106 protein-coding genes, 1 rRNA gene and 2 riboswitches (1 of these 109 running past the window's edge) are annotated in these 115,343 nt (G+C 38.7%); of the genes, 70 read left to right on the top strand and 37 right to left on the bottom strand.

Annotated elements, in window-relative coordinates:
* The 3 genes from RCJ93_RS12230 to kynB all read left to right on the top strand — a co-directional run.
* On the top strand, nucleotides 1-426 hold the end of the coding sequence (locus RCJ93_RS12230) for an amino acid permease (RefSeq protein ID WP_446739129.1). It extends 936 nt beyond the left edge of the window; the window shows 426 of its 1,362 coding nt (coding positions 937-1,362); its start codon lies beyond the left edge, outside the window; the stop codon is at nucleotides 424-426.
* Nucleotides 411-1,250: a tryptophan 2,3-dioxygenase gene (kynA, locus tag RCJ93_RS12225; RefSeq protein WP_446739128.1), complete on the top strand. Its 840-nt coding sequence runs from the start codon at nucleotides 411-413 to the stop codon at nucleotides 1,248-1,250. The genes RCJ93_RS12230 and kynA overlap by 16 nt, the downstream gene beginning before the upstream one ends.
* 62 nt (nucleotides 1,251-1,312) lie before the next feature.
* Complete coding sequence (gene kynB, locus RCJ93_RS12220; protein ID WP_150285202.1) at nucleotides 1,313-1,936, top strand: arylformamidase; 624 nt, start codon at nucleotides 1,313-1,315, stop codon at nucleotides 1,934-1,936.
* Nucleotides 1,937-2,086: 150 nt separating this feature from the next.
* Here the strand turns inward: kynB and rsgA are convergent, their stop codons facing one another.
* Nucleotides 2,087-3,124, bottom strand: a complete 1,038-nt coding sequence (gene rsgA, locus RCJ93_RS12215) for a ribosome small subunit-dependent GTPase A (RefSeq protein WP_446739127.1) — start codon at nucleotides 3,122-3,124, stop codon at nucleotides 2,087-2,089.
* A 264-nt stretch (nucleotides 3,125-3,388) separates the two neighbouring features.
* Entirely contained in the window at nucleotides 3,389-3,553 is a 165-nt protein-coding gene (locus RCJ93_RS12210; RefSeq protein ID WP_446739126.1) for a hypothetical protein, read from the bottom strand.
* A gap of 366 nt (nucleotides 3,554-3,919) precedes the next feature.
* Between RCJ93_RS12210 and RCJ93_RS12205 the strand changes: the two genes are divergently transcribed.
* From RCJ93_RS12205 to RCJ93_RS12190, 4 genes are all read left to right on the top strand, one after another.
* Nucleotides 3,920-5,317, top strand: a complete 1,398-nt coding sequence (locus RCJ93_RS12205) for an amino acid permease (RefSeq protein WP_150285287.1) — start codon at nucleotides 3,920-3,922, stop codon at nucleotides 5,315-5,317.
* A 297-nt stretch (nucleotides 5,318-5,614) separates the two neighbouring features.
* On the top strand, nucleotides 5,615-7,063 hold the full coding sequence (locus RCJ93_RS12200; protein ID WP_446739125.1) for an MFS transporter: 1,449 nt from the start codon (nucleotides 5,615-5,617) through the stop codon (nucleotides 7,061-7,063).
* Between the two features lie 166 nt (nucleotides 7,064-7,229).
* Nucleotides 7,230-8,189, top strand: a complete 960-nt coding sequence (locus RCJ93_RS12195) for an EamA family transporter (RefSeq protein WP_446739124.1) — start codon at nucleotides 7,230-7,232, stop codon at nucleotides 8,187-8,189.
* Nucleotides 8,189-8,623, top strand: coding sequence for a GNAT family N-acetyltransferase (locus RCJ93_RS12190; RefSeq protein ID WP_446739123.1), 435 nt, complete (start codon nucleotides 8,189-8,191; stop codon nucleotides 8,621-8,623). Before RCJ93_RS12195 ends, RCJ93_RS12190 begins: the two co-directional genes overlap by 1 nt.
* A 70-nt stretch (nucleotides 8,624-8,693) precedes the next feature.
* On the opposite strand, the gene RCJ93_RS12185 is transcribed toward RCJ93_RS12190, so the two are convergent.
* Nucleotides 8,694-9,953, bottom strand: coding sequence for a diguanylate cyclase domain-containing protein (locus tag RCJ93_RS12185; protein ID WP_446739122.1), 1,260 nt, complete (start codon nucleotides 9,951-9,953; stop codon nucleotides 8,694-8,696).
* Nucleotides 9,954-10,266: 313 nt separating this feature from the next.
* Between RCJ93_RS12185 and RCJ93_RS12180 the strand changes: the two genes are divergently transcribed.
* The 4 genes from RCJ93_RS12180 (at nucleotide 10,267) to bioB (ending at nucleotide 13,709) form a co-directional block, all read left to right on the top strand.
* Nucleotides 10,267-11,046 (top strand): transporter substrate-binding domain-containing protein, encoded by a 780-nt coding sequence (locus tag RCJ93_RS12180; protein ID WP_251647819.1) that lies wholly within the window; start codon nucleotides 10,267-10,269, stop codon nucleotides 11,044-11,046.
* Nucleotides 11,047-11,080: 34 nt separating this feature from the next.
* Complete coding sequence (locus RCJ93_RS12175) at nucleotides 11,081-11,746, top strand: amino acid ABC transporter permease (RefSeq protein WP_147197297.1); 666 nt, start codon at nucleotides 11,081-11,083, stop codon at nucleotides 11,744-11,746.
* A 12-nt stretch (nucleotides 11,747-11,758) separates the two neighbouring features.
* A complete protein-coding gene (locus tag RCJ93_RS12170) occupies nucleotides 11,759-12,502 on the top strand; it encodes an amino acid ABC transporter ATP-binding protein (protein WP_066789876.1) in 744 nt (247 codons plus the stop codon).
* A gap of 217 nt (nucleotides 12,503-12,719) precedes the next feature.
* The gene (gene bioB / locus RCJ93_RS12165) at nucleotides 12,720-13,709 is read left to right on the top strand and encodes a biotin synthase BioB (RefSeq protein WP_446739121.1); all 990 of its coding nucleotides are present in this window, start codon (nucleotides 12,720-12,722) and stop codon (nucleotides 13,707-13,709) included.
* Between the two features lie 225 nt (nucleotides 13,710-13,934).
* On the opposite strand, the gene RCJ93_RS12160 is transcribed toward bioB, so the two are convergent.
* Together RCJ93_RS12160 and RCJ93_RS12155 are read right to left on the bottom strand one after the other, a co-directional pair.
* A complete protein-coding gene (locus tag RCJ93_RS12160; protein ID WP_446739120.1) occupies nucleotides 13,935-15,026 on the bottom strand; it encodes a DUF1648 domain-containing protein in 1,092 nt (363 codons plus the stop codon).
* Nucleotides 15,026-15,418 carry a GntR family transcriptional regulator gene (locus RCJ93_RS12155; protein ID WP_446739119.1) on the bottom strand — a complete coding sequence of 131 codons (393 nt, stop codon included), beginning with the start codon at nucleotides 15,416-15,418 and terminating at the stop codon, nucleotides 15,026-15,028. Before RCJ93_RS12155 ends, RCJ93_RS12160 begins: the two co-directional genes overlap by 1 nt.
* Before the next feature lie 345 nt (nucleotides 15,419-15,763).
* On the opposite strand from RCJ93_RS12155, the gene RCJ93_RS12150 reads away from it, so the two are divergent.
* On the top strand, nucleotides 15,764-16,039 hold the full coding sequence (locus RCJ93_RS12150; RefSeq protein ID WP_066789863.1) for a hypothetical protein: 276 nt from the start codon (nucleotides 15,764-15,766) through the stop codon (nucleotides 16,037-16,039).
* A gap of 61 nt (nucleotides 16,040-16,100) precedes the next feature.
* Here the strand turns inward: RCJ93_RS12150 and RCJ93_RS12145 are convergent, their stop codons facing one another.
* Nucleotides 16,101-16,682 carry a uracil-DNA glycosylase gene (locus RCJ93_RS12145; protein ID WP_446739118.1) on the bottom strand — a complete coding sequence of 194 codons (582 nt, stop codon included), beginning with the start codon at nucleotides 16,680-16,682 and terminating at the stop codon, nucleotides 16,101-16,103.
* 150 nt (nucleotides 16,683-16,832) lie between these two features.
* Between RCJ93_RS12145 and RCJ93_RS12140 the strand changes: the two genes are divergently transcribed.
* The 5 genes from RCJ93_RS12140 to RCJ93_RS12120 all read left to right on the top strand — a co-directional run bounded on the left by RCJ93_RS12140 (nucleotide 16,833) and on the right by RCJ93_RS12120 (nucleotide 24,503).
* Entirely contained in the window at nucleotides 16,833-17,594 is a 762-nt protein-coding gene (locus tag RCJ93_RS12140; RefSeq protein WP_446739117.1) for a MerR family transcriptional regulator, read from the top strand.
* A gap of 259 nt (nucleotides 17,595-17,853) precedes the next feature.
* Entirely contained in the window at nucleotides 17,854-19,275 is a 1,422-nt protein-coding gene (locus RCJ93_RS12135; protein ID WP_392996841.1) for an alanine/glycine:cation symporter family protein, read from the top strand.
* Between the two features lie 297 nt (nucleotides 19,276-19,572).
* Nucleotides 19,573-20,541, top strand: coding sequence for a sensor domain-containing diguanylate cyclase (locus RCJ93_RS12130; RefSeq protein WP_446739116.1), 969 nt, complete (start codon nucleotides 19,573-19,575; stop codon nucleotides 20,539-20,541).
* 315 nt (nucleotides 20,542-20,856) lie between these two features.
* Entirely contained in the window at nucleotides 20,857-22,347 is a 1,491-nt protein-coding gene (locus RCJ93_RS12125) for a malate:quinone oxidoreductase (RefSeq protein WP_066789854.1), read from the top strand.
* 461 nt (nucleotides 22,348-22,808) lie between these two features.
* The gene (locus tag RCJ93_RS12120; RefSeq protein ID WP_446739115.1) at nucleotides 22,809-24,503 is read left to right on the top strand and encodes a methyl-accepting chemotaxis protein; all 1,695 of its coding nucleotides are present in this window, start codon (nucleotides 22,809-22,811) and stop codon (nucleotides 24,501-24,503) included.
* Nucleotides 24,504-24,576: 73 nt separating this feature from the next.
* Here RCJ93_RS12120 and RCJ93_RS12115 read toward each other — a convergent pair whose 3' ends face one another.
* Nucleotides 24,577-24,993, bottom strand: a complete 417-nt coding sequence (locus RCJ93_RS12115; RefSeq protein WP_446739114.1) for a DUF1284 domain-containing protein — start codon at nucleotides 24,991-24,993, stop codon at nucleotides 24,577-24,579.
* Between the two features lie 52 nt (nucleotides 24,994-25,045).
* Nucleotides 25,046-26,185 carry an FAD-dependent monooxygenase gene (locus RCJ93_RS12110; RefSeq protein ID WP_446739113.1) on the bottom strand — a complete coding sequence of 380 codons (1,140 nt, stop codon included), beginning with the start codon at nucleotides 26,183-26,185 and terminating at the stop codon, nucleotides 25,046-25,048.
* 135 nt (nucleotides 26,186-26,320) lie between these two features.
* On the opposite strand from RCJ93_RS12110, the gene RCJ93_RS12105 reads away from it, so the two are divergent.
* Nucleotides 26,321-26,806, top strand: coding sequence for a DUF1456 family protein (locus RCJ93_RS12105; protein WP_392996828.1), 486 nt, complete (start codon nucleotides 26,321-26,323; stop codon nucleotides 26,804-26,806).
* A gap of 55 nt (nucleotides 26,807-26,861) precedes the next feature.
* Here RCJ93_RS12105 and RCJ93_RS12100 read toward each other — a convergent pair whose 3' ends face one another.
* Nucleotides 26,862-27,653: a TatD family hydrolase gene (locus RCJ93_RS12100; protein WP_446739112.1), complete on the bottom strand. Its 792-nt coding sequence runs from the start codon at nucleotides 27,651-27,653 to the stop codon at nucleotides 26,862-26,864.
* 286 nt (nucleotides 27,654-27,939) lie between these two features.
* On the opposite strand from RCJ93_RS12100, the gene RCJ93_RS12095 reads away from it, so the two are divergent.
* Together RCJ93_RS12095 and RCJ93_RS12090 are read left to right on the top strand one after the other, a co-directional pair.
* Complete coding sequence (locus RCJ93_RS12095) at nucleotides 27,940-28,947, top strand: hypothetical protein (RefSeq protein ID WP_446739111.1); 1,008 nt, start codon at nucleotides 27,940-27,942, stop codon at nucleotides 28,945-28,947.
* Between the two features lie 302 nt (nucleotides 28,948-29,249).
* A complete protein-coding gene (locus tag RCJ93_RS12090; protein WP_446739110.1) occupies nucleotides 29,250-31,619 on the top strand; it encodes a hypothetical protein in 2,370 nt (789 codons plus the stop codon).
* A 156-nt stretch (nucleotides 31,620-31,775) separates the two neighbouring features.
* On the opposite strand, the gene RCJ93_RS12085 is transcribed toward RCJ93_RS12090, so the two are convergent.
* The 3 genes from RCJ93_RS12085 to RCJ93_RS12075 all read right to left on the bottom strand — a co-directional run bounded on the left by RCJ93_RS12085 (nucleotide 31,776) and on the right by RCJ93_RS12075 (nucleotide 34,672).
* Complete coding sequence (locus RCJ93_RS12085; protein WP_446739109.1) at nucleotides 31,776-32,303, bottom strand: cupin domain-containing protein; 528 nt, start codon at nucleotides 32,301-32,303, stop codon at nucleotides 31,776-31,778.
* Nucleotides 32,304-32,364: 61 nt separating this feature from the next.
* Nucleotides 32,365-33,261, bottom strand: a complete 897-nt coding sequence (gene dapA, locus RCJ93_RS12080; protein WP_446739108.1) for a 4-hydroxy-tetrahydrodipicolinate synthase — start codon at nucleotides 33,259-33,261, stop codon at nucleotides 32,365-32,367.
* A gap of 114 nt (nucleotides 33,262-33,375) precedes the next feature.
* A riboswitch (Lysine riboswitch) is annotated at nucleotides 33,376-33,556 on the bottom strand.
* Between the two features lie 87 nt (nucleotides 33,557-33,643).
* A complete protein-coding gene (locus RCJ93_RS12075; RefSeq protein ID WP_190323483.1) occupies nucleotides 33,644-34,672 on the bottom strand; it encodes a YsnF/AvaK domain-containing protein in 1,029 nt (342 codons plus the stop codon).
* 168 nt (nucleotides 34,673-34,840) lie between these two features.
* On the opposite strand from RCJ93_RS12075, the gene RCJ93_RS12070 reads away from it, so the two are divergent.
* The 6 genes from RCJ93_RS12070 to RCJ93_RS12045 all read left to right on the top strand — a co-directional run bounded on the left by RCJ93_RS12070 (nucleotide 34,841) and on the right by RCJ93_RS12045 (nucleotide 41,912).
* Complete coding sequence (locus RCJ93_RS12070; protein ID WP_446739107.1) at nucleotides 34,841-35,362, top strand: D-glycero-alpha-D-manno-heptose-1,7-bisphosphate 7-phosphatase; 522 nt, start codon at nucleotides 34,841-34,843, stop codon at nucleotides 35,360-35,362.
* Nucleotides 35,363-35,500: 138 nt separating this feature from the next.
* Complete coding sequence (locus RCJ93_RS12065; RefSeq protein ID WP_446739106.1) at nucleotides 35,501-36,607, top strand: NADH-dependent flavin oxidoreductase; 1,107 nt, start codon at nucleotides 35,501-35,503, stop codon at nucleotides 36,605-36,607.
* Between the two features lie 275 nt (nucleotides 36,608-36,882).
* Nucleotides 36,883-38,394, top strand: a complete 1,512-nt coding sequence (locus RCJ93_RS12060) for an NADH dehydrogenase subunit 5 (protein ID WP_251647788.1) — start codon at nucleotides 36,883-36,885, stop codon at nucleotides 38,392-38,394.
* Nucleotides 38,391-40,991: a DUF2309 domain-containing protein gene (locus RCJ93_RS12055; protein ID WP_150285179.1), complete on the top strand. Its 2,601-nt coding sequence runs from the start codon at nucleotides 38,391-38,393 to the stop codon at nucleotides 40,989-40,991. The genes RCJ93_RS12060 and RCJ93_RS12055 overlap by 4 nt, the downstream gene beginning before the upstream one ends.
* An 85-nt stretch (nucleotides 40,992-41,076) precedes the next feature.
* Nucleotides 41,077-41,442 carry a DUF2294 domain-containing protein gene (locus tag RCJ93_RS12050; RefSeq protein ID WP_066789827.1) on the top strand — a complete coding sequence of 122 codons (366 nt, stop codon included), beginning with the start codon at nucleotides 41,077-41,079 and terminating at the stop codon, nucleotides 41,440-41,442.
* 104 nt (nucleotides 41,443-41,546) lie between these two features.
* On the top strand, nucleotides 41,547-41,912 hold the full coding sequence (locus tag RCJ93_RS12045) for a hypothetical protein (RefSeq protein WP_446739105.1): 366 nt from the start codon (nucleotides 41,547-41,549) through the stop codon (nucleotides 41,910-41,912).
* A gap of 205 nt (nucleotides 41,913-42,117) precedes the next feature.
* Here the strand turns inward: RCJ93_RS12045 and RCJ93_RS12040 are convergent, their stop codons facing one another.
* A complete protein-coding gene (locus tag RCJ93_RS12040; protein ID WP_446739104.1) occupies nucleotides 42,118-43,119 on the bottom strand; it encodes a M23 family metallopeptidase in 1,002 nt (333 codons plus the stop codon).
* Between the two features lie 162 nt (nucleotides 43,120-43,281).
* On the opposite strand from RCJ93_RS12040, the gene RCJ93_RS12035 reads away from it, so the two are divergent.
* From RCJ93_RS12035 to RCJ93_RS12020, 4 genes are all read left to right on the top strand, one after another.
* Nucleotides 43,282-45,177: a PrkA family serine protein kinase gene (locus RCJ93_RS12035; protein WP_147197358.1), complete on the top strand. Its 1,896-nt coding sequence runs from the start codon at nucleotides 43,282-43,284 to the stop codon at nucleotides 45,175-45,177.
* Nucleotides 45,178-45,337: 160 nt separating this feature from the next.
* Nucleotides 45,338-46,507, top strand: a complete 1,170-nt coding sequence (gene yhbH, locus RCJ93_RS12030; RefSeq protein ID WP_150285176.1) for a sporulation protein YhbH — start codon at nucleotides 45,338-45,340, stop codon at nucleotides 46,505-46,507.
* 58 nt (nucleotides 46,508-46,565) lie between these two features.
* Nucleotides 46,566-47,966, top strand: coding sequence for a SpoVR family protein (locus RCJ93_RS12025; RefSeq protein WP_150285175.1), 1,401 nt, complete (start codon nucleotides 46,566-46,568; stop codon nucleotides 47,964-47,966).
* Between the two features lie 242 nt (nucleotides 47,967-48,208).
* Nucleotides 48,209-50,938: a S8 family serine peptidase gene (locus RCJ93_RS12020; RefSeq protein WP_446739103.1), complete on the top strand. Its 2,730-nt coding sequence runs from the start codon at nucleotides 48,209-48,211 to the stop codon at nucleotides 50,936-50,938.
* Between the two features lie 42 nt (nucleotides 50,939-50,980).
* Here the strand turns inward: RCJ93_RS12020 and RCJ93_RS12015 are convergent, their stop codons facing one another.
* Nucleotides 50,981-52,588 (bottom strand): ribonuclease J, encoded by a 1,608-nt coding sequence (locus RCJ93_RS12015; protein WP_084247024.1) that lies wholly within the window; start codon nucleotides 52,586-52,588, stop codon nucleotides 50,981-50,983.
* A gap of 265 nt (nucleotides 52,589-52,853) precedes the next feature.
* Between RCJ93_RS12015 and RCJ93_RS12010 the strand changes: the two genes are divergently transcribed.
* On the top strand, nucleotides 52,854-53,306 hold the full coding sequence (locus RCJ93_RS12010) for a universal stress protein (protein ID WP_066789814.1): 453 nt from the start codon (nucleotides 52,854-52,856) through the stop codon (nucleotides 53,304-53,306).
* Nucleotides 53,307-53,352: 46 nt separating this feature from the next.
* On the opposite strand, the gene RCJ93_RS12005 is transcribed toward RCJ93_RS12010, so the two are convergent.
* From RCJ93_RS12005 to RCJ93_RS11995, 3 genes are all read right to left on the bottom strand, one after another.
* Complete coding sequence (locus RCJ93_RS12005; protein WP_305882084.1) at nucleotides 53,353-54,099, bottom strand: amino acid ABC transporter ATP-binding protein; 747 nt, start codon at nucleotides 54,097-54,099, stop codon at nucleotides 53,353-53,355.
* A 15-nt stretch (nucleotides 54,100-54,114) separates the two neighbouring features.
* The gene (locus tag RCJ93_RS12000) at nucleotides 54,115-54,774 is read right to left on the bottom strand and encodes an amino acid ABC transporter permease (protein WP_446739102.1); all 660 of its coding nucleotides are present in this window, start codon (nucleotides 54,772-54,774) and stop codon (nucleotides 54,115-54,117) included.
* A 131-nt stretch (nucleotides 54,775-54,905) separates the two neighbouring features.
* Complete coding sequence (locus RCJ93_RS11995; RefSeq protein ID WP_066789800.1) at nucleotides 54,906-55,679, bottom strand: amino acid ABC transporter substrate-binding protein; 774 nt, start codon at nucleotides 55,677-55,679, stop codon at nucleotides 54,906-54,908.
* 269 nt (nucleotides 55,680-55,948) lie between these two features.
* Here RCJ93_RS11995 and RCJ93_RS11990 point away from each other — a divergent pair, with 269 nt between their 5' ends.
* Entirely contained in the window at nucleotides 55,949-56,653 is a 705-nt protein-coding gene (locus RCJ93_RS11990; protein WP_446739212.1) for a DUF2935 domain-containing protein, read from the top strand.
* Between the two features lie 61 nt (nucleotides 56,654-56,714).
* Here the strand turns inward: RCJ93_RS11990 and cysK are convergent, their stop codons facing one another.
* Nucleotides 56,715-57,638, bottom strand: coding sequence for a cysteine synthase A (cysK, locus tag RCJ93_RS11985; protein WP_150285172.1), 924 nt, complete (start codon nucleotides 57,636-57,638; stop codon nucleotides 56,715-56,717).
* Between the two features lie 511 nt (nucleotides 57,639-58,149).
* Nucleotides 58,150-58,680 carry an AAA family ATPase gene (locus RCJ93_RS11980; RefSeq protein ID WP_446739101.1) on the bottom strand — a complete coding sequence of 177 codons (531 nt, stop codon included), beginning with the start codon at nucleotides 58,678-58,680 and terminating at the stop codon, nucleotides 58,150-58,152.
* A 254-nt stretch (nucleotides 58,681-58,934) separates the two neighbouring features.
* Between RCJ93_RS11980 and RCJ93_RS11975 the strand changes: the two genes are divergently transcribed.
* From RCJ93_RS11975 to RCJ93_RS11930, 10 genes are all read left to right on the top strand, one after another.
* Nucleotides 58,935-59,123, top strand: coding sequence for a hypothetical protein (locus RCJ93_RS11975; RefSeq protein ID WP_066789788.1), 189 nt, complete (start codon nucleotides 58,935-58,937; stop codon nucleotides 59,121-59,123).
* A 220-nt stretch (nucleotides 59,124-59,343) separates the two neighbouring features.
* Nucleotides 59,344-61,092: a protoglobin domain-containing protein gene (locus tag RCJ93_RS11970; protein ID WP_446739100.1), complete on the top strand. Its 1,749-nt coding sequence runs from the start codon at nucleotides 59,344-59,346 to the stop codon at nucleotides 61,090-61,092.
* A gap of 143 nt (nucleotides 61,093-61,235) precedes the next feature.
* A complete protein-coding gene (locus tag RCJ93_RS11965; protein WP_066789784.1) occupies nucleotides 61,236-61,832 on the top strand; it encodes a VanZ family protein in 597 nt (198 codons plus the stop codon).
* A 56-nt stretch (nucleotides 61,833-61,888) separates the two neighbouring features.
* Nucleotides 61,889-62,041: a Fur-regulated basic protein FbpA gene (locus RCJ93_RS11960; RefSeq protein ID WP_084246948.1), complete on the top strand. Its 153-nt coding sequence runs from the start codon at nucleotides 61,889-61,891 to the stop codon at nucleotides 62,039-62,041.
* Between the two features lie 149 nt (nucleotides 62,042-62,190).
* The gene (asnB, locus tag RCJ93_RS11955; RefSeq protein WP_446739099.1) at nucleotides 62,191-64,017 is read left to right on the top strand and encodes an asparagine synthase (glutamine-hydrolyzing); all 1,827 of its coding nucleotides are present in this window, start codon (nucleotides 62,191-62,193) and stop codon (nucleotides 64,015-64,017) included.
* A gap of 285 nt (nucleotides 64,018-64,302) precedes the next feature.
* A complete protein-coding gene (locus RCJ93_RS11950; RefSeq protein WP_446739098.1) occupies nucleotides 64,303-65,169 on the top strand; it encodes a C39 family peptidase in 867 nt (288 codons plus the stop codon).
* A 129-nt stretch (nucleotides 65,170-65,298) separates the two neighbouring features.
* On the top strand, nucleotides 65,299-66,471 hold the full coding sequence (locus tag RCJ93_RS11945) for a carboxylate--amine ligase (RefSeq protein ID WP_446739211.1): 1,173 nt from the start codon (nucleotides 65,299-65,301) through the stop codon (nucleotides 66,469-66,471).
* A 3-nt stretch (nucleotides 66,472-66,474) separates the two neighbouring features.
* Complete coding sequence (locus RCJ93_RS11940) at nucleotides 66,475-67,176, top strand: aspartate/glutamate racemase family protein (RefSeq protein WP_446739097.1); 702 nt, start codon at nucleotides 66,475-66,477, stop codon at nucleotides 67,174-67,176.
* A gap of 87 nt (nucleotides 67,177-67,263) precedes the next feature.
* Nucleotides 67,264-68,496 (top strand): DEAD/DEAH box helicase, encoded by a 1,233-nt coding sequence (locus RCJ93_RS11935; protein ID WP_446739096.1) that lies wholly within the window; start codon nucleotides 67,264-67,266, stop codon nucleotides 68,494-68,496.
* Nucleotide 68,497: 1 nt separating this feature from the next.
* On the top strand, nucleotides 68,498-69,727 hold the full coding sequence (locus RCJ93_RS11930; RefSeq protein ID WP_066789769.1) for an aminopeptidase: 1,230 nt from the start codon (nucleotides 68,498-68,500) through the stop codon (nucleotides 69,725-69,727).
* Nucleotides 69,728-69,998: 271 nt separating this feature from the next.
* Here the strand turns inward: RCJ93_RS11930 and RCJ93_RS11925 are convergent, their stop codons facing one another.
* Nucleotides 69,999-70,376: a DUF4870 domain-containing protein gene (locus RCJ93_RS11925; RefSeq protein WP_066789768.1), complete on the bottom strand. Its 378-nt coding sequence runs from the start codon at nucleotides 70,374-70,376 to the stop codon at nucleotides 69,999-70,001.
* A gap of 126 nt (nucleotides 70,377-70,502) precedes the next feature.
* A riboswitch (TPP riboswitch) is annotated at nucleotides 70,503-70,609 on the top strand.
* A gap of 124 nt (nucleotides 70,610-70,733) precedes the next feature.
* On the opposite strand from RCJ93_RS11925, the gene thiT reads away from it, so the two are divergent.
* Entirely contained in the window at nucleotides 70,734-71,297 is a 564-nt protein-coding gene (gene thiT, locus RCJ93_RS11920; RefSeq protein ID WP_150285167.1) for an energy-coupled thiamine transporter ThiT, read from the top strand.
* A 95-nt stretch (nucleotides 71,298-71,392) separates the two neighbouring features.
* Here thiT and RCJ93_RS11915 read toward each other — a convergent pair whose 3' ends face one another.
* Nucleotides 71,393-72,103, bottom strand: coding sequence for a nucleotidyltransferase domain-containing protein (locus tag RCJ93_RS11915; protein WP_150285166.1), 711 nt, complete (start codon nucleotides 72,101-72,103; stop codon nucleotides 71,393-71,395).
* A 238-nt stretch (nucleotides 72,104-72,341) separates the two neighbouring features.
* Between RCJ93_RS11915 and RCJ93_RS11910 the strand changes: the two genes are divergently transcribed.
* The gene (locus RCJ93_RS11910; RefSeq protein WP_147197348.1) at nucleotides 72,342-72,854 is read left to right on the top strand and encodes a DUF2179 domain-containing protein; all 513 of its coding nucleotides are present in this window, start codon (nucleotides 72,342-72,344) and stop codon (nucleotides 72,852-72,854) included.
* 183 nt (nucleotides 72,855-73,037) lie between these two features.
* Nucleotides 73,038-73,790: a type I methionyl aminopeptidase gene (gene map, locus RCJ93_RS11905; RefSeq protein ID WP_066789765.1), complete on the top strand. Its 753-nt coding sequence runs from the start codon at nucleotides 73,038-73,040 to the stop codon at nucleotides 73,788-73,790.
* Between the two features lie 18 nt (nucleotides 73,791-73,808).
* Here map and RCJ93_RS11900 read toward each other — a convergent pair whose 3' ends face one another.
* Nucleotides 73,809-74,528, bottom strand: a complete 720-nt coding sequence (locus tag RCJ93_RS11900) for a tryptophan-rich sensory protein (protein WP_446739095.1) — start codon at nucleotides 74,526-74,528, stop codon at nucleotides 73,809-73,811.
* Nucleotides 74,529-74,842: 314 nt separating this feature from the next.
* Here RCJ93_RS11900 and RCJ93_RS11895 point away from each other — a divergent pair, with 314 nt between their 5' ends.
* Nucleotides 74,843-75,388 (top strand): GNAT family N-acetyltransferase, encoded by a 546-nt coding sequence (locus RCJ93_RS11895; RefSeq protein ID WP_446739094.1) that lies wholly within the window; start codon nucleotides 74,843-74,845, stop codon nucleotides 75,386-75,388.
* A 158-nt stretch (nucleotides 75,389-75,546) separates the two neighbouring features.
* Here the strand turns inward: RCJ93_RS11895 and mreBH are convergent, their stop codons facing one another.
* The 3 genes from mreBH to RCJ93_RS11880 all read right to left on the bottom strand — a co-directional run bounded on the left by mreBH (nucleotide 75,547) and on the right by RCJ93_RS11880 (nucleotide 78,459).
* Nucleotides 75,547-76,545 carry a rod-share determining protein MreBH gene (gene mreBH / locus RCJ93_RS11890; protein ID WP_066789759.1) on the bottom strand — a complete coding sequence of 333 codons (999 nt, stop codon included), beginning with the start codon at nucleotides 76,543-76,545 and terminating at the stop codon, nucleotides 75,547-75,549.
* A 248-nt stretch (nucleotides 76,546-76,793) separates the two neighbouring features.
* On the bottom strand, nucleotides 76,794-76,934 hold the full coding sequence (locus RCJ93_RS11885; protein ID WP_158512599.1) for a hypothetical protein: 141 nt from the start codon (nucleotides 76,932-76,934) through the stop codon (nucleotides 76,794-76,796).
* Nucleotides 76,935-77,226: 292 nt separating this feature from the next.
* A complete protein-coding gene (locus RCJ93_RS11880) occupies nucleotides 77,227-78,459 on the bottom strand; it encodes an aminopeptidase (RefSeq protein ID WP_446739093.1) in 1,233 nt (410 codons plus the stop codon).
* Between the two features lie 300 nt (nucleotides 78,460-78,759).
* Here RCJ93_RS11880 and motA point away from each other — a divergent pair, with 300 nt between their 5' ends.
* Nucleotides 78,760-79,563 (top strand): flagellar motor stator protein MotA, encoded by an 804-nt coding sequence (gene motA, locus RCJ93_RS11875; RefSeq protein ID WP_066789754.1) that lies wholly within the window; start codon nucleotides 78,760-78,762, stop codon nucleotides 79,561-79,563.
* A complete protein-coding gene (gene motB / locus RCJ93_RS11870; RefSeq protein ID WP_066789752.1) occupies nucleotides 79,547-80,353 on the top strand; it encodes a flagellar motor protein MotB in 807 nt (268 codons plus the stop codon). The genes motA and motB overlap by 17 nt, the downstream gene beginning before the upstream one ends.
* A gap of 101 nt (nucleotides 80,354-80,454) precedes the next feature.
* On the opposite strand, the gene RCJ93_RS11865 is transcribed toward motB, so the two are convergent.
* Together RCJ93_RS11865 and RCJ93_RS11860 are read right to left on the bottom strand one after the other, a co-directional pair.
* Nucleotides 80,455-80,676: a DUF1128 domain-containing protein gene (locus RCJ93_RS11865; RefSeq protein ID WP_066789749.1), complete on the bottom strand. Its 222-nt coding sequence runs from the start codon at nucleotides 80,674-80,676 to the stop codon at nucleotides 80,455-80,457.
* Nucleotides 80,677-80,789: 113 nt separating this feature from the next.
* Nucleotides 80,790-82,187: an alanine/glycine:cation symporter family protein gene (locus tag RCJ93_RS11860; RefSeq protein WP_147197210.1), complete on the bottom strand. Its 1,398-nt coding sequence runs from the start codon at nucleotides 82,185-82,187 to the stop codon at nucleotides 80,790-80,792.
* A 172-nt stretch (nucleotides 82,188-82,359) separates the two neighbouring features.
* Here RCJ93_RS11860 and RCJ93_RS11855 point away from each other — a divergent pair, with 172 nt between their 5' ends.
* Together RCJ93_RS11855 and RCJ93_RS11850 are read left to right on the top strand one after the other, a co-directional pair.
* Nucleotides 82,360-82,740, top strand: a complete 381-nt coding sequence (locus RCJ93_RS11855; RefSeq protein ID WP_190323479.1) for a YtxH domain-containing protein — start codon at nucleotides 82,360-82,362, stop codon at nucleotides 82,738-82,740.
* 26 nt (nucleotides 82,741-82,766) lie between these two features.
* Nucleotides 82,767-83,780 carry a YihY/virulence factor BrkB family protein gene (locus RCJ93_RS11850; protein WP_150285163.1) on the top strand — a complete coding sequence of 338 codons (1,014 nt, stop codon included), beginning with the start codon at nucleotides 82,767-82,769 and terminating at the stop codon, nucleotides 83,778-83,780.
* Between the two features lie 203 nt (nucleotides 83,781-83,983).
* Here RCJ93_RS11850 and RCJ93_RS11845 read toward each other — a convergent pair whose 3' ends face one another.
* The 3 genes from RCJ93_RS11845 to RCJ93_RS11835 all read right to left on the bottom strand — a co-directional run bounded on the left by RCJ93_RS11845 (nucleotide 83,984) and on the right by RCJ93_RS11835 (nucleotide 88,289).
* Nucleotides 83,984-85,882: a heavy metal translocating P-type ATPase gene (locus RCJ93_RS11845; protein WP_446739210.1), complete on the bottom strand. Its 1,899-nt coding sequence runs from the start codon at nucleotides 85,880-85,882 to the stop codon at nucleotides 83,984-83,986.
* 561 nt (nucleotides 85,883-86,443) lie between these two features.
* A complete protein-coding gene (locus RCJ93_RS11840) occupies nucleotides 86,444-87,982 on the bottom strand; it encodes a fumarate hydratase (protein ID WP_150285161.1) in 1,539 nt (512 codons plus the stop codon).
* A 118-nt stretch (nucleotides 87,983-88,100) separates the two neighbouring features.
* Nucleotides 88,101-88,289, bottom strand: a complete 189-nt coding sequence (locus RCJ93_RS11835) for an SE1561 family protein (protein ID WP_147197203.1) — start codon at nucleotides 88,287-88,289, stop codon at nucleotides 88,101-88,103.
* 167 nt (nucleotides 88,290-88,456) lie between these two features.
* Here RCJ93_RS11835 and RCJ93_RS11830 point away from each other — a divergent pair, with 167 nt between their 5' ends.
* A complete protein-coding gene (locus RCJ93_RS11830; protein WP_446739092.1) occupies nucleotides 88,457-88,609 on the top strand; it encodes a hypothetical protein in 153 nt (50 codons plus the stop codon).
* Between the two features lie 704 nt (nucleotides 88,610-89,313).
* A complete protein-coding gene (locus RCJ93_RS11825; protein WP_147197342.1) occupies nucleotides 89,314-90,471 on the top strand; it encodes an MFS transporter in 1,158 nt (385 codons plus the stop codon).
* Nucleotides 90,472-90,726: 255 nt separating this feature from the next.
* On the opposite strand, the gene RCJ93_RS11820 is transcribed toward RCJ93_RS11825, so the two are convergent.
* Nucleotides 90,727-91,485, bottom strand: a complete 759-nt coding sequence (locus RCJ93_RS11820; protein WP_150285159.1) for an SDR family oxidoreductase — start codon at nucleotides 91,483-91,485, stop codon at nucleotides 90,727-90,729.
* A gap of 146 nt (nucleotides 91,486-91,631) precedes the next feature.
* Between RCJ93_RS11820 and RCJ93_RS11815 the strand changes: the two genes are divergently transcribed.
* Entirely contained in the window at nucleotides 91,632-92,195 is a 564-nt protein-coding gene (locus tag RCJ93_RS11815) for a TetR-like C-terminal domain-containing protein (protein WP_066789737.1), read from the top strand.
* Between the two features lie 241 nt (nucleotides 92,196-92,436).
* On the opposite strand, the gene RCJ93_RS11810 is transcribed toward RCJ93_RS11815, so the two are convergent.
* The 3 genes from RCJ93_RS11810 to RCJ93_RS11800 form a co-directional block, all read right to left on the bottom strand.
* Nucleotides 92,437-93,861 (bottom strand): MDR family MFS transporter, encoded by a 1,425-nt coding sequence (locus RCJ93_RS11810; protein ID WP_446739209.1) that lies wholly within the window; start codon nucleotides 93,859-93,861, stop codon nucleotides 92,437-92,439.
* 527 nt (nucleotides 93,862-94,388) lie between these two features.
* Nucleotides 94,389-95,744, bottom strand: coding sequence for a 23S rRNA (uracil(1939)-C(5))-methyltransferase RlmD (gene rlmD / locus RCJ93_RS11805; RefSeq protein ID WP_446739208.1), 1,356 nt, complete (start codon nucleotides 95,742-95,744; stop codon nucleotides 94,389-94,391).
* A gap of 85 nt (nucleotides 95,745-95,829) precedes the next feature.
* Nucleotides 95,830-96,648 carry a polysaccharide deacetylase family protein gene (locus tag RCJ93_RS11800; RefSeq protein ID WP_446739091.1) on the bottom strand — a complete coding sequence of 273 codons (819 nt, stop codon included), beginning with the start codon at nucleotides 96,646-96,648 and terminating at the stop codon, nucleotides 95,830-95,832.
* A gap of 116 nt (nucleotides 96,649-96,764) precedes the next feature.
* Between RCJ93_RS11800 and recX the strand changes: the two genes are divergently transcribed.
* The 3 genes from recX to RCJ93_RS11785 are packed head-to-tail and all read left to right on the top strand — an operon-like array spanning nucleotide 96,765 to nucleotide 98,148.
* The gene (gene recX / locus RCJ93_RS11795) at nucleotides 96,765-97,583 is read left to right on the top strand and encodes a recombination regulator RecX (protein ID WP_446739090.1); all 819 of its coding nucleotides are present in this window, start codon (nucleotides 96,765-96,767) and stop codon (nucleotides 97,581-97,583) included.
* On the top strand, nucleotides 97,567-97,890 hold the full coding sequence (locus RCJ93_RS11790) for a YfhH family protein (RefSeq protein ID WP_147197189.1): 324 nt from the start codon (nucleotides 97,567-97,569) through the stop codon (nucleotides 97,888-97,890). Before recX ends, RCJ93_RS11790 begins: the two co-directional genes overlap by 17 nt.
* A 3-nt stretch (nucleotides 97,891-97,893) precedes the next feature.
* A complete protein-coding gene (locus RCJ93_RS11785; RefSeq protein WP_150285155.1) occupies nucleotides 97,894-98,148 on the top strand; it encodes a YfhJ family protein in 255 nt (84 codons plus the stop codon).
* A 101-nt stretch (nucleotides 98,149-98,249) separates the two neighbouring features.
* Here RCJ93_RS11785 and RCJ93_RS11780 read toward each other — a convergent pair whose 3' ends face one another.
* Entirely contained in the window at nucleotides 98,250-99,242 is a 993-nt protein-coding gene (locus tag RCJ93_RS11780) for a metal-dependent hydrolase (RefSeq protein ID WP_150285154.1), read from the bottom strand.
* A gap of 124 nt (nucleotides 99,243-99,366) precedes the next feature.
* Between RCJ93_RS11780 and mutY the strand changes: the two genes are divergently transcribed.
* From mutY to RCJ93_RS11735, 9 genes are all read left to right on the top strand, one after another.
* A complete protein-coding gene (gene mutY, locus RCJ93_RS11775) occupies nucleotides 99,367-100,443 on the top strand; it encodes an A/G-specific adenine glycosylase (RefSeq protein WP_446739089.1) in 1,077 nt (358 codons plus the stop codon).
* A gap of 130 nt (nucleotides 100,444-100,573) precedes the next feature.
* Nucleotides 100,574-100,804 carry a gamma-type small acid-soluble spore protein gene (locus RCJ93_RS11770; RefSeq protein WP_066789721.1) on the top strand — a complete coding sequence of 77 codons (231 nt, stop codon included), beginning with the start codon at nucleotides 100,574-100,576 and terminating at the stop codon, nucleotides 100,802-100,804.
* A 124-nt stretch (nucleotides 100,805-100,928) separates the two neighbouring features.
* Nucleotides 100,929-101,474, top strand: coding sequence for a nucleoside tri-diphosphate phosphatase (gene ntdP / locus RCJ93_RS11765; RefSeq protein ID WP_066789719.1), 546 nt, complete (start codon nucleotides 100,929-100,931; stop codon nucleotides 101,472-101,474).
* A 93-nt stretch (nucleotides 101,475-101,567) separates the two neighbouring features.
* Nucleotides 101,568-103,316, top strand: a complete 1,749-nt coding sequence (locus tag RCJ93_RS11760) for an ABC transporter ATP-binding protein (protein WP_150285152.1) — start codon at nucleotides 101,568-101,570, stop codon at nucleotides 103,314-103,316.
* Nucleotides 103,317-104,343: 1,027 nt separating this feature from the next.
* Entirely contained in the window at nucleotides 104,344-105,363 is a 1,020-nt protein-coding gene (locus tag RCJ93_RS11755) for an ABC transporter ATP-binding protein (RefSeq protein WP_150285151.1), read from the top strand.
* The gene (locus RCJ93_RS11750; protein ID WP_150285150.1) at nucleotides 105,335-106,324 is read left to right on the top strand and encodes an ABC transporter ATP-binding protein; all 990 of its coding nucleotides are present in this window, start codon (nucleotides 105,335-105,337) and stop codon (nucleotides 106,322-106,324) included. The genes RCJ93_RS11755 and RCJ93_RS11750 overlap by 29 nt, the downstream gene beginning before the upstream one ends.
* A gap of 23 nt (nucleotides 106,325-106,347) precedes the next feature.
* Nucleotides 106,348-107,961, top strand: coding sequence for an ABC transporter substrate-binding protein (locus RCJ93_RS11745; protein WP_150285149.1), 1,614 nt, complete (start codon nucleotides 106,348-106,350; stop codon nucleotides 107,959-107,961).
* A gap of 101 nt (nucleotides 107,962-108,062) precedes the next feature.
* Entirely contained in the window at nucleotides 108,063-109,067 is a 1,005-nt protein-coding gene (locus RCJ93_RS11740; RefSeq protein WP_150285148.1) for an ABC transporter permease, read from the top strand.
* 16 nt (nucleotides 109,068-109,083) lie between these two features.
* Nucleotides 109,084-109,980, top strand: a complete 897-nt coding sequence (locus RCJ93_RS11735) for an ABC transporter permease (RefSeq protein ID WP_066789699.1) — start codon at nucleotides 109,084-109,086, stop codon at nucleotides 109,978-109,980.
* A 48-nt stretch (nucleotides 109,981-110,028) separates the two neighbouring features.
* On the opposite strand, the gene RCJ93_RS11730 is transcribed toward RCJ93_RS11735, so the two are convergent.
* The gene (locus RCJ93_RS11730; protein ID WP_066789697.1) at nucleotides 110,029-111,123 is read right to left on the bottom strand and encodes an FUSC family protein; all 1,095 of its coding nucleotides are present in this window, start codon (nucleotides 111,121-111,123) and stop codon (nucleotides 110,029-110,031) included.
* Nucleotides 111,124-111,430: 307 nt separating this feature from the next.
* Between RCJ93_RS11730 and bcp the strand changes: the two genes are divergently transcribed.
* From bcp to perR, 3 genes are all read left to right on the top strand, one after another.
* Nucleotides 111,431-111,904, top strand: a complete 474-nt coding sequence (bcp, locus tag RCJ93_RS11725; protein ID WP_150285147.1) for a thioredoxin-dependent thiol peroxidase — start codon at nucleotides 111,431-111,433, stop codon at nucleotides 111,902-111,904.
* Between the two features lie 3 nt (nucleotides 111,905-111,907).
* Entirely contained in the window at nucleotides 111,908-112,849 is a 942-nt protein-coding gene (locus tag RCJ93_RS11720) for a D-2-hydroxyacid dehydrogenase (protein WP_150285146.1), read from the top strand.
* Between the two features lie 133 nt (nucleotides 112,850-112,982).
* The gene (perR, locus tag RCJ93_RS11715) at nucleotides 112,983-113,426 is read left to right on the top strand and encodes a peroxide-responsive transcriptional repressor PerR (protein WP_184117575.1); all 444 of its coding nucleotides are present in this window, start codon (nucleotides 112,983-112,985) and stop codon (nucleotides 113,424-113,426) included.
* A 159-nt stretch (nucleotides 113,427-113,585) separates the two neighbouring features.
* Here perR and RCJ93_RS11710 read toward each other — a convergent pair whose 3' ends face one another.
* Complete coding sequence (locus RCJ93_RS11710; RefSeq protein WP_066789689.1) at nucleotides 113,586-113,966, bottom strand: YgzB family protein; 381 nt, start codon at nucleotides 113,964-113,966, stop codon at nucleotides 113,586-113,588.
* Nucleotides 113,967-114,093: 127 nt separating this feature from the next.
* Between RCJ93_RS11710 and RCJ93_RS11705 the strand changes: the two genes are divergently transcribed.
* Nucleotides 114,094-114,969, top strand: a complete 876-nt coding sequence (locus RCJ93_RS11705; RefSeq protein WP_066789686.1) for a nucleotidyltransferase-like protein — start codon at nucleotides 114,094-114,096, stop codon at nucleotides 114,967-114,969.
* A gap of 311 nt (nucleotides 114,970-115,280) precedes the next feature.
* Nucleotides 115,281-115,343 (top strand): 16S ribosomal RNA (locus RCJ93_RS11700); the annotation flags it as partial.

Here is a 115,343-nt window from a genome sequence, read left to right as displayed (position 1 = left end):
CCGTTATATGCTCTGGGAATCTCAGCGATGGGTATCATCATGGCGGCCGTTGTAAGTGGATTATTCCCAAGGACATCCTATGCATTCATGATGGGAATTTCCATGTTTGGCGCCATTTTCACTTGGTTCATGGTTTTCGTATCGCACTTATTCTTCCGAAAAAAATGGGAGAGAGCTGGCGGTCGTCAATTGCCCGTGAAGATGATCGGCTTTCCGTATTTGACAGCATTAGGAGCCATTCTCTTGGTCAGCTTAATGATTACTACCTGGTTTACGTCATTTAAAATACTGCTTCAATTTGGTATTCCATGGCTCGCCTTTTTAAGCGTTATCTATTTTCTTTTCCAGCGTAAAAAAGAAAATACGCCATTACAGCAAGAGAACACGAAAGACGACGAGGAGGATTTAGAATGGAAAACTCAGTGAGTAACAATTTAGAAAAGGGCATCCAATTGGATTTTGAAAAGGAGATGTCATACGGCGATTACCTACGCCTTGATCAAATTTTGACAGGTCAGCATCGGCTTTCAGACCACCATGATGAAATGTTGTTTATTATTATTCACCAAACGAGTGAACTTTGGATGAAGCTCATTCTGCATGAACTACATGCGGCGATTGAGTGTATTCAAAAGAACGAGTTAGAACCATCCTTCAAGATGCTGTCGCGTGTTTCTAGAATTCAGCAGCAGCTTATTCAATCATGGAGTGTTCTTTCCACGTTGACGCCTGCCGAATATATGGAATTCCGTGATAAGTTGGGGCATTCTTCTGGATTTCAATCCTACCAAAATCGCTTGATTGAGTTCGCGCTTGGAAATAAAAACGCCCGCACGCTTGCGGTTTATGAACATCAGCAAGAGGTTTATCCATTGCTAACGAAGTCTTTAAAGGAACCGAGCATTTATGATGCAGCCATTTCAGCGCTTGCCAAGCATGGTTTAAAAGTGGATGAAAAAGCGTTAAATCGTGATTGGACACAAAACTATGAACCGAATGAAAGTGTAGAAGAAGCGTGGCTGACAGTATACCGCAATACAGATCAGTATTGGGATTTATATGAATTGGCAGAGAAGCTGGTGGATATCGGCAATCAGCAGCAGATTTGGCGTTTCAACCATATGACAACTGTCGAACGAATCATCGGCCATAAGATGGGCACTGGCGGTTCATCCGGCGTCAATTATTTAAAAAAGGTATTGGATCACCAATTCTTCCCTGAATTGCTGAGTTTGCGTACAAAGCTGTAAGGTATTTTAAGGAGCTTTTTATGCAGAAACAGTGAACAAGAGAATGAGGAGGAGAAATACAGATGGATTCGTGGATTGATATTTCATTGCCACTAAATCAACAGACGGCAGTTTGGCCAGGTGATACGCCATTTACGTATGAGGTGAATTGGAGCAAAGAAGAAAGCGGGTCAGTCAATGTTGGCCGTATTACAATGAGCATTCATACAGGTACACATATTGATGCACCATTCCATTTTGATAATGATGGAAAGAAAGTCTCAGAGCTTGATGTGAATGTGTACATTGGGAAAGCCCGTATCATTCATTTGCCAGTACCCTCTTCTATTGGGATAGAAGCACTCGCTGGTGTAGATTTAGAGGGAGTCAGCCGTTTATTGATTCGCACGGATGTATGGCCGGATCGAAGCGTGTTTCCTACGGCAATCCCAGAGATTGAGCCGGAGCTTGCTTCTTATTTAGGGGATAAAGGAATTCGTTTGCTAGGCCTAGATTTGCCGTCCGTGGATCCGATTGATAGCAAAGAGCTGTTATCTCACCATGAATTAACAAAACATGGCATTCACATACTAGAGGGCTTGGTGTTAGATCAAATTGAACCAGGGGATTATGAGCTGTCTGCATTACCGCTTTCCCTAGCTGAAGCAGATGGGAGCCCAGTCCGCGCAGTAGTGAAGCGTCTGTAGAGAGTATTTAAAATAAGAAGGATCTTTTTGCATGTCTATAGCAAAGGGTCCTTCTTTTATATGTTAAACACAAAAAAATACAGACAGAGAAAACACAGTTAGTTTTCTCTGTCTGTATGGGTGACCTTTATTATATAGTCTGCATCGCAGTTACTTGCGAGTTTTTCTTTTGCCTTGTTGTGATTTTTGATTAGCTTTCCGCTCAAGATATGCCAATTCTTTTTGGAGTTTTAAATAGTTCGCATAACGCTGTTTCTCTAAAACACCCTCATCGAGTGCTTTTTGAATGGCACAACCTGGCTCGGAATGGTGATTGCAGTTACGGAATTGACACTGGTTTGCAAGCGACTCAATATCTTTAAAACCAGAGTCTACACTATCGTTTTCATTCCAAAGCTGAAATTCTCGCATTCCAGGCGTATCAATTAAGATACCGCCAGCTGGCATTTTAATCAATTCGCGATGTGTAGTCGTATGGCGTCCTTTCGCATCATCTTCGCGGATGTCTTGGACCGCCATCCGGGCCTCTCCGCAAAGAGCATTGATAAGCGATGATTTGCCTACGCCAGAAGATCCCAGAAGAGCGGCTGTTTTACCGTTTTGTAGCATATCAGAAAGTGTATCAATACCTTCGCCTGTCTTTGAGCTAACAGCGACGACATCCGCGCCAATAGCCACTTGTTTTGCTTGATCTATATAATCTTCAGGATAGTCACAAACATCCTTCTTAGTTAAAACGACAACCGGCAATGCGCCAGAATCGTAGGCAGCCACTAAATATCGCTCTAAACGTCGTGCATTAAAATCATCATTCATAGAAGTAACAAGAAACACGATATCTACGTTGACGGCAATAATCTGTTCGGTGATTGCCATTCCTGCAACCTTCCGAGAGAAGAGGGAAGTCCTAGGCAAAAGGGAATGGATGATGCCTTTTTCCTCGCCTGGCATCTGTTCCACAGCAACCCAGTCACCGACTGCTGGGAAATCCCGCCGTTCAGCTGCAGCATGTGTAAAGCTGCCTGAACAGGTGGATAGCCATTCTCCTTCTGCTGTGACCACTCTATACATCCGTTTATGTTCTAATGTTACACGGCCTGGAACATAATTTCGTTCCGCCGTTTCAAAATTGTTTTTCCATTCATCTTGTCGTATATTATTCCAACCGTATTCGTTTAATTGATTCAAAGCATATTCCTCCTGTTATTTGCAAAATAAAAAGCATGGTCCGAGAACGGAAACCATGCTTCACCGCGCATAACAGAATAAACATGCCTAATTTATATTGGCATGGCAGGTGAATATATGGTCCCGTTCATTTGTGCAATAGCCTTATTCATCGTTACCATATAAATCACCTTCCTTCTGTAAGTTATCTCTAAGATAACAGGAAAAACGAATAACGTCAACATAAAAAATATATTATTTAAAATGTTTAGAAAAATATTTGTATTACTTATTCATTAATTTAATAATATGTTCCTTTGGATCCCAGCAATCAAATTTATATGCTGGTTTGGTTTCATAACCAAGCCTTGAGCAATAATATTTCATTCCTTCTGCTACTCTCTCCGCTTTGAAATACTGACATGTTGCACAGCAATGGAAATCCTTCATTATAGGAACCTCCGTCTCTACTAATTTGGTATTAACTTTATCACACCGCCATTGGCCACGAAAGATATAAAAAACAAATGGTTTCTATATTCTATGTATTCATTGTTAATAGCATTAGGGTAATATTATATCCGCTTTTAAAGAAGGAAAAAGCAAGGGTAAGTGGTTTTCAAGCGTACACCGAGGGGTAATTAAAATCTGTTAGTAGTAAAGATTAATAATATTGCAAAAATATATTGCGTATGCGACATAATTCGATTATATTTTTAGTAGCCAAAATGAGTGGTTATTCATCAAGGGGAGACAGGGGGAAGAAGTTTGAATGAGTTAAAGGGGAGCAGCACAAATCAAGGATTACAAAGAACGATGAAAGCACGGCATTTGTTTATGATATCACTGGGGGGAGTTATCGGATCGGGTTTATTCTTAGGCTCCGGTTATACAATTAGCCAGGCAGGCCCGGCTGGTGCTATTCTTTCATATTTAGTTGGCGGATTTATCATGTTTTTAACGATGTTATGTTTAGGTGAGTTATCTGTCGCTATGCCGGTTTCTGGTTCGTTCCAAACATATACAACAAAATTTATTGGTCCTGGCACAGGTTTTGCACTGGGCTGGCTTTATTGGTTAGGCTGGTCTGTTACAGTTGCGCTTGAGTTGCTATCATCTGGCCAGCTGATGCAACGATGGTTTCCAGATTCGCCAGTATGGATATGGTGCGCTATATTCGCCATTGTATTATTCTCATTGAATGCGCTTTCGGCCCGAGCTTTTGCTGAAACTGAATTCTGGTTCGCGAGTATTAAGATATTTGCTATTATTGCGTTTATCGTTTTAGGAGGAGCAGCGATTTTTGGTTTAGTCCCAATGCAAGGTGGACAAGCTGCACCGTTTTTGAGTAACTTCACAGCAAACGGCTTTTTGCCGCATGGTATAGGTGCACTGCTTATTACAATGATAGCTGTTAACTTCTCATTCCAAGGAACAGAGTTAATCGGGATCGCTGCGGGTGAAAGTGAAGAGCCAGAGAAGACGATTCCAAAATCAATCAAGCAAACAGTTTGGCGTACGCTGTTTTTCTTTGTATTAGCCATCTTTGTTGTAGCAAGCTTGATTCCAATGAAGCAAGCAGGTGTGGTAGAGAGTCCGTTTGTTGTCGTATTTGATAGTATCGGTATACCATATGCTGCAGATATAATGAACTTTGTCATTCTAACAGCATTATTATCAGTTGCAAACTCAGGAATTTATGCTGCAACACGTATGTTGTATGCTATGTCTACTGAGAAAATGGCAAGCCCTGCACTGACAAAGTTAAATAAACGTGGCGTTCCAATTAATGCACTTTTATTAACAATTGGCATTGCGTTATTATCCTTACTTTCAGGATTCTTTGCAGAAGAAACGGTATTCGTTTGGCTATTGTCGGTCGCTGGATTAGGTGCTCAGGTTGGGTGGATTTCTATTTCCGCTTCACAAATTGCATTCCGCAGAAAATTTATTCGCGAGGGTGGTAAAGTGGAGGATCTTAAATTTAAAACACCACTGTTCCCACTTGTTCCGATTGTTTCGTTAACATTAAATTGTATTGTGTTGCTCAGCCTTGCCTTTGATTCTGAACAACGGCTGGCACTGTATCTAGGCACACCATTTGTTATCGCATGCTATCTGATTTATCATTTCAAAATTAAAAAGAAACGTGAAAACTTAGGTGTAGGCGAACAACAACTGCAATTGAAAGAAAATAAAACAATGACTGTCTAACTGACATGTAAAATCTTCAATCTCTTCGGAGGTTGGAGATTTTTTTATTTTGAACGGATGGTGGGTTTGAGTTGAAAATAATCGGTTATAAAAAGAGTTGGGGAGAGATATGAGCGAGCAGATAAAAACTAAGGAGAGAGTAGAAATTATAAAAGTACTACATGCTTCATTGATTATTTTAAAAACATCTATACTGAAAGATAAATTTCTTAAAAAAGGGCAATATAAAAACATATATAGCGCTTGCTTAATTAAATGCTTTTATAAAAGATTATTTACCGAAGAGGAGTTGTTTATGTGGATCAAGACAATTTAACAATAGAGCCCGGCGATATTAATGTTGTAAATTCGAAAAAAACACGAAAAGCAGTAGTAGCGACGGGCATTGGAAATGCGATGGAATGGTTTGACTTTGGTCTGTATGCTTATTTGGCTGTTACGCTAAGTGAACTCTTTTTTACAGGTGTAGGTAACAGTGGTCTGCAATTGATCTTTACGTTTGGTACTTTTGCTGTTGCCTTCCTCGTGCGGCCAATTGGGGGAATTATCTTTGGGCGGATAGGTGATCTTCATGGGAGAAAAATTGTATTAAGCGTCACCATTATTATGATGGCCTTTTCAACTTTGATTATCGGTCTATTACCTACGTATGAAAAAATTGGTGTCTGGGCACCCATTTTATTGTTGCTTGCCCGTATGATTCAAGGCTTCTCCACAGGCGGCGAGTACTCTGGCGCCATGGTATATATTGCAGAATCTTCCCCTGATAAGAAGCGAGGAAGGTGGGGAAGTGGTCTTGAGATTGGTACTCTCGTCGGCTATATTGCAGCCTCAGGCATTGTGACTTTACTGACAGTATTCGTATCTGATGACCAAATGAATTCCTGGGGATGGCGATTGCCGTTTCTGATTGCTGCACCGATCGGGCTGATTGGTTTGTATCTTCGTCGCCATCTAGAAGAATCTCCAGTTTTTGAGGAGATGGAACAAGCGCAGGAGGATGCATCACAGCCAACCTTTAAGGATATTGTGAAGCATTACAAGAAGGATTTGCTGTTAAGCATAGTGATAGTTGCCTTTTATAATATTACCAACTATATGATTTTATCTTATATCCCATCTTATTTGACTGAGACGCTGAAGATTAATCAAACGGCTGGCTTAATTATTTTGCTTATTGTAATGGTGCTAATGATTCCGCTTGCGTTATATTTCGGACGGCTTAGCGACCGTATAGGCAACAAGAAAGTTGTGCAAATCGGCTTAATTGGCTTATTAATTTTTGCCATCCCAGCTTTTTGGATGATGGGTACAGGCAGAATAGGCTTCGTCTTTGTTTCCATTTTACTGCTCGGCCTGTTTTTAAGCTGTTACGAAGGTACAGTGCCTTCTTTGTTGCCATCATTATTTTTCACAGATGTTCGTTACCGTGCATTAGCAGTATCGTTCAATATTTCCGTCTCCATCTTTGGTGGAACGACCCCGCTTTTAGCTTCATATCTTGTTCATGCGACCAATAATACTCTCTCACCTGCTATTTATTTAGTCGTCGTCAGCTTGATTGGCTTGATTGTATTTACATGGTTATTCACTAGCACTTCTGGGATTGCCCTAAAAGGTTCATACCCAACGGTCGATACAAAAAAGGATTTCAAGGATGTTCTGAGACAAGACCCGGAAGAGGCTTTATGGTGGAAGGATGAAACCATTGAAGCGAAAGAGAACAATAAAACAGAAGATACCTAAATAAAAAAGGCAATGCAGAATCGTCTGCTTGCCTTTTTTTGTTTATTAAATGTCGACCAAATTGTTATTGTATTTTCATCTAGGATACGATAGCATTAGCGTTATTAACTGAATTAACAAAAAATTAGTAGCGTATGATTAAAAGAGTAATTGGAGAGTCGGGATTATGAAGGGAATGAATAGAAAGAAAGGTCTTATACTTGTCATTATCGGAGCAGTGCTTTGGGGGATTAGCGGCACGGTTTCGCAAAAATTATTTCAGCAATTTCATGTCAATGTGAATGGACTTGTGACGATACGGCTACTAGTAGCAGGTGTCTTACTTTTGGGGATGCAATCATTTAGAAGTACACGTTCCCACGTTTTTGGCGTATGGCGAAACAAATGGAGTGCCCTTCGGCTAGTGATCTTCGGGCTTCTCGGCATGCTTGCAGTTCAATATACATACATGGCATCCATCAAATACGGTAATGCCGCGGTGGCGACATTGTTGCAGTATTTAGCGCCAGTAATGATTATTCTTTACTTATTGCTCCGTAGACAAACAGTTTTTTCACGACATGATGCAGTAACTGTTTTGCTTGCATTGATGGGCTGTTTTTTACTACTGACGAATGGATCAGTATCCAATCTATCAGTGTCACCTGTTGCCGTTGCTTGGGGCATATTATCTGGGCTTGCTTTGGCCTTTTATACTTTATATTCTGTGCCTTTACTTGCTCAGTTTGATTCTCAGGTGATTGTTGGCTGGGCCATGATTATTGGCGGAGTCGCACTTAGTTTGATTCATCCGCCGTGGCAAATAGACTTTTCAAGTTTTTCTCCAGTTGCATATATGTACTTACTATTCGTCATTGTATTCGGCACGATGATTGCATTTTGGTTTTATATCGAAAGCCTTCAAAGTCTCTCTCCAAAAGAAACCAGTCTTTTTAGCAGTTTAGAACCTCTGGCAGCAGTACTTACAACTGTATTTTGGTTAAAAGAACCCTTTGGTATCTTTCAGTGGGTTGGAACGCTCTGTATTTTTGGAATGATTTTGTTATTGGCATTTCAAAAGAAGCCTTCTTCTAAAGCAGAGAAAGTTGCGGAAACAAATTACGATGAAAAGAGTGATGTGGGATAATGATTACGTTCAAAGATATCGATCGGCATAATTTTATGAATGTCATTAATTTAAAAGTGGCAGATGAACAAAAAAACTTTGTGGCATCGAATTTATTTTCACTTGCCCAGGCAAAAGCTTATCCGGAATGTATTTGCTTAGCTATCTATGCTGAGGAGGTTCTAGTCGGTTTTACTATGTATTGTATTGATGCGGATGACGGAGAGTATTGGATTTACCGTTTAATGATTGATGCGCAATACCAGGGGAAAGGGTACGGGAAGGCTGCTATGAAAAAACTGATGAGCTTGATCAAAAAAGATACAGCTCATCATGTGATTTATCTAAGCTTTGAGCCAGAGAATGAAGGCGCAAAAGCACTGTATGAAAAATTGGGCTTTAACGGCGATGGTAGAGTAATCGAAGGGGAAATTGTGTATAAGTATAGCTATTAATAGTTGTATGGTCAAAATTTGATTTAAACAGTGTAAAAAAGGGAATCTATTTAATAGATTCCCTTTTTTTTTATTCTATAGAGAAGTTGTTTTTACCGTCTTGTTTGATGCGATACATAGCATTATCGGCCTTTGTAATGAGAGAAAGAAAATCTTTACCGTCATCCGGATAAACGCTAATTCCAATGCTGCCTGTCACACTGATTGTATGACCTTCAATTTCAAATGGCTGCTTAAAGGCCTCTAAGATGCGTTGTGTTTTTTCTTTTATGCTTTCTATATCCCAAATATCATCTAAGATGAGAATAAATTCATCTCCACCATAGCGGCAAATAAAATCGTTCTTCTCTACATAGCTTTCTAAGTGTGCAGCTGTCATGACAAGCAATTGATCGCCGATTTCATGGCCAAGCGAATCATTAATGCTTTTGAAATTATCCAAATCCATAAATAAGAAAGCAACTCGTTTCTTGTCAGTCGTATCTTCAATGATAGTTGCCATTTTTTTATGCAAAAAGCGTCTATTAGGTAAATTTGTAAGCTGGTCATAATGAGCTTGGTTATAGATAACCTTTTCTAGCTCTTTTCTTTCGGTGATATCGTGTGCAATAGTTGACAGGAATTCCACCGTACCATTTTCAGTTTTGTGAGCGACTAGCATGTGGGAAACCGGAACTTCAATTCCATCACCATTTATAATGGTTGTTTCACCTTTCCAATAGCCTTTTTCTATTGCTGTAGGAATGCCTTCGTTTTTAATAAAATCAGTCATCCATCTACTCGTTACAGATTGAATATTTTCCTTCGTAATGCCAAGGATGTTGCGTGCGGCTGGATTGTAATAGAAGCTATTTCCGTTGATATCTAAAGTTGCAATAAAGCTAGGCGAAGCATCTAAAATTTCTATTAGCTGTTTCTGTTTTTGTTCTATTAGTTTTCTTTCAGTGATATCCCGGTCTACCCCTATATAGCAAATACATTCACCTTCGTCATTTAAAATAGGAGAGCCGCTCGTTTCTAAAATGACTTCATGGCCATCACGATGCAAGTTAATATTTTCTAAGCTGTTAATTGGCAGTTTATTCGCAACGTGATACTGAAAAATGGGGCCTATCCGCTTTCCCTCATCTGGTTCCATCAAATCGAATGGAGTTCGGCCTATTATTTCATCTGGTGTATAGCCTAAAATCTGTTCAATTTGCGGACTTGCGTAGGTATAAACTCCATTAGCATCCACTTCCCATATCCAATCACTTACTTGCTCCACAAGCTTGCGATATCTTTCATCATCTGCTTGAAGAGTAACATTACTTAATATATGTTTTTCCATAAATACCATCCTAAAATTTCTAATTGTAAGAAAGATTATAGCAAAAAATGGTGAAAACACTACTACTTTTTTTCTAAGAAATGTTAAAATTTTTTATTTTGAAAAAGTAAAGTCTTAAAATCTCTTAGTTACTGTCTAGTTTATTAAATCGCATGAAATAGAGGCATTCGAGCTGTTTGGGGAAGAATCGTATACCCATAATCTAAAACTATGTCAGCTGCTTTTTTATATTTATAAAAGATTTAGAGGTTATTTTCAGCAATTGAGGGGTAAGTAACAATATAACTTGCTTTGGAGAGAGGAGAGATGAAGCATGAAAAAAACATACATATTTACCTTGTTAGGCTTGTTATTGATCGGTTTGCTTTCTGGATGTGCAGAAAAGGAAAAGCTTAGCGATGGCACAGAGCTAGTTGAGAAAGGTAAGTTTATATATGCTGCTTCCGGAGAGTTCAAGCCATTTAGTTATATGAAGAAAGACCTTACTATGACAGGTTTTGATATTGCAGTAGGAGAGGCTGTTGGTAAGGAATTGGGTCTTGAACCTGTACAAAAAAGGATGAAATTTAAAGGATTAATAGAAGGGATTAAAACAGGTAGAGCGGATGTTGCTGTTGCCAGTCATACGATTAATGATGCTCGTGCAAAGCATGTCGCATTCTCTACACCTTATTATTACTCTGGCCCACAAATCTTTACAAGGTCAAATAGCAAAATTAAAACAACTAAAGATCTAAAGGGCAAAGAAGTGGCGGTTGCCAAAGGTTCTACGTATGCAGACATTGCTGGTAGATATACGAAAAATGTCAAAACATACGATAGTGACATTACAGCGTTAAAAGCGCTTAGCATGGGGCGCCACGATGCAGTAGTGACGGACTTTGTTACAGGTAAAAGTGCGAAGAAGGAAGGCTTTAAGATTAAAGGCCAACAATTAATTGAACGAAGTGAACAAGCTATTGTATTGCCGAAAGATAATCCGAAGCTTCTTAAACGTGTTAATGAAGCGCTGGACCATCTGCGTGACGATGGCACACTTGCTAAAATCAGCAAAAAATACTTTGGCCAAGATATCACCAAAAAGCCAGAATAATTACTAGATATTAATAAGGAAGGAAGTGGGTAACATGCCTAGCTTTTCACATTTTTTTGACACACTTATAAGCAGCAAAGGTTTATTTATAGATGCGATGATGGTCACCCTCGAATTGACGGTTGTATCTATTTTAATCGGTATTATTTTTGGGTTATTCTTTGCCCTACTAAAAATTTCACGTATTAAAGTTCTTGGTTATATTTCAAATTTATATGTATTCCTTGTGCGCGGGACTCCGCTGATCGTACAAATCTTTATTCTATACTTTGGTTTTAGTGGTATTTTCTTAATCTCAGATTTCTGGGCAGCAGCATTAGCGCTTGCTTTCCATAATGGGGCCTATATCGCTGAAATTTTCCGCGGGACTATTCAATCTGTGGACAAGGGACAAATGGAAGCAGGTCGTTCTCTTGGGATGACTAGAAGTACGACTATCCGTCGAATTATTCTTCCACAAGCATTCCGAAGAGCATTGCCACCGCTTGGCAACCAATTCATCATCGGTCTGAAGGATTCATCTTTAGCTGCCTTCATTTCCATGAATGAGCTCTTCAACGTAGCTACGACACTTGGTTCCAATAACTTTGATGAGATGACGTATTTATTGATTGTAGCTGTGTACTACTTAGTACTTGTTGCACTATTAACATTAGCTGTTAGCTTGTTTGAAAAGAAATTAGCAGTGAGCGACCGATAGGAGGTTACTAGAATGAGTGAAAGAGAAATGATACGAATTGAACACCTAAACAAGTCTTTTGGCGATTTGCATGTATTAAAAGACATAAATCTTTCTGTACATGAAAGTGATGTGGTTTGTCTTGTCGGAGCATCTGGTTCTGGGAAGAGTACATTATTAAGATGCTTGAACTTTTTAGAAAGAAAGGATAATGGAAATATCTTTATTCAAGGCGAAAACATCATACCAAAAACGCATGATATGAATGAGGTAAGACAAAGAGTCGGCATGGTTTTTCAACATTTTAACTTGTTCCCTCACAAAACAGTCATTGAAAATATTATAGAAGCACCAACCGTTGTAAGGAAAGTATCAAAAGATGAGGCAATTGCTGAAGCAAAAGAATTACTTAAGAAAGTGGGACTTGAGGACAAAGCAGATGTCTATCCAAGTAAACTATCTGGCGGTCAAAAACAAAGGGTAGCGATTGCTAGAGCACTTGCAATGAAACCAGACATTATGCTTTTCGATGAGCCAACATCCGCGCTAGACCCTGAACTTGTTGGTGAGGTATTGGCGACGATGAAAGAATTGGCCGATGAAGGGATGACAATGGTTGTCGTAACGCATGAGATGGGCTTCGCACGTGAAGTAGCGGATTGGATTGTCTATATGAACGAAGGTCAAATTATCGAATTAGACCGTCCTGAAGAATTCTTTGAAAATCCAAAAGAAGAACGGACGAAGGAATTCCTTAAAACCACCGCGCTTAAATAAAAGAAATATAATTAAAAGGATAGAAGAGCTTGAAGTAACTTGCTCTATCTATCCTTTTTTATTTTTTGTGCCTTTTGAACAATACAGCACCAATTTATTTTTCTTTAACAGTTATATAATTTCCTTTGAAAACTATTCGGCGTGGTTTATAATTTTTGTTAACCAAATTAATTATATGGTTAACGAATGTTAATTTCTATTAAAGGGGGAAATGTACATGATTAAAGAAAAAGTGCTAGAACAATTGGCAGATCAAGTGATTAAAGGGAAGGCATTAAATAAAGATGAAGCACTTTCACTGTTGCAAATAGGCGATAAAGATGTTTTAGCATTAATGAATGCGGCTTATAAGATTCGATCCCATTACTTTGGTAATAAAGTGAAATTAAATATGATTATAAATGCGAAGTCAGGCCTTTGCCCAGAAGACTGCGGGTATTGTTCCCAATCAATTGTTGCAGAAACGCCAATAGAGAAATATGCGTGGCTTACAAAAGAGACGATTATCCAAGGTGCCAATGAGGCCATCTCTCGCAAGGCGGGTACATACTGTATTGTTGCATCTGGTAGACGCCCTACTGATAGGGAAATTGCACATGTGATTGAGGCTGTAAAGGAAATTCGCGATACAACAGATTTAAAAATTTGTTGCTGTTTAGGATTTTTAAAACCTAGCCATGCTGAAGCATTAGCAGATGCGGGCGTACATCGCTACAACCACAATATAAATACGCATCGTGATCAATACGAGGAAATTTGTTCAACACATACGTACGACCAAAGAATTGATACAGTACAAGAGGCAAAAAAGGCAGGGATTTCCCCGTGTTCTGGTGCTATTTTTGGAATGGGGGAAAGTGAAGAGCAACAAGTAGAAATGGCCTTTGAATTGCATGATTTAGATGCCGATTCAATCCCATGTAATTTCCTTGTGGCCATAGAAGGAACACCATTGGGTGGAAAAAAAGAATTAACACCTGTGCAATGCTTAAAAATTCTTGCTATGATGCGTTTTATAAACCCAACGAAAGAAATTCGTATTTCTGGCGGGCGAGAAAAAAACCTTGGAACCCTTCAACCTTTAGGGCTATTTGCGGCTAATTCTATCTTTGTTGGTGACTATTTAACGACCAAAGGACAACAACCGTTAGATGACTGGAAAATGATTGATGATTTAGGGTTTGAAATTGAGGAATGTGCTTTGTAAAAGGAGTTATTTAATTCAATGAGGATTAAAGTTTTTGCATCGGATGTCTAATGAGTAATTGGAAAGAAGTTAAATACTCACCGTATTTCAAATAAAAAAAGGTACATCACTAAATACATGTGATGTACCTTTTAGCTTTTGCTAATTATAACACTACATTCATTTAACTATAATTTTGCAGTTTTATTCCTACATTTTTGATGTAAGCAACGTTAGACCGTCTTTCTAGCCTAAAAATAATGGTAGCCCCGTTGCCAAGAAAATAATTGCCGCGAGTATGATCCAAGAAAGTGGGTGAGCCCAGTTATTTGTCCAGCCTACGCCAAATCGTTTTTCCAAAAAGATAGCTGGGTCATTGCGATTGAAATAAAAGACTCCTAGCTTCCAATGCTGGTCATCATCTCGATCAATTAAATCTCCCTTTACTGTAGAGACCACACTTCGAACACGGCTACCGCCTTGCCCTGTTGTGATCGATAATACAATGGCTCCAATGCAAATGACTAAAGTAAACATCAGTGGGACATATAGTTGCACTTGGCTATTAATCTGATAAAAAAGTGATAGCTGTGGCACCGTTAAAATTAGAATCAGTGCAAGGCCTGTTAAAATAGTAAACAATGACCATCTGCGACGAAAGACAATGTTTTTTTGCAAAGATTCCTCAGGATTTGCAGAAGATACCTGTTGTTTTGCTTTTGCAATCACGACATTAATGAAGAGCATCAGTAATGTTAGATAGATTTGTAAAATCGGCATTAGCATGACAGAACGATAAGATTTGGTCGACCAGCTTGTAACTTCTCCATTAAAGTCATACTGCGTAGGAAAACGAGCAGGAATGTCGTCATAATGCAATAATGTGAAAATCATTGTGGCAAAAGATACGACTAAATGAATAACAAACCAGTAGTTAGAGTAAGTAAGCTTTTGGTGGCGGAACTGTGTATTGACTGTAATCTTTTGCGGCTTCCTCATCCAATCAGGATTTTGTTCTTTTAACTTTTTCATCTTTCCATGGAAGAAAAGATAAAGGGCAAAGGATGCAGCAAGAAAAATGAATATCATGGCAGTGTACAAGCCGGCGATTTTATTCTCGCTCATCCCAGAACCTAAATATGCAAGAATGGCAGTTAAGATAATGGCAAGGACACTGGCTGACCAAGCGTATGTTTTACGCATTTGTTTAATGTTAGATTGTACATAAACCTCTTCAGGAATGGAAACACCAAAGCTTTCTGTCTTCCGTGTCCAATACGGAATAAAGATAGTTGGAATAAATAATGGAACCAACATAAGAATTAAAAAGATGAACATCAACTATCACTCCTTTTCTCGAAATCCTTATAAATTTGTAAACAAAGCTTTTGAAACTCATCATGGGATACATCCCTGCAAATACTTTCGGCTATTAAGGGACGGAGCTTGGCAGATAGCGTAGTATAGTAGGATTCATCTGCTTTTTGAACACCATCCGGGTGGATAAACACGCCTTTTTGTCGATGAATCTGGATAAAGCCTTCTTGCTTTAACTGTTGGTATGCTTTATTGACGGTATGAAGATTGATACCTAGATCTGCGGCTAGGGATCTGACAGATGGCAATCCTTCACCTGGCTTTAACTCTTTTTTAGCGATTCCTTCAATAATCTGTTGTTTTAATTGTGTATAAATGGGTTCTTCAGTTTCAAGATCAAGAGAGATAAACAAACTTTTCACACTCCTTTTTTGTATTAACTGTTATATATAATGTATAACAGACAAACAAAGGTGTCAACATATTTTCTGAAAAATATAAATCCATCCTATTGTTTAGTGAAAAAAAGGGAAAGTAAGTGGACATAAGTCCAATCGTAGTTAGTAAATGAAGTGTGTGTTTTTAAAGTTGTTCAAGATAGGTAGTGAATCAGCTAGACGATGTTTGAACCTGGAGGGTGACAATTAACGAGTGAGCAGCGAAGAAATTTAGGATGAACTATAGTCAAATGTATACTTTTTTCAGATTCCCTAATACTAATTCAGATTATCTAGTTAGCAGGAAGGGAAGAGAGAAATTTGGCAAAGCACTCAGATACAAGCTGGAAACAAGACCATCCCAGCACATTATTCGGTAATTCTGTACAAAAGGCAGACCGCATGTTAAAAATTGCGAAGTCTCATCCAGAGGAAATCGCGGTTGAGCATGCATTTGATCAAATTGCGCACAGCGAAAATGCGAAGAAAAATGCAGAGGAATATGGAGAGCATCTTGATATGGTAGAGCTAAACGCAAAACAATTGGAGCTCATCAAGAAAGATCTGGAGCAAGTACAAAAGATGATTAAAGAATAATAATGTAAAATCCCCACCGGAAAAAAGGTAGGGGATTTTTAAATATTTTTAAATCGCGATGTTAGTTATAATGATCTTTTGAAGCACTTCGAACGCTCTTGGCAACCAATTGAAAGTCCTCCAGAAATTTTGACCATAGATTTGGACGTCGTCTTACCGCGAAAGGATGATAGGCGACAGTAGTTTGAAAACCGCGGACATTGTAAAATTTCCCTCGTAATGTTTTCACATCTGCAGCTTCATCTTGAAAAAAAGACTGGACTGCCACATTCCCAAGACAGAAGACGAGCTTTGGATTTGTAATAACCAATTGTTGTTGGAGATGTTGGAGACAGATTTCGCGTGTTCTTTCTTTATCATATGCTCGCTTTGGCTTTCTTTTAAGCACATAGGTGACATAGAAATCATCTGCTGACAATCCAGATTCATGTACGGCTCTTTGCAGCGTTTGGCGTGTAGTACAAACGTAAGGGCGTTCTTCTCGATCTTCTCGTTCTCCAGGGTTATCCAATAGGATAAGGATAGGTGCCTTCGGATTTCCCTCGCCCCAAATCATACGAGATCCTTGCTGGAAGAGGCCACAGTCCTGGCAGTTTTGCTGGCTTTCTGGTGTTGGATCTTCTGGCCATAAGCAAAAATTCAACTAATCTCTCCCTCCCTTATGTGTATTTTTGTATTTAAGTTATATTGTGCTCATTTGTTTTAAAAAAATAGCCTTACTTATAGAATTATCCTTGACCCTTACGCAACGGAAAGGCTTATGATTTTTATTAAAGAGAAGGGAGGGTGTGGAATGGAATATAGCGTGAAAGAATTAGCGGAGCTGTCAGGAGTGAGCAGTCGAACACTTCGTTATTATGATGAAATCTGCCTTTTAAAACCAGCGCGCTGGAGTGAAGCAGGCTACCGAGTTTATGAAGAAAAGCAAGTGGATTTGCTACAGCAAATTTTATTTTATCGCGAACTGGGGATTGAATTGAAGGAGATTAAGAGAATCGTATGCAATCCTTCTTACGACCAACTGGAAGCGTTAAAGGGCCACTATCGAGAATTAGAGCAAAAGCGCAATCATCTCGATCAATTGCTTAGTACGGTAAGACAAACAATTAGTAGCAGGGAGAGGGGAATAAGAATGAGTGATTCAGATAAATTTGCAGGTTTCAAAGAACAATTAATAGAAGAAAACGAAAAAAACTACGGCAAGGAAGCACGTGAAAAATATGGTGAGGACACCATTGATGAGAGCAATGATAGATTGCGGGATATGTCGGAAGAGAAGTTCGAAAAGATGAAGGCTCTTGAAGCGGATATTTTACAGTTGCTGAAAGAAGCTTACGCGACGGGGAATCCAGCATCAAAGAAAGCACAAGAGCTAGCTGATAAACATAGACAGTGGCTGCTATACTCATGGAAGAGTTATTCAAAAGAAGCGCATGCAGGGCTAGCGGAAATGTATGTGGCAGATGAACGGTTCAAGGAATATTACGATAAAGCGGTTCAAGGTGGAGCACAGTTCCTAAAAGAGGCTATTGTAAACTATGTTGCAACAGAATAAGTTTATGTGAGGCGCATTCCTAATGGGAATGCGCTATTTTTCATTCTTTTGTATAAAACCATTTAAATTTAACCATTCCTTTACTTACTAAAGTTATCATTGATATAATTTAAAAGTTATATAAGCATAAGATTCTATCTGAATACGTAAAATCGCTTCATCAGAATGATTTCTTTTTTAATAAAGCGAACCGCACCTGAAGTCTGGCGGGGACGATTCGGACGTACATGCTAAATTCAGTTGATATAGGAGGGGAAACATGGACAACTTAAACAATATCGTAAATAGCACGAATGAGTATCTTTATTCATATGTATTGATTATTTTATTAATCGGGGCAGGTCTCTTTTTTACGATTCGAATGAAATTTATTCAATTTCGTATGATTCCTGAGATGTTTAGGCTGCTAACAGAAAAAACGCCAACAGACTCATCGGGGAAAAAGGGGATTTCATCCTTCCAGGCCTTCACCATCTCAGCGGCATCCCGAATTGGGACGGGTAATATAGCCGGGGTTGCTACAGCCATTGCTATTGGGGGTCCTGGAGCCGTTTTTTGGATGTGGATGATCGCCCTAATTGGCGGTGCATCAGCTTTAATTGAGAGCACATTAGCACAAGTGTATAAAGTGAAAGACAAAGAAACGGGATTATATCGCGGTGGTCCAGCCTATTATATGGAGAAGGGGCTTAATAAGAGATGGATGGGTGTTCTCTTTGCCATCGTAATTACATTAACATACGGCTTTGTTTTCAATGCTGTACAAGCCAATACGATTACGATTGCGTTTAAGGAGAGCTTTGGAGCAAACCGTTTAGTAGTGGGTATAATCTTGGCTGTGTTAACAGGTATTATCGTCTTTGGCGGTTTGAAACGAATTGTTAGTGTAACACAAGTTATCGTACCTGTTATGGCGATTGCCTATATTGCGGTTGCACTTCTTGTTATTCTGCTAAATATTACTGAACTACCGCATGTATTGCTGTTGATTATCAAATCTGCTTTTGGCTGGGAAGAAGCCTTTGCAGGGATGGTAGGCGCCGCGGTGATGCAGGGAATCAAGCGTGGTTTGTTCTCGAATGAAGCTGGGATGGGTTCTGCGCCAAATGCAGCAGCCACTGCTTCTGTTACGCATCCTGTAAAACAAGGATTGATCCAGACATTGGGCGTATTCATCGATACGATCCTTGTATGTACTTCGACAGCTGCCATCGTTTTACTGAGTGATGCCTATATGCAGAATGATGCAAAGTCTGTAAACCTAACACAACTTTCTTTAGTATCAAACCTAGGCGATTGGGCAGGAATATTCTTGGCTATAGCAGTATTTTTATTTGCTTTTAGTACGGTTATTGGCAACTATTACTATGGTGAAACAAATATTGGGTTTATTAAAGATTCTAAAACAGCTATGTTTATTTTCCGTATTTTAGCGGTTGGCTTTGTGTTATTTGGTTCTTTAGCTAAAGTCGATTTAGTTTGGAATTTGGCGGATCTCTTTATGGCGATGATGGCGATTATCAATTTAATTGCTATTATATTGCTATGGAAGGTTGCAAAACCAGTCATTCGCAACTACCTTGATCAACGGAAACAAGGGAAAAACCCAGTGTTCTACAAAAAAGATGTCCCAGAAGTGGGCGATATTGAATGTTGGGGAGAAGACGAAGAAAATCGTTAAACATTAGAACACATTCCATTAAGGAATGTGTTCTTTTATTTTGTTGAGAAATAAATGATATTATTTTACGATATTTTATAAAAGCGAATTGTTATTTATTGTTAAATCAGTAATTTAGGTATTTATCTTTAAGTAAATAATTGGCGTATAATGTTTACAGACAATATATAAAGGGTAAATGTTAGGTCATATGGCTTAATAATATATAGTGAAAGCAGATTATACATATAACTTTTGAATTGATTTTTTAGTAGGGTTTTTGATATCAAGGTCTAAAAATAGGGGAGGTAATCTTTTGTGATAGGGTGGTTTTCTTTTTTTTCAGGCTTGCTAGGTGGGGGGATTATTAGCTTAATAGTATTGGGAAATAAGATGTTGAAATGGAAAGATACTTATAATGAAAAGAAAAAAATTAGCCAATTGGTAGAAACGTCAAAAGATATTATTTATTGTTATCAAGTGAAACCGGAGAAGAAATTCCAATATCTTAGCCCTTCTATTAAAACAATTTTGGGAACAAATCCTATGCAAGAAGCTTATAGCAATCCAAACTGGTTATTTGATATTATTCATCCAGATGATTACAATCTACTCCAAAATAAGATAAATGGAAAAATGGACTACAGCAAACCGATCATTCAACGCTGGAAAAATAGTAAAGGAAAGTATATCTGGCTTGAAGAAAATGCAACGCCTATCCATGAAAATGGAGAATTTATTGGAGTTCAAGGTATTGTGCGGAATATTGATGAAAAAGTCAAATTGCAGCAGGAGCTGGAATACCAGATTGCCCATGACCCCCTAACCAAAATTTATAATCGGGCCTATTTCCAGAAACAAATGAAAAAGTATAATGAACAAAAAAATGTTCCAGTGGCTATTTTGTTATGTGATCTAGATGGTTTAAAGTATATGAACGACCATTTTGGCCATGAGCAAGGCGATTCTTTTATCATTGCATCAGCAAAACTTCTAAATTACTATTCCACTAGTGAAATCATTGTAGCCCGCATTGGCGGCGACGAATTTTCAATTATTATGGTAAACGCAACAAAGGAGAGTGCGCAAAAGCTTTATAGTGACTTGCATAAAGACATTGAACAGTACAATGAAAATAATGTTAGTGTAAAAATCAGTATGTCTATCGGCCTTTCCTTTGCCGAGAATTCGTATGGACAAATGGAACATCTTTTAGGACTGGCGGATCAGCACATGTACAAGAATAAAAAGCAAAAAAAAAGAAAACGCCTATTGGTGGAGTGTTGAGTTGCATCAATCTAACCATGTTAGCAGTATAAAGACAACAGTTTTTCTAGCGGAGGAGACAATTGTTTTTGCTGTATTAACACGATATTTTCAATCTTTTTGTACAATATTGCTACTTATTGTTTATAGATAGCTTACCGATATGATATTTAGTTTTGGAGGCATTTTCATGAATAACTTATTATGATACACTAAGGATAGAAAAAACTGATACAGAAAAGGTGTTTGATCAGGTTGCGCCTTGGTTTTATTGTGGTTTCTAAGAGGGAGCGCCTACATCCTTTCTGCAAATCTTAGGGTATAAGGAAGGTAAAAATGAGTAACAGACAAACTACTACAGATGTTATCTTAATTGGTGCCGGAATCATGAGTGCAACTTTAGGAACATTCCTAAAAGAGTTAGCGCCAGACTGGAAAATTAAAGTATATGAAAAGCTTGATAAATCAGGGGAAGAAAGTTCAAACGAATGGAACAATGCAGGTACAGGACACTCTGCACTTTGTGAACTGAATTACACGCCTGAAAAAGCGGATGGTTCAATCGACATTACGAAAGCAATCCATGTAAATGAACAGTTCCAATTATCAAGACAATTTTGGTCATTCCTTGTAAACAATAATCTTATCAGCAATCCTCAAGAATTTATTATGCCACTGCCACATATGAGTTTAGTGCAAGGCGAAAAAAATGTAGAATTTCTAAAAAAACGTTTTAAAGCGCTTTCTGAACATCCATTATTCCAAGGTATGGAGTTTTCAGATGATGCAGAGAAGCTAAAAGAGTGGATTCCAGTCATCATGAATGAGCGCGCATCTAGCGAACCGATTGCGGCTACAAAAATTGACTCTGGAACAGATGTAAACTTCGGTGCTTTAACTCGTATCCTTATTGAACAATTACAAGGACAAGGTGTAGAAGTAAACTATAAACATACGGTTGATACAATTAAACGTACAAGCGATGGTTTATGGGAAGTTAAAGTGCATAGCGAAGATGGCAAAATTGAATATCAAACAGCGAAATTCATCTTCATCGGTGCAGGCGGCGGCAGCTTGCCATTACTACAAAAAACAGGTATTCCTGAAAGCAAGCATGTAGGCGGATTCCCTGTTAGCGGATTATTCTTGGTATGTAATAACCCTGATATCGTGGAACAACACCATGCGAAAGTGTATGGTAAGGCAGCAGTAGGTGCGCCTCCTATGTCAGTTCCACATTTAGATACACGCTATATCGACAACAAAAAGTCTTTATTATTCGGACCGTTTGCAGGATTCTCTCCAAAATTCCTAAAAACAGGTTCAAATATGGACTTAATTGGTTCTGTCAAACCAAACAATGTATTCACTATGTTAGCAGCAGGGGCAAAAAACCTTTCACTAACAAAATATCTTGTTGAACAATTAATGCTATCTAAAGAACAACGCATTGAAGAATTGCGAGACTTTGTTCCAAATGCGAAAAGCGAAGACTGGGATATCGTCGTAGCTGGCCAACGTGTACAAGTCATCAAAGATACAGAAAAAGGCGGCAAAGGTACATTACAATTCGGTACTGAAGTTATTACAGCTGAAGACGGTTCTGTTGCAGCATTATTAGGTGCATCTCCTGGTGCTTCTACTGCTGTTCACGTAATGCTAGAAATCATTGATAAATGTTTCCCAGAACAAAAGAAAGAATGGGAACCAAAAATCAAAGAAATGATTCCTTCTTACGGTATCAAACTAGGGGAAAACCCAGAGTTGTTCAACAAAATCTTTGCTGACACAACAAAAGCTCTTCGTTTAGATGCAGAGAACAACTAGGTTTTATCATTTAGAATAATAGATTTATAGAAAAGCTTCTCACATAGGTGAGGGGCTTTTCTTGTATTAAAACTAACTTTTGAAGTCAACAATTACTGAGACAATTATTAAAAGAACGTTCATTATCCATGCGCAATTTTAGTGAGCTCACTGGAATTGATACAGAATATATTGACAAGTGAGAATGAGAATTGTTATCATTTAATTAGAAGGAAATAGAGTTTTTAACTGATGAGGTAAAAAACTATATACATCATCATTTCTTGCCGTTTCAAGCATAATGTTGTAAACGGCAGTAACCCTATAAGTTGTTGCCAAAAGACTCAAGCCACCCCCTCGGTTTGAGTTTTTTTATATGATTAAATATATTTGTCGATTTATGTTTGAATTTATAAAGCTTTAGCCCTTTTCTACCGATATAATAGTAGTTGACTCTTTGGGAAAGGATTATGGTGCTAAATTTGAACAGATTATTTCAGTTAAATAGTATTAGAAAGAAAATTGTATTTGGCTTTTCAATTGTAATAGCCCTTGTTGTAATATTGGGTGTATTTAATATTCTTGCCATCCAAGCACTCAATAAAAATACGAATGATATGGTTAAGAAGGAAATTCCCTTGTTAAAACTTGATGAGCAAATGGCTTTAAATATGTCTGAAAGAACTTCATTAATCCGAGGGTATATTTTGTATGGAGATGCAAGCTTAAAGGATGAGTTCAAGAACCAAATAGATGAAAGTATCGCACTTGAGAATAAATTGCTGAAGTTAAGCAACTCTACACAAGTCAAATCCTTAATTGATAAAAAGGTGACGTGGGGAGAACAAATAAATCGTGTGATTGAAGAGTATGATAACGGCAATAAAGAAGAAGCAAAGAGAATCATGGCGACAGAAGTAAAGCCGCTTGAAAAAGAAATAATGGATGGCTTTAAACAGTTATCAAAGGATAGAGAAGAGAAGATAGCCAAAAATGGAGAAGAATTCGCTTCATACGGAACATCCTCACTTATATTTATATTAATCCTTACGGCTGTTGCGGCTATTGCTGCAGTGTTAATTGAAATTAAAACCGTACGCGTTATTTCCCGTCCTATCATTGGTTTAGTAGCTAGAGTGAAAGAAATGGCTAAGGGTGATTTAAGCCAAGAAAAAATAGAACCTACATCGAATGATGAAATTGGAGAACTAATCCTGGCGACGAATGAGATGAACGAAAATACAAGACTAGTCTTGGAAAAAATCAACTCATTATCTAATGTTGTGGCAAGTAGAAGCGAAGAATTAACACAGTCTTCGATGGAAGTCAGAACGGGTACTGAACAGATTGCCACAACTATGCAAGAGCTTGCTTCTGGTGCTGAAACGCAAGCAGATAGTGCGAGCAACTTAGCTATGATTATGGGATCTTTCGCTGAAAAGGTAGAAGAAACAAATGAAAATGGTAGTCTCATTCAACAAAACTCTGAAAAAGTACTTTCATTAACAGAGCAAGGGACTTCACTAATGACCTCAACTACTGAGCAAATGGCTAAGATTGACCAACTGGTAAAAGATGCGGTAATGAAAGTCCAAAGCTTAGATCATCGTTCACAGGAAATTAATACTTTAATATCTGTTATTAAAGATGTAGCAGACCAAACGAACCTACTTGCACTAAACGCAGCGATTGAGGCGGCAAGGGCAGGGGAACATGGTAAAGGTTTCGCTGTTGTTGCAGAAGAAGTAAGAAAACTGGCAGAACAAGTAGCACTTTCAGTAAATGATATAACAGGCATAATTACAGCAATCCAAAGTGAATCAGGCAGTGCGGTATCATCCTTGCAAGCAGGATATACAGAAGTAGAACAAGGAACTATTCAAATCGAAAATACAGGTATGACATTCAATGAAATCAATGGTGCAGTCACTGAAATGGGAGAAAACATCCGTACGGTGTCAGGGAACTTGTCAGAAATTAAACGCCACACACTTTCAATGAATGCATCTATTGATGAGGTCGCTTCTGTTGCTGAGGAAGCAGCCGCAGGAGTAGAACAAACAGCAGCTTCCGCACAGCAAGCTAGTAGTTCAATGGAAGAAGTAGCCGACAGTTCAAAACATCTTGCAACGTTAGTAGATGAGCTGAATGAATTGGTTAGCCGCTTCAAGATTTAATAAAGAAGAAAAGGAAGGCGCTCTTATAAGCTCCTTCCTTTTTGATTTGTTTTTTATTATCGCTATCTCTTACTTATTTTACTTCCACTAGACCTTTTCCTTCATGAATGTACTGTATACCTTCTTCACACACGCCAAGAGAACGCCAGGAACAGGATGCACAGACGGTTCCAATATCGAGCGGAACTACATTCTTTTTAACACGTGCTTCAATGTCGGACCACTGAATAGTTTGTCCATATTGAAGGCCGAGTTTATCTAAAATAGCTTTATCCATTTTATAAATATCTTGGTCTTGGCAATGATATTCGCCGGATTCTGGAAATTTATCGCACAGGTGGTCAGGGCCTTTGACAACTTGAATTAAAGTGCTTGGCTCTTTTCTTAATGTTTGATGGAGCTTAGTCATATTTTCTACGTATTTCTCTGAATACCCCATTCCTCTATAGCCAAGAAGGCAAAAGAGGTGATGGCCGCGTAGCTTGTACATCGTCGTTTCCTCCCAAAGTGTTAGTTAACCTATTATAACAAATGGTTAACAATTAGCCATTTAATTTCCGTTGAAATAGAAATTTGAGACGCCAGTTTAAGAGAGATGAAGGAATGAATGGTAAGACTGCATTTCGTCCATTAGCCAACAGTGGATTTGACCACTGGGAGGCCCAGCCGATTTGGCGGGAAACTTGAATGACTTTTTTTGTATGGTCTACACGTTCCTCTTCATATTCTTGGAGAGCATCTTCAAAATCGAAGTGACGTAATGCATTAGCGAGTATTACGGCGTCTTCAATTGCTTGGCCTGCTCCTTGACCCATATTAGGAGTTGTCGCATGTGCAGCATCACCTAACAAGACTACTCGGTCAAATACAAATCTCGAGATAGGTTTAAGATCATAAATATCATGATGAAGGAAATGCTCATCTTTTGTTTGTTGAATCATTTCAGCAACGTTTGGCGGGAACTTTCTGAAATGATAGGAGACTTCACGCTGAGTCAAAGTGGCAAAAAAGTGACTTTTTTCTGCTGCTTTCATGCATGCAAACCAGTATAGCTCGTTGCCATTCATCGGGGCGAATCCGACTCTGCCTTCAGAACCCCAAATCTCATAGGATGTTTGCTCATCAATTAATCCATTGTTCTCTGTAATGCCGCGCCAACATGTATAACCAGCATAGCGAGGAACACTATTAGGAATGTAGCTTTTTCGGATGAGGGAATGGATACCATCTGCTGCAATAAGAAGATCTGCCTCAACTTTTTCGCCATCATCAAATGTTGCGGTGACTTGATGGTCATCTTGTTCTACCTGCACTAACCGTTTGTTGAATGAAATCCATTCCTTAGGGATATGGTGATAAAGGATTTCATGTAGCTTTCCTCTATGAATCGTTATATTTTCTTGCCCATATTTATTTTTTATTTTTCTAAAATCAATCGAGTTCAAGATTTTGCCGTCTTTATTAAGAAATAGCTGTGTAGTGAGTGGTGTACCATATGCGAGTACATCTTCACCAATACCAAGCCCCATCAATGCTTCTAGTGCATTGGAGCCAATACCGATACCTGTACCTAACGGCTTGAAATCGGCCGCTTTCTCATAAAGATGCACCTCTGCCAGCTTTGAAAGAGCGAGGGCTGCTGTAAAGCCACCAATACCACCGCCGATTATAATAATCTTCATGTAGCTCCCTCCCTTGTTTTTGTATGTTAATATATGACATATTATAGCACGAGATAGAAGTACTGCATGACTTGGTTGTTTCAAATGGTAATATGCCTTAAGATAAAAGAATGATAAGAAGTGAGGAGTTTTTAAATGGAAAATAATGATATCCTGATTAGGCTTCGATATGCCTTAGATCTTAAAAATCAAGAAATGAAAGAGATTTTTAAATTGGGAGGCAAAGAATTTACACAAGAGGAGATTCTTAAGATTCTTACAAAGACTTCCGAAGAGGAAACAGATGATAGCCAATTGAAAGTAAATGATAAAATGATGGCATTCTTTCTAAATGGCCTTGTGACATTCAAAAGAGGCAAACAAGATCCAAAACCGGGACAAGCGCCAGAAGCTCCCCAAGTAAAAGAACATGTCAATAATATGCTATTGAAAAAAGTAAAGGTTGCTTTGCAGCTGACGACTGAAGATATGCTCGACATTCTAGATGATGGCGGAATTGCTGTGTCAAAAGGAGAGCTTGGGGCTATTTTACGGAAAGCTGGACATCGTAATTATAAAGAGTGTGGCGATAATTTCGCGCGGAAGTTTTTAAAGGGCTTAACGATTAGATTAAGAGGGTAAAAAGCAAAAAGCGTCTAATGACGCTTTTTGTTTTGCACAGATATTTACATTCAAATTATGGAAGACGGAAAAAACGTCTCGTATTTTCTGTGGCTTGCTGAGCAAGTTTTTCAACAGATACGCCCCTATATTTAGCAACTTCCGATACAATATGCGGAAGGAAGGCTGGTTCATTTCTGCCGTTTTTAGGTTTTGGCGTCAGTGTCCGAGGTGTCAGATATGGTGCGTCTGTTTCCACCATTAAGCGATGTAGTGGAATGAATTTTACTGCCTCCTGCAACTCTTTCCCACGCCTCTCATCGCAAATCCAACCTGTTATACCAATATGGAAGCCCAACTCTACATATTGCTGCACTTCTTCAGCGCTCCCTGTAAAACAATGAACAACAGAACGGTTAATCAAGTCTTGGTGGTTGTCCATTATTTCTAAAAACCGCTGATGAGCATCCCTTACATGAAGAAAGAGAGGCAAGTCCATTTCCCGTGCAAGGTTTAATTGGGCAATAAAGCAGTCCTCCTGTATATCTTGAGGTGAGTACATACGATTGAAATCAAGACCGCATTCACCGATAGCCACCACTTCTTGATGGTTAGCCAATCCACGTAACTGTTCTATTGACTGTCCATTAAATTCAGAAGCATCGTGTGGATGGATGCCCGCTGTGGAAAAAAGAGTGTTAGGGAATTCTTTTGCCAATCGAAGGCTTTTTTGGCTTCCTTTTATGCTTGAACCAGTCAGAATCATATGAGTGACTCCACTTGAGACCGCACGTTCTACGACTTCTTGTGTATCCTTTGAAAAACGCTTGTCCGCAAGATTAAGCCCAATATCTATTAATGAGTCCATGTTATCCCTCCTAAAAGCTTAACTCTATTTTACCCTAGATGATAAGGGATGTTTAATCGTTTACTCTGCTTTGTTTCGATTACACTAACCTGTTTCCATGGCAAAAGACTTGTATAAATCACATACAAACTAACAGTACAAACTTGCCATACATAGGGTAAAAGATTTTAATTAAACAAAAACATATAGTTAAATGGAATTGTTTTATGTAAAAACAATATCAAAAAATCCTGTATATTGCTAAAATGGTATAATAAAAGGAAGATATTGGAGGAGGGTTCATTTTATGAAAAAGATAGCATTAGCAGCAGTCACAACATTAATGTTACTATCAACGGTCGGAACAACTGAGACCACAACCGTATCAGCCGCCGCTACTGGACAATCAAAAGATGGCATACTCGTACAAGCTTCTACTACTGCGACGTACAAACCACTAGCTGCAGGGGAAGTCGCAAAGGGAACATTTGATGACAAAGGCTTTGCATATTACGCTATCAAAGTCGATCAAATAGAAGGAAACTATTACTTTGTTGGAAATCATGAAGTGTCAACTCTAGCTTTTTGGATGAGTGACACAAAAGGAACAATCAATGATGGCGATGAAGAAGTCGCAAGAAAGTTACGCTATCTTGAAAAAGGTGTTTATTATGTGGCAGTAAAAGGGAAACCAAATGCACCATACCGCTTCAAACTATACCAACGAACATATAACTATACGACAATGAAAGTACTTCCTCCTGGCCCAAATGCTTTAAGTACGCCTAGGGTGAAATTACCGTATTACCAATATTCAACCCCGTCCGTTGACATCAACCTAACAACTGATGAACATATTATGTTATATGGGGTATCAAACGAAGATTCATTTAAAAGAACGATTGAAAATATAGTGTTGACGAATAAAAAAACAGGTAAAACATATCCTGTCGTTCATATTTCGACAACACACTTCTCATCAAATGCGCCAAACGGCAAGTATTCATTGTCGATTATACCTACGCAAAAAGGTGTTCCAGGACATGCAGGGATTCGCTACGAAACGACACCTCATCTAAAAATTAATAAACCGAATCAAGAAAGTCGCTTTTATACACTGAACGTCAAAAAAGATACAAAGTTTAAATTTGAGTTAACGGGTTTTGGAAAAATGCTATTATACGATCACAACCATCACCTAGTGAAAAAAGCAACTATCGCAGAAGGAACTGATAAACGGGAGTTTGTCTATACCGTGAAAAAAGGCCGTTATAGCCTCAAAGCTCCTTTGACTATTAAAGTTACACCAAAATAAAAGGTATTCGCTAATTAAATCAGTAGAAAAGGAGAATCTTGTATAAAGATTCTCCTTTTTTATGTTTAACTTTAAAAGAAGAAGAATGGACTGTGCTGCGTGGGTGCTGTACAAGTACACAGATTGAATACACTCTGAATTGGCTTGTTGTCTGAATTGGTTAGTATAATATTTAATTGTTTAACGTGATTTAACCACTTCTGATTTGTTCATTTAACAAAAAATATAGCAAAATAAACAAAAGATATTTTATTTTGGTAAAATGGTATAATAACAGGAATATATTGGAGGGGATTCTGTTTATGAAAAAGATAACTTTAGTAGCAGTAACAACAGCTATGTTACTGTCATCTGTCGGAACAATTGAGACCACAACTGTTTCAGCCGCAGCTACTGTACAACTAAAAGATGGCGTACTCTTAAGTAAGGCAACGGGTAAGCCAATGAAAGGTTACAAAGTATATAAAGGTTGCTTATATAAAGATGGCTCACTAGCACCTGGCCGCGTTAAATATGGTAGCGGAAAAAATTTAAAGCTATATCGTAATGGGCAACTTGAAAAAGGTTTATATATAACACGTGATTATAAATATGCGTTTAAAGATGGAAAATTGATTCAAGGTAAAAGCTTTTTTGTAGGTGAGTTGAATGACCTTTATTACCAAGATGGTGTTTTAACAAAACGGATTTTTGTCAATTCAAACGAGAAATTATATGAAAATAAATCAATAAAAAAAGGTGATTATGTTATTGGATACTTTTACGACAACGATCATGATTATTATAACTTTAATCGTTTGAGACTTTATACAAATGGTATTTTATCGAAAGGTTATCATTTTGCCGGCTATAAAAAGAAAACTTATTTATTTAAAGATGGACGTATTTCTCAAGCAATGCTTTATAAGGGCAAATTATACGAAAAGGGGCTGCCTGCACCTAAGAATAAAGTGATTTCAGATGGTAGAAGCACATATTATTACAATAATATGCTTGCAGATGGTTCTATTGATGGGTACATTTATGAAAACGGAAAGAGAATACGCAGTGTAAGTACACAAAACTACTTAGAACAATTAGATAAAGTCAAAAAGCTAAGTACAGTGTCAAAAATAGATTCAGCAGTGTTAAATACAAAAATTGCAGAGTTACTGAAAAACTATACAGAGCATTTCGATGCAATTTTTGGAGACTATGTAGAATGGATTACTGAAGATGAATCAGATTCTCATGATGCCTATCTAACACTAACAGTGCAAATGAACGATTTAAAAAAGATTATAGGAAAGCTAGAGCATACAGATGCAACTATAGCGAATGATAAAGCCATCAGAGAAAAATTAGATTTTTTATATGGTAGACAAGAGATTGAACATGCGAATGGCGAGATTTTAGATGGGGAATATAAAGGGAATATTTACAGAAAGGGTGAATTAGTTGGTTCGCGTGAAGATGTTGCGTTAGAGAATGCAACTAAAGCATTTGAAAAAGTGTCTACTGATAAATCAGCGACAATACAACAAAAAATCGATGCTTTAACTGCACAAGTATTGGCGGCAAATGTTGTGTTTACGGCCGCAAAAGCACCCGAATATCCTAATGTGAAATTTGATACGAAGGGAGCCGAGAGAGTACTGCGAGATAGCAAAGTTTCACGACGTGCACTTGTAAAAGAAGCAGCACAGCAACAAGAAACAATCAACACGGATGCTTTAGAAAAAGAACTTATCGCAGGCTTCGCTGAACTTAATGAAAAAATATCGTTTGATCAACCTTCTGCCACAGCAACATATGAACCACTAGCTGTGAATGAAGAAGCAACAGGGACTTTTGATGACAAGGGCTTTGCATACTATGCTATCAATGTTGATCAAGTAGAAGGAAACTATTACTTTACTGGAAATGCAGATGTGCCAAATCAGGTTTTTTGGATGAGTGACGCAAAAGAAAAAATCAACGATGTGGATGAAGAAGTACCGGAAAAATTACGTTATCTCGAAAAAGGTATGCGCTATGTGGCAGTGCAAGGGGAACCGAATGCACCGTACCATTTCAAACTGTATCAAAAAATATATAACTATACGACTATGGCTGAACTTCTTCCTGGTAGAGATGGAGCAGTGGAATTGCCGTACTATCAACATTCTACACCATCCGTTGATCTTAACCTAACAACTGATAAACATATCATGCTGTATGCACTAGAAAACGAAAATTCATTTGAATCGCCGATTGAAAATCTGATACTGACGAATAAAGAAACAGGTGAAACATATCCAGTCGTTAAAATTTCGAGAACATTTTTCTCAACCAATGCGCCAAATGGCAAGTATTCATTATCGATGACATCTACAAAAAAAGGAGTTCCAGGGCATGTGGGCATTTACTATGAAACGTCACCACAATTAAAAATGAATGAACCGAATCAAAACAATCGTTTTTATACGCTGAACGTTGAAAAAGATACGAAATTTAAATTTGTATTAACGTCAAATCATACTCAATATGGTAATAATAAAATGCGTTTTTATGATCAAAATCATAAACTAATTAAACATGTACCATTCGATACTGGGGACAAGCCGCGTGAATTTGTCTATACGGTAAAGAAAGGACGTTATAGCATATCCATGGACGATCCTTCTATTACCATTACAGCTACATTGAAATAAGCGACTTCTATAATAGTAGAAAAGGAGAATCTTGATTAAAAAGATTCTCCTTTCTTTTGTTCAAATTTAAAAGAAGGAGAGTTGACGGTACAAACATCCTTTATCTAAAAAAAAGCAACCGTCCTTAAGGAGGAGGCTGCTTTTTTTAATGATTATTTATTGAGGTTCCTCCGCTTCGGCGATTGCTTTGGTTTGATGGACCGTGCCGCGTGGATGGTTAGGAGGAGCATAGATTGAATACAGCTTGATTGGCTTGTTGCCTGTATTGGTCAGATTATGCCATGTGCCAGCTGGAACGAAAAAGACATAATCATCCCGCACTGGTTGCTGGAAGTCTAAGAACTGTTTATTCTTACCCATTTGTACAAGGCCTTCGCCTTCTTCAATGCGAATAAACTGGTCCGTATGCGGGTGAATCTCCAAACCAATATCTCCTCCGACTGGAATGCTCATCAGAGTAAGCTGCAAATGCTCACCGGTCCATAGCGCTGTGCGGTAGTTTGTGTTTTGTTTTGTTGCTGTGTCTATATTGATAGCAAAAGGTGCTGGACCATAATCTCTTAAATAAACACTATTCGGACTTTGGTAGGTTTGCTGGTATTGATTTTGAAACTGGTAAGGGGAGGGGCTATTCGGATAATAGCCGTGGGTTGTTCCGCAAGATGGACAATGATAGTGATACAAAACATCATTCCTTTTTTACTATACTGTACGCTTCTCGCGGAACTTTGGTGCCTATTTTAAATTAACTTTTTAAAGCTGTGTCTTCTTTACATACAGTCTGCAATAGATGCTGCAACTCAGTAGTTTCTTCTTCATTAAGGGGTATTAAAGGCAAACGTACACCGCCTACTGCTATTCCTCTCAGATTCAGTCCGGCTTTTACAGGGCAAGGGTTAGGTGCGCTAAATAGTCCTTTGAATATAGGGAGAAGCCTACGATGATCTACCGCAGCTTCCATCACATTCCCGTTTTTAAACTTTTCCATCATCGCTTGCATTTCATTTCCAATAATATGGGAAGATACAGAAATAACGCCAGTAGCGCCAATCGATAAAGATGGCAGTGTTAAATGGTCTTCTCCTGTATAGACACTGAAATCATTGGGTGTTTGCGTAATGAGTTCAGCCATTGCATCCAAATTTCCGCTCGCATCTTTAATGGACACGATGTTATTAATCGCGGCAAGGCGAGTGACTGTTTCAACGGTTAGATTGACAACACTTCTTCCAGGGATATTGTAGAGAATGATTGGTAGCTGCGTTGAATCCGCAATTGCTTTGAAGTGCTGATAAAGACCTTCTTGTGATGGTTTATTATAGTAAGGTGCAACAAGCATGATTCCATCCACACCAGTATGTTCAGCAGATTTAGTCAGTTCAATGGATGCCCTTGTATTATTAGATCCGGTGCCTGCAATAACAGGAACCCTATGGTTTACTTCATCTACGACAAATTGAAATAAACTAATTTTTTCTGCCGTTGTGAGTGTAGGGGATTCACCTGTAGTGCCAGCTACCACAATGCCATCTGAGCCGTTTTCGATAAGATAATTAATCAGCTCACGAGTAGCTCTAAAGTCAATATTTCCTTGTTGGTCAAATGGGGTCACCATCGCCGTTATAATTCTTCCAAAATTCATTGCTTCTCCACTTCCTTTTCATTTTTTGGAGAAGGGCAGTATAGAAAATAACGCAAAAAAAGCAGCAACGTGATGTGACTACGTTGCTGCGAGAATTCATAAAGTCATCTCCATGCGTACGATAGCCCTCCATATAGTTTCCTACATGACAGTCCTGTGTTTATTCAACAACAGGCCCAGCAATAGAGAAATATGAGTTTCTCTAAGCTTCGGCAAATTCCCCTTTCCACTGCAGTAGTCGGATCTCATCATCCTCTTGCAGCTTACTCATGGTTTTTGCGCCTCTATCCTTATTTCAAAAGATATTGAAATAAGTGAATATTCAATTACAGAAAGTATAGCAGTCTAGCTATGCTTTTACAAGATAGAAAGCCAAATATTATTATATTTCTCTGTTTTTAATATCGGCATTCATATTGCCAGCTGTAAGCGTATCATCAAGATTGTTCTTTTTAAGGTCATTATCGTTTTGATTTGCAGGATCGTACAATTCTTGCTCTGTAATAGCACCACGATTTGCCGCATCTACATCGCTATCTGTGACAGAAGCATCACCAGTCGTTTCAATGCGTGCTTCCTCGCGTTTTAGATTATCAGTGACTTGTTCTGTTTCGGTCACTTGTTTTTTACCAATGACTACTTCTTCGTTTACCACTGGTCTTTTAGTCACTTCAATTTGTTCTTCGACGATTGGAATACGGATTGTGTCGTCTTCGCCCATTGGAGCATAAGCATCTGTAGTGGCAGCTGCTTCATCGGTAACTTTTCGTCTTTCCACATATACTTCATCGTGTGTGACAGGTACATTGACTGTTTGTGGTTCTTCCACAACATCTTTGTGAACTTCAACCTCACCAGTTTGTACTTGGTCTTTTTCAACATCAAGTTGTTCTTTGCGCAATTTTAATGTTTGCTCATCTGCCACTGTATTATTAACATCCACTGTATCATTAGTAGCTACTGTGGTATCAAGACCTACATTTGCCTCTTGGTTGTCTACTGGTGTTAGTGGGTCAGCAGTGCCTAAAAGGGCATCATCTTCTTTGTTTGCTAAAAGTAGAATACGGCCATCGTTAATATCGCGTTCGTAGCGACGAGCAGATTCTTCATCAAAGCCAAGTGTTAAGAAATATTCGTAATAAGATGCATGGTCCACATCTGTGTGGAAATCACCTTTAAATACTGCTGCTAGGCGATCGAAGAAACCTTCATCTTCTTCCATATTGCGACCGCCGACATCTTCTGTTAGTACGCCTGTTTCATTTTTTACGACTGATGGAGCAGAAGGGAAGTTTGTTGTATTAAGTGCAATTGAGAAATCGTCAGTTGCATATCCTTTTTGACGATATTCATCAATAGCTTTAATCACTTCCGCGCTTGAGTTATAAATTCCTAATACTTTTTTATCCATGTGTATTACCTCCATTATTTGTTTCATTTTTTTGATATGTGATTACAACATAAATATACCCGAATCTCTTTCAACGAAACGCTTAAGCATAAAAGAATGTTTGTTTTAGAATTAGTAAAATGTGACAATGATGAAGAAGATAAACGCTAAAGAAAGGTGCTTATATATATGAAAAAAGCCGTATTTTTAGATCGTGATGGGGTCATTAATGAGGTACTAACCAATAGGGTAAAGTTTGTGAACAAACCGAAAGATTTGTATTTCTTACCGGGTGTTCCCGAAGCCATAAAAAAATTGAATGCTTATTTTGATTTTGTGTTTGTGGTCACCAATCAGGGCGGTGTAGGTCTTGGATATATGAAAGAATCGGAATTGAAAAAAATCCACTTGCATATGATTGAGGAGTTAAAGAAACAGGGAGCTCAGGTGGATGAGGCAGTCTATTGTCCACATAAACCAAAAGCTGGTTGCGCTTGCCGAAAGCCTAATAGCAAGTTAATTGAAGACTTAGCAACAAAATATGAAGTTGACTTATCAAAATCATTTATGGTTGGTGATACGGATACAGATATAATGGCGGGGAAGAAAGCAGGGACGAAAACAGTTTATTTAGGTGAACGCGATCCACTAGCCGATGCAGTATGTAATGACCTGAGCGAAGCGGCAGAATGGATTATAGCACATCAATAGTTTGCATCTGTAATGTACCTATTGTACAACGTGAACGTACAAAAGTTGTTTTGCTAGGGAGTTTCAATTCTTTGACACATGATTACTTGCAGAATACGATAAATTAGTGAAGAAATGAAAAATAGGAGGTCAATATGTATGGCAGATTTATTTGAAGAATATACATTGAAAAACGGGGTAACATTGCGCAATCGAGTGGTAATGGCACCTATGACGAACTACTCTGGTAATGACGATGGTACCGTTACAGACGCGGAGGTTGCTTATTATGACCGCCGTTCAAAAGGTGTCGGTATGATTGTGACAGCTTGCACGCATGTCTTAGAAAACGGCAAAGGTTTTCCAAGACAGTTTGCTGGATATGATGACAAGTTTATCCCTAGTCTAAAACGCGTGGCTAATGTGATTCATGCTGGAGGAGCAAAAGCAGTACTTCAAATTTTCCATGGTGGCAGACGCTCTATTCCTGAAGAGGTGCCGAATGGCGAAATCGTGAGTGCAAGCGATGTCGCTTTTCCAGACAATGCAACACCAAGACCAATGACAACGGAAGAAGTAAAAGAAGCAATCAAAGCCTATGGCGAAACAACGCGTCGTGCGATTGAAGCAGGCTATGACGGCGTTGAGATTCATGGGGCGAACACATACTTATTGCAACAATTTTTCTCTGCCCACACGAATAAAAGAACAGATGAATATGGTGGAGTAATTGAGAACCGTATGCGCTTTCCATTAGAGGTTCTGCGTGAAGTAAAACAAGTGGCTAAAAAGCATGCCAAAGAAGCCTTTATCATTGGCTATCGCTTCTCACCTGAAGAACCTGAAGAAAACGGGATTACAATGGATGATACGATCCAACTTGTAGATGCTTTGGCTGCAGAAGGGCTGGATTATCTGCATGTATCACATATGGAATTCTTTACGAAGCCGCATCGTTTTACTGGCGACAAAGAAAAGACACGTGTTCAACTGTTAATTGAAACGATCAATGGCCGTACTGCATTGATTGGGGTAGGTTCCATTTATAGTTTCGACGATGCAGTGAAAGCATTGGAGACAGGTGTCGATCTTGTTGCATTAGGTCGTGAATTATTAATTGAACCGGATTGGGTGCAAAAGGCGCAAGAAAATCCTTCATCGATCCGAACAGAAATGGATATGTCTATGCAGAAAGAATTAGCGATCCCTGACCCGATGTGGGAAGCGCTTAAAAGACCAAATTGGATTCCTGGAATGAAGGCTTGACTTGACAGAATTTTTGACAAATAGTATGCTACTAATAATGAATTAGTTATAGAACATTTTAGCAAATAGCTATAGCGATATGGCCATTTGAAAAGATGGAACTATAATACGGTATTCTTCTAAATGGAAGAATGAATATTAAAGGTAGACGATTAATCCCCATTCGAGATGGGTTCGTTAAAAGTAAACCGATAATTTCTTTGTTTAATAGTGCCTTGCGCCTTTTAAATGATGAAATTGTCGGTTTTTTTATGTAAAAAAAGGAGGGATTTTGGATGTCGTGGCCACTATTGTTTCTCATTTTTCTTGGACTTTCTCTAGGGAGCGGATTGTGTATCCTGCATCCGCAAGTCCCGCTTCGATTCATTCGCATTCATATCGGCATGCTGGCGTTAGCACCAATTGCCGCTTTATTAGGCCTTATTTTTTCTAAAGGAGATTATTTCCTAGGAGCATTACATTTTGATTCATTATCATGGCTCTGGTCTCTGTTTGTTTTGACAATTGGATTAATCGTTCAGCGATATTGTGTCCATTACTTGCTAGGCGATAAGTCGTACCGCAAGTACTTTGCACTTTTGACTATCACTACTTCAGCTGATGCCCTTGCATGGTTATCTGATGATGTTCGCCTTTTATTTATTGGATGGGGGCTAACACTATTTTGTTTAACTGTCTTAATCGGATTAAGGAAGGAATGGAAGGTAGCGCAGCATGCTGCAAAAGTATCCCGCGGATATCTATTAGCTAGTTTGCTGGCACTGGGCCTTGCGTTATTCTGGTTAGCATACAGTACAGGCGAATGGCGTTTATCAACTATACTGACCCCTGATACATTAGGTTTGTTATCTAGTTATGAAAAGACAGGAATTAATTTATTGCTTCTTGTGTCAGCGCTCATTCCTGCTGCTCAATGGCCAACACATCGCTGGCTGCTTGATTCTGTTGTTACACCAACACCTATTTCAGCTGTTATGCATGCTGGGATTGTTAATGCGGGAAGTATTATGCTTGCTCGTTTTTCTCCATTGTTTAATGGAGACTTGGCGCAGATAATTTTGCTTGTTATTGCAGGCCTTTCTGTCTTAATCGGCACAGGCATTATGCTTGTGCAAGTGGATTATAAACGGCAGTTGGTGGGATCAACAATAGCACAAATGGGTTTTATGCTGGTGCAATGTGCACTAGGCGCCTATCTTGCAGCTATTACACATGCAGTATTGCATGGCTTGTTTAAATCTACTCTTTTCTTGCAAGCAGGTTCAGCTGCCAAGGCAAAAGCACCTGTTACTTCTAAGGCCCAAGCAGCTTCTGTTATATGGACAGTTGCAGGTGGTGCGCTTGGAACACTTATAGGATTAGGGCTTTGGCTGACAGCTAAAGGAGAAGGCTATCAACTGATTAGTGCCCTTCTACTCGGCTGGTCGATTGCCCTTGCATGGGCACAGCTGGTAGCGGCACACCCTACTGCTACTGGAAAAATCGCAGGTTTCTTCTTATTAGTTGCAGGTGGACTTGTTTTTAAAGTAGTTCACACACTGTTTTACAACATTTTGCAGGGGACCATCGACAGTGATTTCCACCAGCCGTTTATACTATCGATTATTGTTTTAGTTGTTTTACTAGTTGCGATTGTATGTGGAACTTGGCTAATTCGAAGGAATAATAAATTATCCTTTGCGCTTTATCTATGGCTAGTTCGGCTTGGAGAACCTAAAAAACGTCTCGCGGAAAGCCATCCAAACTATCTTGCACAATTATTAACGAAGGAGGGGAATTATCAATGAGTACGGCGTCAACACTTCACTATGATGAGGGATTTAAACCGAACGATCGCACGCTTCAAGAGATTGTAAAAGAAGCGAGCGAGGTTATTGTACCCCTCGGCGATATTAATAACTTTGCGGCAAGAAGCCCTTGGGCGGGACTCGAGCACCAGACTTTTGACCAAGTGGCAAGAAGGCTGAAGGATACGGGTGACATTGACATGTATCCTAATCATGCTATCGTCTCCTCTGCTGCTCGTAAGGGAGAAATTGATTTGGCCATCTTAGAAGAAGGGTTGAATGCATGGCTTGATGAGCAGTTGATAGGCTTGCCTAGAGAACTCGCTAAAGAATATTGCCGTAATGTATTACAACAAGAATCAACTTCCTTCACTAAAAGAGAATTGCCTGGCGCAAAGACTGCTGCACTCTGGTATAGTAAATACTTTTCACCCACTAAAAATAAACATTCCATCTTAACAATGAGTCAACGTGTGCAACAACCAGAAAACGAATCCCTTGTAGAAAATATAAATCTACATGTGATTAAATGGTGCAAATTATATTTGGATGAATCGCTTGCGGTGTGGTCCATGCCCAATAAAGAGGCTGGGTTTTATGCAGCATGGCGCCAAATGGCTAGATATGATCGCACGCTTACTCAAGAAACGCGCAAGCAACTTGATCAACTAAATCAAAATGCAGAGCAAGCTTTGATGGAAGTGCTTCACAATATGGATATTCCTAACACAGAATGGCAAGAGTATTTGGAGGCTCACCTGCTTGCTCTACCAGGATGGGCTGGTATGATACGCAGTCGTGAAGAAGAATCAGAGGCACTGCTTTTAGAATATCTGGCTATGCGACTATCTCTTGAATATGTATTCGTAAAAGAATATCTTCCGTTGCCAGAGCCAATGCAAGATGATGTTCAACTCATTGAAAAACTTCTTATTAGCTGGATTGAATTCGGCAGAGTAAGACTCGAGGATTGGGCAGCGTTAGAACCAGAGGAAATAACAGCACGCCTTATGCTCGCAAATCGCTTCAATTCCTTTGTCCAAGGCCGCCTTTGGCTAGAAGCTTGGGAGAAAACGTATGAAAAAAATCTTCAAGAATGCTTGCCGGCTAAACCTACAACAATAGAAGAAGCAAAAACAATCGCAGCACAATTTGCTTTTTGTATTGATGTACGTTCTGAAACGTTCAGAAGGCATTTAGAAAGAAGCGGGCCATTCGAGACTTTTGGGACAGCTGGATTTTTTGGCTTGCCAATTGAAACAAACGAACTTGCAAGCTCCAATAGCCATAATTCATTGCCGATTATGTTTAAGCCTTCTCACAAAGTGCTTGAATCTACGGACAGGGACCAGCTAGAACAATACATTGAACGGGCGCATACTGCCCATTCCGTTGGGAAAACATTTAAAACAATGAAACAAAATATGCTGACGAGCCTACTATTGCCTGAAATTAGCGGACCATGGCTTAGTATTCAAACATTAGCACGAAGCTTTATCCCGCAAAAAGCTGGAGAGGTCATGCGGCAAATGAGCGAAAAATGGCTTAAAAAGCCAATGACAAAATTGACGCTTCACTCTCCAGATGAAGGAGCAGGTGAATTGCCTGTAGGTTTTACGGAAGAAGAACAAGTATTTTATGTACGGCAAGCCCTTCAAACCATGAGTTTGACAGAGAACTTTGCTCCATTGGTTGTTATTTGCGGCCATGGAAGCCAAAGTCGAAACAACCCATATGCATCCGCTCTTGATTGCGGGGCATGTGGAGGAGCATCAAGCCAATTTAATGCACGTGTGTTGGCGACATTATGTAATCTGTCTAATGTTCGTGAGACTCTTGCCAAAGAAGGTATTCACATACCAGAAGATACTGTTTTTGCAGCGGCTGAGCATATTACTTCGTTGGATGAGTTGAAATTTACGTATTTGCCAGAATTACCGGTAGCTGCAAAAAATTCATTTGAGCTTATTCAAGGGGCTCTTCCAACTGTGCGTAAGAGTGTAAACGCTGAAAGACTTGCTCAGCTTCCGACACTCCATCCTGATTGCCCAGATCCAGAAGAGGAGGTACGCCGTTTCGCTGACGATTGGAGCGAGGTGCGCCCTGAATGGGGGTTAGCGCGGAATGCTGGATTTATAATCGGCGAACGGACGTTAACGGAAGATTGTGACCTAGAGGGAAGAGTATTTCTTCAAAATTATCAGTGGCAGCTAGATCCAACAGGCGATATACTAGCTAGTATCATTGCAGGCCCTGCTCTAGTAGCACAGTGGATTAACTTACAATATTATGCGTCTACAGTAGCTCCGCATTATTATGGTAGCGGCAATAAAGCCACACAGACGATTACTGCGGGAGTTGGCGTCATGCAGGGTAATGCAAGCGATCTTCTTTTTGGACTTCCATGGCAATCTGTTATGATGTCTGATGAAGAGGCATACCATGCACCTATCCGTTTATTAGTGGTCGTGCAAGCGCCTAAGTACAGGGTTCAGCAAATTTTAGAACAGAATGCGGAGTTCCGCCAAAAGCTACAGAACGGATGGATTCGCCTTTCATGCATCGATCCAGATGGCATATGGCACAGTTTTTCATAAGTTATCGCTTTACGTGCTTACCTTCGCATTATTAAAATAGAAGCAGAGTGACTAAAATGCCAACAGGTTAGCGGGAGATTGAAAAATGGATAAAACAAGAGGAACGGTAGAATCGGAAATCAGCAAAGCTTTAACGCACTGGGAAAAGAATTATTTAGGGCGCGGATCGGTTTCGGTTAAGTCGGATATTTTGCGCGACATGATTATTGTCGTGCTGCGCGGTATCCTGACGCCTGCAGAATATTCTCTCTGTGAAAAGAAAGAAGGATTGCTTAAGGTGAAAGATCACCGAAATAGCCTCGTGGAATCTGGGATAGATGAGCTGAAGGCAATTATTAGATCGATCACAAACCAAGAGGTTTTAAGCTTTCATACAGATATAAGCACACAAACAGGAGAGCGGATTATGCTCTTTAAGCTGCATACCGATTTACAAAGTGAACTAAGTTAATTGTTCACTAATTCTGTCAGTGAAAAAAGTGAAATCTTTCTAACGATTTCACTTTTTTCTTATAATGTTTGAAAAAAATATGATATACATAGAGGTATCTCATCATGCTATTTATTACTAAAAAATCGCTTGAAAGTCTTGCTGAATCTCATAGAGAGCCAGATATGTTTCTTTGTTACGCGACGCCTCAAGGCTTTTCAGCTATCACCAATCGAGCTATACTACTGATAAATGATAATCATATGATTGTTCTTTTTCTAAATCTATTCTCCACCAAAATAGTACATAAACTTATTTTTGAATTAGCTGAAATCCAAGATCAAAAGTATGCTACTAAAGATCCACTTACAGTCTTATGGTCTTTCAATTTAAAGAGGCAGGCATGGAAGTTTAGAATTCCCACCAAAATATTGACTCTTGGCTCGATGCAAAGAGAATTTTTGATGTTTGTAAAACAAAATATCCTGTAAATAATAAAAGATAATAAAGAATTGCCTATGAAAAAACCGAACAATGTGAAAAAATCTCACATCTGTTCGGTGTTTTTTTCTTCTATAGAATTCATTTAGTATGAAGAACTTGCGGTGTTCCGTTCCAGACGGCCCTTCTTACGAGGCTTGCCTTCAATTTCCATCTATAAGATCCTGTGGAGCTTTTATCCAAACTTTGGTTTCGTTAGTTCTTTTTAAGTTGGGCTTTCGCCGTCCTTTCCCATTGTAGAAGGGAAGGGTAAGGGTCATAAGCCCATTCATAACGACCGTTAAATTTATAAATACCATAGTGAAGATGTGGTGGGAACTTACCTGAAGTTCCTTCACTTCCATAACCTGAGCTACCTACATAACCAATTACCGTTCCGGGTTTGACGATATCACCAACTTCTATTCCTTTGGCATAAGAGGAGAGATGAGCATAGTAATGATAGGAATTATGGTGATCCCGAATGCCGATTCGCCATCCACCAAATTTGTTCCATCCTTTTGTGACGACAACTCCATATGAAGCAGATAATACAGGTGTACCATAATCAGCAAAGATATCTGTTCCTTCATGAATACGCCTTCCGCCCCAACCACGGTTAGCTCCCCAGGTTCCCTTGAAGGTATAATTATATCCGAGAGCTACGGGGAAAGTGTACTGTTCTAAATTGATATCTTGATATTTTTTATATAATGAAGCAATAGCCAAGACTTGATTGACGATCGTCTCATTGGTGTAATAATCCCATAAAGCTTTTTTGAAATCGGCTTCTGATGGTCCGTAATGACTTAAGTAACTGGCCATCGTATAGATTATGTCAATGTCATTTTCAGCATCAGCCACACCATCTTTATCTCCATCAAGCCCCATGCCACCAAAATAATCAATCGTAGTTGGTGAATTATCCTGTATTAAAGGATTAAAAGGGCCTGCCCAATATTCATCAGAAAAACGGATGGCAACTACGCCCTCCCGTGATGGAATATCTTTTCGTACTGCCTGAATATTACGTTCATATTGATCAATAGCGGCTAAGAAATACCAAGGCACCAACATATCTTCAAATTGAACATAAAGAGACATTCGCTGCTTTAGCAGGTCTTCTTTAGATGTTTCCGTTTGAGCTAATACATTTAGAGGAAGAACCATTTGAATAAATGAGAGTGCTAGTAAGAATGCGATAATCAAGCGATTCATCAAAATCCTCCTTTCCTTCTTCGATAGAATATCCAAAAATGTTGATTTCATAAGCCATTGTCTAAAAATCATAGTAGTTCCATAAATCCCTTAATTAATTAGTTATCATTCGAAAGTTCCTAACATATCATGGTTAAAACAGGCCTGAATGGAGGGATAACAATCGATATTTTAAATAAGTTTAAACGTTACCGTGAAGAAGAAAACAGGCTGAAGTGGGAAGGTACTTTTGCAGACTATTTAGAGATAGTCAAAGAAAGGCCTGAAGTGGCTCAAACTGCTCATTCGCGCGTTTATAATATGATTAAAAGCTCTGGTCTTAATGAAAGAGACGGCAAGAAAATGTATCACTTCTTTGGTGAAGAAATTTTTGGACTTGAAGAAGCCATTGAGAGGCTGGTAGAAGAATACTTCCACCCTGCAGCCAAACGATTAGATGTAAGGAAACGTATCTTGTTATTAATGGGGCCAGTCAGTGGTGGTAAGTCCACGATTGTGACTATGCTTAAACGGGGATTAGAACAGTATTCACGTACAGATGAGGGAGCAGTTTATGCGATTAAAGGCTGCCCAATGCATGAAGATCCGCTTCATCTCATTCCACCCCATTTGCGTAACGACTTTTATGAGGAATACGGCATTCGTATAGAAGGAAATCTTTCGCCTCTAAACACAATGCGCCTTGACCAAGAATATAGGGGAGAGATTGAAAATGTGCAGGTAGAACGCATCTTCTTCTCTGAAGATAAACGCGTAGGTATCGGCACATTCACACCATCCGATCCGAAATCACAAGACATCGCTGACTTAACCGGAAGCATCGACTTTTCAACGATAGCAGAATACGGATCAGAATCTGATCCAAGAGCCTATCGTTTTGATGGTGAGTTAAATAAAGCGAATCGCGGTATGATGGAATTCCAGGAAATGCTGAAGTTAGACGAAAAATTCTTATGGAACCTCCTCTCCTTAACGCAAGAAGGGAACTTTAAAGCGGGTAGGTTCGCATTGATTAGTGCAGATGAATTGATTGTGGCGCACACAAATGAAACAGAATACCGTACGTTTATATCCAATAAAAAGAATGAAGCCCTCCATTCACGTATTATTGTCATGCCTATTCCTTATAACCTGAAGGTGAGAGAGGAAGAACGGATTTATGAAAAAATGATTCGTGACAGTGATATGAATCATATTCATATAGCACCGCATGCATTAAAAGCAGCCGCGATTTTCTCTGTTTTATCCAGGTTGGAAGTACCTAAAAAACAAGGAATCGATCTTGTAAAGAAAATGAGATTGTACGACGGCGAGAGTGTTGAAGGCTATAATTCTGTAGATGTGGAAGATTTGAAGAAAGAATATCCGAACGAGGGCATGCATGGTATCGATCCGCGCTATATTATCAACCGGATTTCTTCAGCGATTATTCGCAAGAAGTCACCATCAATTAATGCGCTGGATGTCCTTTTAGCTTTAAAAGATGGGCTTGATCAGCATGCTTCCATTAGCCAGGAAGATAAAGACAAATACATGAATTTTATTGCCATTGCTAGAAGAGAGTATGATGAGATTGCGAAAAATGAAGTCCAAAAGGCGTTCGTCTATTCATATGAGGAATCTGCTAAGACGCTAATGAATAATTATTTAGATAATGTAGAAGCCTTTTGCAATAAAAATAAGCTGCGTGACCCGCTGACAGGGGAAGAACTAAACCCAGACGAAAAGCTAATGCGTTCAATCGAAGAACAGATCGGCATTTCAGAAAATGCGAAAAAAGGCTTCCGCGAAGAGATCTTGATTCGTATCTCTGCTTATGCGCGTAAAGGAAAACGATTTGAATATAACTCGCATGAACGGTTAAGAGAGGCTATTCAGAAGAAGTTGTTCGCCGATTTAAAAGATGTCGTGAAAATCACGACTTCTTCCAAAACACCGGATGAATCGCAGTTGAAAAAAATGAATGAAGTAATCGCAACTTTGGTGGATGAACATGGATATACAACTACATCTGCCAATGAATTGCTTCAATATGTTGGTAGTTTATTGAATCGCTAAGTGTTGAGGAGTGTCCACATTTTTTAAGGACACTCCATTTTTTTATATCAAAAAGTTAAATAATTCAATCTCTATGCATAGTATAAGTAAAGCGTTAAGAATTATCCCAATGCAAACGCCAAGTGTAGAGTTTCTAAATTAAGAGATGGGTGAGGATATAATGGCTGAAAATCCGAATAAGCATTTTGTCATTTCACAGGAAAATTGGTCTCTCCATCGCAAAGGGCATCAAGACCAGCAACGCCATATGGAAAAAGTAAAAGAAGCTATCAAAAGCAATTTGCCTGATTTAGTCAGTGAAGAAAACATCGTGATGTCGAATGGGAAAGATGTCATCAAGATTCCCATTCGTTCATTAGATGAATACAAAATTCGTTATAACTATGACAAATCGAAGCATGTAGGCCAAGGAAAAGGAGACAGCAAAGTTGGAGATGTAATCGCCCGTGATGGCAGCGGCCAACAAAATGGGCCAGGCAGAGGGAAGAAGGCCGGAGACCAAGCTGGGGAAGATTATTATGAGGCAGAGGTAAGCATAGAAGAAGTGCAAAGTGTATTGTTTAAGGAGCTTGAACTGCCGAACTTACAGGAAAAAGATAAAGCAGAGATCCAATCGGAAAAAATTGAATTTAATGATATACGTAAAAAAGGGTTGATGGGCAATATTGATAAAAAACGGACTATACTGAATGCCATCAAACGAAATGCGATGAAGGGGAAAGCCGAGATTGCCCCTATTTATAATGATGATCTTCGTTTTAAGACGTGGGATGAGGAGATTAAACACGAATCAAAAGCTGTGGTACTTGCAATGATGGATACAAGTGGCTCTATGGGAAGCTTTGAAAAATATTGTGCGAGAAGCTTCTTCTTTTGGATGACGCGTTTCCTGCGCACCAAATATGAAAGCGTCGAAATTGAATTTATTGCACACCATACGAAAGCGAAAGTAGTGACGGAAGAGGAGTTTTTCACAAAAGGGGAAAGCGGAGGAACGATTTGCTCATCTGCCTATGTGAAGGCCCTTGAACTCATTAACGAAAAATATCCACCTTCTAAATACAACATATATCCTGTCCATTTTTCAGATGGAGAAAATATGTCTACTGATAATGATGCTTGTTTAAAACTTGTACAGCAATTAATGGGCGTGTCCAGCATGTTTGGATATGGAGAGGTCAACCAGCATAATCGTTTTTCAACGATGATGTACAACTATAAAAAGATTGTAGACCCTAAGTTTCGCCACTATGTCCTTAAAAGTAAACATGATGTATACGAAGCGCTGAAATGCTTCTTCCAAAAAGAAGTCGAAGAACAAAAGTTATAAGATTCAACACAGCTAGAGATAGAATGTTAGGTTAATAAGCGCGGAGGAGGATTAAAAAATGGAAAGAGAACTTCAAATAGCAATCGAAGAAATTACTGAGATTGCTAGTGGTTTTGGGTTAGACTTTTATCCAATGCGCTATGAAATTTGCCCCGCGGAAGTAATCTACACAATTGGCGCTTATGGAATGCCAACACGTTTTACCCATTGGAGTTTTGGAAAACAGTTTCATAAGATGAAGTTGCAATATGATTTAGGCCTAAGTCAAATTTATGAACTTGTGATTAATTCAGATCCTTGCTATGCTTTCTTGCTTGATACGAATTCATTAACTCAAAATAAATTAATCATCGCACACGTTTTAGCTCACTGTGACTTCTTTAAAAATAATATTCGTTTTTCCAATACACGAAGAGATATGGTGGAAAGTATGACTGCTACTGCAGAGCGTATTGCCCACTATGAAAGGCTGTATGGAAAAGATGAGGTAGAAGAGTTTCTAGATGCTATTTTAGCGATTCAAGAGCATATTGATCCTTCATTAATGCGGCCACAGCTCGGCGAAAAATCAGAAGAAGTGGACATAGGAGCTCCACGGAAAAGAAAATCGCCTTATGACGAGCTTTGGAATTTAGAACAACAAGAAGAAGAACCTCTATCCACTCGCTTCAAGAAAAAGAAATTCCCCGAGGAACCAGAAAAGGATCTCCTCTTATTTATTGAAACACACAGCCGCGAGCTGGAGGACTGGCAGCGAGATATTTTGACGATGATGAGAGAGGAGATGCTCTATTTCTGGCCGCAATTAGAAACAAAGATTATGAATGAGGGCTGGGCATCTTATTGGCATCAACGCATTATGCGAGAGTTAGATTTATCGACGGAGGAAACAATTGATTATGCTAAGCTGAATGCAGGCGTTCTCCAACCATCCAAAACCTCTATTAATCCGTATTATTTAGGAATTAAAATTTTTGAAGATATTGAAGAGAGATACAACAATCCAACAGAGGAAATGAAAAGGCTTGGCGTAGCACCCAATTCGGGGCGCCAAAAAATGTTCGAAGTGCGAGAAGTTGAATCGGATATGTCCTTTATTCGTAACTATTTAACGAAAGATCTAGCGAAACGGGAAGATCTTTATTTATTTGGAAAACAAGGATCTGATTATCGAATTACAGATAAAGACTATGTAGCAGTGAGGGACCAACTCGTTCAGATGCGCGTCAATGGTGGCTTCCCTTACATTGTCGTCGAAAATGGTGATTATCTAAGAAATGGAGAGCTCTTTTTAGTACATGGCTATGAAGGAATGGAGCTGGATCCTCGTTATTTAGAACAGGTCCTGCCTTATGTTTATCAGCTGTGGGGGCGGCCCGTGCATCTTCGAACAGTAGTAGAAGATAAATTTGTCCTTTATTCTTATGATGGAAAGAAAAACTCAAGAAAGTATCTTTAATACTGATTAACCCATGGAAAACTCTATGGGTTTACTTTTTTTCTAATAATAAACTAAAAAATAGGTATTATAGTTTATTGTGTAGGTAAATGTATTTAAGTAATAGTTCTATTTACATGCATTGATATAAGTCAATAGTTGAGAATATGAAAATTGTTAAAAAACCCTGTTGAAGAATAGAGTAAATGAGCTATGATGGATTAGGATGTTTTTCCAAAAAAAGTTTAATAGGAGGTTTTTAAGTGAAGCAAAAAAACACTCGCAAAATTGCTGTTTGGCTATTAGCATTTGCTATCATTCTAGGATTGACGCTTCCGCCGCAACAAAGCTTTGCAGCAGAAACGACTACTGCAACAGCAATTGATGATGCGACAGCTATAACAAATGGCGCGGCCGTTAAAGGTTCATTTGACCAACCAGGTGTATATTGGTACAAAGTTACACCAACGAAAGAAGAAGTTTCAAAATACTCACATATAAAATTCGATATAAACAGTGACCAAGTTGTAAATGTATCTGTTTATCCTAATAAAGCAAAAGCAATCGCAGATGATGCTTTTGAGCAATACGTAACAGGGACAGTTTCTGATCAAGCTGCTACTATTTCATTCCCTTACGCATGGGAAGGACCTTATTATGTGAAGGTGGAATACAGTGGCTTTGCAGATGATCTTCCGATGGAAGGTCTTAGTGAGGATGAAGGTGGTAGCACAGACTCAGTCAACTATAGTATCACAGCAAAATCTGTTAAGCTTTCACCTGCTAAAGAAGAAGCAACAGGCTCTGTATGTCCTGTTGAATACAGTGTCGCAAAACAAAAAAGTGCTACACAAATCTTAAAAGATATCCGTCTATTCCGTGATGGTACTCTAGCAAAATCAACACAAGGCAAGCAGCTATCATCTTTATACTACAAAGCAGCACCATTCCTTGTGGCAAAAATGATTTTTAACAAAGATACAAAACAAGATGTGTACAAGCATTTGGTTGAAATTCAACCGCTTATCACTGATCTAAACCAAAATGGCGGAAACAGCACACGTGTTATCAGCAAATCAGAAGCGAATGCGATTAAGCAGCTTTTCGACATTGCTCATGCTGCAGTACCAGCTAAATTACAACAAAGCATGGATACTATCGCGAAAAAAGTACAGATTGATAGCCTAGCGGGTGAAGATTTAGTAGCTATCGCGAAAAATGTTGGTATTAAATTAAATGGAAACTCAGCTTCCGGTAAATATATTGTTAAATTAAAAGATGGCAAGACATTGAAATCTGTGCAATCTAAAATCTCTGGTAACAAAACGTTCTCTACATTATCAACTGTTGAACACTCAGATGAGTTGCTTGACAATACGTATGTGGTAGAAATGGATGCAAAAACAGCAAGCATGAGTGCAAAAGCTCAAACTAAAGCACTTCAAGCAACTGTTTCCCAAGTAGAAAAGTTAAATGAAGTAGAATATGTAGAGCCTGTCCAAACCTACCATGCGCTATCTAGCGATGTTTTATCAAGTTATCAATGGTCATTAAAGAATCTTGGTAAAAATGAAGGAACAAAAGGCGCGGATGTTCAAAATGATAAACTTCAATCACTATTAAGCACTAAAAAAGTTAAAGATACAGTCATTGCAGTTGTAGATACTGGCGTTGACTATACTCTTGCTGATTTAAAAGGACATGTTGATCCGTCTATCGGCAAAAACTTTGTTGACGAAACAACAGGTCCATTAGATGATAATGGTCACGGTACACATGTTGCGGGCATTATAGCAGCAGAGGCAAATAATGGATATTCAATTCAAGGTCTTGACCAGCACGCAAAAATTATGCCTGTCAAGGTGTTAACAGCTGATGGAGCAGGCGATACAGAAACAATCGCTAGAGGTATTAAATATGCTGCAAGCCATGGCGCAAAAGTAATCAACCTAAGCCTTGGTGGTTCATATAGCCGTACACTTGAAGCAGCAATGCAATATGCATCTTCAAAAGGTGTAGCAGTTATTGCAGCATCAGGAAATGATGGCCAAATGGGCATTTCATATCCTGGACGTTCTCGCTATGCTATTTCTGTAGGTGCTACAAACGATTGGGACATTGTGTCGGATTACTCCAACTTCGGTGAAAAATTAGACCTTGTTGCACCGGGTACGAATATTCCTAGCCTTGTGCCAAACGGTAATGTGACATATATGAGCGGTACTTCAATGGCAGCGCCTCACGTAGCAGCTGTTGCTGGATTATTACGTTCTGTTGATTCTACATTAAGCGTTTCTGATATCAAAACAATTCTTCACCAAACTTCAAAAAATGTAACCTTTGAAGGTAAAGATAACACTGGTGAGGAAGGAAGCATCTTTGATATGTTGTTAGGTGGCGACATGGATCCGGAAGATTTCGATCTTCGTGTCGGTACTGATCTTGTATCAGGCTATGGCCGCTTGAATGCATTTAACGCTGTAAGTACTGCAGATTTACGAGTAAAAGTACATCCAATTTTAGAAAGAACAACTTCAGTAACAGGCAGAGCAAAAACTGGTTCTAAAGTTATCGTGAAAAAAGGCTCTAAAGTGATTGGTAAAGCCACTTCTGTACATGGAAAATTCAAAGTGAAAATTCCTGCACAAAAAGTGAATCAACACTTAACAATGACAGTGACGAATCCATCATATAAAGCTGCTTCAACATTAGCTTTGTATGTAGCAAAGGACAATCGTCCGGCAGCACCAGAAGTAAAAACTATCACAACTAAAACAACTGTTGTGACAGGTTTCGCAAAACCAAAATTACAAGTAGTTATGAAAAATTCAGCTAAAAAAGTAATTGGCAAAACAACAGCTTCAAAGAATGCTCAATTCAAAATCAAGCTGAAAAAACAAAAAGCCGGCACGAAATTATATTTCAATACGGTTGATTCTAAAAAACGCACAAGCAAAACAGTTACAGTTACTGTGAAAAAGGCGAAAAAATAAAAGATAAAAGCCCCTACTATAGGGGCTTTTTCTTTTGGCCTTTTATATCTCAAAAATTATAGGCAAAATCATCGGTCTTCTTCTTGTTTGTTCAAATAAATATTGGCCAACCGATTTTTTTACTTTGCGCTTTACGATATTCCATTGCTGTGCGTCTCTGCCCTCTAAATCTTCTATTGTAGATGCAACGAGGCGGTTGACCTTTCCGAGCAATACTTCATTATCTTTCGCATAGACAAAGCCACGGGAGATAGTGTCGGGAGGGGCAGTCATGCTGCCGTCTTCTTTGCTTATGGTGAGTACAATGACGAGCATCCCATCTTCAGCAAGCTGTTTTCGGTCGCGTAAAACAATTTCTCCCACTTCGCCTATATCAATGCTATCAACATAGGTATCACCAGCAGGAATTTTACGCGTTTGCCTTGCTTCTCCTTTTTCAATATCCAGCACGTCTCCGTTTTGCATAATAAAGGTGTTGCCTTCCTCTACGCCGACAGACTCAGCCAACTCACGGTGAAGATACAGCATTCGGTATTCGCCATGAATCGGAACAAAGTATTTCGGTTTCATAAGTGTCAGCATCCATTTCAAATCTTCTTGGTAGCCATGTCCGGAAACATGCATGCCTGTAATGCTAGATGAGCCATAGATGACTTTTGCTCCAAGCTGGAAAAGATTATTGACAATACGTGATACATCTTTTTCATTGCCCGGAATAGGAGAGGCTGAAAAAATAACAGTGTCTCCAGCATGGATTTGAACATCACGGTTATCTGATGTCGACATTCTGGAAAGCGCAGCTAACGGCTCCCCTTGACTGCCCGTACAAAGTACCACGACTTCTTCAGGGGGCAGACTCATAACAGTTCGTGCATCTACTAATAATCGCGGAGGTACCTGCAGATAGCCTCTTTCAATCGCAATTGGAACGACAGTGAGCATACTTCGTCCTAACAAAGCCACTTTGCGGTTTGTCTTTACAGCTGCATCGATAATCTGCTGAACACGATTGATATTGGAAGCAAAGGTAGAGATTATGATTTTCTTCTCTGCCGCGAAGAAAGCTTCATCAATATGTTTTCCCACTTCTTGTTCAGAAGGAGCGGACCCTGGGCGTTCAGCATTGGTACTCTCTGATAAAAGAGCCAATACGCCTTTGTTGCCGATTTCTGCCATTTTATGGACATCTGAATATTGAGCATTCACAGGTGTTAAATCAAATTTAAAGTCACCTGTATGTACAATGATTCCTTCTTCAGTAGAAAAGACAATTCCCAGGCAATCTGGAATACTGTGACTCGTCTTAAAGAAGCTCACTTCTATGCGATCAAATGCAATCACTGTATTGGAATTTATTTCATGAAGCTTTGTTTTACGTAATAGCTTATGCTCTTTTAATTTGACTTCAATAAGGCCAAGGGTAAACCGAGATGCATAAATAGGAACATTTATCTTCTTTAGGAAATAAGGGATGCCACCAATATGATCTTCATGGCCATGCGTGACAATCAGACCACGAATCTTTTCTTTGTTTTCCATGAGATAGGTGATATCAGGGATAATCAGGTCGATCCCCAATAGACTTTCATCGGGGAACTTGCCGCCGCAGTCAATAATCAAAATTTCATCTTCATCTTGGATAGCATACATATTTTTGCCGATTTCATTTAATCCGCCCAATGCAAAGATGGATAAAGCGTTCGTATTGTTTTTTGCCAACTGTATAACACTCCTCTTGCCAGATTTCTTATCTTCATCCCTAGTATGGCGTAATAGAAAAGCAGTTATGCAAATGGAATAGAATGAAATGTTTTAAAAAATACACAAATACCAAAAAACGTCTGAGCTGTTCCATCTCTGATTTGAAATAACTTGAAAAAGGGTATAAATTGAAAAAGAAAAGGGGGTAGATGAAATGATTGGAAATTACAAAAACATACTTATAGGTATTGATGGCTCTAAAGAAGCTGAGTATGCCTTAAAAAAGGGCGTTGAAATCGCTAAACGTAACCAAGCTAAGCTACACTTGGTGAATATCATTGATTCAAGAGCGTACGCTGTATTAGATTCTTATAACCTAACAGATGAACAAAGAAATGCAGAACAATTTGCTAAAAGTCTATTAGAAGGCTACAAAGAAGCAGAAACAGCTGGCGTTTCAGATGTTAATTTAATGGTTGAATACGGCTCACCTAAAACAGCTATCACAGGGGATATTGCTAAACAAGTGGAAGCGGACTTAATTATTTGCGGTGCAACAGGACTAAATGCGGTAGAGCGCTTCTTAGTCGGTAGTGTTACCAATGCGATTGTCCGCACTGCAAACTGCGATGTGCTCGTTGTCCATCCACCATACTTAGAAGATTAATAAAAAAGTTGGCCACAACTATTTGTTGGCCAACCTTTTAAATGGATTATTTTAAATTCCGACGCAAAAATGCTTTTGTCCGTTCGAATTGTGGGTTGTCAAAGACTTCTTCGGGTGTGCCTGCCTCCAGGATTTCACCTTGATCCATAAAGAGGACACGATTTGCGACTTCACGTGCAAATCCCATTTCATGCGTTACCACAATCATCGTCATTTGCTCTTTAGCTAATTCTTTCATAACGCTTAACACTTCTCCTGTAAGCTCAGGGTCTAGTGCAGACGTTGGTTCGTCAAATAACAGAATGTCCGGCTGCATCATGAGGGCTCTTGCGATCGCCACACGCTGTTTTTGGCCGCCTGATAGGTTAGAGGGATAGGCAGATGCTTTATCTGCCATGCCTACTTTTTCTAACAATTCCATACTGCGCCGACTAAGCTCTTGAGCAGATTCTTTCTTTACAAGCTTAGGTGCCATTTCTAAATTTTCCTTTACCGTTAAATGAGGAAAGAGATTGAAATGTTGAAACACCATGCCCATTTTGGTAGATGCTTTCTTTAAATCTGAAGGTGAGGCATAAGCACCTTTATTTACGAGATATTCACCATCAATATTGATAGTGCCGTCATCTATTTTTTCAAGGTGCACCAAGCTTCTGAGCATAGTACTTTTTCCTGAACCAGAGGGACCGATAACGGCTACCACTTCATTTTTTTGTACATCAAAGGTGATACTTTTTAATACTTCTAGATCGCCAAATGTTTTCTTTAGATTGGTCACTTCCATTATTGCCATATCAATTGCTCCTCTCTATTCAAATGTAAACCGTCGCTCGATCCACTTGAAAAGCAGTGTTAAGATTAGTGTCATGATTAAATAAATAATGCCGGCTATAAAGAATGGCACAATAGTGAAGTCCCGATTTACAGCTGTTTCCGCAAAATGTAATAATTCTGGTACAGCGACTGCATATAAAAGAGCAGTATCTTTAATTAATGTCACAGATTCATTTGCAAGTGATGGGATGGCAATCCGAAACATCTGTGGCAGGATAACACGCACTGTAGTTTGGAGCTTGTTTAAGCCCAGTACTTGAGCTGCTTCATATTGACCTTTATCGATAGCCAATAAACCACCTCGGAATATCTCTGCAAAGTATGCCGCGTAATTTAGGATGAATCCGATACACGCTGCAGTAAAACGGTCTAATACTAAATATTGTCCGATTCCCGGTATCATAGGTAAACCAAAACAAATAATTAATAATTGTAGCAAAAGCGGCGTGCCCCGCATGATATAAATATAAGCTTGGGCTAATAAGGAAAGCAGTTTGATGCTGCTGTTGACAGCTAATGTTAATAAAAACCCAAGCGGAATGGATAGCACAATGGCTATGATAAATAATAATAGCGTCATTTGAGATCCTTGAAGCATTGGCTTTAGAATCGTCAGGATATAATCTAAACTCATGTCATTTCCTCCTATAAGGCTCGCGCGCCTATTGTCCGCACAGCGAAAGCAATTCTTCCTATACGAATAGCATGTTTAAGGAATGGGCACCCAAGCCTCAAAATAAAGGGAGAATCATTTCTTTATTGTTGTTACTTTAACACCTTGTCCTCGCCGAACCATTTGTTTGAAATTTTCTTCGCAGTACCGTCTTCGTTCATACTGTCTAAAGCCTTTTGCAGTTTATTTAACAGTTTTTCATTGCCTTTTTTCACACCGACACCATATTCTTCAGGTGATAGCGATTCATCTAATACTTTAAATGTGCCAGGATCTTTGGCCATATAATAATCAATTACCACTTCATCAATAATCACGGCATCTGTTCGACCGCTTTTCAGATCATTTAATGCCATCACATTATTTGCATACTCACTAGTACTTTTGAGAGTAGCTTTTATAGGGCTCGCATCTAAAGCGTCCGCAGCAGAAGATTGAGCTTGCAGACCGACGATTTTGCCTTTTAAATCTTTTAATGAAGAAAGGTCTGTTTTTGCTAGTGTTGCAACGACTTGCGCATTTTTTAGATAAGGTTTAGAAAAGTCTACTTTTTTCTTTCTTTCGTCCGTAATGGTATAACCATTCCAGATTAAGTCAATACGTCCGCTATTTAATTCGGATTCTTTCGCTTTCCATTCAATAGGCTGAATATCTACTTTATAGCCCATTTTCTTCGCAGCAGCTTTTGCATAGTCGATATCAAAGCCTACTAGGTTATTATCTTTATCTCGAAAGCCCATTGGCGCGAATGAGTCATCTACACCGATGGTCAATGTTTTTGAATCAGAACTTGATTTGCTGGAACATCCAGCAAGTATGCCTAGCAGCATAATGGATGTAAGGAAAAGCATGGATAAACGTTTCATAATTCAGACCCCTTGCTTAATAGATTTTTATTTACACTTTAGCGCACTAGTATGCTAACACGATAAAATTATAACATCCTTTTGTTTTTGAGTAAAATATTTTTTTAGATTGTTTTTAAGAGCTTAGTAAAAAAATTTGTATAAATTTATACATAGTACAATCCTTCATCACAATAGACTGAGGGTAGAGTGATTTTGAAGGAGTGATAGAGGTCGCTGATTATTTAAAAAGTGCAGTGTATGAACATGACTTTTGGCTAGAAATCCTAATGAATCATGGTCAATTTATTCGTGACTCTTTATATGAATCTGAAAAAGAAGCTATTGAGAAAGCAAAAGGTTTTATCGAGCGTTTTAAGGAGCTTCATGAAAAAGTAAAGGCATTAGATATTGCAAGCGCGCCAAGATTTGCAAGTGAGGCCAATGAAGCGGCAGAGCAATTAAAGCAATTCAAATTCGATATCATTAGACGTCAATTAGAAGGAAAGATCGGAATCCATTTAACCCCTTCCTTTATTGGGCATATGGTGCTGGAGCTAGAAGAGTACCAGAATGTTTTGGGTTATTTAGAAAAAGGAGAAGTTCCGCCCATTTTTCATGAGTTGCACCATCACTTATTATGGTTGAGAGATGCTTATGGGCATGCGGGAACAATAAACGATAATATGGATGGAGTGGAAAAGAGGCTCAAAGAAAAAAGCCATTTGTTCACTCAGCATTTTGAACAATTTTATTTAAAGGCAGTGGAGTTAACTACTTTTTTGCAGGCTAATATAGATTCTTTCCCAGCGTTGAAACGATTTAATAATGAAGTAGACGTTGAAATGAATTTGTTTAAAACATTTTTGCTAGAGTTAGAGGAACACGAGCTAAGTGCTGAAGTATTAAGCAGCTTTACAGCGCCCATGGCAGAACATATGGCAAAGGAGGAGCAATACTATTTATTGAAGTTAGCAGAATCGAGAAGTGCATAGGAAGGCATGAAAAAAAGAGAATGAAAAACCCAAGAATACTTGATTCTTGGGTTTTTGATTATTAGTCTTCAAATAAATCGGATGATAAATATCGCTCGCCTGTGTCTGGTGCAATGCAAAGCACTTTAGCAGTAGGTGGCAGCTTTTTAGCTACTTGAACTGCCATAAAGGCTGAAGCAGCACCTGAAGCGCCAACAAAAATACCTTCTTCCGCTGCAAGGCGGCGTGCCATGACTGTAGCATCTTCATCTTCAATATGAAGAATTTCATCATAGATATCTCGGTTTAAAATAGAAGGGACAAACCCAGGGCCTGTGCCAGGAATTTTATGCGGTCCAGGTTGGCCGCCAGAAAGAACTGGTGAACCCGCTGGCTCTACTACATAGATTTTTAAATCAGGTAACTGTTTTTTCAGCTCTTCACCTGTGCCAGTTACTGTGCCGCCTGTACCTGCTGTTAAGACAAAGGCATCCAATGAACCATCAAATGTATCTAGGATTTCCACAGCAGTTGTTTTACGATGGGCATCCGCATTAGCTTGGTTATCAAATTGCATAGGAATGAAGCTATCTGGAATGTCTTTTGAGAGACGTATAGCTTCATCAATAGAACCTTGCATCCGAAATTCGGATGGCGTCAAATGAACCTCCGCACCATACGCTTTCATAATTTTAATACGTTCCTTTGTTGCATTATCAGGCATTGTAATGATGCAGGGGTAACCTTTTACTGCACACACCATAGCAAGACCAATTCCTGTATTGCCTGACGTCGGCTCAATGATTGTGCTCTTACCAGGAATGAGTTTTCCTTCTTTTTCAGCTCTTGTAATCATATTGAGAGCTGCACGGTCTTTTACGCTTCCTCCAGGATTAAAAGACTCTAATTTAATAAAGACTTCTGCTCCAGTTGCTTCGGGAATTTTATTCAACTTAACGATTGGAGTTTTTCCGACTAAGTCGAGAATAGAATGATAGTAGTTCATTCTAAAGCCACCTTTCAATACTATTTTCAATCCTTCTGAATCCATTTCAAAAACCTTTATAATAGTGTATTAACGAAATGTGAAATTTTTAATCATTCATAATGTCAATTCATCTCACAGGACACAAGGCTATCCATTTATTGAAATTGATTCTGTATCTACACCTGTATTTTAATTATTCTTATAAGATTACTATGATATATAGTAATACAGAGAATTTTCATTTTCAATGATATTAAATTATTGAAGTATTCTCTAAACAAAAGAAAAGACTTGTTTTGAAAAAAGATTGTTCGAACAAACCTTTAATATATTCAATTGGATTAAGATTGTTGAAGATCGTTTTTCGAATAAAGCCCTTAAGTCTAGGAATGATAAATAGAATGTAGGTATACAGATTAATAAATTGTCTGTATATACAGGATTATTAGGATTCTCACACTTTCATTTGGAACATTATTTGTATGTATAATGTATAAGCATATTACTAGTAAATTAGAAATAATTTAGTTTAATAAAGGTTTAATTTTTCTTTTATTTCTTGAATGATTTCAATGATACTAACCTTTTCAGTATCTATATACTCTCCAAAATCATATTGATTGTAAGCCTCTAAACATTTATCGGTTTGTTGAAAACACCAGTTTCCTTCTTCCTCTCCACGGAGTCTTAACCTTTCGTAAATTGTCTCTTTACTTGCACTCAAGCAAAAGTGATAGGTTTGATCATCAATACTTTTAAATCCGTTATAAATGAAATGAAAGTATTCTATTTTCCTAATCGTCATTGGCACGATTAGATTGATCTTATATTTTGTAATTAACCTTTTTGCCACATCAACAGTTAACTCTTTCCATAATTCTAAATCTTGAAAGTCTCCTGTAGTGGATTCTGTTCTTTTTATATCAATAGGAATAACATTTCTTAACATATAACCTATCTCTTCAGGGTCATATATCATACTATGTTCAATTTCATTTTGAAGTGTATTTGCAATAGTGGTCTTACCCACACCAAATGCTCCGTTTATCATAATAATCATTACACCTTCTCCTCACTTTTTATTGTTAATGAAATTATAATTACTTATAAAAATGAATGCTAACCTTAGTTAAGGCAGGCCTGCTTTTTTGCGTTTTAATTGCTGTTTTTGGGTACTTATTCTATAAATAAGTCCTTGGAAAAATAAATTTGTCCAATTTGTGAATGAATTGTTGACATTTTGTGTCCGACCGGCGTATTATATAGACATAAAGTTGTCACAATTGAACGTTTAAATTAAAGGGGGATGCCAAAATGAATTTTAATGATCTTATCCTAATAGCCGTATATTGCATGAGCATTCCGTTGGTTTGCGCAGTATTCTTCGATGCGTTTTACGCAGAGAAAAAGAGACGTAGCTTTTCATTGAAAAGAGTCTCTGGCTGGTATGCTTTATTCTTTGTTTTATCTTTTGTTCCAACAGTTATGTTTTTTGCATCATAAATATGATTTTAAGTAGGGAGCCATTAAAAATGGCTCCCTTTTTTAATTATTGTTACCTAAAACACTATGAAAATAGTGTAAAAAAACTAGATATAAAGTTGTATTAAAGTAGGTGGAACTCCATTATAATAAGGTAAATACGTTCCCTATAGACATAATTTCTTGTGGCTTTTGAATAAATATATAGGGTGTGTTGCTGAAAACGAAGGAGGATCATCTTATGTTTCCAAAGTTAAAAAAACACTATCAATATTTCTCTTCCACACCTGGTACCGATCTTGTCGCCAATGAAAGATTTCAGCGCAAACTTGATTTTTTGGGACTTTCCTCTATTAGGAGAGAAGCGGTAAAAGATTTATGCGACCTGTATATTGAACATCACGAAAAGATCTTGACGAGCTTCTATGAACATTTAATGGCTATTCCGGAATTTAAAGAAATAATCGATACGTATTCACATGTTGATCGTCTAAAAATAACCTTTGACCGGCACTTCCGTAGCCTTTTCCAGGACGACTTGGATTTACAATATATTTTTGATCGCCGTAAAATCGCGCATACACATGCGAAAATTGGTGTATTGCCAGATTGGATGATTTCAGCATATACCTATATCAATCAAATGATTATTCCACTGATTATTAAAAAGTATAGCCGAGACATTGAAAAGGCAATGGATGTCCTTTTAGCTTATGAAACGTTGGTAAGTATAGACCAGCAAATCATTGTTGAGACCTATATAGAAATACAAGCAAACTCTATTGTAGATGGATTAGGCGAGATTATTTCCTATAATACTAGGCTTGATCAGATTAAGGATTTGAGGGATTTTCAAGAAATTCAAATGCAAGACGTCATGGTTGTAAATGAAGCGATGGAACAATTAGAAGCGGGTATAGAAGAAGCATCTTCATCTATCCAACACATCACCTATGACACGCAAACAGCATTGAAGGAATTGAATAAAGGTATTAGCTCGTTACAATCAGTACAAGAGTTGCTGGCAGTAACAGATGAAGGTCAAGGAAGCGTTAATGAACATGTCTCAGATTTGGTTAGTACAGTCAATAATGTCTCTCAGCTGGTAAAATTTATTCAAGACCTAGCGGAACAGACAAACCTACTTGCATTAAATGCATCGATTGAAGCCGCAAGAGCAGGAGAGGCTGGTAAAGGTTTTGCCATTGTAGCAGAGGAAGTAAGAAAACTGGCAGATCATACAAAGACCTCTGTTAAGTCTGTGCATGAAGACATTCAAAAGCTCTTAATTACTACAAAAAAGATTAATGAATTAACAACTAAATCAGCAGAAGATTTACATATTGGCTCCCTTGAAGCAACAGGCATTACAAAGACATTAGCTGCTTTGAATGAAAACCTACAAGATCAAGGTGAAAATATCGAAGATGTCGCTTCAGTCTCTAAGCAGCAAGCTACCGCTGCTAATGAAATCGTAGACAGGATACGCAATATTGCTGAGCATGCTGTCAAAAGCAAAGAATTATCCCATACAACGGGAGAAATTATTTATACACTTAGCAAAATGATTATAGATTACCGTACAAATACCATTTCAAAGAATTTTATTATCAGTCAGGAAGATGTGATATCATTGGCTATTACTGATCATCTGCTCTGGCGTTGGCGCATCTACAATCTACTTAGCGGTTTTGAACAATTGAGCGCCGAGGATATTGGAACGCACAAAGAATCACGGCTTGGAGAATGGTATGATGGAATGGGCAGAGAATTGCTTGGAGATGAACCTGCATTTAAGGAATTAAAAGTACCACATGAACAGGTACATGAAATCGCAAAATTGGCCATAAATGCTTATAACGCTGATAAGAATCAACTTGCAGAAAAATATTTAGCTGAATTGGAAGCTTGCTCACAAACTGTGATTGAAAAATTAGAAACACTTAAAGAGGTAATTCTTTCAAGAAAAGCCCCATATCTAACAACATAAAATAGTAGGAAGTTAGTGCTGTAACGTAGGGAAGTAGTTCTATCTTTCTTAAAAATCCAACTTTATTAGAGATATTTATGGTGAGCATGCAACCTAATGTTATATAATTTGTCCTGTTAGATAGAGAGAAATGAGTGAAGAAGTTGTCTTATATACTTCAATACACACTTGATATGCTAATTGTTATGATGATTGCTGTACCCTTTGTTATTTTCATTCGTTTACGGATGAAAAGAAAACAAAAGGCCTCTCAACGTAATCCGCTTCGTGAAGCAGGAGTAATTATTTTTGGGATTTATTTAGTGGGCTTGTTTTATGAAACCATAATCCCTAAAAATGGCGTTAGCTTTAGCTATGCGGAAAAGCGAATCACGGATACCGATTCTTTAGGAATCAACCTCCATTTGTTTCGTGTATTCACAGATGTATATAACGCCATACATTATTTAGGTTTATGGCAACCGTTTTTTATTAACTTTCTCGGGAATATCGCTATTTTTATGCCCATTGGATTTCTTCTTCCAATGTTATGGCGGAAAATGGAAAAATTCTTCTATTTATTGATCGTCGGATTTTGTTTATCCCTTTTTATTGAAACGATGCAACTTCCCCAGTACCGAAGCACAGATGTTGATGATTTATGGCTTAATACGTTAGGCGCTCTATTGGGTTTTCTGGTTTATCACCAACTAGTAAAAAGAATGCCTTGGCTGAAAGAAAAATTCAAAAGAAGAGTTTAAATAAACTTCAAGATGGGGAAAGTTTAAATGGCATTAATGTTAAGAGGAGATACAGCATGAACAAGCAATCAACAATCGAAGAAGAACAAAAAAAAGATGATCTAATAGATAACCTAATGAAGCTTGGTGTATTCAAGCTGCAAGATCTGCAACTTTACCAAGTTTCATTGGAAGTATTGAAGAAAGAATATAAAAAACGGACAAATTAACGGATTGCTACTCAGTGGCAATCTTTTTCGGTATGTAAGGGTACATATAAATGGAAAAATAGAGTATAATCAAGAGATGTCGAAAGTTGTCAATGACATTGGCTAAAACATGAATTAAAGTGAATTGATATAGATAGGAGATATTTAATATGTGTGGATTTACAGGATTTATCGGTGAGGTTTCAAACCCTGGCCTTGTACTAGAAAATATGATGAACCAAATTATACACCGCGGCCCGGACTCGGCGGGAGACTTTACAGATGGACTAGCAGCTCTTGGGTTCCGTCGTCTTAGTATTATCGATGTAGAGCACGGCAGCCAACCGCTTTATAATGAAGACCAATCATTAGTATTAATTTTTAATGGTGAAATCTATAACTTCCAAGAAATTAGAGAAGATCTTCTTGCTTGTGGCCATACGTTTAAAACGGATACAGATAGTGAAGTATTGATCCATGGATATGAAGAATACGGCCCTAAGCTTGTCCAAAAGCTACGTGGTATGTTTGCTTTTGTGATCTGGGATCGCAATAAAAAGCGCTTATTCGCTGCACGTGATATGTTCGGTATTAAACCTTTCTATTATGCACATATGAATGGAACGCTATTATTTGGCTCTGAAATTAAGAGTTTCTTGCCTCATCCGCATTTTGAGAAAACATTGAATGAAAAAGCATTAAAACCTTATTTAACATTCCAATTCCCTGTATTGAATGAAACTTTCTTTAAAGGTGTATTCAAATTGCCAGCAGCTCATTATTTGACTTTTGAAGATGGCAAGTTAGAAGTGACACGTTATTGGGAACCAAAATTCCATCCGGAAGAACGTCCTCTTGATGAGATTGTCGATGAGATCGATGACACTGTCCGCGACTCTATTAAAGCACATGAATTTTCAGATCCAAATGTTCAAGTGGGTTCATTCTTATCATCTGGTGTTGACTCAAGCTATGTAGCTTCTGTTTTAAAACCAGATAAAACCTTCTCAGTTGGTTTCAGTGCACAAAACTTCTCTGAAATTGATAATGCAAAAGAATTATCAACTGAATTAGGTATTGAAAATATTAATGAAGTACTTGATCCTGAAGTTTGCTTCAATAGATTAGATGAAATTCAATATATGATGGATGAACCACATTCTAATCCGTCTATCGTTCCACTTTATTTCTTAGCAGAATTAGCACGTAAACACGTGACAGTTGTATTGTCTGGGGAAGGTGCAGATGAATTATTCGGTGGTTATGCAGAGTATGATGAAACACCTTCTATGCGTAAATATAAAAAAATACCTCAATTAATTCGTCGTCCAATTGCAGAAGTAGCTAAAGTTTTGCCTGAACTTAGAGGCAAACACTTCTTAATGCGCGGAGGTCTACCAGTAGAGCAAACATTTATTGGACAAGCGCATATCTTTGAAGAAAAAGAAGCGACTGAGATATTGGCAGATCGTTACAATCATGCGCCTACTGTAGAAGACTTAGTAATGCCTGTTTATAAAAAAGCTGCGGGTGAAGATGATTTAACGAAAAAACAATTGCTAGATTTGAATTTATGGTTAGTAGACGACATTTTATTGAAAGCAGATAAAATGAGTATGGCGCATTCTATTGAATTGCGCGTACCATTCCTTGACCGTGAAGTTATGAAAGTAGCATCTAAAGTGCCATCACGCTACCGTGTCAATGAACAAGATACAAAATTTGCTTTCCGTAAAGCTTCAGAACGTGCATTACCATCAGAATGGGCAAACCGCAAAAAAATCGGGTTCCCTGTTCCTATCAGACTTTGGCTGCAAGAAGACAAATACTTCAACAAAATTAAAGAGGCTTTTGAATCGCCAGTTGCAGCACAATTCTTTGATCAACAAGCAATCGTTCAATTATTAACAGACCATTACGAAGGAAAAGCGAAAAACCAACGTAAAGTATGGACAATCTATATGTTCCTAGTATGGTACAACAAATATTTTGGCTAATATTCCCTTTCCCTATAAATTGCAATCTAATCAGTGTACCTGATTGAGTGTTCCAGTTGGGCATACAGGCAACAATTCACCGACCCTTATCATTAGCTTAAATGGTAGGGGTCGGTCCCTGATGCCTGTTATCCGGGATATAAAAGGATGTTATGCATGTTAAAGAGAAGTATAATGCCTCGGCATGTGCTCCTCTTTTGCTTTATATTGCTTTTTTCCGTTTATCTGAGCGGTTGCAGCAGTGTATTTCCAGCAAAAGAGGGAGAGCAGGATGAGGGCATAAAAGTGTTAACCGTCGCCTTTGGGAGCAGAGAACCCATACCCAATACAAAGGTAATCGTCCGTGACTTAGATACAGACAAATTAATTACCACTGCAATTGGGAACAGTGAAGGCGAATTGACGTTACATTTGGAGAGGAATCGCAGGTATTTGTTCATCCCCTCACATGAGGATTTTAAGAACGAAGAAACAGCGAATGTCTCGAAAGTGATTAAGATTAAAGATGATACAACTTATGTGGTACTGGAAACCTACAATCAAGAAGATAAAGCAATGGACGTGCCTGTTGTTCTACAAAAACCTGAGCTTCCCCACGGATGTGAAATAACTGCAATGACCGCAGCATTCAATTATTATGGTTTAAACTTGTCTAAAATTAAGATGGCTCGCAAGTACTTGCCTACACAGCCATTAATTAATCGTGACGGCAAACGAATAGGCCCAGACCCGGCAAAAGCATATGCTGGTGATCCAGCTAATGTGAATACAGGTACCTATGTGTTTGCTAAAGTAATTGAAAAAGCAGCGAAGAAAGTATCGAAGGATTATCATGCAGATATTCAGGTACAAAACCTCACAGGCGCAAGCAAGCAGAAGATTATTAGTACTGTCAAACAGGGCATCCCTGTCATGATGTGGGTAACACTCGATTTAACAAAGCCACAAACAAAGGAAGGCTGGTATATCGAGGGGACCATGAAAAAAATGTCCATGTACCGTAATCTGCATGTTGTGGTGCTTACAGGTTATGATGATGGAAAAGTCATTGTAATGGACCCATTGCACGGTTATGTATCACATTCCGCGTCCAAGTTTTTTGCAAGTTATAAAGACTTAGGCAAGCAAGCAATAGCTCTTAAGAAACACTAAAGCAAATCTATTCGTATATTCGTGATATAAATGAAAATATGGTACACTAATGGCATTAAAATAAGAAATTAAGTGAGATGATCAGCGTTGGCAAAACAACCATTTTTACCTATATTAATCGGCTCAGATATGAACGCCTATGGCATGGCTCGCTCATTCTATGAAGCGTACGGCATTAAGCCCATTGTGGTCGGCCGAGCACATTTAACAGCAACACAAAATAGCCGTATACTCCATTTCAGACAAGTTCCAAATCTAAAAGAGAACTTCCTAGAAGAGATGAAGAAAATTGGAAAAGAATATAGAGACCAAAAATTGCTTCTTATGGGATGCGGCGATGACTATGTCAAACTTATTATTAAAAATAAACCGGCCCTAGAGGAGCATTTTACCGTTCCATATATTGATGAAGCGTTGATGGATCGTATTTTATTAAAAGAAAACTTTTATAAAATATGCGATCAATATCAATTTAGTTATCCAAAAACAGATACATGCACATATGAAACGCATGAAAACTTTGAAGTGAAATTCAACTACCCCATTATTATCAAGGCTTCAAACTCAGTCGCATATTGGGCTTGCGAATTCCCGGGTAAGAAGAAAGTATTCTTAGCACAGGATGAAGCGGAAAAAGATGCGATTTTAAAAGCGATATACAGTTCGTCGTATAAAGATCATTTAATCATCCAAGAATACATTCCAGGTGATGATTCCTATATGCGTGTATTAAATGCTTATGTTGCAACAGACGGCAAAGTAAAATTAATGTGTTTAGGAAATCCAATTTTAGAAGAGCACACACCAGAAGGAATCGGAAGCTATGCAGCAATCATTTCGACATATGATAAAGAGCTTCTTGACCAAGTGCGTTATTTCTTAGAGGATATCGGCTTTACTGGTATTGCCAACTTTGATATGAAGTATGATGAGCGTGACGGCAAATATAAATTATTTGAAATCAATTTACGTAACGGACGAAGCAGCTACTATGTGACTGCTGCTGGCTACAACTTAATGCAATATGTAGCAGATGACCGAATGCTGCATCTTGAACAAGAGTGCACATATGCGCAAAATGAGCACCTTTGGACGATTATTCCAAATGGCGTACTGTTCAAATATGCAGAAAATAAAGAGCTTAAAGCAAAAGCGCGTAAGCTAATCCAAGAGGGCAAATCAACCAACTCGCTGTTCTACAAAGAGGACATGAACTGGAAACGTTGGATCAAACTAACGTTGAACAGTCTGAATTACTATCGCAAGTACAAAAAATACTTTAACAAAAAAGGTTTGTCATAAGAAATGGACAAGTTAGTACTGGGGATTATTGGCGGGGTTGGGCCGCTTGCAACGATGCTACTCGGAGAAACCATTGTAAGAAGAACAAAGGCGTTTAGCGACCAAGAGCATATGCACTTTATTATCGATAATGATACGCGCATTCCAGACCGGACAGCATTTATCCTTGATCAGACACAGGCTAGCCCGCTTCCTTTTATGGCGGAAGATGCACAAAAACTAGTGAGTGCTGGAGCGGAACGAATTGTTATTCCTTGCAACACAGCACACTACTTTTACGATGAATTGCAAAAGGAAACAAAGGTACCGATTTTGCATATGATTCGGGAGACAGCTAAAAAGGCAAAGCAGCTTCAAGCAAAACGTGTGGGGATTCTTGCTACAACAGGAACACTTTCATCAAACTTATATCAAGAAGCTTTAGTTCAAGAAGGTCTTGAACCGGTTGTTCCAGATGAAAAATTGCAAAAGCGCTTGATGTCTATCATCTATGATCATGTGAAGGCAGGCAAAATGATATCAAAATCAGTTTGGCAGCCAATCGAGGATGAGATGAAGAAAGCAGCTTGTGATTATATCATTCTAGGATGTACAGAGCTGTCAGTTGTAAACCGTTCTTTAGCACTTGATAATCGATATATCGATGCGCTTGTCGTGCTTGCAGAGCGTGCAATCGAAAGCTGCGGTTATGAGTTAGCGGATTAGTATAAAACTTTTCATGAATTTAAAGGGCCCGTCTACATAAGAGGCGGGCGTTACATACATTAGAAAAAGAAAGAAGGTGCAGGCATTATGGCATTTTTAGATTTATTAAATGAAGATTTGCAGCAAAAATGGAAGTTTCCATCTACAATGCCCATTCAAGAGCAGATGGTAGAAGCATTTTTGGAGGGGAAAGATGTAGTAGCTGAGTCTCCTACAGGAACAGGTAAAACGTTAGCGTATCTGTTGCCGATTATACAAAAGGTAGATGGCGCTAAAAAGGCAACTCAAGCCCTTATTGTAGCTCCATCGCAAGAGTTGTGCATGCAAATCGTAGAGGTGATCCGTACATGGATTGCTGGCACAAATATTACTGTAGTCCCTTTGATTGGCGGTGCAAATCCACAACGCCAAATTGAAAAGCTAAAGAAAAAGCCAACGATAGTTGTAGGAACGCCAGGACGTTTAAATGAACTTATTACAAGTAAAAAACTAAAATTGCATGAAATTAACATGATTGTTTTAGATGAAGGGGACCAACTATTAAGTCGGGATTATCGTGTTATTGTAAAAGGCTTTATAGATGGAGCAGCTCATGGCCGACAAGTAGCTGTGGTGTCTGCAACGGTAACAGAAGAAATTGAGCTTGTGGCGAATAGAATGCTTCATGAACCGGTACGAATCAAAATAGCAGCAACAGAGGTTCCAGCAAGCGGTAAGGTCGAGCATTCCTTCATTAAAATAGAGGAACGAGATAAGACAGAACTATTGCGAAAGCTGTCAAACCTTTCAGGGTTGCGTGGACTAGCTTTTATCAATAACTTAGACCAAGTGATGATGAAAGAATCAAAGCTAGGTTTTCGCAATGCGCCGATTGTAGCCTTGCATTCTGAGATGAAAAAAGAGGAAAGAAAATCAGCGATTGAACGTTTCCGCAAGGGTGATGCGCGCGTCCTTCTCGCTACAGATATTGCCGCAAGGGGCTTAGATATAGAGGGACTAACACATGTTATTCATGTCAACGTGCCATTCACAAAAGAGCAATATATCCACCGTTCAGGCAGAACAGGAAGAGCTGGCAATAGCGGAGAAGTACTTACATTACTTGCACATCATGAAGAACAAGCATATCTAAAACGCATGAGAGAATTAGAAATTGAGCCAGTTGAGAAAAATTGGTCAAATGGCCAATTAAAAGAGGGAAAGGCAGAAGCCAAACCTAACAAAGGGAATAAACGCTATTCAACGAATGGTACAAATGCAAACAGAAAAAACAAGGGCGATGGGAAGAAACCTTATCACGCAAAGAAAAGAGGGAAATAATATGACGTTTGAAGAGAAGCTAGAACAATTTGCTGAGCTTGCAGTAAGAGTGGGCGCAAATATACAAAAGGGTCAAACCATGTTAATCAATACAACTACAGAGACAGTTGAATTTACAAGATTAGTGGCAAAAAAAGCGTATGAAGCAGGGGCTGCACGCGTAACGGTTAATTTTTCAGATGATGTGATTGACCGCGCTTTTTACGACAATGCACCAGCTGATGAATTTGCTAAATTTCCACGCTGGATCAGTGAACAACGAGATGAGTTGATTGAGCGCGGGGGTGCTCTTTTGTGGATTGATGCACAAGATCCGGATAACCTTACAGGGGTGCCAGTTGAAAAACTATCCGCACAGCAAAAAGCATCAGGCAAAGCGCTTGAAAACTATCGCGATGCAGTGATGAACGACAAGATTGCGTGGTCTATTATTGCTGTACCATCGAAGAAATGGGCTGCAAAAGTATTCTCTGATTTAAAAGAAGAAGAGCAGCTGCCAGCATTATGGGAAGCGATCTTCAAAACGGTTCATATTGGTGAAGGAAATGCTGTAGACAACTGGGAACAACATTTGAAAAACCTAGATGCGAGAGCAGATCTTTTAAACGCAAAACGTTATCAAAAGCTGCATTATAAAGCGCCTGGCACTGATTTAACAATTGAATTGCCAGATAAGCATATTTGGTGCACAGGTGCGAGCCATACACCTGCTGGTTCTTCGTTTGTAGCAAATATGCCAACAGAAGAAGTGTACACAATGCCATCAAAATACGGTGTGAACGGCTTTGTATCGAATACAAAACCGCTTGTTTTCCAAGGTAATGTTATCGATCAATTTAAGCTGACATTCGAAGGTGGAAAGATTGTAAAAGCTGAAGCAGAGGTTGGTCATGATTTGCTGCAAGAATTAGTCAAAGCGGATGAAGGTTCTAAGTACCTTGGCGAAGTTGCTCTTGTACCACATGAGTCGCCTATCTCTGCATCAAATATTCTTTACTACAATACGCTTTTCGATGAAAATGCCTCTAACCACCTGGCGATTGGCGAAGCTTATCCGACATGCTATGAAGGTGGAAGCAGCCTGACAAAAGAGGAGCTTGAAGAAAAAGGTATTAATACATCAATTACTCATGAAGACTTCATGATTGGTAGCGGAGAAATGGATATCGACGGCGTTCTAGCAGATGGCACAGTTGAGCCTATTTTCCGCAATGGCAGCTGGGCATTTTAAGTAGTCATGCTTAGGTGTTGCTATACCTTTTAATCTCAACATAAAGTTCATATAAAAAAACGCCGTATTCCACAGGGAATACGGCGTTTTTAGTGATTATTTTTTCATTGCTTTTTTATCATGTCTTGCATCAATCACTTTTAAGATGATTGGATAAACAACTGGTGCGATTTTGATTACAGTTTTTATTACTTTTCGTAATTGCATATAGTAGCACTCCATTCATTGATGAGCTTGTGTATATTTAACTAATAGCCATATTAACAGTATTTTAAACTTTGAGTACTTTAATTCCTTGTACAATATTCCAAATGAACACGCCTAGCGAAAGGATAGCTTCTACAACAATAAAGATGAGCCATGCTCCCATAATCCACATACCATCATTGGACGATGCATCTGGGCTCCCTGTTTCAAATGAATAACTGTAAAAACCGGCTCCAGCCACCACAGCCATAAATATAATGACGCCAATAATGGTAGGGACCAGAAGAAGAAGGTGAGAGAGTAAAGCGCGCTTAGCGTGCCTTTTCACTTCTTGTTCCTTTACAGCAAAATACACGATGACGGGCAAGATAAATCCAGCAAAAAATATACTAAAATAACACAAAGAAGAGATTACACGGTTATTATTGTTTTCCAATTCCAATTTTGACACCTCCATATATCTATACATACGCACAGGGCTCACTGAAAGATTCAGAAAGATGAAAATTACCATGGCAATTTAAAATCAAATCAAGTACAATAAATGTGTTCAATTAAATACTGATGTATCGACCACGAGGGGAGCCGCAAATGGGCGGCTGAGAGTGAATCCGAAATTCTAACCCTTTGAACCTGTAAGTTAATGCTTGCGTAGGAATGTGGATAGAGACCGACTTATTTCGATGTTAGGGCTATCCTAATGTCGTTTTTTATTTGGGTGGAAATCTTCTGGAATACTTGTTTACGGGAATACGCTTTAGGCAAGAGTGGGCTGCATCGAAATACGGGAGGAAGTATATTGAATAAGAAACGTTTATTAATGATGATTGAAATCGCCATATTTGCAGCGATCGGATTTGTACTGGATAAGCTATCCTTTAGTCTATGGCCACAGGGCGGTTCTATTAGCCTTGTAATGGTTCCGATTGTACTGATGGCATTTCGTTGGGGGACAATGGCTGGACTCGTTACAGGGCTATTAATTGGCGGATTGCAAGTGTTAATAGGGGGCGCCTATGTGTTAACGCCTTTGCAAGGCTTCATCGATTATTTCTTTGCATTTACTGCTGTAGGCTTAGCTGGTGTGATGCGAGGAATGATGATTGCTGCCAACCGACGTGGCCAAACAGGCAAAATGATCGTTGCTATAACAATCGGAACATTTATTGGCGGATTATTAAAATATGCAGCACATACTTTGGCAGGAGTCGTGTTCTTTGCTGAATATGCAGGGAAGCAAAATGTATATTGGTACTCTATTGTGTACAACGGCTCTTATATGATTCCTGCTATTATTTTAACGATTATTGTCGTTGCGCTGCTCTTTAAATCTGCGCCACGAATAGCTAATCCGAATAATTAATGAGGAAGTCTGCTAATTAAATTAAGAATTCGACATGGTATTAGCAATACAAGAACAAACGCTCAGATACATTCTGAGCGTTTTTTTTTATTAGGTTATTTTCCTAAAGAAAATCCTTCAAATAATCTTCCACCAAATGGTTGCAGGACTTGATCAGTCAGGCATACAATCTTACCAATATCATTTGATTTATAATATGCGTCGAATGCTTCAACAAATTCGTTTGCAAGTTTTTGGTCATGATGAACTAATGAACGAAAAACCCATTTTGATGTCCCAATCCATTTGCCATTACTTCGAAGGATGAACTCACTAACTAATTCGCTGAGTGTGCTCGCAATAAAAATGCCTTCAGCTCTATTTTGACAACCGATTAAATCGTCTAACACATCCGTAACAAAATATCGCTTTATATCTATTGTTTCTTTTGTCCAATCTTCTGGCCCTTGTTCTATTAAGTCTTTGGCTTCCTTTCTAATAGCCGATAATACTCCTGTATCTTTTATAATTTTGCCCTCACTTACCATCCTTGGCATTGTAGGCCTTCCTTCTTTACAATCACTTACAAAAAAGAAACGATAAGACTTCAAATTATGAACAAACAGTTCAATATTCCATCCAAATTCAATAAGGGATTCTCGATAAGAAAATCGAAAACTTTTGTCAAATATGATGATGTCTAAATCAGAAGTTTCAGTTGCCTGACCTCGAACAACACTCCCAGCTAAGATAGCTCCCTGACAATCATGAAAATGTTTTTCAACAAACTGTAAGGCTGCTTCTATTGGATCAAGTCTATTTTTCATATAATTTCCACCCTTCTTCTTTTAAGGTATCTTCTTCGGCAGAAGCTAAAAGTTTATAAGATTTGATTACCTGAAAATTCTATAACAATTTTATCGTATTTATTCCAATCTTCTTTAATATAGTCTGCTAATATGCGAATCGTAACGGAGCTCAATTCGTTTTTTTAGTTTCATGACTGGGTATGGATTGTAATAAATCTACATACTAATAATTGATTGCGGGGTGAATCTGTTGGAGATGCTTTTATTAATTATTATTATCAATATAGTGTATATGACACTGGTAACATTGCGGATGATTCTTGTGATAAAAGGATATCGAATTGTAGCATCACTGATGTCTGTGGCTGAGGTCTTTATCTATTTGATGGGGTTGAAGATTGTGCTGGATAACTTAGACCGTCCGCTCAATATATTAGCTTATTGCGTAGGGTGGGGACTAGGCGTTTATTCTGGTGGTCTCATTGAAAGCAAACTCGCTCTTGGTTATATGATCTTTGACGTGATTGTTGACAGAGAACAGCAGGGGTTGGTTAGCAAATTGAGGGATGAAGGCTTTGGCGTCACAGCTTGGATTGGTAATGGTAAAGATGGTGAACGTCTCTGTTTGAAAGTGATTGCCAAGAGAAAAGAGGAAAGGTATTTCCGAGATTGCATTACGAAAATAGCGCCATCTGCTTTTGTTGTTTCCTATGAGCCGAACATTTTGAACGGCGGCTTTTTCTTAAAGCGCAAGCACTTATTTTTATAGAAACGCATATGTTAATTTAGGAAAGTACAATTAATTTACCTCGCATTTTCAAATTCTAAGAAGCTGTTTGGTTAGCAGGTTATGAGGAGGAATGGAGAAATCTCCACTGAGCCGGGTTTCACTTCATCACAGAATTTTGTGGTATAGTTAAATAGCGAGATTAATCAGAAGGGATCGTTTTACATGATTGCAAAAACGCAAGAAGAAATAGATGCTTTGATGAAAGCTGGCCGTGCTATGGCTGAAATTCGTGAGGCTTTAAAAGAAGCGGCTAAGCCAGGCGTAACGACTAAAGAATTGGATGATTTGGCTGGAAAGCTATTTGACGAGAAAGGTGCGGTTTCTGGACCGAAAGCAGAGTATGATTTTCCAGGATACACATGCTTAAGCGTCAATGAACAAGTAGCACACGGCATCCCGAACAATTATAAATTAAAAGCAGGCGATTTGATTAACATTGATGTGTCTGGACATGTGGATGGTTATTATGCAGATACAGGCATTTCATTCATCGTAGGAGATGTGGATAATGCAGATATCCAAAAAATCTGTGATGTAGCATCAAGTGCATTCGACCGTGCTATGACGAAAGTTAAAGCAGGTTCTAAACTAAACCAAATCGGCAAAGCAGTAGAGCGTGAGGCGCGTGATCACGGCTTAAACGTCATCATGAATTTGACAGGACATGGAATTGGACGCTCTCTTCATGAAGAGCCACAACATGTTCTAAACTATTTTGATGCTTGGGAACGTACAATGTTGAAAGAAGGTATGGTTTTAGCTGTAGAACCATTTATCTCACAAAAAGCGGAGCATATTGTTGAAGCAGGTGATGGCTGGACATTTGTAACGCCAGACAAATCTCTTGTTGCTCAGCTTGAACATACCATTATTGTCACTAATGGCGAGCCTATTATTACAACAAAGTTAGATTAAAAAACAAAGCCCATCTGATTATTCAGAGGGCTTTGTTTTTTTTATTAGTAAAATTCCAACAAGCAGGACGCCGCTTAAAAATAAAGCAGCAGTCGAAACGAGCAATTCATCAAAGCCGTTCTTAAATGCTATACCGATAAATGTCCAAATATATACGAGAGGAAAAACATAGTCGTCATGGTGATATCGCAAATGAAGTGCTGCTGCTGTGCCAACAGTAAGTGCGATAACTGTCCATAAAGGATCGCTTAAACTTAAGAAATTCCAGTGATTATGTGTAAATAGAAATGCAATATTCATAAATGCAATGATACTTTCCCAAGCTAGGAATAAAGAAATAGGAATTCGCCCACTCCAAGTATTTTGCCAATTAGGATATGTAAAATATAGCCCAATTAACGACAAAACCATCAACAATATGGCAATAATAGACCATGTGAAATATTCATAATGCCACAAGTAAAGCCATAAAATATTAAATAGAGCACTGAAAGAAAATAAGGCTGTTTGCACTCCCGTTATGTTCTGCCGTTTTTTCCATTGCAGGTAAACCCACAAACCTAAAATAATATAAATAAAGATTTTAATTACAGAAACATATCCAGCAGGGCTAAAAAGGACGGTATAGCGGTTGGAGATTTCACTTGTTGTATAACCGTTCAATGGCATCAAATTTGCCATAATGCTAAAAACGGTCATTGCGATAAAGCTAAGCGAAATGATGAGTAGCCTGCCCATTAAAATCTCCCCCTTTAACATAAACTGTAGGATAACAATATGCCCAAAACTAATATTTTTACAAATGATAGAAGTGAGCTGTAATAATAACAAAAAACCACTATCTTTAAGTATACATTCGTTTTGCTTTAACAACAAATATCATTTTCGTGAAATTTCCAGTAAAATAAAAAAGAGAGCATTCGGAAATTTTAGGAAGGGATACATATTTAGTGAAAATGCGCAGTATTTCTTATTATGGGGTACATAACTCATATAAGTTGCGAAAAAGATTCTAACACAATAGAGATTTTTAAAAGAGGGTGAGAAGTAACATGATCGTTATAGAAGGGCAACGATGTTTTCTACGGGTATTAATGGAGTCAGATGTCACGCCATTTACGAATATGGTTGCGCGCAATATGCGTTATTGGTCAGTACATGAACCACTACATCCGCCCGAATATTATACTGAAAAGGTTCAATTAAAAAAAATACAAGAATCAATTCAGCAAATGCGTCTAAACCGTGAGTATAGCTTTGGCATATTTGATATGCAAACAAAGGAAATGGTAGGGCATATTTCTTTGTATTCGATAAAGCGTATGCCATTTTCAAGCGCATTTGTGGGTTATTCAATGGATGAATCCCATACAGGCAGAGGAATTGTGACGGAAGCTCTTTCGCTTGTTGTCAAATTTGCTTTTAATGATTTATGCCTGCATCGCTTAGAAGCTTATGTTTCTCCTAAAAATATAGCTTCAGTCCGTGTACTTGAAAAAGCAAAATTTAACCGAGAAGGATTACTCCGGAGTCTTCTATATATTAATGGGAAATGGGAAGATCATTATTTATATTCTTATTTAGAGGAAGATTATTGAAAGGGCAAGGCCCGATGGAGGAAATGGTCGAATAATGCCCGCAAATTACTGAGGGGATTGTAAGAAAATGTCGTGCTATTTCCCGGGGAATAAGTCGAATGATAAGAGAAAACACATGGCAGCTTCGATAATAAGCATGCCATGTGTTTTTGTGTAAATTATTTCTTAAGAAAATGAATCGTATCAATCGATCTACCTGTGCCGACAGCAACAGATTCAAGCGGTTCTGGCGCAAGATGAACAGGTACATCCAATTCATTTGAAAGCCATTCTGTCATACCTTTTAACAGTGATACACCGCCAGTCAATATCACACCTTGATCTACAATATCACCCGATAGTTCTGGAGGGCAGCATTCAAGGGTCCTACTGATTAATTCTAATATCGCTAAAAGGTTCTCTTTTAAACAATTTTGTATATCATAAGAATTCACAGAGATAATCTTAGGTAAACCAGTAACGATATCGCGACCTCTGATTTCCATGGTTTCGACAGGATGGTCAATCAGCGCGTAACCAATTTCCTGTTTTACTTTTTCAGCAGTAGGCTCGCCAATCAGGACGTTGAATTCCTTGCGTGCATATTGAATAATTTCTTCATTCATATGGTCGCCGCCGAGTTTCAATGTGTTAGAGGTTACAATTCCGCCGAATGATATAATACCGACTTCTGTTGTACCGCCACCAATATCTACAATAACGCTCGCAATCGGATCGCTTACAGGAAGATCAGCACCTATAGCAGCTGCCACAGATTCTTCAATTAAAAATACTTCCTTAGCGCCGCATTGTCTTACCGCATCTTGAATCGCCAGTCTTTCAACGGATGTTGCTCCTGCGGGAGTACAAACCACAACGTTTGGTTTGCGTAGAGAAGAGCCCATTACTTTTGCAGCCTTTTCCATCATTGACTTGATTAAAGCAGTAGTCATATCAAAGTCAGCGATCACACCGTCTTTTAGAGGACGAACTGCCTGAATAGCTATCGGCGTTTTGCCGACCATTTCTTTTGCTTCAGTTCCTGTCGCTATCACTTGGTTTGTGTTCACATTATAAGCGACGACAGAAGGTTCATTTATGATAATTCCTTTATTTTTTGTATATATTAATGTATTGGCAGTGCCCAAATCGATTCCAATAGTTGTTGGCGAAAACATGCGTACAATTCCTCCTCGAATAACCTTAGGTTCTATAAGTATATGATATTTTTAGAGGGTTCAGCATGTTATATTATGGTATGTAACAATCATTACAGAGGTAGATGGATAGAAGGTTGATAAATAAACCCACTAAATGGTAGTTTAGGGGAATAAAAGATACAAATAAAAGTGAAATTGTGATGAAAATGTTAATAGATTGTGAAATAAAAAGAGCAGCCTGCTAGATTACAGGCTGCTCCTTTTTATTAGAACTTAGTTTCTGGTTTTGGATCGATAATATGAGAAGTTGAAGAATTAAGCCCATCACGCAAAAAGTGAACAAGAATAGCGCCAGTGCCCATAATTGCGAAGAATACGCCTAATACAGTAACCATAAAAGTTGCCATTATCATAGCCCTCCATGTATTAAATAATTTTATTCCGCATTAGCGGAAAGTAAACCCCGATATGAAAGTAAGTGCAAACGGGAAGTTTAGGTGGGGTTTATTGCCCGTACTGCCCGATTGGTAAAACTATCAATTAGTAGGAAATAACCTACTAATTGTAGTTTCACTTTATATAAACAGTATACATGATTTTTTCTTGAATTATAAGGTTAAAACAGGTTTCTATAAGATTAATAGAACACTATTATTATACCACTTTTACGTGAAAATAAATTGGTTATTTATGGGGAGCTTAGAATGCCCAGTTTCCATTGCGGAAAACAGCTTCCGAATGTCCATCTTCTGCAATGCCTTCAATATCCATATCTTTGGAGCCAACCATAAAATCAACATGCATAATGCTTTGGTTTATACCGTGTTTTTCGAGTTCTGCAGCAGTCATTGTTGTGCCATTTTCAATACAGAATGCATATGCGCTACCGATTGCCAGATGATTAGAAGCATTTTCGTCGAATAGCGTATTATAGAAAAGTAAGCCAGAGTTGGAGATTGGCGAATCATGCGGGACAAGAGCTACTTCACCTAGATAATGTGAACCCTCATCTGTTTCAACTAGATTTTTTAAGACATCTTCACCTTCTTCTGCTTTTACATCCACAATTCTTCCATTTTCAAATGTTAATGTAAAGTGATCGATGATTGTGCCTGCGTAGCTAAGTGGCTTTGTGCATGTGATGTAGCCATTAACACCATCTTTATGAGGCGCAGTGAACACTTCCTCTGTCGGAATATTAGCCATGAAAGGTTTTCCATTTTGATTTTTGCTTCCGCCACCACTCCACACATGTCCCTTCGGCAATTCGATCGTTAAATCTGTACCCGGGGCAGTGTAGTGTAGTTTTTGATATTTTTTACCGTTTAGATATTTTACTTTTTCATGTAATACTTCATCATGAGCTTCCCAAGCTTCAAGCGGATTGTCTAAGTCAGCGCGGACTGTTTTAAAGATAGCCTCCCATAGGGCTGGTACTTGTTTATCTTCCTCTAGATCAGGAAAGACCTTTGCAGCCCATTCTTTAGAAGGTGTACCTATAATGTTCCAACTGATTTTATTAGATTGGGAAGCTTGACGGAAGTGCTGCAATGCCTGACCTGCCGCCTTTTGTTGAAGTGCGATTTTTTTAGGGTCAACACCTTTTAAAAGATCAGGGCTTTGTGATTTGATAGTCATAAATGCTGCACCATGGTCTGCTAACCAGTTTTTCTCTTCTGCTTGCCAAGGGGCAAAGAAACCAAAGGCATCTTCTGGTGCCATGTCATAATGCATGCGTGTAAGCAAATCATCTGAATAGTGGACAAATACTTCTTTTGCTTCTGCTTCGTAAGCCTTCTTCACGACTAATCGAACAAACTCAGCTTGGTCAATTGATGCTTGGATAAACAGATATTGGCTCGGTTGAAGGTTAACCCCCACCTTTACTGCCAATTCGGCATAACTATCTAACTTTTCTTGAAACGTTTTCATAAAAGATCTCCTCCAAAATTGCTCATTTACAAATCAGTTGGATAGAAAGCGTCCCTAGATACTTCTATGCCAACATAGTTTGAAGATGAACTTTAAATTCTATGATAATTTTATCAATTTAAAATAGTTTTGCAAATACTCGCATCATAATTGTAGCGAACATTATTTGTCTACAAATATTTTATAATTCACGAAGTTTTTGGATTTTAGGCAAATATTCTAGTTTGTTCACGGTAGAATATTAACATTAGAGAGAAGTAACCGAAATAATAACAAGAATGACACTTTGGAGGTACAGAAATGGATTTATCATCAATTGTTGGTCTTATTATGGGGGTCGTTGCCCTAATCGTTGGGATGTACTTTAAAGGTGTAACACCCGATGCCTTAATGAATCCAGCAGCTATATTCATAATTATTTTAGGGACAATGGCAACCGTAACAATTGCCTTCCCAATGAGTGAATTAAAAAGATTGCCAAAACTTTTTAAAATATTGTTTACCGAACAAAAGTTAGGTAAAGACACGGACATTATTAAATTATTTGCAGAATGGGCAGACCTGGCAAGAAGAGAAGGCTTGCTTGCGCTGGAAGGAAAAGTGGCAGAAATCGATGATCCTTTCCTTAAGAACGGCCTGTCGCTCGCAATTGATGGACAAAATGCTGATTATATCCGCGATGTCTTATCAGAAGAAGTAGAGGCTATGGAAGAACGCCATAGTGCTGGAGCTGGGATGTTCACACAAGCAGGTACATACGCTCCTACTTTAGGGGTTTTAGGGGCGGTTGTCGGTTTGGTTGCCGCACTAAAAGATATGAATGATATTGAAAAACTAGGCCATGCGATCTCGGCTGCGTTTATTGCAACATTACTCGGGATTTTTACAGGGTATGTTCTGTGGCATCCATTCGCCAACAAGCTTAAACGAAAATCGAGCAATGAAGTACGCCAAAAAATGCTAATGATTGAAGGGATTCTTTCCGTATTAGAGGGAGAGGCGCCGCGTGTCATTGAACAAAAGCTTGCTTCTTACTTAACAAAAGAAGACCGCAAAAAAATATTGGGCGAAAGCGGGGCGAGCGGCCTTGGCGAAGAGAGCTAAAAAGCATAAAAAAGAGCATGAGGAAATTCCAGAAGCATGGCTGCTTCCTTATTCAGATTTATTAACTTTATTACTGGCATTGTTTATCGTACTTTTTGCTTCGAGTACAGTAGATAATCAAAAGCTGCATGAGCTTTCTTCTGTATTTAATGCAGTATTTGACGGGGGAAAGGGCGTTATGGACTATCCTTCTGATACAATGCCGAACGATCCGAAGAGCGATGAGACGAGCAAAAATTCAGCATACCTGGAAGACCAAAAATCTTTATCCAAGATTAAAGGTAATGTTGATGATTTTATAGCGGTCAATGAACTAGAAAAACAATTTGAAACCAAGTTAACTGACGAAGGACTTCTGGTGACGATACGAGACAGCGTATTATTTGATCCAGGGAAAGCGGTAGTTAAAAGCGAGTATGAGAAAACAGCGAGGGAATTATCTAAGCTTCTTGTATTTGATCCAAAACGGAGTGTTGTAATTACAGGTTATACGGATAATGTGCCGATGCATACGGCCGAGTTTTCATCGAACTGGGAACTCAGTGTAATGCGTGCTGTAAACTTTTTGAAGCTAATCGTCGATCAAAACCCTAAATTAGATTCTTCTTTCTTTAGTGCAAAAGGATATGGAGAAAATAATCCAATCGCGTCTAATAATTCTGATGAGGGGCGTTCTAAAAACCGACGGGTTGAAGTTCTCATCCAACCTTTAGTGAAAAAAGATGGCTCTTCAACAAATCCTACAATCAATAAAGATGCTTCTGTTAATGAATCGAAAACTGGAGAATAGAAAAATAGCTTAAGCTGATTCAAAAGTAAAATAATAAAAAGAAACCGAACCAATGTGAAATTAAATTCCACATATAGTTCGGTTTTTTCATTAGCCTATTTTTAGTCACGCAATGAGCCAAGTTCTGCTACAATCGCTTGCATTTCGCTAGGGCTAAAAGCATCGCGCTTCATCACCATATCATATAAGTAAACCAAATCTTCATAATGGTTGGTGCTGAAATGTTCGGGCTTCATCGCATCTGCATTGACCATGCGAAGCTTTTCTTTTATGGCCTCAATCATGAAAGTTACATTTTCTGTTGTCGGTTCTGTAAGATTCAAAGAGATTCCTCCTGCTTTTGATAGATGTATACTATAGTATCATTCCACTTATAGCCTATGATTGTCAATTCCTTTTACGATTGGGCCAGCATTTTATACTAGTATGTTGATCCTTAACTCGCTTTTTTTGAATCAGGCATATCCATCTGTTTTGCTAGAGCTTTTTCTTCTTTTAGTTTATTTTGAATCCGCTTCGTTTCATAAACTACAATGCCAGAAAGGCCTAATAAGCCGATCAGGTTGGGAATAGCCATTAATCCGTTTGCGATATCTGAGAATGTCCAAATAAGGTCCAATGCAACGGTAGAGCCGACGAATACGAAAGCAACAAATATCACGCGGTAAATATATATAGCTGTTTGACCCTTGAAGAGATATTGTAAACATTTTTCTCCATAATATGCCCAACCTAAAATTGTAGATGAGGCAAAGAAAATAAGACCAATCGCTACAACATAAGGACCCCAACCACCCAAGAAGTGACTGAATGCTGCTGTTGTCAGTTCATTTGCTTGCAAACCTTTATTTGTATAAACACCAGACATGACAATTGTGATCCCTGTAATTGAACAAATAAGGAATGTATCTAAAAACACTTGCGTCATTGAAACCAAAGCTTGTCGTCCCGGCAGATCCGTTTTAGCAGCAGCAGCTGCGATTGGTGCAGAACCAAGACCTGCTTCATTCGAGAATACCCCACGTGCAACACCATAACGGATAGCTGCACCAACAGCTCCGCCAAGAGCAGCTTCGCCTGTAAAGGCCATTTTAATAATTGTAAGGAAAGCAGCAGGTATTTCGGTAATATTCATAATCATAATAATAAGGCCTGCTGCAAGATAAAAGACCGCCATAATAGGTACAAAAATAGCTGTTACATTTCCGATAGATTTAATGCCGCCCAAAATGACAAGCGCGACAAAGGCAGTTAGAATGAGGCCAGTGACCCAAGTAGGTACACTAAATGTAGCATTAACAACGCCTGCAACTGAATTAGATTGTGTTCCATTCCCAATGCCAAAAGAAGCTAGTACGCCAAAACAGGCAAACAAAACAGCCAGCCATTTTTGTTTTAGGCCGTGTTCCAAATAATACATCGGACCGCCAGCCATTTGCCCTTTCGCATCTTTTACACGATAGCGAACAGCTAGTATAGCCTCACTATACTTAGTCGCCATGCCGAAGAAAGCCGACACCCACATCCAAAAGACAGCCCCTGGTCCACCTAAAATAACGGCTGTTGCTACACCAACAATGTTTCCGGTTCCAACTGTAGCAGCAAGAGCTGTTGTAAGTGCTTGGAACTGGGAGATATCACCATCTGCCGTTTTGTCATGTTTTTTCGAGAATACTAATCTCAAAGCTTGTGGAAGAAGTCTGATTTGCAAAAAGCTGATTCGAAGTGTGAGAAAAATGCCTGTGCCAACAATTAAGACAATAAGCGGTATTCCCCAAAGCATTGATGAAAAATCCCCTAAGACCTCGTTCAGCTTTGCTAAAAAATTGGTCATTCCATTACCCCCTTTTTGAATTTAAATTTCTATAGTTAAGAAATTCCATAAAACAACAATTAAAAATCCCTTTAAATAGGTAAGGAGTTTTTTAACGAGCAAACTGTTTTACATATAAATCAGTAGGGTATAATAGGCATATAACATTGTAAAAGTATGGAGGAGGATTATTATGTCAAATAAATTAGTTACAGGATTAGCATTAGGAGCAGTAGCAGGTGCAGCACTTAGTATGGCAGACCGCAATACGCGTCAAACAACAAAAAAAGTACTAAAACGCTATTGGGTAGACATGCAATATTTTGCAAATAACCGAGATGAATTAATGAATAGTATCCAAGCAAGAACAGGAAAAGTTAAATCTCTATACAACACATTTATGAAAGACAAAGACTTCTATATGAAAAAAGTAGAAGAAATCCAAGAACTTACACCGAAAGTTAAAAACATCGTGATGGAAACGAAAGATACATTTACATCTAATATCAAAGATGTAAAACAACAATTACCTTCAACCAATGCCGAATCAAATGAATCTGTTATTCATCTATAAGTTGAAGAAGATAAAGGGGCGGGATTATGGAGAAGGGACACGAATTTGGTCTTTCAGCAGATTCCGAGACAACCAAAACACGTAAAGGCGATGCTGCTGAATACATCGATAAAGATACATTTGTACAATTAGAAAACGAAGAAAACCTGGATAAAAAAGAAAAGAAGAAGAAAAAGAAAGAGCGTCACTTTGATATTACAACAAATAAGGGTTTTATCATGGGGCTTATCGAGAAAGTGAAGAAAGAAGACATCGGGGGATTTGGAGCGCAATTAGCCTATTTCTTTTTACTCTCCCTATTCCCAATGCTGCTTTTTATCGTGACATTGCTGCCGTATCTTCATTTATCCGTTAGCCAAGTATATACACTTTTAGAAGAAGTTATGCCTGACCAAATCTATTCTCTTACGTCTGATACACTTTCTGAAGTTTTAAAGAATCGTCATGGCGGCTTATTGTCAGTCGGTATTCTAGGTACGTTATGGTCAGCATCTAATGGTGTAAATGCGCTAAATAAATCATTGAATCGCTCTTATGACCAAGAAGAGACGCGGCCATTTCTTAAAGTAAGGCTTTACTCGTTAATATTCACGATTCTATTAATCGGGTTAGTTGTAGTGGCACTTGTATTGCCTGTATTCGGTGAGCAAATTGGTAAACTATTATTCTCTGCATTTGGATTAGAGAATGGTTTCCTCGCCGTTTGGAACAAGTTCCGTTATATTTTGCCTCCCGTTGTTATATTTATCGTCCTCACGCTTATGTATTGGTTGATGCCAAACATGAAGTTGGATTTAAAAAGCGTATGGGTTGGCGCCTTGTTCTCTACATTGGCTTGGTTAATCGTTTCATATGGTTTTTCTTTCTATATCAACAACTTCTCAAATTATTCCGCTACTTACGGAAGTATCGGTGGTATTATCATTCTCATGCTTTGGCTATACATCACTGGCATTATCCTGATGGTTGGCGGGCAAGTGAATGCCCTTGTACAAAAGAGAAGAGAAATACAGGAATCAAAAAGTCATAGAACAGCTTAATGAAAAAGCGGCACGTCATTCTAAATTGAATGATCTGCCGCTTTTTAAATTTTTTATTTTAACATGCTTCTACGGGCAGTAAGACGTCTATTTCTAAACCTAGAGTGTAACGAAGAAGTTTAAATGGGGGATAACTGCCCATAAAATCCTAATTGGATCACTCCCCATCAGTAGGGAAGAGAAAAACCCCTACTGAGTCAAGTTTACTTTATTTTCTTTAGTAGGCGTAAGCCGTTTAAGATAACCAGGATAGTGCTACCCTCATGTCCGACAACTCCAAGAGGCAGATCGACTGCCTGCATGAAATTCGAGATAATTAATAGGGCAATAACAGCGATGGAGAAGAACATATTTTGTTTTACAATTCTTTGCATTTTTCGTGAAAGCTTCACTGCATAAGCAATCTTGGTCAAGTCATTCTTCATAAGGACCACATCGGCTGTTTCTAGCGCTACATCCGTACCTTCGCCCATAGCGATACCAGATGTAGCAGTTGCTAGGGCGGGGGCATCATTAATGCCATCTCCCACCATGGCAACATGGTGATAGGAGCCCATCAATTCTTTGATATGATTTACTTTTGTCTCAGGCAAGCACTCGGCAATATATGAATCTACTGCCGCTTCCTTTGCAATAGCTTTTGCCGTTACTTCATTATCACCTGTTAGCATGACAGTCTGGATTCCCATGCTTTTTAAAAGAGAGATGGCATGCTTTGCTTCCGGGCGAACGGTATCCTTCATGGCAGCAAGTGCTAGGATTCTAGTATCATCTGAAAGAAAGATCACAGTTTTACCTTGTTCGGCTAGCTCTAGTGCAATATTATTTTCAAATTCCCGAGCCAATTGTTCTCCAACAAAATCTGCTTTTCCGACTTTATAGGCTTTTCCTGCAACAATTCCTTTCAAGCCGAAGCCAGGCAAATCTTCAATTTGTGCTTGTGGATAGTTTGTAAGCTCATTGGCTACAGCGTATTTTGTAATAGCCTGCGCAAGAGGGTGGTTAGACTTCGCTTCAATTCCCGCAAGAAGCGAAAGTAAAGCCTTCCCATCTTCGCCTTTGGCTGCAACGAAGTCAGTTACAATAGGTTTACCTTGCGTAAGTGTGCCAGTTTTATCAAAGGCAATTGCTTTTAAAACACTTAAATGTTCAATATGGAGTCCGCCTTTAAATAGAATCCCATTTTTTGCGCCGTTTGAAATGGCGGATAGAGTAGCGGGCATAATGGACGCTACGAGCGCACATGGTGAAGCGACTACAAGTAGAACCATTGCACGGTAGAAGGTAGTTTGAAAACTCCAATCAAGTAAAAAGTGCGGAATAAACATCATTAAAGCTACTGCTAGAAGCACACATTTCACATAAGTACCTTCAAATCGTTCAATGAATTGCTGCGAAGGTGATTTTTCGCTTTGTGCTGATTGAACGAGGTCAATTATTTTTTGAAATAATGACTCCATATTCGATTTTGTCATCTTCATTGTAATAGCACCTGAGAGGTTTACAGTACCAGCAAATACATCTGTCTCAATGCCTTTAGAGACTGGAATGGATTCGCCAGTAATGGCTGCTTCATCGAGAGTCGTCATCCCATCAATGATTACACCATCTGCAGGGACACGTTCACCTGGTTTAACAAGTAAATGGTCGCCGACTTGTAGAGTGGAAATTCCAACTCTTTCAATCTCGCCATTATCTTTTACAAGCCATGCTTCTTCAGGCTGCAAATCCATCAATGCTGAGATTTCTTTATGGCTTTTGTTCATGGCATAGGTTTCTAATGCACCGCTCACTGCGAAGATAAAGATGAGGATGGCGCCTTCTGTCCAATAGCCAATGATTGCTGATCCAATAGCTGCTAATATCATTAGAAATTCTACATTTAACTCTTTGTTTGCAATCGTTTCTTCTACGCCTTCTTTTGCTTTAGCAAAGCCGCCTACAATAAATGCGATCACATAGAAAACGATAGAAGCTGCCGTATGCCCATCTTTTCCTAGTAACCAAGCAATTAATATGAACAAACCTGAGAAAATAGCTGCTATCAGTTCAGCATGTTCTTTTATTTTCTCAATTAGATGAGTATTATTCTCTTTTATAATTTCCAACATTCATCCCTCCTGATAATGAAAATCAATATCAAAACCTTTATTAAAGGTGATTATTCAACCTTTAGTAATTAATTAATAGTAATTACTTATTTATAATGATTATAACATAAGGGTACAAAGAGAGGAAGAGTATTAATTCAAAAATAAAATGATTAACTAATTATTTTTTGTATGGCATTTTACTCAGGTTGTTCCAGAACTAAAATAGCTTCTTTCAAAGGTAAAAAAGGTGAATCTCATTTAGTATGGTGTGTATAGAGGACGGCGACTCCTGCGGGAATAGCTTGAGCTGAAAGCCCCGCAGAAACGTAGGGACGAGGAGATTGAAGCCAAGCTTGCGGGTGCGCAGTCTGGAACGGAACACAAGAAAGTCTTTATTATAAGAATGAATTTGAAAGAGAATTAATAAATAGAACTAATTTGAAATAACATTTTTGACCGAGTCTCTTACCCAGCTACTACTTTCACAGTGTATGCAAGGGAAGAAGAAGCGGGAAACAAAAAGGGTATTAAGCAATTGTTGCTTAATACCCTTTTTTATACTATTTTATTCTATTTAAAAACAGGCTCTGCATGTGCCGCCAGTTTTTCTAATGAAGATTTTTGGACATCAGCATGCAATGAGTTGCCGTGCGAATCCATTGTCACAACTGCTGTGAAATCTTCTACATTTAAATGCCACATGGCTTCTGGAATCCCAAATTCCATTAAATCAACACCATCGACAGACTTGATACAGTCAGCATAATACTGTGCTGCTCCGCCAATTGCGTTTAAATAAACACCACCGTGTTCTTTAAGTGCTTGTAATGTTTTTGGACCCATGCCGCCTTTACCCATAACAGCACGAATGCCGAATTTCTTCATAATGTCACCTTGGTATGGTTCTTCACGAATAGATGTAGTAGGGCCAGCTGCTTTCACTACCCAGCGATCGTCTTCATCCTTTGCCATAACAGGGCCACAGTGGTAAATGATCTGACCATTTAAATCAACCGGTGCATCATGTGATATCAAATGATGGTGGATGGCGTCACGGCCTGTGTACATGCGTCCTGTAATTTTAACTACGTCTCCAACTTTAAGTGAACGGATTTGTTCCTCTGTAATTGGTGCGCGCAGCTCAATCACTTCTTTTGATGGTTGATCGTCTTGTGTTGCTGCTGTTTCGTCAAAGGCAATTTTTTCGCCATCTTGATAATGCCAATTTTTGATTTCGCCAGAATTAGCATCAAGATCGATAGCCATACGACGGTATGCCCAACAGTTATATGCAACAGATACAAAGAAGGAAGCAGGGATACGGTGCATCACACCGATTTTACAGCCTAGTAGTGTCGCTTCACCGCCAAATCCCATAGTTCCAATGCCCAATGTATTTGCTTTTTCTAGTATGTAATCTTCCAATTTTGCTAGTTCAGGATTTGGATTTACGTCGTCTACATGGCGGAATAACTGTTCTTTGGCAAGATCATATCCTGAAGAGCGATCCCCTCCAATACCTACTCCGATGAATCCGGCTGCACAGCCTTGTCCTTGTGCTTGATACACTGAGTGTAAAATGCATTTTCGAATACCTTCTAGGTCGCGGCCAGCACGTCCAAGTCCTTCTAATTCGCATGGAAGGCTATATTGAATATTTTTGTTCTCACAGCCGCCACCTTTTAGAATTAACTTCATCTCAATATAATCTTTTTCCCATTGCTCAAATTTAATAACGGGCACGCCTTCGCCTAAATTATCGCCGCTGTTTTTACCTGTTAGGGAGTCAACTGCATTTGGGCGTAGCTTCGCATCTTTTGTAGCGCGGATAATCGCATTTTTGATGCATTCTTTAATTTCAAGCTGATTAACGCCAACCGGTGTTTTAATTTTAAATGTAGGTAGACCGGTATCCTGGCAGATAGGTGATACTTGATCATCCGCCATAAAAATGTTGTTGGCAATTGTATCTAAGCTCATAGCAGCGCGAGTTCCTGCATTTTCTGCATCTTTCGCTTTTTTAATTGCACGTCTGACATCCTTCGGCAAATTTGTCGATGTTTCAGTTACTAAATCATAGATGCTTTGTTCGAGCACTTCGAGATTCATAGCTTTCAGCTCCCTATAAAATGTTGTCAAGCATGCTTATTATAACCTGCTTAAAATATGAAAAAAAGAGCACAATTATGCGCTCTTTGATTTTTATCCATTCGGGAGTATTTATTTGTTAAATTTCAGGACGGTCTTTAAATTGTTCCATCTTATCTTCTAAATCGTCCATCATTCCAATAAGGCGATCGATATCCTGTAAATCGGCAGTTTCTGGATCAATAGCATCCAATACTTCCATAAAGATTTGAAGGCGCTCTTTTAAGTAAGTTACTTGTTGCTCTTTGTCTGTGATTGACTTGCTCATTGTACCACCTCATTTCGTCCTATCCATCGTATACGAAATGAGATAATAATTCAAATCAAAAACAGAATTAGGAATAAAGTATGATTTAAGTATTTTGTCGATTATGAAAATTTACAAAATTAAAGTTATATGTTATTCTATTTTTAATTTAAAAGAAAGGAGGCCCGATGAGGAATCAGTTTTCCTTCTCAATACTTCTGGAGGGAACATTGGAAGAAGAGCTGGTTGAAATCATCGAGAGATTGGAGGGATTAATGAAAGAAACATATAGCGTTCTTACTGAAAATCCTAATTTTTTGAAGGGAGGGCAGTTCCGTTAGCCAAAGCGCCTGAGTGTTGGTGTAAATGTAAATCACAATGAGCCTACTTATAACTAAATGCCTTAGGATAAATCTAAAGAAAGGATGTATACTTTTTAGACAGCAGTGAAAGGCAACGAAGATTATTGAACAAGCGATTCTTCAAGTTTAGCGTGTAGGAAATGTTGTTTACGAGTTTGCGAGATCAAGCTTTATCAATAAAATGAATTAGCTTAAAAAAAGACATGTGAAAAGATGTTGTCATGCAAATGTTGGCTACGGAGTTAAACAGTTCTCAGAATAAGGCTGAAAATTGTTTAAAACCAAGAAAAATATGATATTAACAGATTGAAGGGCCCAGTACACGTATTGTTAAAGTGGACTGGGTCTTTTTGTGTTGTTTTTTAAAAGGAAAAAATAATAGTAAACTAGATTCCCTACTTTCTGTTTAAATGTTACTATTATTTTTAAGCGATGCTAGAGGATTTCAAAGGCACAAAGTACTTATAAGAAAAGTAAGTTGAAAATTCTGTTTCAGGGCATGCTTAATAGATGTAGAAGGTCTCCCGCACGAACCTATCAAGAATGTAAAATCCCAATCAGACTTAACGGAAACAGTAAGTTGAGAAGGTGTTTTATTAATCAAAAGCCGGTTGGGGATAGGGAAATACATAGAATATTATTAACTAGCAAAGGAGTTTAGATTTGTGGAATTAAATGAACGAATGGCCCAAAAGAGATTCTGGATCCTTGTGATCATTGTGTCGATTTCTGGGTTCTCACAAGGCATGCTGATGCCGCTCATCTCTGTTATTTTTGAACAGGACGGTGTATCATCGTCCATAAATGGATTAAATGCAACGGGTCTTTATATCGGAACACTACTTATTGCACCATTTGTCGAGCAGCCGCTTAGAAAATTTGGCTACAAGCCAATTATTATTATAGGCGGTGCACTCGTTTTTAGTAGTTTGTTATTATTTCCTTTTTGGAAGAATGTATGGTTTTGGTTTATCCTACGATTGCTAATCGGCATTGGAGATCATTCTCTCCATTATTCAACCCAGACATGGATTACAAGCTCTGCACCTGCTAATCGCTTAGGTAAAAATATTGCCATATATGGCTTGTCATTTGGGATTGGTTTTGCAGTTGGTCCTTTCTTTGTACCGCTTACGAAGATTTCTGAAGCATTTCCATTCATCTTATCCTCGATTCTTTGTTTAATTGCATGGTCATTTATTTTCTTTGTGAAAAACGAAAAACCAGAGCCTATTCAAACAAAAGAAAACGGGAAGATGCTCAAACGATATGCCGTTACTTTAAAGTATGCTTGGGTCGCATTTTTGCCACCGCTTTGCTATGGCTTTTTAGAATCTACATTGAATTCCTTATTTCCTGTCTATGCATTAAGAAAGGAAATAGACGTATCAATGGTTTCTGTTATATTGGCGGCCTTCTCCATCGGAGGCATCCTCACACAATTCCCGCTAGGCACGCTTGGAGACAAAATCGGCCGGCGGAAGGTAGTGTTAATGGCCTTTTTAGGAGGCGGCTTATTCTTTGGGGTAGGTAGTTTCTTGGAATCCAATAGTATACTTGTAGCAGTTTGTTTCTTTTTAGCGGGTACGTTTGTCGGGTCCATCTTCTCTCTTGGTATTTCTTACATGAGTGATTTGACACCGCGAGAACTGTTACCAACTGGGAACTTACTCTGCAGTATTTTCTTTAGCTTCGGTAGTTTGTCCGGTCCACTCTTCGGAGGAATCTATCTACAATATGTGCATTTTAGCTTCTTACTGCTCATATCTATAATATTGCTGCTTATTTTTACAGTTAGTGCTGTATTTGGAAAAGAGCAAAAGAAAGAGGAACTGGCATAGGAGAGTTCTTTTATCTGATGAAAAAGGTGGAGTAGTGTAAAAGGTTCGTATGAAGTCGGTTTGTTTATACGCCACCATTCGTTGCGTTTCCAATGTACATGGATGATAAGCATGGATTGATTCTGGGCTATCTACTGATGACTGTTGCTATGTCGTTCAATCTAGCATAATAAAAGGCTCCAACCATCGTGATTCGATGTTGGAGCCTTTTTTCATTTCTGCTTTCGATTTGTACAAACAAATTAGATGAACTAATTAGTATGCAATCCAGCCGCCGTCAGCAGCGATAATTTGTCCATTTACAAAGCTTGATTCATCAGAACCTAAGAAAACAGCTAGTTGTGCAATTTCCTCTGGTTTACCTGTCCGTGGCATTGTACCTGAGCCAGTCATTTGACGACCCATACCAAATTGAGACACATTTGTCATAGATGAACCGATGTTTGTTTCCACGCCACCCGGAGCGATTCCGTTGCAGCGGATGCCTGAAAGAGCATACATATAGGCAGTATTTTTTGTAAGCCCCGTTACAGCATGTTTAGAAGCCGTATAGGCAGCGCCTGCACGTGCACCTTGTAATCCGCCTGCTGAAATATTATTCACAATGACGCCGTGTCCTTGTTCTAAGAAGATGTTTGTTGCGATGCGCATTGCACGCATAACGCCTGTCGTATTAACAGCAAATACGCGATCCCATTTTTCATCTGAGATTTCACCAACTGGTTCCATGCCGTCCATGATGCCTGCGTTGTTAACTAAGATATCTAACTTGCCAAATTCTTTTTTAGTTTCTGCGAATAACTGTTCTAAATCTGCTAATTCAGCAACATTCGTTCTGTTGGCGATGGCTGTACCGCCAGTTGCATTAATTGCCTCAGCCACAGCTTGAGCACCTTCAAAATTGTAGTCAGAAACAACTACTTTAGCACCTTCTTTTGCGTAATGCTCTGCAATTGCCTTACCCATACCAGAAGCCGCACCTGTGACGATCGCTACTTTATCCATTAATCTCATTCTAAACATCCTCCCCTTAATCTTATTTTACAACTGTTCAATAAAATAATAATATTGAATCATAGCAGCTTCAATAAACAAAAAAATTCAAAACGTACAATATTGAACAGAAAACGTAAAAGTGTTTGATAAAGGGGAAATGCTAGATGAATAAAAATGATTTGCGTGTATTAAAAACAAAGCAAAGTATACATTTAGCTTTAATTAAACTGCTTAAAAAGAAACCATTAACACATATCAAGGTCACTGAGCTTTGCAGAGAAGCAAATATAAATCGAGGGACATTCTATTTTCATTACCAAGAGGTAGGGGATGTGTTTAAAGAATTTTATGAAGAGATTATGGTAGATTTAAAAGAATCCTACCAAGCACCTTATCTCCATACGAATTTTCTTGACGTAGCAAATTTAGATCCTAAAACAGTTCGGATTTTTCATCATATAAAAAAATATGAGGATTTTTATAAGATAGTATTTTCTCAAGATGTCTCCACACATTATTATTTCATGTTATTTGATGAAATACGTTCTATTTGTATAGAAGATCAGAATACGCTTCAACAATATGGAGAATTGAACGATTATTTATATTCTTACTCGGCGAATGCAATTATGGGCTTGATCATAGAGTGGCACCGCCATGACTTTAAAGATTCTGCTGACGACATGAATGTACATCTAATCAATATCCTTAAATTAAGAGAAGCCTGAATGAAAAGACGGCAAAAAAGAAAGGCGTAACATAGGTTAGGCCTTTTTCTTTTTGCCGTCTAATCTAATCATAGCAGCTATTTCAATGTCAGTAGTGTGACGGATTCAACGTGTGCTATCATTTAAAGGTTTCTACGTTTCGAAGAGTATCTTGATTTTTATACAACACTATTTATTTATAGAATTGATTAACTCGGTCCTTAAAAATAATAGCCGATTTCATACCTTTAGAAATGTAATGTTACACATGAACTCTTTTAATAAATAGACTAACAATTAAACCAATAATCGCCACGATAATCGCAAAGATAAAGGCATCTTGAACTCCTGAAGTGAAAGCAAGTAATTTATTTAGTGGGTTTGTTGCATCTGTTACGTTTTTTAGATACTTTTCAGTTCCAGAAGATAAAATAGAAATCGCTACCGCCGTACCAATTGCACCGGCGACTTGTTGAAGTGTGTTCATGATTGCCGTTCCATCAGGATAAAGCTCACGTGGTAATTCGTTTAAACCGTTTGTTTGAGCTGGCATCATGATCATCGAAACACCAATCATCATGCAGATATGCATAGCAATCAAGAATCCAGAAGATGTATCTAAATCAATCGTTGAAAAGCCAATTAAGGAACCTGTGACTATAATAATGCCAAGGATAACTAACCATTTCGGTCCGAATTTATCAAATAAGCTACCCATAACAGGTGACAATAACCCGTTTACAATTCCACCTGGTAATAGCAGAAGTCCTGCAGCAAACGTACCTAAAGCTAGCGAATTTTGCAAATACAGTGGCAATACAATCATTGAAGAAAGAATAACCATCATACATATTAGTACGAGTATTAACCCAACAACAAACATAGGGTATTTGAATACACGAAGTTTTAACATTGGTTGTTCCATTTTTGTTTGGCGAATGCAAAAGAGCAGTAACCCAATTACACCAAAAATAATAGCAGTAATTACAGTTGAATCTCCCCAACCACCATCACCTGCAATACTAAAACCATAAACCACCCCACCAAATCCAATTGTTGATAAAATAATGGATAAGATATCAATTTTAGGCTTCGTTGGTGTTGAAACATTTTGCATATACACTATTCCAAAAACAAGGGCGATCATTAGAACTGGTAAAGAAAACCAGAAAATATAATGCCATGTTAGTGTTTTTAAAATCAACCCAGAAAGTGTTGGGCCAATAGCGGGAGAAAAGGAAATAACAAGACCCATTAATCCCATGATTTTACCCCTTTTATAGGGTGGAACAATTAATAAAATGGTATTAAACATGAGAGGTAACATTAATGCCGTACCCATTGCTTGAACTACACGCGCCAACATTAAGAAAGCGAATGTTGGGGCAATAGCAGCTATAAATGTTCCGATAATAGATAATGTAATGGAAACAATAAACAATTGCCTTGTTGTAAACCATTGTAAAATTAAACCAGAAACAGGAACAAGAATCCCTAAAGTTAATAAATAGCCAGTTGTAAGCCATTGAACGGTAGTCTCATGAATATTAAAGTCTACAATTAAAGTACCTAATGCCATATTTAAAGCTGTTTCGCTAAATAAACCAATAAATCCAGCAATCAAAAAAGAGACGATAATGGGAACTACTTTATATTGCTCCGATTCCTCGTCCTTTGTTTGATTCATTTGAGCATCGATATTCATTTTTTGCCTCCTTTTAGTTTGTGAATGTATTATTAGAATACTATATAAATCTAACTATATGGCAAGTATGATTGAAAGAAATTATGTTAGTTATTCTTCTTTCCAATCCCCAGTTTATTAAGCAAGCACTATAATTGCCACAATATAAAATTCCTAAGCTGTTTATCCTACGTATTCACTTTTTTAATAAATTGATAGTGGTATATGTTATCACCGTCTCCTGCAGCTTTCGTTTAATCTTTCGAACGAACTACACTTGCTGATATATAATACTTTATAGTTTTTCTTCAATTTAGGTTTGCATAATTAATGCATCAATCAAAATCACTTCATTAAGAAAATGATTTATTATTATATTTCATCGATTGTATTCAAAAGAGGCCTACAGAAACGATTCTGCAGGTCATATTTTTATTTGGAAGCTTCGAAAAAGGGTTCTTCAACTAAATCGCAAAAACCCCCGAACCATTAGTCCGAGGGAACAACTAAACACTAATATTGGAGACAAGCTATTTCAATGTCAGCAATGTCACAGATTCAACATGTGCCGTTTGTGGGAACATATCCAATGGTTGAATATATTCTACGTTGTAGACTTTCATTAATTCCTGCAGATCTTTTGCCAACGTAGATGGGTTGCAGGATGTGTAAACAATTCGCTTTGGCTTTACTTGTAGCAATGTGTTGATTAGGCTTGGCGCTAATCCTGTACGCGGTGGATCGACTGTTAAAACATCTGGTATGAAGCCTTCTTTTTGCCAGATGTCCAGCCATTTTTCTGCTGTGCCTGCCACATATTTTGTATGCGTGAAACCATGTTTCTTCGCATTTTTTTTCGCATCCTCAATGCTTTCAGGGATGATATCCATGCCACGCACTTCTTTGGCCTGATCTGCAAGCCAAAGACCAATAGTACCAACGCCGCAATAAGCATCTACAATCTTTTCCTTGCCTGTAAGCCCTGCTGCTTGTTTGATTTCATTATACAGATGTACTGTTTGGCTTGGGTTTAGTTGGAAGAATGCGCGTGCTGAAAGGTCAAAAGCAAGCTCACCCAGTTCTTCGTGAATTGTATCTTGCCCATAAAGAGTAATCGTTTGATCACCGAATATAAGGGAAGTTTGGTCGTTGTTGATATTTTGAACAATCGACACAATCGATTCGTCTATTCCTTTTAATTTTTCAAGAAGTACTTCTTTATTTGGGAAATTTTTGCGTGCCGTGATAAGGACAAGTTGAATTTCTCCCGTTTGAAGACCTACCCGCACAACAATTGTTCTGACAATGCCTTTATGTGTTTTGCTGTTGTACACGGGAATATCGAGTTCTTCAATAATCTTCTTTGCTCTATTCGTGATAGCAGTAGTTCTAGTATCTTGGACAAGGCAATCGTCAATATCGAGTAGCTTATGACTGTTTTCCGTATAAAGTCCGGCAGCTACATGGCTACCAATTTTACGAACTTGAAATTGACTTTTATTCCGGTAATGCCATGGATCACTCATACCGATTGTTTTTCTGATGTCTATCTGCTTCGCGCTATTTTTCACATACTTATGCAGAGCTTGTACAATGACATCTCTCTTTGCCTTCAGCTGGTCTCCATATTTCATGTGCTGTAATTGGCATCCACCGCATAAATCATACACTGGGCATGGCGGTGTTTGTCTTGCTTTTGACTGTTTATGAATTTTGATGATTTTAGCTTCGGCAAAATTGCGGTTGATTTTAGTTAGTTCGGCATAAATGTCTTCTCCGGGCAAAGCACCTTTAACAAAAACAACATTGCGTTTATAGTAGCCGATACCTTCACCATTAATGCCTAATCGTTTTATCGAAAGCGGGATTCGTTGTCCCAGCTTCATTATTGTCGCTTGTTGATTCAAGAATTACACGTCCTTTTTTCGCTTCATTCCTCATTATAACGAAAATAGACGCAGCAGCAAAGAATCAAGAAGCATCCTTTTTCTTGTCTTTTGAAGAGGAGCCAGTACCAGAGTTCATCAAATTGTTGATGGATTCAAAACGGTAGCCTTTTTTCTTAGCGTCTTTAATAAATCGAGGCAGTGCTTCAGCGTTATCAGGTGAAACGGTATGCATTAATATAATTGCGCCTGGATGCATTTGAGACATCAAGTTGTCGTATGAATATTTCCAGCCTTGTGGTTGATCCTTAAGCCAGTCTTTAAATGCGACAGACCAGAAAATATGACGATAGCCAGCCTCATTTCCGACCCGCAATAACTCTTCACTAAATACTCCTTCAGGCGGTCTTGCATACACTGTACGCTCTACATCTGTAATTTCAGCGAGCTTTTTATCAAAATTAGCCCATTCGTCTTTCATTTGTTGTTCAGTTAGACGAGCCATATTCGGGTGCTTATCTGAATGGTTGCCGATTTCATGACCTTCTTTTACCATACGTTTAACTAGCGGTGTTGCGCTCGATAAGTAATGGCCTGTTAAGAAGAATGTGCCTTGTATATTTTCTTTTTTCAATGTATCTAAAATGGATGCTGTATAGCCATTTTCATAACCACAGTCAAATGTCAGATACATAATTTTTTCTTCTGGGCTGCCTTTATAGACAGCATCATATTTTTTGAGTAGTGCATCATACTCTGAACCAGCTTCTGTAGGAACTTCATTTGTTGTTTTTTTAAATCCCCAACCATATTCTTTTGCGAATGCATCAAACGGATTTGTTGTGATGCCTGTTGCTAAAATAGTGGCTGCAATGGCAATGCCGGCGAGATGTTGTTTAAACATTTTTCACGCATCCTTTCTTTTTGTGTTAGCTTGTGTGGAATACCGCGAATTATGCAGTTAGGGATAATTGTTTTTAATCGAAGTCTTGTTATACTTATATAATGGAGGTGGACCGAATGTCTCGTGTAATTACAAAAATAAGCGCCCAAAAAAGGAACCAAGAGCGTTATAATATATTTCTTAATGAAGAATATGCATTTAGCGTGGACGAGGGTATTCTTATTCAATATGGTCTGACAAAAGGAAAGGTACTCGATTCATTAATGGTTGAGGAAATTGCATTCGACGATGAAATTCAACGAGCTTTCAATCGATCACTTTCCTATTTGAGTTATCAAATGCGCAGCGAACATGAAGTCCGCCAAAAATTGAAGGGTTTAGAATTTGGAGATGCGGTGATCCAAGAAGCACTGCAAAAGCTAAAAAAGCTTGGCTTCTTAAATGATGAAAGTTACTCCAGGGCTTTAGTCGAAACAAAAAAGAAAACAGCCAAAAAAGGGCCAAGAGCGATTAAGATGGACCTGAAAAAAAGGGGCATCGAAGAAAATCTGCAGCAGAGAGTACTCGATGAATTTTCTGAAGACGAGCAAGCCAAGATTGCTAAACAGCTGGCGGAAAAGGTTGTGCGAAGTGAGCATCGCAAGACACCCGTCCAAATAAAGCAAAAAATACAGGATTTGCTACTGCGCAAAGGCTACTCCTATTCAATTTGCGAAAGAGTAATCGAGCAACTGGATTTATCCAAAGAAGATGAAGAATGGCAAGATATGATAGAACTGCAAGGTGAAAAGGCGTGGAAGAAATACGCCTCAAAATATACAGGATACGAATTGCATATGCGGGTGAAACAAGCTCTATATCAAAAAGGATTTCCTGCAGATGTGATTGATGATTTTATTGAACAAAAGGAGCAGGACAATGGAGAAGAAATTTAGCGAAATGAACCCTACTGAATTACGGGAAACAATTGCCACACTAAAAGAAAAAGCAAGAAAAGCGGAGCAGCTCGGTATTCTAAATGAGTTTGCAGTGTATGAACGGAAAGCATTAGTGGCCCAGTCGTATTTGTTAAACCCAGAAGATTTTAAATCAGGTGAGATGTATCGGATTGCAAACGACCCAGGGATGTTCTTTAAGGTCGATTATTTAAAAGGTGTGTATGCATGGGGCTATCGCTTAGGCGGTAATCATTATGAAGAAGCCCTTCCGATTGCTATGCTAACACCTGTAAAGGAGAGCTAAAAGATGGAACGAATTATCAATGAATTAGTTGCAAAACTGCAAGAGAAAAATCCGAAAATATCAGAGGAGAAAGCGCGTGTTTGGGTGGAACTTCTTTGGTCTGATTTTGAAGCCACCTATGCTAAAGCAGGCTACGACTATCAAGGAGCTGAAATGTCGGAGAAAATCATCTCACAATGGATAGACAGCTACGGCAGCCAGTTAAATGAATTTGTAGCTCGTAATCCAAAATATGCGCACCTTTTAAATGAAGAATAGATTTTTGGCTAAAATGGACATGTTAAACTATTGCTTAGGTTGTCCGTTTATACAAAAAGAATGACCGTTTCTTTTATAGAAACGGTCATTTTGATGGCCTTTTAACGGATGCCTTCTGATTTTACTACTAATTTTTTCTGTAGTTTGTCTTCGCTGAAAATCCAACCTGTAAAGGATTTGACGATGGTTAGATCTTTTGTCAGATGTGCGATTGCAACAAATGGATAATAATTATTGCTGCGATACCTCAGATCTATGAGACGTACTTCTGTTTTCCCATCACCCAATTGGTTGACCTCCCACCGATAGAGCGGAGAGAAAGAGACAAACGTTTTAAAATTCGGGTCTTCCAATACTTTATGGAAAAGTGGCGTATCCGGCAATGGTTCAATTTTAAATTTGTCGTAAATGGTAATTGAACGCCCATAAGCACGTCCCACATAGTGATGTGTAGCAGAATTGGCTGCTACTCTATATTGGAAGAAACGTGACGTAGGCGATAAAATAATTCTCTTAGCATCAGGTATTGTATTATGGACCGCTTTCTTGACTGATCGTTGAAGAAAGAAACGTACCACATAATAGATAAATACCACACTATACAAAGAAAACATGGTAGGTACTGGATTCGCACCGAACGCCCAAAACATTAAGGCGATCACATGCAAGGCGAAAATAATAGGATCAAACGTATTAATCCAGCCAAGTGCTACCCATCGCTTAGAGAAGGGGCGTAGTGCCTGTGTACCATACGCATTGAAAATATCTACAAACACATGTAAAAAGACTGCAAGGAATGTCCAAAGCCAGAGATGCAAAAAATTAGTATGCGGGAATACTAAAAAAAAGACAGACGAAATTAAAATTGGCCATAATAGAACCGCTGGAATGGAGTGTGTAATTCCTCGGTGATGGCGTATATATATAGCATTGCTACGCAATTTCAAAACAGTATCAATATCAGGGGCTTGGGAACCAATAATTACGCTGGTAATGACGGCCATAGAAGTGGACGAGCTGCCGGCCACAACTGGGTCTACCATAGCCAAGCCACCTAGCGCAATCCCCATTACTAGATGTGTTCCAGAATCCAAAATGATCAACTCCTTATAACATGGGAGTATTGCTTATACTTACTGTTTACCCTTTTAGGCAACAGTTTACACTATAATGCCCACTTTGTATGTGAATTAAAAATGAATTAAAAAGGTGGAAAATATGAATTTTCATTATCAATATAAAAAACAATTCCAAGAAGCATTAGTTCAATGGTTTATTCGAGAAAAAAGAGATTTGCCTTGGAGACATACGCATGATCCGTACAAAATATGGGTGTCAGAAGTTATGCTTCAGCAAACAAGAGTAGATACTGTCATTCCTTATTACAATCGTTTTATCGAAGAATTTCCTACTCCGGAGGATTTAGCGCAAGCACCTGAAGAAAAACTATTAAAGCAATGGGAAGGTCTTGGTTATTATTCGAGAGCTAGAAATCTACAAGCAGGCGTCAGAGAGGTTGTAGAAAAATATAGTAGTACAGTGCCTGACAATCGCCCGGAAATTATCAAATTAAAAGGTGTTGGCCCTTATACCGCGGGTGCCATTCTAAGTATTGCCTATAATAAAGCCGAACATGCAGTCGATGGCAATGTAATGCGCGTGCTCAGCAGAGTTCTTTTGATTAAAGAAGATATCGCTTTACCTAAAACGAAAAAAATATTTGAACAAGCCGTTATGGAATTAATTGATCCAGCGTATCCTTCTGAATTCAACCAAGGGTTAATGGAATTAGGAGCGCTGATTTGTACGCCAACTTCACCCAAATGCCTCCTTTGCCCGGTACGCGAATTTTGCACTGCTTTCCAGGAAGGTCGTCCAGAAGAATTGCCGATTAAAACAAAAAAAACGAAAATGAAAGACCTTTTTTATGATGTGTTAGTTGTGCAAAATGAAAAGAAACAGTTCTTATTAGAAAAAAGACCTGGTAAAGGTCTGCTTGCAAACATGTGGCAATTCCCAATGATAGAAAAGTCAACAACTCCAAAAACAAGTGAAGGATCCCTAGCAGACACCTACAATGTTGAACTTGTAAACCGCGAAAATTTATTGTCCTTCAAGCATATTTTTTCACATTTAACATGGAATATGGAGAGTTACTATTTGAATGTAGAACAGAACGGACAACCGACAGAATCCAGCGTTTGGTTTACAGAGGAAGAAATAAAAGCACTGCCACTGCCTGTACCTATGCAAAAGATTTGGGCTGCATGGAAAGAAACAGAAGCAAAACATTAAAATGCTTAAATTTTACCTTGTACACAGTTTATTCTCCTAGTGAATATTAGTGTGGGTCGCTTGCGGAATTTAATAACCATTGTATAAAAAACATCATACTGCACAACTTATAGTCGTGGAGGTGATTACATTGAGAAAAAAATTCAACGGCGAAACAGATGTTCAAGGTGTGAAAAAATTAAACCAACAAGCTGAAGCTAAAAAGCAACAAGCTTCTGGGCGTCTTGCGGGGCAAAACACTGAGGAGTTTGGTGCTGAGACAGATGTTCAAGCTGTCAAAAAGCAAAACCAACAAGCTGAACGCGCTAAGCAGCAAGCTTCTGGTCTTTATGGACAAAACAATCCAAATCAAAATCAATAGCTTTTAACAAACAAATTGGTGGAGGTTTATCCTTCACCAGTTTTTTTGCTACACGTTTTTGGCGAGGATTGTTATAATGTTACAAAAGAACGCTCATAAGGGGTGTTTGAAAGGTGGTCTTTCAATGGCAATTCCGTCAGAAGGGGAAATCATACAAATACATAGTTATAAACACAACGGCAAGATCCACCGAGTTTGGCAGGAAACGATGGTATTAAAGGCTACTAAAAATATCGTAATCGGTGCGAATGATAAAACATTAGTCATTGAGTCAGATGGGCGTACATGGGTCACCCGGGAACCGTCCATATGTTATTTCCATGCAGAGCATTGGTTTAATATTATTTGTATGTTAAGGGAAGATGGAGTATATTACTATTGTAATATGAGCTCACCATTTGTATTTGACCATAATGCTGTAAAGTATATTGATTATGATTTGGATATCAAAGTATTCTCGGACATGTCATATACACTACTTGATGAGGATGAGTATGAGCAGCATAAAAAGGCAATGGGCTATCCACTAGTGATAGACCATATCCTTAAATCCAATGTTGACAAATTAATCAGCTGGATAGATAAACGTAAAGGGCCATTTGCGCCAGACTTTATTGAAGCGTGGACAAGCCGCTATAAGTTCCAAAAAGAACTGCATAATCCTAAGTAGCTTTAGCTTGTCTTAAACGCAATGCAAAAATTGAAAAGGAGTTGCCCGGCGGATCAGGGCAGCTTTTTTTCGTTTGAAAGGAACGTGATGTGAATGGGCAGTATGAAACGCTATTTGCGCTTCGTTAAACCATATAGAGTGAATATATTTGTCACTTTTATACTCGGAGTTATTAAATTTGCTATACCACTTTTTACTCCAGTGCTTATTAAAATTGTCATAGACGATATTATAGGCGCGAAAGACCTCTCGACTGAAATGAAAACAAAGGAACTGTTTTATTGGCTTGGCGGTACCGCAATTCTTTTCTTCATAATTCGTCCGCCAATTGAGTACTATCGTCAATATTTAGCTCAAAAATTAAGTAATAATATTTTGTACGATATTCGCCAAAAATTATATGTTCACCTGCAAAAGTTGGGTTTAAAATTCTATTCCAATAATCGGGTAGGAGACGTCATTTCTCGAACAATCAATGATGTCGAGCAAACAAAAGAATTTGTCATGACTGGGTTAATGAATGTGTGGATTGACTTATCTACCATTATTATTGCCATCGTTGTCATGATGAAATTGGATGTAAAGTTAACGCTTGTATCTTTAATCGCCTTTCCATTCTACGCGATTAGTGTACGGTATTTCTTTAGCCGTCTGCGTTCACTAACAAGGGAAAGATCAAAGGCATTGGCAGGTGTTCAAAGTTACCTGCATGAGCGTGTTCAAGGCATGAATATTATTAAAAGCTTTACATTAGAAAAACATGAACAAAAGATATTCAGCGGTACAAACGGAGAATTCTTAAACAAAGCATTAGACCAAACAAGATGGAATGCGAAGACCTTTGCAGTAGTTAATACGATTACAGGAATTGCTCCATTAATTGTTATCGGCTTTGCAGGCTATGAAGTAATTAATGGACATCTTTCTGTCGGTACGATGGCTGCTTTTGTTGCTTATATAGATAGCTTGTACAATCCATTGCGTCGATTAGTTAATTCATCCACAACATTAACACAAGCCGTTGCATCAATGGACCGCATGTTTGAGCTTTTTGATCAAACCTATGAAGTAGAAGATGCGAAGGATGCTAAACCATTACCACAGGTAAAGGGTAAAATTGAATTCGACCATGTGTCTTTCCGCTATAATGATGACGGGCAAGATGTACTGAAAAATGTTAACTTTGACATTGTTCCGGGCCAAACGGTAGCGCTTGTCGGTATGAGTGGCGGTGGTAAGTCCACGATCATCAGCTTGATTCCTCGTTTTTATGATGTCCAAAAGGGCGCTGTAAAAATCGATGGGGTGGATATTCGGAAAACGACACTCCTATCATTGCGTTCCCAAATCGGTATTGTTATGCAGGATAATATATTGTTTAGCGATTCTGTGAAAGCGAATATCTTAATGGGTAATCCAGATGCGTCAGACGAGGAAGTCGTTGAAGCGGCCAAAGCCGCCAATGCCCATGAATTTATATTGTCTCTTCCTGAGGGGTATGATACAAAAGTGGGCGAAAGAGGCGTAAAACTATCCGGCGGACAAAAACAACGGATTGCCATCGCGAGAGTGTTCTTAAAGAACCCGCCTATCCTTATTTTGGATGAAGCTACTTCTGCCCTTGACCTAGAAAGTGAAGCATTGATTCAAGAATCTCTTGACAGGCTAGCGCATAATCGTACAACGGTTATCGTGGCGCACCGTCTATCTACGATTACACATGCAGATCAGATTTTAGTCATTGATCATGGAGAGTTGAAAGAACAAGGCACCCATCAAGAACTTCTAGAAAAACAGGATGGAATTTATCATAACTTGTTCCATATCCAAACATTAGAATAACGTTCAATCGGCCTCCATTTTTGATAAGGCCTTAGACTGTAGACAAACTCATGGGTTTAGAGTTTGCCTGCAGTCTTTTTTTATAGAATCACCACTAAAACTGTTGATTTCCGTTACGAGCGAACGCTTTCCGGGAGGCACGACTTCAGCTGCTTCCTTCGCTCCGTCCAGGGTCTTCAGCTCGTGCTGATCTCCCAGGAGTCGCCGCTCTCCTCTCCAATCAACAAGTGTCTTCTACTACTCGATGAGGTGATAGATATGATGAGAAAAATCAAGTCAACGAACGTGAACAGATAGAGATTTTGACCATTGAGCAGACGCAAAGTAAAAGCAAACAAAAGATGATCAGCGGAATATTTGGCAGGACTACCTGGACGTTGCAGAAGACTTGAGATACTACTATGAGATCCAAGCTATCTATGAGAAACGGAAAGAAAAGGTTGAACGTATCGTTTCAGGTGCGAAAGAGAATTGGAATACAAGTACAACCCTGAGGGGCCTTAAAGACTTGTCCATACCTTCAAAGAAGACACCTAGTTGATTGGAGTGCATGGCGGCGACTCCAGGGGGATCAGCGCAGCGCGAAGACCCCGCAGGAGCAACGCGACGAGGAGGCTAAGGGCAAGCCCCCGGAAAGCGTCCGCCAGGAACGGAAATCAACGTTGATTTCTCCTCTGCTGATTTAGAAGCAGAAAACACAGAAGGGGTTAGAGTCATTTCGATTTCCAACCATTCTCTTCACAGTCTGCGGCCTCCATTTTGTGGAGGCCTTTTTGTATACAGTCGAAAATGAGTGTCTAATCTCATATGTATAGGAATCTAGCAGAAGCTCAAAAGTAAAAATACTATTGACAAAATATTATGATTAATAGATAATTCAGAAATATATTGCAATTAATTATGCAATACGACCTAAAACAGTTTAGGGTACCTTTAATCACTCTATTAAGTTTTAGAGCGAGGAAGGAACGAGCTTTTAAGCGCATATATATAAAATAGAAGATAAGACTCTTGAGGGAGTGATGGGATGGAACGGAAGGAGCTATTACAGGTTAAGGGTTTAGAAACAACATTCTTTACAGAGGATGGAGCAATTCCTGCAGTTGATAACATTGATTTTTCGCTAAGGGAAGGTGAAATTCTTGGCATAGTAGGAGAATCAGGCTGCGGCAAAAGCGTAACGTCCCTTTCTATTATGGGGCTTGTACCATCACCGCCAGGAAAGGTCACAAACGGTGAAATTCTCTTAGAAGGCACGGATTTAGCAAAGTTTTCGGATAAAGAAATGCGAAAAATTAGAGGGAAAGAAGTAGCGATGATTTTCCAAGAGCCTATGACATCGTTGAATCCCCTTTTTACAATAGGTAATCAATTAACGGAAGCCATTTTGATTCACAATAAAAAATGGTCCAAGAAAAAAGCAGAAGAACGTGCCATTGAAATGATGAAATTAGTGGGGCTTCCCCGTTCGGAAGAGCTGTTGAAAGAATATCCCCACCAATTATCAGGAGGAATGCGGCAAAGGGTCATGATTGCAATGGCTTTAGTTTGCGATCCAAAAATCTTGATAGCAGATGAACCTACAACTGCACTGGATGTCACGATACAAGCCCAAATCCTCCAGCTTATGAGGGATTTAAATAAACGGCTTAATACAGCTGTTATGCTAATCACGCATGATTTAGGCGTAGTGGCTGAAACGTGTGAAAGAGTTGTGGTTATGTATAGCGGGCAAATTGTGGAGGAAGGGCCTGTTGATTTGATCTTTAAGGATCCACAGCATCCCTATACAAAAGGATTAATCCAATCTGTACCTGATATGAGGTTTAAGAAAGATCGCTTATATTCCATTCGAGGAAATGTTCCAAAACCCGGAAGCATTAAGCAGGGTTGCCGTTTTGCTGCACGCTGCGAATGGGCGCATGAACGCTGCTTACAGGAGAACCCTCCTCTCTATCAGACAGGTGAGCACCATAAGACAAGATGCTTTTTAGTAAGCGGCAAGGAGGCACACATTGATGACAGAGCCATTGTTGAAAGTAAATAACTTAAAAAAGTATTTTCCTATTCGCAAAGGAATCCTAGGCAAAGAACAAGGAAACGTCAAAGCCGTAGATGATGTGTCGTTTTATGTATATGAGGGAGAAACCTTAGGCATAGTAGGAGAATCCGGCTGCGGGAAATCCACTACAGGGCGAATGATTATGAAACTGCTTGATCCGACAGAGGGCTCCATTGAGTTTGAAGGAAAAGATTTAACAAAACTATCGAATGCTGAGATGAGAAAGGCGCGCCGTGAAATTCAAATGGTCTTCCAGGATCCTTTTGCATCACTTAATCCGCGGCACACTATTGGCAAAATACTAGAAGAGCCTTTGATCGTCCATGGATTAGGCAATGCCAAGGAACGAAAGAAAAAGGTGCTCGAACTCTTAGAAATCGTAGGGTTATCAAGTTATCACGCCAATCGTTATCCGCATCAGTTTAGTGGTGGGCAAAGGCAACGAATCGGCATCGCTCGAGCACTTATGACCAATCCGAAGCTCATTATTGCAGATGAGCCTGTTTCAGCACTAGACGTATCGATTCAAGCACAAGTATTAAATCTTATGCAAGATTTGCAAAAAGATTTAAAGCTTACTTATATATTTATCGCGCATGATTTGGGGGTTGTACGGCATATCAGTGATCGAGTGGGTGTGATGTATTTAGGAAAGATGGTTGAACTCGCTGTAAGCGAAAAGCTTTATGCCAATCCGCTTCACCCATATGCAAAGGGCCTGCTTTCTGCAGTACCTGTACCTGATCCAGATTTCAAGCGAGAGCATGTATTGTTATCGGGCGATATTCCAAGCCCCTCTAATCCACCGAAAGGGTGTACTTTCCATACAAGATGTCCTTTCAAGATGGAGCAATGTACCTCAATTGTTCCAACATTAGTAGAAGTTGAAGAAGGTCATTCTGTAGCCTGCCATCTATATGACGAAGGCTATGTTAATGATAAATAAAAAGGGAAATTGGGGGTTATTCAATGAGAAAAAGGAAATTATTATCTTTCGGCGTATTGTTGATCGTGTTCCTTTCGACCATCCTTGCAGCTTGCGGGTCAAACAGCAAAGAAGGTGGAAGCGGGGATACGGGCAAAAGCGGCAATGAAAAAGAGAAAACATTGATTTTTGGGCGCGGGGGAGATTCCGTATCGCTTGACCCGATTGCAGTAACAGATGGCGAATCCTATAAAGTAACGAAAAATATTTTTGAAACACTGATTGAATTCGGGGAGCAAGATACTACACTACATCCCGGTCTTGCGACAAAATGGGAAGCCTCTAAAGATGGCTTGACTTATACATTGGATTTACAAGAAGGCGTTAAATTTCATGACGGCACTGATTTCAATGCAGAGGCAGTTGTGAAAAACTTTGAACGCTGGATGAACGGGAATGCAGATAAATTCCCTTACTTCATTTCTATGTTTGGCGGCTTTAAAGGCGACAAGGATGCTGTCATCAAAGAAGTAAAAGCTGATGGAGATTATAAAGTAGTATTTACGCTAAATAAACCTCAGGCACCATTCTTGAAAAACTTAGCAATGAGCTCATTCGGTATTGCGAGCCCAACAGCATTTGAAAAAGAAGGTGATAAATTTGGTGATAACCCTGTAGGTACAGGACCATTCAAATTTGTTTCTTGGAAACGCAATGATTCTATTACAATCGAAAAAAATAAAGAGTATTGGAAAGATGGCGAACCTAAATTAGATAAAGTTGTCTTCCGTACGTACCCTGATAACTCAGCTCGTTTGAATGCATTAAATACAGGTGAGATTGATTTGGCAGATGGCATTAATCCATCTGATGCTGCTTCCATCAAGGGCAACAATCAATTGCAAGTTTTTGAACGTCCATCTATGAACGTTGGATACCTTGGATTAACAGTTACTAGACCTCCTTTTGACAATGTAAAAGTGCGTCAAGCTGTTAACTATGCAATCGATAAGAAAGCAATCATCGATGCATTTTTCGAAGGTCAAGCTGAAGTGGCGAAAAACCCAATGCCACCGTCAATTGAAGGCTACAACGATGATGTGAAGGAATATACGTATGATCCTAAAAAAGCGAAAGAATTGTTAAAAGAAGCTGGCTATGATGGCAAACAAATCGAATTATGGGCAATGCCAGTACCACGTCCTTACATGCCGGATGGCCAAAAAGTGGCTGAAGCAATCCAAAAGAATCTGGAAGATGTAGGCATGAAAGCAAAAATCGTAACGTATGAATGGGCTACTTATTTAGATAAAGCATCTAAAGGAGAAGCAGATGCGTTCTTGCTAGGTTGGACCGGCGACAATGGAGACCCGGATAACTTCCTATACACATTGCTAGATGAAAGCAATATCGGAAGCAACAACTATACGTACTTTAAAAATAGCGAAACGCATAAAATAATGCTTGAAGCACAAAAAGAAACAGATCAGGAAAAACGTAATGAATTGTACAAAAAGGCACAAGACATTATTGCAGAACAAGCGCCATGGGTACCGCTTGCACACTCAACACCATTATTAGCGGGCAAAGCTGATCTTGAAGGCTTCAAGCCGCACCCAACGGGATCTGATCTATTATCTCAAGTTGATTTTAAATAATACAAAATGGCATTTTGAAAGAGTAAACTCACCTTCCCTTCTGTTAATGGAAGGTGAGTTTTTATAAATCAGCCATGACAACATGATAAAGAGGTGAGGATATGCTTCGGTATATAGGCAGAAGGCTGCTACAATTAATCCCTGTTTTGCTCGGAATGACATTTATCGTATTTTTAATAATCCGCGCAATTCCTGGTGATCCTGCCCAAGTGATATTAGGCCAACAAGCAACAAAAGAAGCCGTTGCTGCATTGCGAGCAAGCCTAGGATTGGACAACCCATGGTATATACAGTATTTCCACTACTTAGGTGATTTGATAACGGGCAATTTAGGTGAGTCAATGCGTACCAAAACACCAGTAGCCGACGAATTATGGCCATACTTAGCTGCAACGCTGGAATTATCCCTATGCGCTATGATTTTAGCCGTAATCATAGGCGTCAATGCAGGTATTATTTCAGCTTGGTTCCAAAATTCTTGGTTCGATTACGCAGCAATGATCATTGCATTGATTGGTGTGTCTATGCCAATTTTCTGGCTAGGATTAATGGGACAATGGATTTTCGGCATTCAATTAGACTTTTTACCAACTTCAGGACGTGAAGACCCTCGTAACCCGGTCAATCCGATTACATCCTTGTATATTATTGATACCTTGATTCAGGGGCGTTTTGATCAGTTTATAGTGGTCATTCAGCATTTAATTCTGCCAGCTTTTGCTTTAGCGACCATTCCAATGGCGATTATTGCACGGATGACACGCTCAAGCATGCTTGAAGTAATGCGTTCTGATTATGTACGTACGGCTCGTTCAAAAGGACAAAAAATGTTTTTTGTTGTCTACAAACATGCGTTAAAAAATGCCATTATTCCTGTATTGACAGTAATTGGTCTACAAACAGGTCTCTTGCTTGGGGGCGCGATTTTAACGGAGACTATCTTCAGCTGGCCAGGAATCGGAAGGTATATCTATGACGCCATCGGATTCCGTGATTATCCAGTGATACAGTCAGGTATTCTTATTGTAGCGTTTATATTTATAATGATTAATTTAGTTGTGGACATTCTGTATAGCATTATTGATCCGCGAATCAAATACAACTAAGAAGGAGGCGTATTTTATGACTCAAATAGCGCCTAATGCAGCGCCAAATACCAACGAACCAGTCGACCAAACAGTAGGCCCATGGAAAGAAGCATGGCGAAGCTTTAGAAAAAACAAAATAGCAGTCGTTGGTGCCATCATTGTCGTGTTCTTTATTTTACTTGCCTTTATCGGTCCACTGATCGTATCGCAGGGAATAAACGAACAACAATTGAGCCAGCGCCTGCAAGCTCCATCTGCAGATCATTGGTTTGGCACAGATGACTTCGGACGAGATATCTTTTCACGTGTGGTGCATGGTGCAAGGCTTTCACTTATGGTTGGTTTCTTATCAGTTATTGGCTCTGTCATTGTCGGCAGTCTATTAGGCATCATTGCCGGCTATTATGGACGGTTTGTTGATACTGTTATTTCCCGCCTTTTTGATATTATTCTAGCATTTCCTAGTATTCTATTAGCCATTGCAATCGTTTCTATTTTAGGACCATCTTTAAAAAATGCCCTAATCGCTATTGGCATTATCAATATACCGAACTTCGGCCGATTAATTCGCTCAAAGGTATTGAGCGTGAAGCAAGAGGAATATATAACAGCGGCAAAAGCAATTGGGATGAGTGATAAACGACTTCTATTCTCCCATGTATTGCCGAATTCAATGACACCTGTTATTGTTCAGGGTACGCTTGCTATTGCTTCTGCAATTATCGAAGCAGCAGCCCTCGGTTTCCTTGGACTTGGCGCACAAGCCCCTCAGCCGGAATGGGGGAAAATGCTTGCAGATGCAAGGATTTACCTCATCAATGCTCCATGGACTATGATTTTCCCAGGTCTTGCCATTATGCTGACAGTTCTAGGCTTCAATTTAATGGGGGATGGCTTACGCGATGCGCTAGACCCAAAAATGAAAAACTAAAAAAGAAGTGGTTCAGCAGATTATGCTAACCACTTCTTTTTTTGTTGTTTATTCTATACGGTTATCAAGCTCCACTTTCAAAAGCTCATCTGCATGGTGATTTTGATAGGCCATAATAATCGTATCCAACTGCTCAAGGTTTTCTTCGTAATCTAATATGCGGGACAAAATGTGAAGCAGGTGGTAGCTTGAAAATTCTTCATCACCCTCATCGGCATGAGCAAAGACAATGTGCTTCGCAAAGATGTCCATTACTTCATTGCGCTGTAAATACTCTTCTTGTCCCACCCATGTTGTCGGTTCAGACTTTAATTTACCCGAATATTTCAAGAAGAGCTGTTCATGATACGTTAATAAGTAATCCAATCTTTCTTGAATGATAATACGAAATCTCTCAGGAAGATTGGCGATTTCATTTTCATGAAGATGCAATCGATTTAGTACTTCTATACTTTTTAATGTGGTCGCAATCATCTGGCGATAGACCACAAGCTTTCTAGCTTTAATATATTTGCTTTTGCCTATATGTGCACGCTCTTCTTTAAATAAATAGTATAAAGAATTAATGCGCTCATAGCGTTGTTTCAGCCCGCGCAATGATTGTTTCGTAGAAGAGTGCTCAGATGCTTGGCGCACTGCTAACCGAATCCAACGAATGATATCATCTTGTACGATATTAATGGCAGAAAAGAGCCGTGTTTCGTATCGCGGAGGAAGAAAAATTAAATTGACAATAAAAGCGGCAAATACGCCAACCATTACGGTAGCAAATCGAATGAGTGCAAAGGTGATAAAATTTGCGCCTTGGGCCTCCATGATGACAATCATCGTGACCAAGGCAAGGGAGATGCTGCTTTCCAACTTAAGTCTAATCATTAACGCTAAGGTGACGATTGCTGCCAACCCGACGGCTACATACTCATGGCCAAAGATGAAAACAAAAAGGACAGCTATGACTGCACCAATAATATTCCCTTGTATTTGTTCAATAATTGTACGATAAGACCGGTAAAGTGATGGCTGCATCGCAAAGATAGCCGCAATACCTGCAAATATGGGAGTTGGGCAATGCAAGGCTTTGGCCACATACAGTGCAGTGATTATTGCCAATCCAGTTTTTAAAATACGGGCACCTAATTTCATTTGAAGTTAGTTCCCTCTCTTTCTTTACGTTATTAAATAAATAATCCATTCCTGATGTTCAAGTTTTCTTCTTCCCCTAACTCATACCCGCCAAAAGATATTGAAAATCAAAACGTGTCCTTATTAAAGGTTATGCAGATATGAACAGAACCAATCGGGCTTTCGAAATAAGCAGTTGAAAGCAAATTCATACTGCTCCTTAAAGCAGACAATTTATATCATCTTATTGTAGTCAAACTTTCTACAAAATACCATAGAAATTGTTACAATGAGAATAGAAAATATTATTAAAATCGGAGGGAATACAATGAACAATCTAGAAGGCAAGATCGCACCAGCTTTTACCTTGAAAGATGAAAGCGGAAATATGGTCTCACTGGAAGCGTTTAAAGGAGAAAAATCAGTGGTACTTTATTTTTATCCGAAAGACATGACACCGGGATGTACCACAGAGGCATGTGATTTCCGAGACGCACATCAAGATTTCTCGGATTTAGATGTAGTTATACTTGGTGTCAGTCCAGATAACGAAGGAAAACATTCGAAGTTTATTGAAAAACACGGCCTTCCATTTTCCTTGCTTGTAGATGAAGATCACACAGTTGCAGAAAAGTATGGCGTGTGGAAGTTAAAGAAAATGTATGGCAAAGAGTATATGGGCATCGAGCGTTCTACCTTCTTTATTAACAAAGAGGGGATTATTGAGAAAGAATGGCGCAAAGTCCGTGTTAAAAACCATATCGAAGACGTATTAAATACTATAAGCGGCAAAGGGGAATAGATTATGAACATTTATTTTACATTCGATCCACGGCCTGATTTAAAGGAAGACTTAGTAAAGAGCTTTCCAGACCAAGAATTTGTCTTTCAAAACCGAATTGACGATGGCCTGAAAAACGCAGATATAGTAGTAACTTATGGTGAAGACCTGACGGAAAAACATGTTGATGAAGCAGAACACTTACAATGGATTATGGTGTGCTCAGCAGGTTTGGAAAAAATGCCTCTTAAAGAAATTGCAGAGAAGGGGATTGTTGTTTCCAATGTACGCGGCATACATAAAACGCCAATGGCAGAGTCGGTACTTGCTCATCTTTTAAGCTATCATCGATCACTACCTTGGATATACGAAAAACAAAAACAGCGGGAATGGAGCCGTAAGCATAAATCTACGGAAATTCAAGGCACTACAGCACTCATACTTGGTCCAGGTGCGATAGGCGGGGAAATTGGCAGGTTATTACAAGCCTTTGGAGTCAAGACAATCGGGTGCAACCGTTCTGGTCATACAGCAGCCTATATGGATGAAATGGTTGATTTTGCGAACCTAGAATCAGTGCTGCCACAAGTGGATACGGTCATTTCTGTTCTGCCAAGCACGGAAGAAACGCATTATCTGCTTAAAGACAACCATTTTAAAGCAATGAAAGATACCGCTTTATTTATGAATTTTGGACGTGGTGATTTGGTTGAAACGGATGTGTTGAAAAGAGCCTTGGAGCAAAAAGAAATAGCTTATGCAGTCTGTGATGTGTTTGAAGATGAACCATTGCCGGAAGACCATCCTTTCTGGACGATGGATAATATAACTGTTTCGCCCCATATCTCAAGCCAATCATCCCGCTATCTTGAGAGAAGCATGGAGATCTTCAAGCCAAATCTAGAAAAGTGGCTAAAAGGAGAGCAGGACGTTACAAATAAGATTGATCCATTGAAAGGATATTAACGTTTTGAACGCGCTTTGAGAATAGCCGAAATAGGATTCGACAGTTAGAAATATTGACAATTGCATCTCACTTTAAGTAAACTATTTATAACGATTATAAATAAATAATACTTATGAAGTGAGGTGCATGGCGATGTCCGACACACAACTTAAGAGCGCGCTAGACACGTTAAAGACTACCGGCGTAAGGATTACTCCTCAACGTCATGCGATTTTAGAATATTTGATAGAGACGATGTCGCATCCTACTGCCGATGACATTTATAAAGCATTAGAGCATAAATTCCCTAATATGAGTGTAGCAACTGTATATAATAATTTACGTGTATTTCGTGAATCAGGACTTGTTAGAGAATTGACTTATGGTGATAATGCAAGCCGTTTTGATTTTGTGACGACAAAGCATTATCACATTATTTGTGAGTCATGCGGCAAGATTGTGGATTTTCATTATCCTGGCCTTGATGAAGTGGAGCATTTAGCTGCACACGTGACAGGATTCAAAGTGAATTCCCATCGTTTAGAAGTCTACGGCACATGCCCAGACTGCGAAGAAAAAGCAACAAAATTACAATAGAACGATAAGTGGAATGCTGCACCTCAATCGCGTGCGGCTTTTTTTTATTCCTGTAAGGGAAAATCTCGAGTGTCGTTTCACTTTAAAGAGTGCAATATGGTAGACTATTAAAATAAATAGAAGAAAACCCCTGTTCCATTGGAAACAAGGGTTGTCTAATTAAAGCTCAGGTTTATGGCCATGTTTTGACTTGTTGTTATAATCTTGGTCGAACTCTTTACCTTCTAATGACTTGTCTATTGTTAAAGGTTCACTACAGAACATGCACATATCGACGCGGCCCAACATCTTTGTATGTTTATGGCAACTAGGGCATTCAACCATCACGGCTTGGGTAGATAAAAAACCAATCCATGCATAGACGACTGTGCTTCCTATAATACACAGTATACCGAGTGTCATAAAAATGATAACGAGCCAAAGATGTTCTTTAAATATAATGGCGCCATACATAATTATAAAACCGGCAAAGATTAGCATAAGAGCGAACGAACGGATTTTATTGATTTTACTTTTATAAGGTTTTTTATTGGATGTCATTTTACAAGCCTCCTAACGTCAAGGATACTAAAATCCTACATGTAAGGCAATATGATTTGGTAATACAAGGAGGAATATGAATGAATGATGTCGAATTAAACTATAACTTTTCTGAGGAGGATTTTTTATGGAGCAGTTACTTCGTCCAATCTACCAGGAACGCGCAAGTAGGCCAAACACACTCGGTGTTATTATAGTAGGAAAGAAAGAAGACGTAAGCCCGAAGACAGATACATTTGATACGATATTATTGATTATTACAAAAGAAAATAAGGTGCCTGTTTTCACCAAGCATTATACATTTGATGGCAAAAAAGCGGCAATGCATATTATTACAGAAAAGCAGCTGCATAAATGGCTACTAGTCGGTACAAACAAGAAGTTAATAGATTGGATTCTTTTCGGCAAAATTTTGTTTGATCGCAATGAGTATCTAACCAATCTAAAGCAAACGGTAAAGGATTTCCCGTTCTATGGAAGGAATATTAAGATGGGCATTGAGTTTGCTAAACTTGTTCGCCAGTATTTAGAAGGAAAAGTATGTTTTGAAAAAAACAATCATTTAGATGCTTATGATCATATGATAGAGTCATTGCATCATTTTGCTCGGTTAGCTATTTTGGATAAAGGATTATATCCAGAAATAACTGTGTGGTCTCAAGTTAAACTGATTGATGCAGAAATTTATAAACTATATAAAGAGTTGATTGGCAGTGATGAATCAATTGAAAAAAGGCTAGAGCTTTTGTTTTTAGCAAGTGAATTTCTAATTCACTCCCGCACGGCAGATGGAGCACGTCATATTTTAAATGTCATGGCTCAGCAAGATTTTTGGACAATTCAAGAGTTGCATGAACACGAAGAGCTGAAGAATTACTCAGTGGATCTTGAGGTATTTATAGAGTTCTTAATCAGCAAAGGTTTTATTCAGGTAGAAACGGTTGAAACAAAAGGCAATGGTCTATATCATAGACACTATAAGATTGACCCAACAACCATTTAATTGATTTTGGTCGTTTTTAAATTTATTTAGAAAACATGTTGACATTGTTTTGTATGTTATTGTATTATATTAATTGTCATTAAGAGATGACGAGATTACTTCACTAAAACTTGATAAAAACTTTTTCACAAAAGTTGTTGACAAGAAAAAATGAAGATGATAAGATAGATAAGTCGTTAAGGCGACAACAAAATGAACCTTGAAAACTGAACAAGCAAGATGTTAATCATTTAAACTTACTAACAACTGTTAGTTTTAAAGACATCATCGTAAAGATGATGCGCTAGTGAAATTTTGAGCAATCAAACACTTTTATGGAGAGTTTGATCCTGGCTCAGGACGAACGCTGGCGGCGTGCCTAATACATGCAAGTC

This window comes from Rummeliibacillus sp. BSL5, from assembly GCF_052928305.1.
The sequence above is the reverse complement of the archived record's forward strand: the minus strand, read 5'-3'. Positions and strand labels throughout refer to the sequence as shown.

Coding starts and splice junctions, on each gene's coding strand:
- RCJ93_RS11880 (WP_446739093.1), bottom strand. CDS start 78,459: ATGAAAACGTTTCAAGAAAAGTTAGATAGTTATGCCGAATTGGCAGTA.
- RCJ93_RS11995 (WP_066789800.1), bottom strand. CDS start 55,679: ATGAAACGTTTATCCATGCTTTTCCTTACATCCATTATGCTGCTAGGC.
- RCJ93_RS12045 (WP_446739105.1), top strand. CDS start 41,547: ATGCTATTTATTACTAAAAAATCGCTTGAAAGTCTTGCTGAATCTCAT.
- RCJ93_RS12160 (WP_446739120.1), bottom strand. CDS start 15,026: ATGTTCATCTTTTTAATTCTTATGTTGGTTCCATTATTTATTCCAACT.
- RCJ93_RS12125 (WP_066789854.1), top strand. CDS start 20,857: ATGAGTAACAGACAAACTACTACAGATGTTATCTTAATTGGTGCCGGA.
- RCJ93_RS11910 (WP_147197348.1), top strand. CDS start 72,342: ATGCTTTTATTAATTATTATTATCAATATAGTGTATATGACACTGGTA.
- RCJ93_RS11810 (WP_446739209.1), bottom strand. CDS start 93,861: ATGAATCAAACAAAGGACGAGGAATCGGAGCAATATAAAGTAGTTCCC.
- RCJ93_RS12110 (WP_446739113.1), bottom strand. CDS start 26,185: ATGAAGATTATTATAATCGGCGGTGGTATTGGTGGCTTTACAGCAGCC.
- mreBH (WP_066789759.1), bottom strand. CDS start 76,545: ATGTTTTCGCCAACAACTATTGGAATCGATTTGGGCACTGCCAATACA.
- RCJ93_RS11850 (WP_150285163.1), top strand. CDS start 82,767: ATGGAGAAGGGACACGAATTTGGTCTTTCAGCAGATTCCGAGACAACC.
- bioB (WP_446739121.1), top strand. CDS start 12,720: ATGATTAAAGAAAAAGTGCTAGAACAATTGGCAGATCAAGTGATTAAA.
- RCJ93_RS11935 (WP_446739096.1), top strand. CDS start 67,264: ATGGCATTTTTAGATTTATTAAATGAAGATTTGCAGCAAAAATGGAAG.
- RCJ93_RS11960 (WP_084246948.1), top strand. CDS start 61,889: ATGAACAAGCAATCAACAATCGAAGAAGAACAAAAAAAAGATGATCTA.
- perR (WP_184117575.1), top strand. CDS start 112,983: ATGTCCGACACACAACTTAAGAGCGCGCTAGACACGTTAAAGACTACC.
- RCJ93_RS12060 (WP_251647788.1), top strand. CDS start 36,883: ATGTCGTGGCCACTATTGTTTCTCATTTTTCTTGGACTTTCTCTAGGG.
- map (WP_066789765.1), top strand. CDS start 73,038: ATGATTGCAAAAACGCAAGAAGAAATAGATGCTTTGATGAAAGCTGGC.
- RCJ93_RS12050 (WP_066789827.1), top strand. CDS start 41,077: ATGGATAAAACAAGAGGAACGGTAGAATCGGAAATCAGCAAAGCTTTA.
- RCJ93_RS11900 (WP_446739095.1), bottom strand. CDS start 74,528: ATGGGCAGGCTACTCATCATTTCGCTTAGCTTTATCGCAATGACCGTT.
- RCJ93_RS11705 (WP_066789686.1), top strand. CDS start 114,094: ATGGAGCAGTTACTTCGTCCAATCTACCAGGAACGCGCAAGTAGGCCA.
- RCJ93_RS12040 (WP_446739104.1), bottom strand. CDS start 43,119: ATGAATCGCTTGATTATCGCATTCTTACTAGCACTCTCATTTATTCAA.
- RCJ93_RS12185 (WP_446739122.1), bottom strand. CDS start 9,953: ATGGAAAAACATATATTAAGTAATGTTACTCTTCAAGCAGATGATGAA.
- RCJ93_RS12105 (WP_392996828.1), top strand. CDS start 26,321: ATGGAAAATAATGATATCCTGATTAGGCTTCGATATGCCTTAGATCTT.
- RCJ93_RS11825 (WP_147197342.1), top strand. CDS start 89,314: ATGGCCCAAAAGAGATTCTGGATCCTTGTGATCATTGTGTCGATTTCT.
- RCJ93_RS12010 (WP_066789814.1), top strand. CDS start 52,854: ATGATTGGAAATTACAAAAACATACTTATAGGTATTGATGGCTCTAAA.
- RCJ93_RS11980 (WP_446739101.1), bottom strand. CDS start 58,680: ATGATTATTATGATAAACGGAGCATTTGGTGTGGGTAAGACCACTATT.
- RCJ93_RS11940 (WP_446739097.1), top strand. CDS start 66,475: ATGGACAAGTTAGTACTGGGGATTATTGGCGGGGTTGGGCCGCTTGCA.
- RCJ93_RS11710 (WP_066789689.1), bottom strand. CDS start 113,966: ATGACATCCAATAAAAAACCTTATAAAAGTAAAATCAATAAAATCCGT.
- RCJ93_RS12140 (WP_446739117.1), top strand. CDS start 16,833: ATGGAATATAGCGTGAAAGAATTAGCGGAGCTGTCAGGAGTGAGCAGT.
- RCJ93_RS11760 (WP_150285152.1), top strand. CDS start 101,568: ATGGGCAGTATGAAACGCTATTTGCGCTTCGTTAAACCATATAGAGTG.
- RCJ93_RS11895 (WP_446739094.1), top strand. CDS start 74,843: ATGATCGTTATAGAAGGGCAACGATGTTTTCTACGGGTATTAATGGAG.
- RCJ93_RS11785 (WP_150285155.1), top strand. CDS start 97,894: ATGGAACGAATTATCAATGAATTAGTTGCAAAACTGCAAGAGAAAAAT.
- dapA (WP_446739108.1), bottom strand. CDS start 33,261: ATGAATTTTGGAAGAATTATAACGGCGATGGTGACCCCATTTGACCAA.
- RCJ93_RS12210 (WP_446739126.1), bottom strand. CDS start 3,553: ATGAAGGATTTCCATTGCTGTGCAACATGTCAGTATTTCAAAGCGGAG.
- RCJ93_RS11820 (WP_150285159.1), bottom strand. CDS start 91,485: ATGAGATTAATGGATAAAGTAGCGATCGTCACAGGTGCGGCTTCTGGT.
- RCJ93_RS12205 (WP_150285287.1), top strand. CDS start 3,920: ATGAAAGCACGGCATTTGTTTATGATATCACTGGGGGGAGTTATCGGA.
- kynA (WP_446739128.1), top strand. CDS start 411: ATGGAAAACTCAGTGAGTAACAATTTAGAAAAGGGCATCCAATTGGAT.
- RCJ93_RS11815 (WP_066789737.1), top strand. CDS start 91,632: ATGAATAAAAATGATTTGCGTGTATTAAAAACAAAGCAAAGTATACAT.
- RCJ93_RS12175 (WP_147197297.1), top strand. CDS start 11,081: ATGCCTAGCTTTTCACATTTTTTTGACACACTTATAAGCAGCAAAGGT.
- RCJ93_RS12190 (WP_446739123.1), top strand. CDS start 8,189: ATGATTACGTTCAAAGATATCGATCGGCATAATTTTATGAATGTCATT.
- RCJ93_RS11750 (WP_150285150.1), top strand. CDS start 105,335: ATGACAGAGCCATTGTTGAAAGTAAATAACTTAAAAAAGTATTTTCCT.
- RCJ93_RS12070 (WP_446739107.1), top strand. CDS start 34,841: ATGAAAAAAGCCGTATTTTTAGATCGTGATGGGGTCATTAATGAGGTA.
- RCJ93_RS12195 (WP_446739124.1), top strand. CDS start 7,230: ATGAAGGGAATGAATAGAAAGAAAGGTCTTATACTTGTCATTATCGGA.
- RCJ93_RS11790 (WP_147197189.1), top strand. CDS start 97,567: ATGGAGAAGAAATTTAGCGAAATGAACCCTACTGAATTACGGGAAACA.
- RCJ93_RS11840 (WP_150285161.1), bottom strand. CDS start 87,982: ATGAATCTCGAAGTGCTCGAACAAAGCATCTATGATTTAGTAACTGAA.
- RCJ93_RS11735 (WP_066789699.1), top strand. CDS start 109,084: ATGACTCAAATAGCGCCTAATGCAGCGCCAAATACCAACGAACCAGTC.
- yhbH (WP_150285176.1), top strand. CDS start 45,338: ATGGCTGAAAATCCGAATAAGCATTTTGTCATTTCACAGGAAAATTGG.
- RCJ93_RS12100 (WP_446739112.1), bottom strand. CDS start 27,653: ATGGACTCATTAATAGATATTGGGCTTAATCTTGCGGACAAGCGTTTT.
- ntdP (WP_066789719.1), top strand. CDS start 100,929: ATGGCAATTCCGTCAGAAGGGGAAATCATACAAATACATAGTTATAAA.
- RCJ93_RS12025 (WP_150285175.1), top strand. CDS start 46,566: ATGGAAAGAGAACTTCAAATAGCAATCGAAGAAATTACTGAGATTGCT.
- RCJ93_RS11730 (WP_066789697.1), bottom strand. CDS start 111,123: ATGAAATTAGGTGCCCGTATTTTAAAAACTGGATTGGCAATAATCACT.
- RCJ93_RS11745 (WP_150285149.1), top strand. CDS start 106,348: ATGAGAAAAAGGAAATTATTATCTTTCGGCGTATTGTTGATCGTGTTC.
- RCJ93_RS12090 (WP_446739110.1), top strand. CDS start 29,250: ATGAAAAAGATAACTTTAGTAGCAGTAACAACAGCTATGTTACTGTCA.
- RCJ93_RS11855 (WP_190323479.1), top strand. CDS start 82,360: ATGTCAAATAAATTAGTTACAGGATTAGCATTAGGAGCAGTAGCAGGT.
- mutY (WP_446739089.1), top strand. CDS start 99,367: ATGAATTTTCATTATCAATATAAAAAACAATTCCAAGAAGCATTAGTT.
- rlmD (WP_446739208.1), bottom strand. CDS start 95,744: ATGAAGCTGGGACAACGAATCCCGCTTTCGATAAAACGATTAGGCATT.
- RCJ93_RS11830 (WP_446739092.1), top strand. CDS start 88,457: ATGAGGAATCAGTTTTCCTTCTCAATACTTCTGGAGGGAACATTGGAA.
- bcp (WP_150285147.1), top strand. CDS start 111,431: ATGAACAATCTAGAAGGCAAGATCGCACCAGCTTTTACCTTGAAAGAT.
- RCJ93_RS11755 (WP_150285151.1), top strand. CDS start 104,344: ATGGAACGGAAGGAGCTATTACAGGTTAAGGGTTTAGAAACAACATTC.
- RCJ93_RS11740 (WP_150285148.1), top strand. CDS start 108,063: ATGCTTCGGTATATAGGCAGAAGGCTGCTACAATTAATCCCTGTTTTG.
- RCJ93_RS11945 (WP_446739211.1), top strand. CDS start 65,299: ATGAACGCCTATGGCATGGCTCGCTCATTCTATGAAGCGTACGGCATT.
- asnB (WP_446739099.1), top strand. CDS start 62,191: ATGTGTGGATTTACAGGATTTATCGGTGAGGTTTCAAACCCTGGCCTT.
- RCJ93_RS11835 (WP_147197203.1), bottom strand. CDS start 88,289: ATGAGCAAGTCAATCACAGACAAAGAGCAACAAGTAACTTACTTAAAA.
- RCJ93_RS12180 (WP_251647819.1), top strand. CDS start 10,267: ATGAAAAAAACATACATATTTACCTTGTTAGGCTTGTTATTGATCGGT.
- RCJ93_RS12000 (WP_446739102.1), bottom strand. CDS start 54,774: ATGAGTTTAGATTATATCCTGACGATTCTAAAGCCAATGCTTCAAGGA.
- recX (WP_446739090.1), top strand. CDS start 96,765: ATGTCTCGTGTAATTACAAAAATAAGCGCCCAAAAAAGGAACCAAGAG.
- RCJ93_RS11860 (WP_147197210.1), bottom strand. CDS start 82,187: ATGACCAATTTTTTAGCAAAGCTGAACGAGGTCTTAGGGGATTTTTCA.
- RCJ93_RS12115 (WP_446739114.1), bottom strand. CDS start 24,993: ATGTACAAGCTACGCGGCCATCACCTCTTTTGCCTTCTTGGCTATAGA.
- RCJ93_RS11930 (WP_066789769.1), top strand. CDS start 68,498: ATGACGTTTGAAGAGAAGCTAGAACAATTTGCTGAGCTTGCAGTAAGA.
- RCJ93_RS12065 (WP_446739106.1), top strand. CDS start 35,501: ATGGCAGATTTATTTGAAGAATATACATTGAAAAACGGGGTAACATTG.
- RCJ93_RS12170 (WP_066789876.1), top strand. CDS start 11,759: ATGAGTGAAAGAGAAATGATACGAATTGAACACCTAAACAAGTCTTTT.
- motA (WP_066789754.1), top strand. CDS start 78,760: ATGGATTTATCATCAATTGTTGGTCTTATTATGGGGGTCGTTGCCCTA.
- RCJ93_RS11970 (WP_446739100.1), top strand. CDS start 59,344: ATGTTTCCAAAGTTAAAAAAACACTATCAATATTTCTCTTCCACACCT.
- RCJ93_RS11990 (WP_446739212.1), top strand. CDS start 55,949: ATGAATCATGGTCAATTTATTCGTGACTCTTTATATGAATCTGAAAAA.
- RCJ93_RS12005 (WP_305882084.1), bottom strand. CDS start 54,099: ATGGCAATAATGGAAGTGACCAATCTAAAGAAAACATTTGGCGATCTA.
- RCJ93_RS11885 (WP_158512599.1), bottom strand. CDS start 76,934: ATGGCAACTTTTATGGTTACTGTATTAGGCGTATTCTTCGCAATTATG.
- RCJ93_RS12015 (WP_084247024.1), bottom strand. CDS start 52,588: ATGTATGCTATCCAAGATGAAGATGAAATTTTGATTATTGACTGCGGC.
- RCJ93_RS11915 (WP_150285166.1), bottom strand. CDS start 72,103: ATGAAAAATAGACTTGATCCAATAGAAGCAGCCTTACAGTTTGTTGAA.
- cysK (WP_150285172.1), bottom strand. CDS start 57,638: ATGAACTACTATCATTCTATTCTCGACTTAGTCGGAAAAACTCCAATC.
- RCJ93_RS11975 (WP_066789788.1), top strand. CDS start 58,935: ATGAATTTTAATGATCTTATCCTAATAGCCGTATATTGCATGAGCATT.
- RCJ93_RS11800 (WP_446739091.1), bottom strand. CDS start 96,648: ATGTTTAAACAACATCTCGCCGGCATTGCCATTGCAGCCACTATTTTA.
- RCJ93_RS12075 (WP_190323483.1), bottom strand. CDS start 34,672: ATGGATAAAAAAGTATTAGGAATTTATAACTCAAGCGCGGAAGTGATT.
- RCJ93_RS12135 (WP_392996841.1), top strand. CDS start 17,854: ATGGACAACTTAAACAATATCGTAAATAGCACGAATGAGTATCTTTAT.
- kynB (WP_150285202.1), top strand. CDS start 1,313: ATGGATTCGTGGATTGATATTTCATTGCCACTAAATCAACAGACGGCA.
- RCJ93_RS12055 (WP_150285179.1), top strand. CDS start 38,391: ATGAGTACGGCGTCAACACTTCACTATGATGAGGGATTTAAACCGAAC.
- RCJ93_RS12095 (WP_446739111.1), top strand. CDS start 27,940: ATGAAAAAGATAGCATTAGCAGCAGTCACAACATTAATGTTACTATCA.
- RCJ93_RS11720 (WP_150285146.1), top strand. CDS start 111,908: ATGAACATTTATTTTACATTCGATCCACGGCCTGATTTAAAGGAAGAC.